The organism is Aeromonas sp. 30P, from assembly GCF_051919805.1.
Lineage (GTDB): Bacteria > Pseudomonadota > Gammaproteobacteria > Enterobacterales > Aeromonadaceae > Aeromonas > Aeromonas veronii.
This window is the reverse complement of the sequence record NZ_JBQBEA010000001.1, coordinates 2190900-2306242: the sequence shown is the minus strand read 5'-3', so window position 1 is coordinate 2306242 and position 115343 is coordinate 2190900. Positions and strand designations below refer to the sequence as shown.

Genomic DNA, 115343 nt, shown 5'->3' with positions numbered 1-115343 from the left:
AGGCGGCGCGGCTGTCCGGCTGGTAGTTATGGGCGGTGACAACGGCCATCACCTTGTCGCGGGTGGCCTGGCTGATGCGGTATTGGTCGGCCTTGCCATTGATCACATAGCTTGCCGTGGTGCGCGAGACACCGGCGAGGGCGGCGATTTCATCCAGTTTCATCATATTGGCTCTGTTTGAGTTGCAAGGCCCACGGTCACTGCCGGGTGAGGGCACCGAAAAGTGTGCGCGGGATCATATCATTGAAAAGCACTCTTTGTGGGTACTTGATCAATTCGCTGAAACGATTCAGTCTGAGTGTAGGTGAAACGATTCAGCCTGTCAGCAGCGAAGAGACCCAGTGGCCTGAAAATCGGGCCCCGATCACAGTGAACCGTGTTCGGGTCTATTGTCAGCTGGCGAGTTATCCGAATGTTCAATTGTGACGTACCGGCGCGGCCGGAACCTGATGGAGAGTCTCTATGTTGAAGTTGGCGCGAGAGCAGATCTTGCTGGGACAGTCGGTGGCAACCAAGTCGGACGCCATTGCCCTGCTGGCAGGCAAACTGACCGAAGCCGGTCTGGTGGAAGCGGGCTATGTGGATGGGATGCTGGCCCGTGAAGCGCAGCATGCCACCTATCTTGGCAGCGGCATCGCCATTCCCCACGGCACCACCGATACCCGTCATCTGGTGAAGAGCACAGGCGTCATGGTGGCCCAATTCCCTCATGGCATCGAGTGGGACGAGGGGCAGATCGCCTACGTCGCCATCGGCATCGCCGCCAAGTCCGACGAACATCTGGGCATTTTGCGCCAGCTCACCCATGTGCTGGGTGACGAGCAGGCGGCAGCCCAGCTCAAAGAGGCCACCGATGCCGACACCATCATCAACATCCTGACTGGCGCCACTGCCGCCAAAGAGGTGCAATACCTGACCCTGGCTGACTTCCCGGCCGATGATCGCGACCAACTGCTGCTGGGAGCAGCCGCCCGCGCCAAATCGGCGGGCTGGGGCGATGCCGCCATGGTGAGCGCCCTGCTGGCAAGCGATCCCGCCTATCTGGGCGAGGGCGTCTGGCTGGCCCGGGCGCAAGCGGCCCAGACTGGCTGGGTGCTGGCAACGCCCAGCAGCGAACTTCGCGCAGGGGAGCTGCCGGTCAGCGCCATGCTGCTGCTGTGCGCCGCAGATAGCGGCCATCTGCCGCAGCTGGAGAATCTGGCCAAACTGGCGGCTGCTGGTCAGCTGGCGACGCTGGCGGGCAGCGACGGGTTGGCCATGTTGCAGGCAGGGCCAGCGAGCGGTCTTAGTGAAACCTTCACCATCATCAACCCTCACGGGTTGCACGCTCGTCCCGGTGCCATGCTGGTCAAGGTGGCCAAAGAGTTTGAATCAGATATCCGGGTTGCCAATCTGGATGGCAGCGGCGAGGCGGTCTCTGCCAAGAGCCTGATGAAAGTGATCGGCCTTGGGGTCAAGTGCGGGCATCGTCTGGCGTTTCGCGCTGAAGGAGCAGATGCCGAAGCCGCCCTCAAGGGGATCGGTGAGGCGATCGCCGCTGGTCTCGGCGAGGGGGCACACTGATGAAGATTGTCACCATTACCCTCAACCCCGCCCTCGATCTCACCACCCGCCTCGAGGCGATGAGCCTTGGCGAGGTCAATCTAGTGAACGAGGCCAACCTGCGCGCGGCGGGCAAGGGGATCAACGTCGCCATGGTGCTCAAGGATCTGGGCCGCGACGTAGGCGTCACCGGCTGGCTGGGCGCTGACAATGAACAGAGTTTTGTCTCCCTGTTTGCCGAGCGAGCGCTGGATGATCACTTTGTGCGCGTAGCGGGCAGCACCCGCATCAACGTCAAGATCTCCGAGCAGTCTGGTCGGGTCACCGATCTTAACCTGCCGGGGCTCACCATCCAGCAAGGGGAGGTGAGCGCGCTGGAGCAGGCCATCGACCAATTGGCTGCGCATGCAGAGTGGTTCGTGCTGGCGGGCAGCTTGCCCAAAGGGGTGGCCCCCGATTACTGCGCCCATCTGATCCGTCTGCTCAAGGCCAAGGGCAAGCAGGTGATCTTCGATTGCAGTGGTGCGGCGTTAAGCGAAGGGATCAAGGCGGCGCCGACCCTGGTCAAACCCAATCTGGAGGAGCTCGGCCAGTGGGCGGGCCGCCCCATCAAGACCCTGAGCGAGCAGGCCGAGTGTGCCCGCACGCTGCAGGCAAGCGGCATCCCCAACGTGGTGATCTCCAACGGCGCCGATGGCCTGATCTGGTTTGCCACAGATGCCGTTTGGCAAGCCATTCCACCGCGGATGCAGGTGGTCAGCACCGTGGGTGCCGGCGATTCCCTGGTGGCCGGTCTTGCCCATGGTCTGAGCCTTGGCTGGGCGCCGGAGCAGATCCTGCGGCTGGCCACCGCCGTCTCGGCCTTGGCGGTCAGTCAGGTGGCGGTCGGCTTTGACGATATCAATGTGCTCAACCCTTTACTTGAACAGGTGCGCGTAGAGCGTCTGGATGCGCTGGCACCGGTTCAATGCCATACCCCCTCAATGGAAAACTCAGGAGATGCCCAATGAAAGCAATCTTGGTTACGGCTTGCCCGGCGGGCATTGCCACCAGCTTTCTCGCTGCAAAACGGATAGAACAGCAGGCCAAACTGGCTGGCTGGGAACTCACCCTCGACGTCGGCTCCAGCATGCAGCCCCGCCAAGTACCGAGCAAGGAGCAGATTGCCGCCGCCGATCTGGTGCTGGTTGTCGCCAGTGCCCCGGTGGATCTCGCCGCCTATGATGGCAAGCGAGTCTATCAAGGGAGCATGGATCTCGCCCTGCAGGATCCGGCTGCCTTGCTGGAAGCTGCCACCAGCGGTGCCAGCATCTATCGTCATCAAGCCGCTCCCGCAGCAGCTAAACCCGCCGCCGCTGGCAAGCGCATCGTGGCAGTGACAGCGTGCCCGACTGGCGTTGCCCACACCTTTATGTCGGCAGAAGCGCTGGAGACCATGGCCAAACAGCTGGGTTATCAGATCCGCGTCGAGACCCAAGGCTCGGTCGGTGCCCAGAATGCCCTGACTGCCGAGGAGATTGCATCTGCCGATCTGGTATTCCTCGCCACCGATATCGAAGTGGACATGGCGCGCTTTGACGGTAAGCCGGTCTATCGTACCAGCACGGGCGCGGCATTGAAGAAAACCCGTGCCGAGCTCGACAAGGCGTGGAACGAGGCGAAAACCTATCGCCACAGCGGCGCCAGCCAGCCCAAGAAAGAAGAGAAGGCAGGCCCCTACAAGCATCTGTTGACCGGGGTCTCCTTCATGCTGCCCATGGTGGTGGCGGGCGGTCTTATCATCGCGCTCTCGTTCGTGTTCGGTATTGAGGCGTTCAAGGTGGAAGGCACTCTGGCCGCCGCCCTGATGAAGATCGGTGGTGGCTCCGCCTTTGCCCTGATGATCCCGGTGCTGGCCGGTTACATTGCCTACTCCATCGCTGACCGCCCGGGTCTCGCCCCCGGCATGATCGGCGGTATGCTGGCAAGCTCGCTGGGCGCCGGTTTCCTCGGCGGCATCGTGGCCGGTTTCCTGGCCGGTTACAGCGCCAAGTACCTGAGCGACAAGGTGCGCCTGCCGGTGACCCTGGAAGCGCTCAAGCCTATCCTGATCATTCCGCTCTTTGCCAGCCTCTTTACCGGTCTGGTGATGATCTACGTGGTGGGTGGCCCTGTGGCCGGCATCATGAATGCCATGACCACCTTCCTCAACAACATGGGCTCTGCCAACGCGGTGCTGCTGGGTGTCATCATCGGCGCCATGATGTGCTTCGACATGGGCGGTCCGGTCAACAAGGCGGCCTACGCCTTCGGGGTTGGCCTGCTGGCCTCCAAAACCTACGCCCCAATGGCTGCGGTGATGGCCGCCGGTATGGTGCCGGCATTGGGCATGGGGATCGCCACCTTCCTGGCCCGCACCAAGTTCATCAAGGCGGAACAGGAAGCGGGCAAAGCCTCCTTCGTGCTGGGACTGTGCTTTATCTCCGAGGGTGCCATTCCGTTTGCCGCCAAGGATCCGATGCGGGTCATCCCGGCCTGCATGGTCGGCGGCGCCCTGACCGGTGCGCTCTCCATGCTGTTCGGCTGCGAGCTGATGGCACCCCACGGCGGCCTGTTTGTGCTCTTTATCCCGCACGCTATCAGCAACGTCATGATGTATATCGTGGCGATTGCAGCAGGCTCGCTGTTGACCGGTGTCTCCTACGCCATGCTCAAGCGCGGTGAAGAGCAGGCCAAGCTGGCCACGGCCTGATAGCTCATCCTCGATAACAGAAGATGATCAATGCCGCCCGGTTGCAAAACCGGGCGGCATTTTTATATGCCTTTTAAACAGAATCGTTGAGCAGCGGTGACTTAGGTTTCGCATATCAGGGCCAAATACTTAACTCTATGGGGAAGGGCCGTAACCAATATCCCGTGTATAGATTGTGCTGCCGCTAGGATAGGGGGAGCTGGCTAGTTCTCGGAAAGCAAATCTATATCAACCGACTGTTACCTATATGTGCATCTGTGTAGATGCAACTTGAGTTGATCATCAGTTAAACAAGACCTGAGGCAGGTTTGCTTTATGTCGAACCTCCTCATTTCTGCGAAAAGAGGATTCAGGTCTCGGTACAACCGAATGCCCTGGTTGGCAAGTATGCATTGAACCAGAGGGTTCCATATCAAATGGATCTTGAACCCTACACCAGACCATTGTAGATCGTCATATATACAACTTTTTGTATGCCAACAAACAAGATTTTACACAGACAAACTCAATTCGCATCATGCTGAACATAGAAGTAGAAAATGGACTTTCTCTGTTACGTCAAAAAGTAAACACGAGTTATCGCAGTGTTCAATGATAGAGAGATAACAGACAAAGCGGCTTTGCAGAGCATGGGTATTAATGTGTCTGTGAGTGCACAGGGGAAAAGAGAAATAAAAAAGCCACACCGGTTGGTGTGGCTTTTGTTTAGGGGGTCAACCCGGGTTGCTTAGGGGCGACCGGCCGGGCAGGTGGCCACGTTGACGGCGGCAGTGCTGCCACCATGACGACCTGATGTGCTCACTTCGTTGCGTACCAGCGGCGGGTAGTTAACCGGCTCACGAGCAGGCAGGGCAGGGGCTTCGGCAGGGGTTGCCATCGGGGCGGATGCTTTGCGGGCACGAGCCAGCAGGCCAGCACCGTGAGCTACCTGTTTGGTAACGACCGGAGTCTCTTCCACCGCAACCGCAGCGACAGGAGCCGGGGCTTCGACAACAGCAACTGGCATTTCGACTGCAGCCGGTGCAGCTTCCACGACAGGATTGCTGACAGCAGGGGCTTCTTCAACAACCGGCGAAGTTTCAACGACTTCAGTGGCAGCCATGTTGACAGCCGGAGCGGCGACAACGACAACTTCCGGCTCTGCTGGCACTACGACCTCAGCGAAAGATTCAACAACCGGGCTAGCGATCACATCGGCTTGAGTTGCTTCAACCTGGGCAGCAGCCTGCTCGGCAGCTTCTTCAGCAACGGCTTCGACAACCACATGCTCGGTCAGTGCCGCAGAGGCTTGCAGGGCTGCAGCGACGGCTTCAGCGCTCGGGATGGTAACAACAGGCACTACCGGCTCTTCAACCTGCGCTTTGGCAATATCTGCCTGGGCTGCGGTGGTCAGAGTGGTAGTATCTTGCTGTTCTTCGTCACGCTGGCTGCGGGCATCTTCGTTGATGCGCTTGCGGCGCTGGCCTTCGATACGCTGGCTGCGCGGAGTGCGGCGTGAACGGCGCTGGCCTTCACTCTGCTCTTCCTGCTCGTTACCCACGGTAGCATCGATCACTTCAGCTTGCGCTGGTACTTCGTCAACCGGCAGGGCAGGGGTGTCAGCAGCGGCGACATCGACGCGGATCTGCTTGCGCAGTTGGCGACGTTCGCGGCGCTCGGCCACTTTCTGCTCTTTCTCCTGACGTGGCTGGGCGACAGTTGCATCAACGGCGTCTACCGCTTCAACAACGACTTCGGCGCGTGGCTCACGGGGAGCACGAGGTTCACGGGCCGGACGTGGCGCACGTTCCTGACGCGGTTCGCGAGGCTCTCGCTCCTGACGGGGTTCACGTTCCATGCGCTGTTCGCTGCGCACTTCGCCACGAGCTTCACGCTCCTGACGAGGCTCGCGCTCTTTACGTGGACGGCGATTGCGGTTTTCACCGGCTTCGCGGTTGCCACCTTCACGCTTCTCGCCAGCTTCCGCATTGTTGCGGTTGCCACGATTGTCGTCACGACGAGGACGCTGACCACGGCCACGGCCTTCTTCGCGCTGGTGACGTTGACCTTCATCCTTGCGTGCTTCACGAGCTGCAGGTTTCTCGGTGGGTGCTTTCACGTCGGCAGGGGCTGCATCGCTGCTGAACAGGCCGGTAATACCTTTGATCAGCTTGCTGAAGAAGCCGGCTTCGGCAGGGGCCGCAGCAACGGGTGCCGCCGCTTGTTGCGGTGCAACAGGGGCCGGTTGTGCCGGTTGGGCAAAGCCTTGCAGCAGCGGTTGCTCACGCTCGATCACCTGAGCTTGCTTCGGTTGGTAGACCGGCTTGGCAATCTCGGTTTTCAGCTCGTAGCTGGCCGCTTCCGGGATCTCGTTCTGACGAATGCGAGTCACTTCGTAGTGCGGGGTTTCCAGATGCTGGTTCGGAATGATGTAAACACGCACATCATTGCGCTGTTCCAGACTGGCGATGGCGGCACGCTTCTCGTTAAGCAGATAGGCGGCAACATCCACCGGCACTTGGCCGTGAACCTGCTCGGTGTTGTCCTTCATGGCCTCTTCTTCGATGAGACGCAGGATGGACAGGGCGAGAGATTCGTTGTCACGGATCACGCCCTGACCCTGGCAACGGGGGCAGATATGGCTGCTGGATTCATTGAGGGAGGGGCGCAGACGCTGGCGAGACATCTCCAGCAGACCGAAACGGGAGATCCGGCCCAGCTGGATGCGGGCACGATCCTGATGAACCGCTTCACGCAGACGGTTTTCCACTTCGCGCTGATGGCGAACCGGCGTCATGTCGATGAAGTCGATTACGATCAGGCCACCCAGGTCGCGCAGACGCAGTTGACGGGCAATTTCGTCGGCGGCTTCTAGGTTGGTTTGCAGCGCCGTCTCTTCGATATCGCCGCCCTTGGTGGCGCGGGAGGAGTTGATATCGATGGAGGTCAGCGCTTCGGTCGGATCGATAACGATACTGCCGCCGGAGGGGAGGCGCACTTCACGCTGGAAGGCTGATTCGATCTGGCTCTCAATCTGGAAGTGGTTGAACAGGGCAACTTCACCCTTGTACAGCTTCACGCGGTTGAGGAAATCGGGACGTACCAGCTCGATATGGGCCTTGGCGCGTTCGAAAATCACCGGATTGTCGATCAGGATCTCGCCCACATCGCGACGCAGATAGTCACGGATGGCACGCACGATGACGTTGCTTTCCTGGTGGATCAGTACCGGCGCGGCGCGCTCCTGAGAGGCTTTGTGGATGGAGTCCCAGTGGTTGAGCAGAACATTCAGATCCCATTCCAGCTCTTCTGGCGACTTGCCCACACCGGCGGTGCGCACGATCAGGCCCATGCCTTCCGGCACGGTCAAACCACTCAGGGCTTCTTTCAGTTCAGTCCGCTCATCACCCTCGATGCGGCGGGAGATACCACCGGCACGGGGGTTGTTGGGCATCAGTACCAGGTAGCTACCTGCCAGGCTGATAAAGGTGGTGAGGGCTGCACCCTTGGTGCCACGCTCTTCCTTGTCGATCTGGACGATAACTTCCTGACCTTCGCGGACCACTTCTTTGATGTTGGGACGACCCTGATAGGAGTAACCGGAGGGGAAGTAATTGCGGGCGATCTCCTTCAACGGCAGGAAACCGTGGCGCTCGGCGCCGTAGTCAACAAAAGCAGCTTCAAGGCTGGGTTCTACGCGGGTGATCTTACCCTTGTAAATGTTCGCTTTCTTCTGCTCGTGTCCCGGACTTTCAATATCCAAATCGTAGAGCTGTTGTCCGTCAACCAGCGCTACGCGCAACTCCTCTTCTTGAGTTGCGTTGATAAGCATTCTTTTCATTGAGTTCTCATTATTGTGTCATTTTGATTTCCTCCATCTGGGTCCTGCCAGCGCCGGCCTCGGGTCTTCAGCATACTGGGGCAACCTCCCGGTTGGGGTATGCATGAGGCGCAAACTAAGGGCGTTCTGGTCATCACTTCTCGAGAAGGAATGAATAAGGATGCCGAAATGGAGACAAATAAACGGTGATGTTTGTGTTCTCCATGCGTTGTACCTCGCACCCGGGAACCGTCATGTTCTTGTATACACGGTGTTTCGGGATTGGGTGGCATACTTTTTGGCCACTTAGTACAAGGCTTGAACACAATGACAAAACCTTGTTTATTATCCCATTTAAACCTCTTTTATAGCAAGGCGCCATTTTTCAACAAACCATGCAGCCAAGGGGCGCTGGCAGTGTTAAAATCCGCGCCATGACACAGATACAACAACAAGTGCAGCTGCTCACCATCGAAGCTGAGCATGACGGGCAGCGCATCGACAATTTTCTCAAGACTCAGCTAAAGGGCGTCCCCAAGAGCCTGATCTATCGCATCCTTCGTAAAGGCGAAGTGCGAGTAAACAAAAAGCGCATCAAACCGGAGTACAAACTCTGCGCAGGTGACGAGGTGCGGGTACCCCCCGTGCGCGTTGCCGAGAAGAATGAGCTGCCTTCAGCCAACCTCGGGGTTATCCAGCGTCTGGAGAGCCAGATCCTGTTCGAAGACGATGCCATGATCGTGCTGAACAAGCCCTCCGGCATGGCAGTACACGGTGGCAGCGGTCTGAGCTTTGGCGTGATTGAAGGGCTGCGCGCCCTGCGTCCGGAAGCCCGCTTCCTTGAACTGGTTCATCGACTGGATCGCGACACCTCTGGGGTATTGCTGGTTGCCAAAAAACGCAGCGCCCTGCGCAGCCTGCATGAGCAGTTGCGCGTCAAGACCATGCGCAAGCAGTATCTGGCGCTGGTGCGTGGCAAGTGGCAGGCTCACGTCAAGGTGGTCAATGCGCCGCTACGCAAGAACGATCTGCAATCCGGTGAACGGGTGGTACGGGTCAGTGCCGATGGCAAGCCCTCCGAAACCCGGTTCCGCATCGTGCGTCAATTTGCCGAAGCGACTCTGGTTGAGTGCAGCCCCATCACAGGCCGAACTCACCAGATCCGCGTGCACACCCTGCATGCCGGTCACCCGATCGCCTGTGACGATAAGTACGGTGAAGCGGCGTTTGACGAGAAAATGCGCAGCCAAGGGCTAAAACGGCTCTTTTTGCATGCCTGGAAGCTCAGCTTCACCCATCCGGCCGATGGTCGCGAGATGCAGGTAGAAGCGCCGCTGGCACCTGAGCTCGACAACTTCCTCAACGACTTGCCACGCTGATGCAGGATATCCGGCTCGCCATTTTCGATTGGGACGGTACCCTGATGGATTCGGTAGGCCGGATTGTTGCCTGTGTGCAAGGGGCCGCCAGAGATTGTGAGCTGGCGGTACCTGCACCAGCCCAGATCCGGCAGATCATCGGATTGAGCCTTGATGTCGCCATGTTCCGTCTGTTCCCTTTAAGTAGTGGCAGTGGCAGTGGCAGTGGCAGTGTCTTTGATGAGCGCCAGATTGCCGCACTCATCGATCGCTATCGTCATCACTATCTGCACGATGCCACCCCCAGCCCGTTGTTTTCCGGGGCAGGGGAGTTGCTGCATGATTGGCGGTCACGAGGGCTGCAACTGGCCGTCGCGACCGGCAAATCACGCCGTGGGTTGGATCGGGTATTGGATGAGACCGGACTGCGCCCGTTGTTTGTAACCAGTCGCGGGGCCGATGAGGCTCGCTCCAAGCCTGATCCGCTGATGCTTGAGCAGATCCTGGACGAGCTGGGGCTGTCACCCCGGCAGGCGGTAATGATCGGCGACTCTGTTCACGATATGGCGATGGCCGAGGCAATTGCCATGCCGCGCATTGGCGTTACCTGGGGTGTGGATAGTAGTGATGCTCTCAGTCGTCACGGACCTGTAGCGGTGGTGGACTCCATGACGGCTCTTCACGCGCTGTTGTAGACGCCTTTCTTTTAAGAGACATCAATCTGATTGATAACAGAAGCCCGGTGTATTGACCGGGCTTTTTATATCCTCGATCTAGCTTATCTATTCGTCCGCGATCAGGGCAGGGCAATACCGTGGCGCTCCAGCAGCTCGATCAGGCCGATCAGCGGCAGACCGATCAAGGCGTTAGGATCGCGCCCCTCCAGCCCCTTGAACAGCACGATCCCCATCCCTTCGCATTTGAAACTGCCCGCACAATCGAGGGGCAGTTCAGCCTCTACATAGCGGCGAATGGCGGATTCGTCGAGATCGCGAAAGTGGACCGTAAATGGTTCAATCAATTGATGAATCTCATTGGTTGCAGCGTTAAGTACGCACAGCCCGGTGTAAAAGGTGACGCTGCGACCTTGAGCCGCCATCAGCTGGGCGATGGCATTGTCGATGGTGCCCGGTTTGCCGAGGATGTGATTATTGCAGACACACACCTGATCAGATCCGATGATCAAGCCGTGATCACGATGTTGGGCGACAGCATCAGCCTTGGCACGAGCCAGTCTGACCACCAGCGTCTCGGCGGATTCGCCAGCCAGTGGTCGCTCATCCACATCGGGGGCGGCACATTCAAAGGGGAGACCGAGCTTCTCCAGCAGGGCTTTGCGATAGCGAGAAGTTGAGGCGAGGATCAGATTCTGTGGCATAATCGAGTTACCGATGAAAGCGAGTACCGGCATTCTAGGGACTTGTGACGTTAAAATCATCGGCGGTAAGGACTTTTTCCTTTGACTATCAGTTGTTGGACCTATATTATTCGCGCCCTATGCAAAAGGTGAAGTTGCCCGTTAAGGTTGATCCAGTCCGTAGTGCCTTGAAGCTGCTCGATTACATCGGGATAGTGGAAAAGTCGCAGATGCCCAGGCTGGAGGAATCAACCGCTGGCTTGCAGAGTGATATCGAGGTATCACTGCACTTTGGCAAAGATGTCCAGAAGTTGACCGTTATGAAAGGCACTGCCCATGCCAAGGTTGACCTGGTTTGCCAACGTTGCGGAGAGACATTCGAACACCTCTGTGAAGCTGAATTTATCTACACTCCGCTGTTCGAAAGAACAAACGAGGAAGAACTGCCGGAAGCTTATGAGCCCATTGAGTTGGACGAAAACGGCGAGATAGATCTTCATCAAATCCTGGAGGATGAACTCATCCTCTCGTTGCCTCAAGTCGCAATGCATTCTCTGGATGCATGCCCGAGAGGAAACATGGAGATGACCTGGGGTGAAATCAACCTGCTGATGAGCGGCCGAATCCCTTTGCAGTTCTTGAAGAGCTTAAACGTAAGTGAATTTAGGAGTTAGCCTACAATGGCCGTACAACAGAACCGTAAAACCCGTGCCAAGCGTGGCATGCGTCGTTCCCACGATGCGCTGACCACCGCTGCCCTGACTGTTGATCAGACCAGTGGCGAAATTCATCGTCGTCACCACGTGACTGCCGATGGTTTCTACCGCGGTAAAAAGGTAATCGCTTAAGGATTGCCTTTGTCTACGCAAACTGTCGCGCTAGACATCATGGGGGGAGATATTGGCCCCTCGGAAACAGTGCCTGCCGCCGTGCAGGCACTGTCTCTTTTACCCCAGTTAAAACTGATCCTGGTCGGCGACCAGCATCAGACCTCCTCTCTGCTGCAACAACATGGCTTGCTGAATCATCCCCGCGTTCGTTTCGTACATGCATCCCAAGTGGTTGGCATGGGCGATAAACCGATCGTGGCGTTGCGAACTCTGAAAGACTCCTCCATGCGGGTGGTACTCAATCTGGTGAAAGCCGGTGAGGCCGATGCCTGCGTCAGTGCCGGTAATACCGGTGCGTTGATGGCGATGGCCAAGTGCGTGCTCAAATCTCTGCCCGGGGTCGATCGGCCGGCACTTATCAAGGCGCTGCCGACATTGAGCGGCAAACGCACCGTGATGCTGGATCTTGGCGCCAACGTCAGTTGCGATGCCGATACCCTATTGCAGTTTGCGGTGATGGGCTCCGTCGTGGCCGAAAAGGTCGAAGGCATTGCATCACCCCGTGTTGCCTTGCTCAACATCGGCGAGGAGGAGATCAAGGGCAACGATCTGGTGCGTCACAGCGCCGAATTGCTGCGTCAGTGCCACGCGCTCAATTATGTCGGGTTCGTCGAAGGGGATCGCATCTTCAGCGGCGACAGCGACGTGATCGTCTGCGACGGTTTTGTCGGCAATGTCGCTCTCAAGACGGCAGAAGGGGTGGTGCGGATGGCTCAGCTGGCCGGATATCCCCGCAAGAAACGCACTTTTCTTGGCCGGATCGCCGGATTTATGTTCAAACGGCGTTTTTCTTACCTGAACCCCGACCAGTATAACGGAGCAAGTCTGTTAGGATTGCGCGGCATTGTGGTAAAAAGTCATGGGCGGGCCGAACGGCGCGCTCTGTGTAATGCGATCCTGCTGGCCGCACAAGAGGCCAAACATCAACTTCCACTGCAAATAGCAGATCGCCTTGAAGCTGTCTTCTCTGACAGGGATCTATAAGAACTCTATGCATAGCAAAATTCTGGGTACTGGCAGCTATCTGCCAAGTTCAGTGCGTACCAACGCCGATCTCGAGCAGATGGTTGAGACCAGTGATGAGTGGATCGTGGAACGCACCGGTATCCGTGAGCGCCGTATTGCCGGTGCTGACGAGACCGTTGCCACCCTCTCTTGCCAGGCCGCCCTGCGTGCCCTGGATGCAGCAGGTCTGACCGCTGCCGATCTCGATATGATAGTGCTGGCCACCACCAGTGCTGAAAATGCCTTCCCGGCTGCCGCCTGCGAGCTGCAGGGTCTGCTCGGCGTACCGGGCATTCCTGCCTTTGACGTGGCAGCGGCCTGCGCAGGCTTCACCTATGCACTCTCCATTGCCGATCAGTTCGTCAAATCCGGCGCTGCCCGCCATGTACTGGTCGTCGGGGCCGATGTGCTCTCCCGCATGTGCGATCCGCAAGATCGCGGCACCATCATCCTGTTTGGTGACGGGGCAGGGGCAGTAATTGTCGGTGCCAGCGAGACGCCGGGCATCCTCTCTACCCATCTCCATGCCGATGGACGTTATGGCGATCTGCTCAAGCTGCCTCATCCCCGTCGTGGCATGCCGGGTGCCGAGCTCGAAGCCTACATGTACATGAAGGGCAACGATGTCTTCAAGGTCGCGGTCACCCGTCTGAGCGAGATCGTCACCGAAACGTTGGCCGCTGCTGGCATCGAGCCGAGCGAGCTGGATTGGCTGGTGCCGCATCAGGCCAACTTCCGCATCATTAGCGCCACCGCCAAGAAGCTCGGTATGAGCCTCGATAAAGTGGTGCTGACCCTCGACAAGCACGGCAATACCTCTGCCGCTTCCGTTCCGGTCGCCTTCGACGAAGGGGTGCGGGATGGCCGGATCAAACCGGGTCAGCTGGTACTGCTGGAGGCCTTCGGCGGCGGTTTTGCCTGGGGCTCGGCGCTGGTTCGCCTCTGATCTTCGGCGGGATGGTGAGCCCATCATCCCGTCACCGATTTCATTTTTGTCTTATCTAAAAGGAATCAATGATGACCCAATTTGCCATTGCCTTCCCGGGACAAGGTTCCCAGTCCGTTGGCATGCTGGCCGAGCTGGCCGAACAACATGCCGTGATCAAGGAGACCTTCGCCGAGGCGAGTCAGGTGCTGGGTTATGACCTGTTTGCCCTGGTGATGGATGGTCCGGTTGAAGATCTGAACAAAACCTGGCGCACCCAGCCTGCGCTGCTGACTGCCTCTGTCGCCCTGTGGCGCCTGTGGCAACAGCAGGGTGGGGCAACTCCTGCCATGATGGCGGGTCACAGCCTGGGTGAGTACTCCGCGCTGGTTTGCAGCGGCGCACTCGATTTTGCCGATGCGGTCAAACTGGTCGAGTTGCGTGGTCTGGCCATGCAGGAAGCGGTACCGGAAGGCACCGGCGCTATGGCGGCCATCATCGGCCTTGATAACGAATCCATCGCCGCCAACTGCGAAAAAGCGGCACAAGGGCAGGTGGTCTCTCCGGTCAACTTCAACTCTCCGGGCCAGGTGGTTATCGCCGGTCACAAAGAGGCCGTTGAGCGCGCCAACGTGCTGATGAAAGAGTCGGGCGCCAAGCGTGCGCTGCCGCTGCCGGTCTCCGTGCCGTCTCACTGCGCGCTGATGAAACCTGCCGCAGAAAAACTGGCAGCTGCGCTGGACGGGATCGAGATCAAGGTTCCAACCATCGCTGTCATCAATAATGTCGACGTATCCTGTGAACAGGATCCGGCAGCCATCAAGCAAGCGCTGGTACGTCAGCTGTTCAGCCCGGTTCGTTGGACCGAGACTGTCGAGCGGATGGCCAATGAGGGCGTTACCCTCGAGATCGAGATGGGACCGGGCAAAGTGTTGACCGGGCTCGCCAAGCGCATCGACAAGCGCGTGGAAGGTATTCACGCCAACGATGCCGCCTCTTTCGAGCAGGCGCTGGCCCAGATCAAGTAAACAGGAGCAAGTGATGAGCTTTACCGATAAGGTTGTGTTGGTGACCGGTGCCAGTCGTGGCATCGGTCGTGCGATTGCCGAAACATTCGTGGCCCGTGGCGCGAAAGTGGTCGGTACGGCGACCAGCGAGAGCGGTGCCGAGGCGATCAGCGCCTATCTGGGCGACAATGGCTGCGGCATGGCACTGAACGTGACCAGCCAGGAATCCATCGAAGCCGTCTTCGCCGCCATCAAGGCGCGCTTTGGCGACATCGACATCCTGATCAACAACGCGGGGATCACCCGTGACAACCTGTTGATGCGGATGAAAGATGACGAGTGGAACGAGATCATCGATACCAATCTGACCTCGCTTTACCGTCTGAGCAAACCGGTGTTGCGTGCCATGATGAAGAAACGTCACGGTCGCATCATCAGCATTGGCTCCGTGGTGGGAACCATGGGCAATGCCGGTCAGGTCAACTATGCTGCCGCCAAGGCCGGTCTGGTTGGTTTTACCAAATCGTTGGCGCGGGAAGTGGCATCCCGTGGTATCACAGTGAACGCGGTTGCTCCCGGTTTCATCGAAACCGACATGACCCGTGCCCTGAATGACGATCAACGTGCCGGCATCATGAGTCAGGTGCCTGCCGCCCGTTTGGGTGATCCAAAAGAAATTGCCGCAGCTGTGGTATTCTTGGCTTCTGATGAAGCAGCCTATATCACCGGCGAAACCCTGCATGTTAATGGCGGGATGTACATGGTGTAATCAATTTGTCGTAAGATCTGTTCAAATTTGCGATAGTACGCCGAAGTTTGGCACATTTCGTGGTTTGACCAGCGGCAAGCTACTTGCAAACTCACGTCAATTGAATAAACTACCCCAACCAGACGCAAATAGCGTATTTTTAAAGGAAAATTCAGGTCATGAGCAACATCGAAGAACGCGTAAAGAAAATCATCATCGAACAACTGGGTGTTAAAGAGGAAGACGTTAAGAACGCTGCCTCCTTCGTCGACGACCTGGGCGCTGACTCTTTGGATACCGTTGAACTGGTAATGGCGCTGGAAGAAGAATTCGATACCGAAATTCCTGATGAAGAAGCCGAGAAGATCACCACTGTTCAAGCGGCTATCGACTACATCACCGCTAATCAGGAATAAGTTCCTGTTCTAAGAGAAGCGGCCCAAGGGCCGCTTCTTTTGTATTTGTTCCTTTTCAAAACACCTCTCGGAGACTACCTCAGTGTCAAAACGCAGAGTCGTGGTGACCGGCTTGGGGATGCTTTCCCCGGTGGGTAACACTGCCGAATCCAGCTGGCAAGCACTGCTCAACGGGCAGAGCGGCATTTCCCTTATCGAACATTTTGATGCCAGCGAGTTTGCAACCCGCTTCGCAGGTCTGGTCAAGGATTTCGATCCCGAGCAGTACGGTATCAACCGTAAAGACGCTCGCAAGATGGATCTCTTCATTCAATACGGCATCGCGGCCGGTATGCAGGCGCTGGATGATTCCGGCCTGACCATCAATGAAGAGAATGCCGAACGTGTCGGCGTGGCGATTGGCTCCGGTATCGGCGGTCTGGGTCTGATTGAACAGAACCACGAAAGCTTGGTCAATGGCGGCCCGCGCAAGATCAGTCCCTTCTTCGTTCCGTCCACCATCATCAATATGGTGTCCGGTCATCTTTCCATCATGAAAGGTCTGCAAGGGCCGAACATCGCCGTGACCACCGCCTGTACCACAGGTACCCATGCCATCGGCATGGCTGGCCGGATGATCGCTTACGGTGATGCCGATGTGATGGTCGCCGGTGGCGCCGAGAAAGCCTCCACCGCGATGGGAATGGGTGGTTTTGCTGCCGCCAAGGCACTCTCCAACCGCAACGACGAGCCGCAAAAAGCGAGCCGTCCGTGGGATAAGGATCGCGACGGTTTCGTGCTGGGTGACGGTGCCGGTGTCCTGGTACTGGAAGAGTACGAACACGCCAAGGCCCGTGGCGCCAAGATCTACGCCGAGCTGGTCGGTTTTGGCATGAGCGGTGACGCGTACCACATGACTGCGCCTCCCGCAGATGGCAATGGTGGCGCTCGCGCCATGAAAAATGCCATCAAGGATGCCGGCATTGCCCCCGAGCAGATTGGTTATATCAACGCGCACGGCACCTCCACCCCGCTGGGTGATGTGGCCGAGCTGCGTGGCATGAAGTCGGTGTTTGGTGAGCACGCCAAATCCCTGATGGTGAGCTCAACCAAGTCCATGACCGGTCACCTGCTGGGTGCCGCGGGTGCCATCGAGGCGATCATCACTGTGTTGGCTCTGCGTGATCAGGTGGCTCCGCCCACCATCAACCTGGACAACCCGGATGAAGAGTGCGATCTGGATCTGGTACCCCATGTGGCCAAGCCAGGTAGCTTCGAGTACGCCCTTTCCAACTCGTTTGGTTTTGGCGGCACCAATGGCTCACTGATCTTCAAACGCGTATAATTTGCCGCAGGGCAAAGACACAGGCCCGATACTGCCGGTATCGGGCCTTTTTTATCGGAGGGATCCCTTTGCTTATCAATGGCATGAAGCTTGATACCATCTCGGCCCATGATCGGGGGCTGGCTTATGGTGACGGTCATTTCACCACCATGGCGGTCAGGGAGGGTCGCGTGTTGCAGTGGCCTGCCCATCTGGCACGGTTGCAGCAGGCGAACAACCGGTTGGGCTTGGTTGAACCGGACTGGGATCTCTTGACCCAGGAGGTTGAAGAGATGGTGGCCGACCAGCCACAATGCGTGGCCAAGGTGATCCTGACCCGCGGCGAAGGGGGGCGGGGCTATGATGGCAGCGGATGTCAGCACACAACCCGGATTGTCACTCTGGCGCCATTTCCCACTCACTATGGCCAGTGGCAACAGGAGGGGATCGAGATAGTGGTGTGCCGCCAGCGGATCGGTGATGCCCCTATGCTGGCCGGGCTTAAAACCTTGAATCGTCTGGAGCAGGTATTGCTGAAAAGCGAACTTGTCAGCCGGAATGCAGTCGAAGGGATAGTGCTTAACAGTCGCGGTTTTCTCATTGAAGGGGTCAGTGCCAATCTGTTTTGGCGTCGGGGCAAGACGGTGTTTACGCCCGATCTCGCCCGCGGTGGTGTCGATGGCATCATGCGCCGCCAGGTGATGGCGATGTTGAAACAGATGAGTATTGAGTTGCGTGTGGTAGAGGCTCCGCTGGAGTCACTATGGCAGGCGGAAGAGGTGTGGCTCACCAATACCCTGATGGGGATCGTGCCGGTCAATGGCATCGAGGATATCCATTATCCCCCAGCGGTATTGAGTCGCCGTTTACAGGAGCGTTTGGTCATTGAAGTTTAATCGGCTTTACACCCTGCTCGCGGGGGCGGCACTGACGGTAGCCGCTGCCGGGGGCTATGTACATTACAAATGGCAACAGGTAGAAACGCTCACCAACAAGGGGCCGACCCGGCTCTTTACGGTGGAGAAGGGCGCCCATGCGGCGCGCCTCATCGCCGAACTGGGGGAGGGGGAAGCCAGCCCCTGGGCGGTGCGGCTCTGGCTGCGCAGCCATCCCGAACTGGTGGCCATCAAATCGGGCACCTATGAAATCAAGGAAGGGGCCCCTCTCAAGGAGACCCTCTCTCTGTTCGCATCGGGCAAGGAGTTTCACTTCAGTCTCACCTTCGTCGAAGGTTCCCGTTTCGAGGATTGGCAGAAGCAACTCTCCAGCGCCCCATATCTTGAGCGATTGACCGTCGAGCAATCCGAAGCTGACCTGGCGCAGGAGCTCGGCATCGAGAATGGCAAGCTGGAGGGGTGGTTCCTGCCGGAAACCTACGCCTATACCACCCATGCCAGCGATCTCTCGATCTTGCGTCGCGCTCATCAGGATATGGAGACTTTCCTGCAGCAGAGCTGGGAGAAACGTCAGGCCAACCTGCCTTACAAAACGCCCTATGAGGCGTTGATCATGGCCTCCATCATCGAGAAGGAGACCGGCCAGCCGGACGAGCGGGCGCAGATCGCCTCGGTGTTTGTCAATCGTCTGCGTCTGGGCATGAAGTTGCAAACCGATCCCACCGTTATTTACGGGGTGAAAGATCGCTACGATGGCAACATTCGCCGCAGCGATCTGACCGACAAGAATCCCTACAACACCTATGTGATCGACGGCCTGCCGCCCACGCCTATTGCCATGCCGGGCAAGGCCTCCATCGAAGCAGCGCTCAACCCCAAGTCGACCGACTATCTCTACTTTGTCGCTAAGGGGGGCGGTGCCCACTATTTCTCCAAGACCCTCGATGAACACAATCGGGCGGTTCGTGAATACATATTGAAGAAACCCTAATGTCTAAATTTATTGTGATCGAAGGATTGGAAGGGGCAGGGAAGAGCTCGGCCGTTCGTTATGTGACCGACTATCTGCAGCGCCACGGCATCAACCGGATCGAGTGCACCCGCGAGCCAGGTGGTACGCCGCTGGCCGAGCGGATGCGGGCCATCGTCAAAGAGGTGCACGACGAGCGCCTCACCATCGAGGCGGAATTGCTGCTGATGTATGCCTCCCGGGTACAACTGGTGGAGACCCGCATCAAACCCGCACTGGCCGACGGTGTCTGGGTGGTGGGGGATCGCCACGATCTCTCCTCCCAGGCCTATCAAGGCGGTGGCCGTGGCATCGATGCTGCTCTTATCGGTGCCATCAAGCAGGCGGTGCTCGGCAACTTCAAACCGGATCTCACCCTCTATCTCGATATCGATCCTGCCCTTGGCTTGCAGCGCGCGCGCCATCGCGGCGAGCTGGATCGCATCGAACTGGAGCAACTGAGCTTCTTCGAGCGTACCCGAACTCGTTATCTCGAACTGGCCGCCAAGGATGACTCCATTGTGGTGATCGATGCGGCGCAAACCCCGGAACAGGTCAAAGCTGCCATCGAGTGTGCATTGGATCACTATCTGTCGAACGAGTCGCTATGTATCCCTGGCTGATCTCAGACTGGCATGCCCTGAGCCAGACGGCCCAGTCCGGTCGTCTCGGCCACGCCTGGTTGTTGCTGGGCGATCCCGGTCTTGGCAAGGAGCAACTGGCCGAGCGGCTGGCACGTTTGCACCTTTGCCAGCAACCGGATCGCGGAGAGCCGTGCGGCCACTGCCACTCTTGCCAGCTGTTTGACAAGGGCAACCACCCGGATCTCGGCACCATAACTCGCGACAGCAAGACCATCGGGGTCGAGGCCATTCGCGAGCTCTGCACCCGGCTGCAGAGCTCTGCCCAGCTCGGCCGTGGCAAGGTGGTGATCATTCCAGATGCGGAGCGGATGACCGAATCGGCGGCCAACGCCCTGCTGAAAACCCTGGAAGAGCCGGCCGGCGACAGCTTGCTGTTGCTGATAGCCTCCCAGGTTTCCCGGTTGCTTCCCACCATTCTCAGTCGCTGTCACAAACATGTCTGTCATTTGCCTGCGGAAGGGGAAACTGTACGCTGGTTGGCCGAGCAGGGTCATCAGGCCACTCTGGCTCAGGTGCGGATCTGTCAGGGGGCACCGCTGCGGGTACTCGACTATATCGAGCAGCAACAGGACAGTACTCGCCGTGAACTGCTGGAACAGTTTGTCGCCCTGAGTCAAAGTCCGGTCAAGGCGGCGGCTTTGTGCAGCCAGCTTGGTCAGGAGACGCAGGTCAGGTTGCACTGGTTGCAGCTCTTCTTGTGCGATGCCCTGAAAACCCAGGCAGGATGCGGTCACCATCAGCTGGCCATGCCTGATCTGGCCATCTTGAGTCAACGGTTGGCGGAGCAGCACTCCAGCGAAAAACTGCTGGAGGCAGAACAAGATCTGGTAGCCCTGAAAGCGGCATGCCAGCCGGGCCAGCTCTCCAATCCTACCATCCATCTGATGAACTGGCTCAGTCGCTGGTTATAAGTACCGACAAGCAGAAAGGTTTTATATGTTACTCGTTGATTCCCACTGTCATCTCGATCGCCTCAGCTATGGCAGCAAGCAGACCAGCATGGCTGATGTACTGGCCAAGGCCGCGAAACTGGACGTGGGATATTTTCTCTGTGTCAGTGTGACTCAGGCACAGTTCCCGACCATGCTCGAGGCGATCGCCCCCTATCCCCAAGTGTTTGCCTCTTGCGGGGTACACCCGCTCAATCAGGAACCCGGTGTCGATGCCGAGTTGCTGCTCAAGCAAGCTGCCGATCCACGTGTGGTGGCCATCGGTGAGACCGGTCTCGATTACTTTTACTCGCCCGAAAACAAGGACGTTCAGCAAGCCTCTTTCCGCGAACATATCCGGGTTGCTCGCGCGCTGAACAAGCCGCTGATCATCCATACCCGCGATGCCCAGCAAGATACCTTGCAGATCATGCGTGAAGAGGGCGCTGATCAGGTTGGCGGTGTGCTGCACTGCTTCACCGAATCCCTCGAAATGGCGCAAGCCGCGATGGCGATGGGGTTCTATATCTCCATCTCCGGGATCGTCACCTTCAAAAATGCGTCTGCCCTGCAAGAGGTGGTCAAGACTCTGCCCCTCGACAGATTGCTGGTCGAGACCGACTCGCCCTATCTTGCCCCCGTGCCGCATCGGGGGAGGGAGAACGAACCCGCCTTTGTGCGAGACGTTGCCCAGTTTATTGCCGACCTGCGCCATATTCCGCTTAACGAATTGGCAGAAGCCACTAGCCGAAATTTCTTTGAACTCTTCAAGCTGGCGAAAAAATAACACATAAGCCCCGTTGCTCGGGGCTTTTATATTTCAAATACCAATCTGATTACCCACCTGAATATCAACACCGAACCGTGTTATCTCTCACATTTACCCAGTCTATGTAACCTGTTCATCCATACAAACTGAGTAGAATCATATTCCGATGTTTCGTTTATCTAATGTGGCCAAGAGGTATAAAAATATCAGGCTATAAGTATCGATAATATTCATTATCGATACTTGATGTATGGAAAGGATCCTGTAAGATCCTCTCAAACTTCATATGAATCATAGTGTTCCGTGGCATATCCATCCTTATCCAATCCGGCTCATCAGTCACTGCAGACTGTTTTCGATGCGCAGCTAAATAGTCGGGCACGCCGCTTTTTGCGAAGTGCAAAAGCGGATTCCACCCTCAATGCCTATCAGGCGGATACCCGTATTTTTGTCTTCTGGTGCCAGTTACACGGGCTTGATCCGCTGCAAACGACCCATCACGACATCATGAATTTTCTCGCTGATCAGGCCGACGGCGTATTAGCCGACTGGGTATGGCTGGATAAAGAGGAGGGAAAAGGGGAGCTGCGCAATGGTGAACCTCGTAAACCGGCAACCCTGGTGAGACGGCTTGCCGGGATCCGTTATGCCTTCAAGCAGAAAGGCATTCATCCCATGCCCACCGAACATCCCGAAATCAAGGAGATGATGCGCGGTATTGTCAGGTTGGGGGATAACCGTAAACGCAAAACCGGCGCCCTGACGCTGCAACCATTGACCCAGGTGCTGGATGGCATCGACACCAGTGATCTGGCTGGCTTGCGTGATCACACCCTGCTGCTCTTGATGTTCAGTGGCGCCTTGCGCCGTTCGGAAGCGGCCCGAATTGAGGTGAGCGATCTCGATTTTGTGGGGCAGGGGATCCGCCTTCGCCTCAAACCGAGCAAACATCAGCTGCATGAAACCGAGATCGCCCTGATCCCGGGCAAGCACTATTGTCCTGTGTCGGCTCTGCAAAACTGGCTACACAAAAGCCGGCTCAGCGAGGGGCCACTGTTTCGACGCATGAATCGTTGGGGGCAACTGATGGCCGAACCACTCGGCCCCCAGGGCATCAATCTGATGATCAAGCGGCGAACTGGCCAAACCATCGATGATCTCTATGTCAGTGGCCATAGCTTGCGGCGTGGATTTATCACCTCGGCGGTGACTGCCGGCAAGCCGATGAACAAGATCATTGAAGTTACTCGCCACAAGGATATGCGAACCCTGCAGGAGTACTTCGATGATGCCCATAAATTCTCCGATCATGCCCTTGATGGTTTGCTTTGACACTACTGCGTCACTTTGTTTTTTATGTTAAATGATATCCTGTTGATCTAATGATATATTTGTCGCTCAGCCAGCAGCCCAAAGGGGAAGGGCATCTTCCAATGGATAATGGCATGTGATGAGAGATAACAAACTCGGAAACGTAATATCGCAAGGACATATGAGCCAAGAAATGACAGTGCGTGAAGAGCAAGAGGCGGTGCCCCAAAACAATGCCGAGCGGCAGCGCCAACATGTAAAACGCAAGCAGGAGACCCATACCCGGCTGCAATGCTGGATCAGCAATCGCCACGCCGAACGATTGGCCGCACTGGGTCTTCATCTCGAAGACAGTCAGGCATCACTCATCGAGCAGGCGATCGATCTGCTCTACCAACATGAGCTGGGTAGAGAACCTCCGTTTGAGAACAGAGTCGCCACACAGGTCGAAGAGACCGTTGAATAGACACAAGAGTGAAGTAACAGCGATACGTGAAGAGATAAAAAAAGCCAGGTACGAATTCCTTGTACCTGGCATAGGGGAATTGGCTCCTTGCAGAGCCGTGCGCTAACTGGTGTTCGGATTGCCTTAAGCTTAGACAAGGCTCAAGGCTTTTCAAGATCCGAAGAAAAGTTCAACCAGAGTGTGGGTATTTCAGACTCGTTCAAGTGCTTATGCACCGAACGGCCCACTACGCATTGAACAGATTGTTGTCACGCACCAGCTCGCGGGGGAGGGCATTCTTGACCCGACTCCCCACCCATTTCCCCATCCCCAGGGTATGCCCCTGATAGCGGACGATCACCTCGCCAGTACCATCAACCTGTTCTGGCCAGACATCCCGCCCCATCATGAATTCCCGCGCATTGGCGCTATCCAGCTCGACCACACCCTTGCTCGCTTTATCGCCATAGGCCAGTGCCCACTCATGAGTGAGGCGATAACCTTTCTTGAAGGTCTCGGCCAACTTGATACCGATGCGATCGAAACGCAACTTGCCCTGCACCTGATCAAACCGCTGAGGGAAGAGCCAGATCTCGTCATTGCGGCCAAACAGCTGACCCTGCGGTGCCACCCCAAAGTTGGCTTCGATCTCGCACAATATGGGTTCCGCCTCTTTGGCAGGAAGCGGCGCAAAAGGGAATTTACCCAGCTTGCCCGGCTTGAACATGGTGTTGGGTACCGAGTGATGCTTGCGCAATCTGGCGACGAAAAAGCCCTCACTGTCGAAGATCTGGGGCCAAACGTGCAGGTATCCTTCGGATGTACAGGCCTGCTCTGCATGGGGGAACAGGTCTGCCAACGAGTCAAAACTCAAGGCATCGCCAAACTTGTCCAGCAGGGATTGGCAGACCGCCTGATTCTCCTGCTCACTCAAGGTACAGGTGGAGTAGACCAGTACGCCACCCGGTTTCAAAGCATGGAAGGCGCTCTCCAGTAATCCTTGTTGCACCGCCGCAATCTCGTAGATGCTCTCGATGCTCCAGTTGCGCAGTGCATCTTCATCCTTGCGCACCGTACCTTCACCTGAGCAGGGGGCATCGAGCAGGATGGCATCGAAGGTCTCCGGCAACCACTGGCCAAATACCTTGGCATCAAAATGGGTCATCCCCACATTGGTCACGCCACAGCGCTGGATATTGGCGCTAAGTACTTTCAACCGGCTGCTGGAAAACTCGTTGGCAACCAGCATTCCCTGGTTGTTCATCAGGGCGGCTATCTGGGTGGTCTTGGAGCCGGGGGCCGCTGCAGCATCCAGCAACATGCCATCCGCTTTGATCTTGTCGCTGGCAAAGAGTGCCGTCACCGGCAGCATGGAGCTCGCTTCCTGAATGTAGAAGAGCCCGCTCAAGTGCTCGGCGGTATTGCCAAGTGGGACGGTTTCATCGCTGCGGGTCAGCCAGAAGCCGGTATCACACCAGGGCACAGGGTCAAGCTGCCAACCCAGTGGCTCCATCAGGGCGACGAAATCCGAGACGGCGATCTTCAAGGTATTGACCCGAATGCTGCGGCGCAGCGGACGTCGACAACTGGCCACAAACTCATCCATCGAGAGATGAGCCGGCATGATGGCCGCAATGTGGCGTAAAAAGTAATCGGGAAGGAAGGTGTTGTCGTGCACTGTGCCGTCTCGTTGACCGAAAAAGAGGGGCGATATCCTACCACAAGGCTAAGAATATTCTGAATCTGAACCCTATCAACAGGCACCGGAATATAAAAAAGCCCGGCACTGTGCCGGGCTTGGATGAGATACAAAGGGAAGAGATCAGGGCTGGATACGAGGGCTCCACTCCAGCCACTCTTTCTCGGCTTTGCCGTAGAGCGGATAGCTGTGGCCAGCCTTGACGGTTGGCCCCATCTCTTTCTCCGGCGTATTGAAGGCGATGCCGCCGGCCAGCAAGCTCTGTACTGTCTCGACCTCTATGGTACCGCCGGTCAGCCCGATATCCGCCTTGACCCCGGAGACATTCCAGAAACGGGAGTTGGCCCGCACCAAATGGGCATACTCCTGATCCACGTTAACGTCGATCACCACCTCGCTACCATCCCGAGCCAGCGCCACCTTGGTGACACTGCCCACCACCATCTTGCGAAACAGCAGCGGACTGCCGACGCTCAGGCCATTGACGGAGGGGCTCTTGAGGGTCAGGGCCAGACCCACCGGGCCGACCTGACTCAAGGGGAAGCGATCTTTGCCAGCGCCTTTACCGGGTTGTGCCTCTACAAACGCCCCCTTGATCAGGGTATCGAGGTGAGCGACACCGCCCAGCCCCAGCTTGGCCTGCACCAGAGTAAAGCGGGCGCCGGACTGCAGGAAACGCTCGGCATAGTGACCATCGAGCTCAGCGTTGAAGATCACCTGACCCAGAGACGGCTCCAGCTCGATCTCTTCAATTTTGCCGATATCGACCCCACGATAGCGGATCGGGCTGCCAATCCCGAGCCCCGGATTGCTATCTGCTACCAGTGACAGCTGGCGCACCTTGGCCTTGGCTTGCTCCCTGGAATCGAACAGTTGATGACTGCTGCGGCCATTGGCCAACCGGTCGAACTCGATAGCGCCGCGCAGCAGGGTACCGAGGTTGCCCACCTTGACCTGCACCCCATCGACCCGCACCTTGGTGTCGATGGCCGGTTTTTTCCAAAACTGGGGTTGCTGGGCGAGGAGGGGAGCATAGACGCCATCAATTTCTAGCTCGATCTCGACCCCCTCTTTGGCGGCGAGCAGCTGCTTGACTTTGCCCGCTTCCAGCCCCAGATAGAGCACAGGTGAGCCAATGCCAATGCCATCGGCCTGATCTGCCTTGAGCAACCAGCGCTGCGGCTTGGCATCACGGGTACCGAGCAGTGCCAGCTCCTGACTCGGGTAGAGACGGTTAATCCGCTCGCCACTGCTGGCTTGTACCAGCTTGATCCCGCCCCCCAACCAGGCACTGGCCGGACTGGTTTCTACTTTGATGCCGCTCAGATCGGCATCGATCTGCAGCGGGGCAGCGCGATAGAAGCGGGCACGGTTGAGCAGATGGCCATAGTTCGGCGCCATCACCAGCTCAACGCTGGCATTGCCGCGCGCATCCAGGGTGAGCTGGCTAATACGGCCCACCTGCAATCCCTTGTACCAGACAGGTGCATCCTGATTGAGCCCCGCCAGATCGTCAGCCTGCAGCGTCACCTTGGTGCCGCTCTGGGGGGCGCGATCGGTCAGAGCCATCTTCCGCGCCGGTTTTCCCGCCACATAGTCGAGGCGAATGGCCGGGCCGGAGAGGAGGCGATCTGCATGCTGCACACCGGTCGCGGAGAGGGAGACGCTCTCCCATACCAGTTGGCTCTTGTCGGTAATGCGATAGGCCTGCTCCGGATTGATCAGCGCTGTGACCACACGGCCTTTGTCGGTAAGGCGAATGGGGTCGATACGACCAATCTCGATCCCCTCATAGAGGATGGGCATCCCCTCCTTGACCGGGAGATCGCCAGCCGCAATGTCGATACGCGAGCCGCGTGCCGCTTCCGCCAGCCCTTTATAGAGGACGAAGGTCTGTCCCTTCTCAGGCTCTGGTGAATCTTTGGGTGAATCAAAGGCAATGCCGCCGCTCAGAATGGAGGTGAGGCTGCCAGCCTCCACGCTCACCCCGGCCAGACTGAAGGAGCCCTTGATGCCACTAATGTTCCAGAAGTGGGTATCAGCTTTGACCAGATGTTCGAAACGCGGCTCGATCACCAGATCCAGAATGACGTTCTGGTTGTCCTGACCCAGGCGGGTATTGATGACGCTGCCCACCTCGATACCGCGGAAATAGAGCTTGGCGCCAATCCCCACCGAGCCCAGCGAATCAGCAGTAAGGTGCAGCATGCGCCCCTGAGCCTGATAGCCGGGAGGAGGGCCCTCCAGTGCATCGAAGGTCTCCTCCAGCGGATTGCTTTCACGCCCCGGTTGCAGGTTGATGTAGTTGCCGGAGACCAGGGTATCGAGGCCGGAGATCTCGGTGAGCGACGCCTTGGGGCTCACCAGCCAGAAGTCGGATCCCTTGCGGATCAGTGGTCTGGCACGGCTGTCAATCTTGGCCATCACCGCAATCTTGCGGCCATCTTCAGCCAGCTCCAGCTCCTGCACCACACCGATGGCCACCCCCTGATAACGAACCTGGGTTTTACCCGGCAAGATGCCGTTGCCCTGGGCGAAGTTGATCTGGATAAGTTGGCCACGGCTCAATACCTGCTGATAGAGAAAGCCCCCCGCCAACAGCAGGGCTATCAGGGGTAACAGCCAGACCGGCGATAACCAGCGGCGCTTTTCGATGACGGGTTCAGCCCCGATCATAGTGACTCCTTATTGGCTGGATTAAACAGCACATCAGACAAAAACAGAGAAATCATCAACGGGCCGCCTTGTCCCACAGTAAACGGGTATCGAGCATGCGGGCCGACATCATGGTCAGCACTACCACACCGGCAAAGGCGGTGGCCCCGGGGCCTGCGCGGACACTCAGCAGCACACCCCGATCGACCAGTGCCACCATCAGCGAAATCACGAACAAGTCCAGCATTGACCAGCGACCAATAAAATCGATCACCCGATACATCACCAGCTGGCGCTTGCGCCGCACCGGTTTGGCCCGCTGCAACTGCCAGCAGATCCAGCCCAACCCCAATATCTTGCCCACGGGTACCAGTATGCTGGCGGTGAGAACTATGGTGGCAATCCCGCTCATTTTACTGCGATAGAGCATCATGATACCGCTGAAGATGGTATCTGACTGCAGTAACCCCTTGTTATAGAAATGGGTTATGGGCAACAGATTGGCAGGCAATAACATGAAGGTGGCGAGCGCCAGCAAGCCCCACGACCAGGCGAGGGAGCGGGGAATGCGCACCTGCAATTTGCTACTGCAACGGGGGCAGACTGCCCCGGCTTGATAACGCACCAGCAGACCGCAGGTATGGCAGCGGCAGAGCCCCATCTCACGGGCGCTGGTCATGTTCCGGCTCCTTTAACGGGATCCGCGCCCAGTAGGGGGCGGGGTCAAACAGGATCAGCAGGGTCATGTTGAGCAGCATCAGAATACCGAGGCTGAGCAACCCGCCACCGAGTCGCACATCGGCGATGTCGATCAGTTTGAACAGGGCAACCAGCAGGCTGACGATATAGACCTCCAGCATGGCCCAGTGGCGAAACACCTCGACCAGCTTCAAGGTGACGGGAAGAATGTGCCAACGTTTGGCCAGACCCGAAGCCAGCACAAAGATCCTGCCAATAACCCCACCGGCGCCAACACGGCGCACCAGAGCACCAGGCTGGCCACCCACCATTCGCCCTCGCCAAACAGCACCAGAATACCGCGCAGCAGGTCGGCGTCGGTGTTGACCCCAGCCAGCCGCAGATAGATGAGCGGCTCAAAAAAGGCGGAGGGCAGCAGCAGAAATCCGGTGATGGTCAGGGCCATCAACTGGGAGGGACGAAAGGCATAACGGCCATAGAGATGTTGGTGACAACGCGGGCAGTGGGCATGGCGACGCAGCGGCAGTGCTTTGCGCTGGATCAGCAAGTCGCACGCCGGACAGACAATTACGGAACCGGGCTCCATCATACAATTCAACCTGTTGAAGGAATTGGTGAAATTTACCCTAAAACCGGTTTCCTGTCTTGCCTGCAGCCGGAATGTTACGAAAGTATAATTGACGTTAACGTAAACGTGATATTAGATAGCCAGACTAGACAGGTGAAAGGAGTCATGATGTCCAGTTTGCCCCCCTCGGCAGGCCTGCGCTTTCGCACCGCCCTTGCCAATGAACATCCCCTGCAGATCGTCGGCACCATCAATGCCTATATGGCGCTGATGGCCGAACGCAGCGGCTTTCAAGCTCTTTATCTCTCCGGTGCTGGGGTAGCCAATGCCTCCTATGGCTTGCCGGATCTCGGCATGACCTCCCTCAACGACGTGCTGATCGATGCCGAGCGGATCACCGCCACAACCCGTGTGCCGCTGTTGATCGATATCGATACCGGCTGGGGGGGGGCGTTTAATATCGCCCGCACCATTCGCGCGTTCGAGCGCGCCGGAGTGGCAGCCGTGCACATGGAAGATCAGGTGGCTCAGAAGCGTTGTGGTCATCGCCCCAACAAGGCGGTGGTCACGCTGGAGGAGATGTGCGATCGCATCAAGGCAGCGGTGGATGCCCGCGAGAATAGCGAGTTCGTCATCATGGCCCGCACCGATGCACTGGCGGTGGAAGGGATGGAGTCTGCTCTTGAACGCACCGCTGCCTATGTGGCCGCCGGTGCCGACATGATCTTCGCCGAGGCGGTGACCGAGCTTGCCCAGTACGACCAGTTCAAGCTGGCGGCCAAAGTGCCGATCCTCGCCAACATGACCGAGTTCGGCAAAACCGCGCTGTTTGACAAAGAGCAACTGGCCGCCCACGGGGTCGACATGGTGCTCTACCCGTTAAGTGCCAACCGAGCCGCCAATCAGGCCGCCCTCAACGTCTATCACCATATTCGCCAGGATGGCCATCAACGGGCCGTCGTGGAGACCATGCAGACCCGGGAGTCGCTCTACGACTTCCTCGGATATCACCACTACGAGCAGACACTGGATCGTCTGTTTACAGCCAAGGAATAGGAGGCAGCTTATGGGACAGCAAAAACCGTTGGGCGGGGCCGGTCTGCGCGGTCAAAGCGCAGGGGAGACCAGTATCTGCACCGTGGGCAAGAGCGGCACCGGTCTTACCTATCGCGGTTACGACATCAAGGAGCTGGCCGACAGCGCCCAGTTCGAGGAGGTAGCCTATCTGCTGCTCAAGGGGGAGTTGCCCGGTGAGCAGCAGCTTGACGCCTACAAGCGCGAGCTGCGTCGCCTGCGCACCTTGCCCCAGCCGCTGTTGGAGGTGCTGGAGCGTATCCCCGCCGATGCTCACCCCATGGATGTGCTGCGCACCGGCTGCTCCATGCTCGGCGATCTGGAGCCGGAAGATGGTTTCGAGCATGAGCATGAAGTGGCGGATCGGCTGCTGGCTGCCTTTCCGGGCATTCTGATCTACTGGTACAAGTTCAGCCACGAAGGGGTACGCATCGCCCTCGATACTGATGAAGAGTGTATCGGTGGCCATTTCCTCGCGCTGCTGCACCAGAAAGCGCCGAGCGAGCTGGAGCGTCGGGTGATGCATGTCTCCCTCATCCTCTACGCCGAGCATGAGTTCAACGCCTCCACCTTTGCGGCGCGGGTTTGCGCCTCGACGCTCTCTGACATGTTCTCCTGTATCACCGCTGCCATCGGTACCCTGCGCGGCCCACTCCACGGCGGAGCCAACGAGGCGGCCATGGCGATGATCGAACATTGGCAAGATGAGACGCAGGCAAGGCGCGAACTGCTGGCCAAGCTGGCGGCCAAGGAGAAGATCATGGGCTTTGGCCACGCCATCTACCGCACTTCTGATCCGCGCAACGTCATCATCAAGGAGTGGTCGGCCAAGCTCGCCGAGGCGGTGGGGGATGATCGCCTCTATCGCGTCTCCTGCGAGGCGGAGAAGGTGATGTGGGAAGAAAAAGAGCTCTTTCCCAACGCCGACTTCTTCCATGCCAGCGCCTATCACTACATGGGGATCCCGACCAAGCTATTCACGCCTATCTTCGTCTGCTCGCGGGTCACCGGCTGGTGCGCCCACGTGATGGAGCAGCGCGTGCACAACCGGATCATCCGCCCGAGCGCCGATTATGTCGGCCCGGCCCCCCGTCACTTTGTCTCTCCTACAACAACGATAAGGAAATCACGATGTCCGCCAACGTCGACGTCAACCACAGACCCGAGCCCGATCAGGTACTGGTCGATATTGCCGATTATGTCTGCAACCACCCCATTACCAGCTCTGCGGCTCTCGACACCGCCCGCTACTGCCTGATGGACACCCTTGGCTGTGGCCTGCTTGCCCTGCGCTTCCCCGAATGTACCAAGCACCTTGGCCCCATAGTCCCAGGTACACTGGTACCCCATGGTGCCCGGGTGCCCGGTACCCAGCTCTGCCTCGACCCCGTCAAGGCAGCCTGGGACATCGGTGCCATCATCCGCTGGCTTGATTACAACGACACCTGGCTGGCCGCCGAGTGGGGTCACCCATCCGACAATCTGGGGGGTATTCTCGCCACTGCCGACTGGCTCTCCCGTACTCGCGTGGCAGAGGGCAAGGCACCGCTCACCATGAGCGATGTGCTGGTGGCCATGGTCAAAGCCCACGAAATTCAGGGTGTGCTGGCGCTGGAGAACTCTTTCAATAGGGTCGGTCTCGATCACGTAGTGCTGGTCAAGGTCGCCAGCACCGCCGTGGTGACTCACATGCTGGGGGGCACCCGCGATCAGGTGATTGATGCGGTCTCCCAGGCCTGGGTCGATGGTCAGAGCCTGCGTACCTACCGCCATGCCCCCAATGCGGGGTCGCGCAAGAGCTGGGCGGCGGGGGATGCCACCTCTCGCGCGGTGCGCCTCGCCCTTATCACCATGAGCGGCGAGATGGGCTATCCCGGCGTGCTGAGCGCCCCCAAGTGGGGCTTCTACGACGTGCTGTTCAAGGGCAATCAGTTCGCCCTGCACCAAAGTTACGGCAGCTATGTGATGGAGAACGTGCTGTTCAAGATCTCCTATCCCGCCGAGTTCCACGCCCAGACTGCGGTAGAGTGCGCCATGAAGCTGCACGGTCAGGTGAAGGGGCGTCTGGAGGAGATCGACCGCATCGAACTCACCACCCATGAGTCGGCCATTCGCATCATCAGCAAGGTCGGCGCCCTCAACAACCCGGCCGATCGGGATCACTGCCTGCAGTACATGGTGGCGGTGCCGCTCATCTTTGGGCGTCTGATCGCCGAGGATTACGAGGATGATATAGCAGCCGATCCCCGCATCGACGCGCTACGCGGCAAGATGGTAGTGCAGGAGGACAAGCGTTACAGCCGCGAATATCTGGAGGCGGACAAGCGCTCCATTGCCAACGCCATCCAGATCTTCTTCAAGGACGGTACTCACACCGCCAAGGTGGAGGTGGAGTATCCGGTCGGCCATCGCCGTCGCCGGGAGGAGGGGATCCCGCTGCTGGTGGAGAAATTCCAGCACAATCTGGCCACCCGCTTCCCGGCCAAACGGGTCAACGACATTCTGGCCCTCTGTCAGGATGGGCCGCGCCTTGCCGCCACCCCGGTACACGCCTTTATGGATCTGCTGGTGATCTGACCGATATCTACCGGCAAACAGCGATAAACGAAAAGCGGGCTAATCGGCCCGCTTTGTTATTCTGGCGGCTTATCCCTCGATAAGCCTCACCCCAGCGCACTGCTGTCGCCGTTAAAGAGCGCCGTCATGATGGCCGTCTCGCGACTGGCGATGGTCTCGAGAAACTCGTTGGCACGCCCCATCTGATGACACACCTGATAACCACGCTCGACAAAGGAGAAGAGCTCGCCAAGCCCCGCCAGATGGGCGGGCCCTGAAACCAGCTTGAGGGTTGCCCCCACCAGCGGCTTTCTCGCCAGCCTGTCCAGCGTCATGCCAAGCTCGCTCACCAACGCAATCTGATGTTCCCGGCGCACCTGCTCGCCAACGGCACGATAGGCGATGGTGTAATGATCCGGTGTGATGGGATCAATGCCATCAATGCGCCGCAGCGCCACCACCATCAGATAGTCCAGCTCCTCGGAGAGAGCGTCGAGCTCGATCGCTTGGGCCAGCACCTTGAGGCCGGACTCCGGCAACAGCCGCTCGGCGGTTGGCATCACCCGCATCACATCAGCATCGCGGCGGGCGCAATCCCCCGGGCCATAGAGATCGGTCAGGAAAAACTCGGCGGCGGGGCCGTAGCGGTCACTCTCCAGCAGATCTCGATGGGTGCGCCCCAACCGGTCGGCCTGCCACTGGCGTAGCCGATCCCGATCCTGCTGATCTTCCGGGTGGGCACGCATCTGCTCGCGCAAGGCTGCAACCCGCTTGAGCTGGCGGTATAGCCGACCCAGGGTGCTATCGTCGTCGTGGGCATGTTCTTGATGCGTCATCTACAGCTCTCTGGCCTTGGGCCCATTGATGGGGATTCGGTGATACGAAGATACAAGTGAATGAAAAACAAGCAGCTTTTACTGACCGTTCCGTGACAAGTGTAGCGCGCACGGGGGAGGGAATAAATGCCATGCCCCGCTGATGGCCGTCATCCCTCTCGACTCTGTTAAGTGAGTCCCATTTATGTGAACCATCCTTTCATTTGTTGTGAACATGTGTTTAATATCAATAACTAACTTATGACCCAGAGTAACGACCATGTTCTTCAACTCGCTCGCTGGCAGCAGCGCACTCTCTACCATCCAGATCAGCCGTCAGCATCCGCTGGGATTGGCCGCCGCCCGGATCGCGGCCGAAGCCATCGCTGCGGACATGAGCGAGAGCTATCAACTCGATTGCGAATGGGCAGATGAAGAGGAGACCGAGCTTCGTTTTCGCGGCTCAGGGGTACATGGCACTCTCACCCTGGACGAAGATACCCTGGAACTGGAAGTGCATCTTGGTTTGATGCTGTTGCCTGTACGCAGCGTACTGGAGCAGGAGATCCTCGATTATGTCGACAATCGCTTACCTTGCCCCAAACGTGTTTGAAACTCTTCGTTGCACTGGTTTTAAATAAACTAGCTGTAAACGATGGCTGTTTGAAATAAGTTGGCAAGCCATGTGGCCTGTCAGATTTATTATCCGGCGAGGTCTCGATTCTATTTGTCAGTAATATTTCATCTTTATTTCATATTTCGAGTCGGCACTCATTAATGTCATTCTGATTGCATCAAGTCTTCATCCGGATATGAGGACAGGAGCAATTTGCCGTCTCGGTAAATTCATTTTGTAGGGAAACAACCATGCCACTGAGTGAATTTATCTCCTGCGTCGATACCGCCTGGTTACGCATGGACAGACCCAACAACCTGATGCAGATCATCGGTGTCCTGATGTTTGAAGGAGAGCTTGATGAAACGCGTCTGCGGGCCGGATTACGCCATACCATTTCGGTGCAACCCCGCTTCCATCAGCGGGCCGTGCTGGAAGGGGGCTCCTACTACTGGCGTCATGATCCCGATTTCGATCTCGATCAGCACCTCAAACGAGTGATCCTGCCGGGTGAAGCGGGCAAGCTGGAGCTGGAGAAGCTGGTGGCCGATCTCGCCTCGACGCCGCTCAACCACCAGCGCCCCCTGTGGGATATGCACCTGACCGACACGTCGCTGGGTGGGCAAGCGCTGGTGGTGCGCATTCACCACGCCATGGGCGACGGCTTCTCGCTGGTGCGGGCCATGCTGACCATGATGGATAACACCCCGGAAGGGGCGCCGCGACAACCGTCACCGGAGCAACTGGGTGACAGCGATGACGAAGATGAGGAGGATTGCCACCAGGGCAGCCGTCTGGTGCGAGCCGGTCTCAAGCTGACCGGTAGCCTCTGGTCCAAATATGTCGAAGTGGTCACCCATCCCACCAAGGCGGTGGATTACCTCAAGACCGGGCGCGATCTGGCGAGCGAGCTGTGCAATATCGCAACCCTCGGTGATGATTCACCCTGCCGCCTGCGGGGCAAAACCACCAGCACCAAGCGGGTGGCCTGGTCGGAGCAAATTGATCTGCCGGATATCAAGGCAGTGGGCAAGGTACTGGGCTGCTCGGTCAACGATCTGCTGATCGCTGCCACCGCAGGGGCGTTTCGCCACTACCTGCAGGAGAAGGGGGATGATGCCAACAAGGTCAAGATCCGCGCTCTGGTGCCGGTCAATATGCGAGCACCGGACGATGAGGGGGCACTTGGCAACCGCTTCGGGCTGGTGGCCTTGGACTTGCCACTGGATGTTGAACACCCGTTGCAGCGGCTCTATACCGTGCGTGACCGGATGCAGGCGCTACGCACTTCGCTGCAACCCGTGGTGGTGCTCAACTTGTTACATGCCCTTGGCATGGCCCCCAATGCGGTGCAACAGCAGGCCGTCGAGCTGCTCACGGCCAAGGCCAGCGCGGTGATCACCAATGTGCCCGGCCCGCAGCAGACCCTCTATCTGGCTGGAGCAAAATTGCGTCAGCCGCTGTTCTGGGTGCCGCAATCGGGGGATATCGGCGTCGGTGTCTCCATCCTCTCTTACGATCACAAGGTGCAGCTGGGCCTTATCACCGACAAGAAGCTGGTACCGGATCCGGATCGGGTGGTCGAGCGGTTTGCGGTGGAGTTCGAGCAACTGCTGTTGCTGGTACTGATGGAGCCGGAGCTGTTGTTTGACCCCAACGGACTGGATGCGCTGCTCGGTTGAGCGTGCATTTGATAGACCTGCGGCGGCGTATTCCAACCGGTCAACACCCATCATAAAAGAGGCCAACCCGCGGGTTGGCCTCTTGTTTTGTTATCTATCAGTGGCAAGAGTGGCGGTTAATCCTCCAGCTCTTCCCGCGCAGCCTCCACATCGAGGCGCTCCATGGCATCCATCGGTTCGCACTCGGCCGTTTCGGCATAGAGGGCTTCGGCTGCTTTCAGGCGGCTCTTGCCGTGCAGCATCACCTGTGCGTTGGCGTACTCCATGCGGGCGATAGCCGATTCGGGGATCAGCGCCAACGCCTCCTTGAAGTGACGCTCGGACTCCTCCTTCTTGGCGCCATAGGTGAGGCCGCCGATCATGGCCCCCAACTTGTCGACGATCTCGGCGTGCCAGGCGCCAAAGGCAATATGGGCCTCGGCGTGATCTGGCGCCAGCTCCAGCGCCTTCTCAAGGCTTGCCTTGATCTTGTCGCCAATACCTTGCGAGAGGGCCTTGGAGATGGAAATGACCTGACTGTAGCGACCGAGGGCCAGCGCGTGGAAATACCAGGCATTTGCATTCTTGGGCTGGCGCTTTTGCAGCTTCTCGGCATGGCTGGCCGCCCGCTCGAAGGCGGCGCGCTTGGCATACTTGTCCTCCAGCAGGTAGCTGGCATGGATCACCAGCGCTTTGTTCGCCACATTGAGGCCCTCCTCACCGGCCGCTTCGCCAAGGGCGACGGCCCGGGCAAAATCCCCGGCATGATAGGCCCGCCAGGCATCCTGTACCTGTTCATCTTCGGGCCAGGGTTCGGCATCCCCCTGATGGAGACGATCCCAGTTGTCCGCCAGCTTCTGGCCAGCATAGTCATAGGCCGCATCCGCGTAGGGGAAGGGGACAAATTCGAGTTGTGAAGTGGTCATGCTTGTTCTCCCTGTAGCATGTGAATCAAACCTTGTCGGTGTAGTGGTGGGCGAGGGCGCCCAGATGAGCGCGGGCATCGGCCCGCAAATAGGGTGAGACCAGCTGCATCACCTGAAAGACACCGAGGGCAATATCGGCGTCCGCCTTGGGGTGCAGTGCCCGTTGGTAAGAGATCCAGAATGTGCCCACCAGCGCCACATTGGCCGCCAGCGTGCGCATCTGTTGCGTCGTGCCCTCCATCAGCCCGACCGTTTGCAGATGGTTGCAAATGGCGATGGCGGTCTGCTCCTTGCGGCGCAGCAGGGCGGAAAAGCGCTGTTCCACCTGATGATAACCACTCATCAGGGTCGCGATATCGTAGTAGAGGAAACGGTACTGCCAGATGGCTTCAAACATCAGGTGGAGAAAGAGCCAGATATCTTCTGGCTCATCGGACGGGGTGCTGACCGCCTCCAGCAGGCGATCCATCTGCTGTTCAAATTCGCAGAACAGGACGTTGACGATCTCCTCCTTGTTGTGGAAGTGGTAGTAGAGATTGCCCTGGCTGATCTCCATCTCGGCCGCAATGGCCGAGGTGGTGACGCTGGGTTCCCCTTGTCGATTGAAGCAGGCGAGGGCAGTGGTCAGGATCCGCTCCCGGGTACGACGTTTGGGTTTGCGATCCATGCTACTCCTTTGGTGATGAACGGCGCACGCCGTGGCGATAGCGTTTGGCAAGCCAGTGCTGCAACTGCTCCAGCGACTTGTCGAGGGCGGCGACCGAGCCAATGCCGGGGGCCAGCAGGGTGCGATCTTCATCGGCCAGCGCGGCCAGATTGAGCTCGAGGCCATGCTTGGCCAGCACCGGCGCCAGCTCGTCACGACGCTGCCAGAGATCGCGGCGGGTATGCTGGTAAGCGTGCTCGCAGAGACGGCGGCGATCCCGGTAACTGAACACATTGGTGAAGAACATCTCGCCATCGGCAGAAGAGGGCTCAAACAGCAGGGCGTCAGCGTCGGGATATTGGTGTTTGTAGCGATCCATCCCCACATGCATACGGGAGTGGATGATGGCGCGAAAGGTCTGGGCCAATACCACCGGCAGACCGCTGTCCACCAGATTGGTCGGCGCGCCGGCGGCCATGTCCGCATCATAGGGCACCAGCGGATTGATGCAGAACACCAGATCCGCCCCCTCTTCCAGCGCTACCGAAGCGTGTAGGGTCTTGATCAGCGCCCCGTCCACATAGTAACGCCCGTTGATCAATGAAGGGGGAAAGAGGCCGGGCAGAGCGGCGGACGCCTGTACCGCCGCCGAGATGGGCACGTCATCGAGCCCCTGGCTGCCGAAGGCGACCGGATGGCCGGTGTCGAGTTCGGTGGCGACCACAAACAGTCTGCTGCGCAGCTGGCGGAAATCGTTGCTGCGGCCGGGACGAGAGAAAAACTGGGTCAGGGTGCGATCCACCCCGCGGTTGTCGAACAGTCCGGTCGGAATGGCCTTGGAGAGCCCCTGCAGCGATTCAAACAGGCTGCGCTTCCAGGGCGCCGCCAGATAGTAGGTCAGGCTCTGCCACGCCAGCGGCGGGATCGAGGTCAGGCGGTCGGCATATTCACGAAAGGCGGGGCGCAGCAAGGTGGCCGGGTCAAACATCTCCCCCGAATCATCGCTGAGCAGGATCCGCACCAGCTTAGCCGGCGAGATACCGTTGGCCAGCGCCGATGCCACCACGGCCCCCGAACTGACGCCAACATAGATGTCGGCATGGTCAAGGCGCAAGCCGTTGATGCTATCAGAGAGGGCTGCGCAGGCACCGATCTCGTAGATGCCGCCGAGCGGCCCGCCGCCAGCAAGGGCAATTGCGATGGTACTCATAGCGTCGCCTCCCTATCCATGACATTCACCATGACAAGACCGGCCCAGCGCAGGGCATGGGCCGGTATCAATCACCTTCCGTCACCGCGAGGGATCATGGCAGGACGCTCTCTGCTTTAGCTTTCACCTCTTTCACCGCATCTTCAGCGGCGGAGAGGAGATCGGCGGCCTGCTCAACCACGGCCTCTTTAGCCTTGGCTACCGGCGCCTTCTTTACCGGAGGCTTGCGGGCAGCGGGCTTTTTGGCGGCAGCCGGTTTGGCTTCTGCGGCCGGGGCTTCTTCTTCCTGTGCATCCAGCAGTTGCTGGACCACATCGGTCAGCTCGGCCATGCGCTTGGAGAGCTTGTCGATATCCTTGCGGGTCGGAATGCCGAGGCTGGCCACAGCGCGGGCCACGCGATCTTCAAACACCTGCTCCAGACGACCCCAGGTATTGGCGGTCTTGTCGGTCACAGCGGCAATCTTCTCATCTGCGCTCTGACGGGTTTTTGCTTGCAGCGCTTCACCTTCCTGCACCAGCGCTTCAAAGATCTTGCCACCCTCTTCCTGTGCTTTGGCATAGGCACCCAGACCCGCCAACCAGATCTGCTGGGTGGACTCCTTGATGGTGGAGGTGAGTTGGTTGTCGGTCACTGACCCTGCCAGCGCTTTCAATTTCTTAGCCATGATCTTCTCCTTGAATAACGACAGTTAAATGTAATGGCGACAACGAAACTGCAATCGGGTTGTGGCATTACTGATTTTTCAACTTCAGTCTAGGGACAAAAAATAGAGGGTTCTACCTAATAACGGAACAGGCACACCACCGAAATTAGGGTTTGCTCACGAACCGACAATCAAATTGCGGATTCCCATATGAATCGTGATATATCTAACAACCTAGTAACACCCTAATCAGTAGCAGGATTCTCTTTATGAACTATTTCATTACTGGCGGTAGTGGTTTTATCGGGCGTCGATTGATCAAAAAGTTATTCCAACAGCATCCCGACTGTATCGTCTATTTTCTGATGCGCGCCTCTCATCAGGATAAATTGCCGGAGTTATTTGCATTCTGGAATGTGGATGAATCGCGTGCAGTCCCGGTTTTTGGTGACATGACGCAACCGCTGCTGGGGGTGTCGGTCGAGATGCAGGAGCAGTTGATCGGCAAGATCGACCACTTTTTCCATCTGGCGGCCATCTATGATCTCAACGCCAAGGCCGGGATCCAGCAGCAGGTCAACACCGAAGGGACCCGTCAAGCCGTTCAACTTGCCGAGCGGCTGGGGGCGGGGCAGTTCCACCACTGCAGCTCCATCGCTGCAGCGGGCCTGTTCGACGGTCTGTTTCGCGAGGACATGTTCGATGAAGCCGAGCACCTCGACATGCCTTACTTCCAGACCAAGCACGAAGCGGAAGGGATTGTGCGAAACGAGTGCACAGTTCCGTGGCGGGTCTACCGCCCGGGGATCGTTGTCGGTGACTCCAATACCGGTGAGATGGACAAGATCGACGGCCCTTACTACTTCTTCAAGACCATCCAGAAGCTGCGCCGTCTGCTGCCGCCCTGGATGCCGGCCATCGGGGTTGAGGGCGGGCGCATCAACATAGTGCCGGTCAACTTTGTGGTCGATGCCATGGTGCATATCGCCCATCAGGAGGGAGAGGAGAACAAAACCTTCCATCTGACCGACCCCAACCCGATGCGGGTTGGCGACATGCTGAGCACCTTCTCCCGCGCAGCCCATGCGCCGGAGCCTGCTATCCGCATCAACGCCTCTCTCTTTAATTTCATTCCCCGCCACCTGACAGCCATGCTGATGACCATGGCGCCGGTGCGCCGCATCCGCGATGCCGCCATCGCCGATCTGGGTCTGCCCAAGGATGTGTTCCGCCTTATCAGCTATCCCACCCGTTTCGACAGTCGTGAAACCCAGCGGGTACTGAAAGGGACAGGCATCGAAGTGCCACCGCTGCACAGCTACGCCTGGCGGCTGTGGGATTACTGGGAGCGCCACCTCGACCCGGAGCTCTTCATCGATCGCTCCCTGCGTGGTCGGGTAGAGGGAAAGGTAGTGCTGGTGACCGGAGCCACCTCCGGCATTGGCCGAGCAACCGCACGCAAGCTGGCGGGGGCAGGGGCCAACGTCGTTACCATCGCCCGCGACGAGCAGAAGATTGCCGAGACTAAAGCCGAGTTTGCCGAGCTGGGGCTGACCATCGAGATCTATCAGGGGGATCTCTCCAATCTGGCCCAGGCCGAGGAGATCACCGCTCGCATCGTGGCCGATCACGGCGGCGTCGATATTCTGGTCAACAATGCCGGCCGCTCCATCCGCCGCTCCATCGAGGACTCCTTCGATCGCTTCCACGATCTGGAGCGCACCATGCAGCTCAACTACTTTGGTGCGCTCAAGGTGATCATGGGGGTGCTGCCCACCATGATTGAGAAGAAAAAAGGGCACATCATCAACATCTCCTCCATCGGGGTGTTGACCAATGCGCCGCGCTTCTCCGCCTATGTTGCCTCCAAATCGGCCCTCGATGCCTGGGTGCGTACCGCCGCCTCCGAGTTTGCCGACAAGGGGGTCAGCTTCTCCATCATCAATATGCCGCTGGTGAAAACGCCGATGGTCGCACCGACCAAGGTCTATGAGCAGGTGCCGATGATGACGCCGGAAGAGGCGGCCGATCTGGTGTGCGATACCATCATCAACAAGCACGTTCGTCTGGCCACTCGCCTCGGGGTGTTCGGTCAGGTGGTGCATGCCCTGGCACCTCGTGTTGCACAGGTGATCATGAATACCAGCTTCCGCACCTTTGCCGATCCCAAGGATGGCGACAAATCCAAGGCGACCGCCGATCAGGTTGCCGTCTCGACCCTGATCAAGGGGATACACTTCTAACCGGGTGATGCGATAAAGAGATCAACAGGGGCCTGAGCAATCAGGCCCCTGTTTTATTTGGAATAGCAGTTGAAGGACGAATAAGGAGGGTCAGACTCGGGACAACAACTCAATCAGCAGATCAGTCGTGCGGCGGGAGTAGAGCAGAGAGAGATGGCCAATGGCAGGCAACTCGATATCTTCCATTCCCGTCAATCGTTGCCGCTCCTGCGGCATCACCACATTGTCGTGACTGGTGCGCACCGAGATGCCGGGCACGCAAAGCGGCACCGAAGCAAAACGCTGCAACCAGCCGGAACCGGGTTCCATCTCGCGGGCATTGGCCCCAAGCCCAAGGGCGGCTAGCTGACTGCCCTGATGAGGCGTAGCCAGGGTGATCAGGTGCGCGACCTTGTCACCACCATGGATAGCCAGATAGTCGCGGCAGACCAGCCCCCCCATGCTGTGACCGACCAGCACCAGCTTGTCAGCCCCGGTCTGCGCCAACACATCGTCAATCCGGGTGGCCAGCAGCGGCACCATGTCATCGATATGACCAAATGGTGGCATCAGGGTAATGGTGGCAACCACATGGCCTGCAGCCTCCAGTCGGGCGCGCTGGGTGTGCCAGATCCCGCGACTGCAACCGTAACCATGCACCAGCAATATGGGGCGCTGGCATGGCCGCAGCCGATCGGGTGCCATCAGCAAAGGCTCGAACGGCAGCAACCAGGTGAAGGTGTAGAGGTAGGCCAGCATCTCCTGCGCCATCATCTTCACCCTGCGCCAGGGGCCGATAGCCGGGGAGGGGTAGAAACGGGTAAACAGCCAGCTGCCGAGCACCACCAGACAGCGCAACCCAAGCAGGGTAAACACCACAAACAGCAGGGTCAGCAGCCAAGGGAGTCCCACGACCAGGTGGGCGATACTCCCGAGGAGCAGCACCTCTACCATCAGCAGGATAAACAGGTGTCGTACGATCGTCATAAGGCCATGATCCGACCAGTCAGGCGTGGAAGTCAAACGGCACTTTGAGACAGCTTGATCCAGCGCGGCTTTTCTCGCTAAACCCCGGCGAACTCTTTTCCGATGAGGTTATTTGCAATACTGTATATCCATACATATACTCTATCCATCATCACCAAGAGGAGGCCATCATGGCTGTCGAGATCAAATATGTGGTTGTTCGTGGGGGAGTGGAAAAAATGACCTTTGCCAACAAAAAAGAGGCAGATGCCTATGACAAGCTGCTGGATACGGCCGACGAGTTGATGACCCTGTTGGCTGGTGCCCCGATCGAGTTGGCGCCAGAGCAGCAAGAGAGTCTGGCATTCTACCTGGCAGAACAGCGCGATGTGCTGCAAACCCTGCTGCGCGGCGGCAAGGTTCAGGCTGGCACGAAAGAGGAAGAGGCCCCAGCAGCCAAGCGCAAGGAGAAGCCACTCAAACAGGTGGCCTGATTGCACAGACCTGCTATTTCTCGGGTTAAACAGCTCGCGGCATTCATTTTATTTGCATTTAAAACCATTTTTACGGCTATTTACCCCGAGAATTTTTTAACAACGGTGCATATACAATGCATAACTGAATAGCGTGCACCACTGAGCGACATCAGCCAGATCTATGAGGGAATAATGAGCAAACAGTGGAGAGAACGTTATCCAGATCGCTCCCGGTGACCTTAATCAGCAACAACAAGAGGCAATACCAATCCCAATAGAAGCCGCATTCATGTATCACGAGCCCTTTTCTAGCAACTCGGCTCACAGGCTCATATCGATTCATCTCAGCATCAACAAGCAACACCATGACTCAACAACCATTATCCTTGCCGCCAGCTATGCCGCTGTTTGACAGCCTTATCTATCTGGAGGCCGGTAACCCGCAGGTCAATCAGTACCTTGCCAACCTCAGCCTCAACGATGTACCCGATGCCGGTCTGGTTTACGAACTGGCGGTCGATTGGCTGCTGGAGCAGCGCAACAGCGAAAACAACTACAAAACATATCGCAGCGAACTGACCACTTTTTTGCACTGGTGCTTTCGCGAGGCGGCCATCAGCCCGAAAGATCTCACTCGCCGCATCATGATCCGCTATCTCGACTATTGTCAGTCCCCCCCTGACGAGTTGATCGCCTACCGCAACGTGGCGCAGTTTGTCCTCGACAAGGAGTGGGGAGAGCGGTTGCCTAATCCGCAATGGCGACCGTTTCTCGGCAAGCGGGAGCTGGGCCGCACCTTGCCCTACCGTCTTAGCGAGCAGGCGATGAAGACCAAGCTCGCCATCCTGTCGGCCTTCTTCCAGTTCCTGATCCAGGAGGAGTACATGGACAGGAATCCCGCTCTACTACTGCAGCGGGTCAAACGGCCGCAGCAGCAGGAGGCCGATGATCAGGTGCAGGCCTTCAGCGAGTTGCAGTGGTCATACGTGATGCAAGCTGCCGATACCCTTGCCAACGACCATCCGGAGCAGCATGAGCGCAGCCGTTTTCTCGCCATTCTGATGTACGCCTGCTATCTGCGGATCTCTGAGGTTGCTGCCCGGCCGGGCTTTACACCTGTGATGGGGCAGTTCAGGCGGGATCGCAAAACCGGCGTCTGGGGCTACTTTATTCCGCAAAGCAAGGGGGGCAAACGGCGTACCGTGGCGGTATCCCAAGCGCTGTTGGCGGCACTCGAACGCTACCGCCGCTTCCTCGGTCTCTCTCCCTTGCCGACACCGGATGAACAGACGCCACTGTTCGTTCGCCATAAAGCGGCAGCCCACGGCCGTGAGCAGGGGGAACTCAACGCCAACCTCGGCATTCGCCAGCTACGGGATTTGATCATGGTGATCATCGGTAAAGGGGCAGAATTGGCAGAGCAGGATGGATTTGTCCAGGATGCGGCCGAAATGCGGCAACTCTCTCCCCATGCGATCCGCCATACCGGGATCACCCATGACATCAATCTGCACGGGCGGCCGCTCTCCCACGTACAGGCCGATGCAGGACATGACAGCATCGACACCACTTCGAAATACCTGCACACCAGCAACAGTGAACGACATGAGAGCGCCCAGCAAAAGCCGCTGGACCGACTGAACCAACAAGTGAGAGATAACGTTCACAAAAGCTAACGAACAACGTGACATGACCCTGATTTGTATTGACTGCTCTTAGAACACAGAATGGCTTGTTTGGGGTGTCATAGAAGTTGGCTCGGCAATGTTGTACTTCTCTGGATGACAATCGGTTCAGGAAATATTTTTGGCTCACATGGATGATTAAGAACAGGCACCTTGCCATCTGCGGCATACATATTTATCCCGTAGCAGAGAAGCAAAAAACGAAATTGCTTGCTGAAACAACGAGAACACCCGATGCCGAAAGCTAAGTGACATGCCGGAAGTAGTCATATTCGGTTGAACAGCGCCTTGTTATCACACTTGCATATCCAGTCATCATTGGTGATATTGACATCAATATTAATGAGATACCAAGGAGCAGGTATGCAAGTGGCAGTGGTGGAAAAGACCTTCAGGATCGTTGGCAAAGGGTCGCTCATAGCCCAGTTCACCTTTATCTCTTCAGGCACGCTGCATATCTGGTTTCCGGATGTGGGCCTGCAGATGGAGGCCCACTGCAAAGAGTTGCGTATCGAAGATTGCACCATTATCTATACCAATGGCCTCCATCACGGCCAGCCCAGAGCGCTCTGGTCCTTAACCCTCCATCCCGATGATATGAACGAGCTCAAACGTATATTGCAGCAGTTCAACAGCAACCTCTACTTGACCTGCCAGCCACCCACGTTGGCCATCGCCAAACGTGCCTTGAATATGAATTGACCCGACTTCCAAAAAAGTCGCAATCATGCCAGCCACAACAATAAGCCGTGAGGATTAAGGGGAGGGGAATCTATCGCGATAGTCGGCATTTTAATAGCTTGTATTACAAGAGGGAGTATCAATATTTCCAGAGAGAGACCTCTCAAGTAGGGGACAGATATTTCCAAGATTATTCACGGTAATGACGATGGTTATAACGGTGAAAATCAAACATCACGCTCAATAAGTGAGGGGGATTCCGCACAACGTATTGATTTAATAGTGAACTCTTGTCTCAAAATGGGACATTTCGGTGATGTGGGGCAGGGCGGTTGACTGTGTTATTCTGTTGTCGCTGCAAGAGCATCTGCAGGGGGAATCAACCAGATATTGTCCTTCTGCTTTGGGCAGTTAGATCGCTGGAGGTCTGTGTGTAGCCTCGATCCTGATCGATTTCCGAACCTTTAAGCTAAGGAAAAGCTGCGGGCTACTGCTTTCAACAAGCCTTGTTATCTCTCACAATGATGCCGATAACCCTATTTATCGGCATTTCCATCATGTTGATCACTTGAATCCGTACTTCTTTATCACCATCTTCACTTTGCCTATTAATTCCTCAGGGAGAAACCTCGAAATGGCATATAACATCGGTGATGTGGTTTATCTGAACAGCGGCAGTCCATATATGACTGTCACGTACCTGAATCCTCGGGAAGACGAAGTGCATTGCAAGTGGTTCTTCAATGGCCAGCAGTGCCATGGAAATTACCCATCCGCAGCACTAACGCTAAAATCAGAAGATACAGAGGCTGAGGCGGGATCGGTTAAGTTGTGGGATTAATTCAATCTCAGATTTCTTTCCCATAATCTGGACCCCAATCTATTTCACCTGGTGACGTGGCATTGGGGTCACACTGAGCCAACAGTTCTTCCAGCGTGTAGCGCGGCTGACCATTCAGTTTTACGCGAGCACGTTCTACATCATCCAACGCAGCTTTCAGCAGCGCCGGATCACCATCTTCAAGAGCTGCTTGCAGATAGGCAACCATGTCGGCCTCGGTGGCCAAGCCGTCAGCCGCATCAAAACGGCTCCATTGTTCAGTTCATTCCGTCCTCCTACATCTGTCATTGCGCATAATGTATATTATGTTAAATCAGATATCTTGTTTCCTGTCACCACTTATTGAACTGTGTATAATGGCAACAATTGATCCTATCTTCGACCGGATGTCTTAAGTGGCTGAATTAACATCAGAACAATTAAAACCCGCTTTTGCGATTGAACAGTTCACCAAGCTCAGCGAGCTTGAACCTATCCCCTTTGCTGCGCTGCAACCCAGAGCCATTTCCGGCATCAAACGTCTTGCCAGTTTTGATGGTGACTGTCCGGTCATGCTGCTCAACGGATTCCCCGGCGCAGATTACGAAGGCGTTTGCCAAACGTTGATTGCCGACTCCAATGGCAAGGATGGTGACCTGTTTGATCTCTGCTACACCGAGAATCTGAACAACCCCTACAAGCCTATCTGGCTGCGCCTGCAACCAGGCACCGGCGTTGAGTTTTGCGAAATGGTTGGCGAGCTGCTCAAGCTGTTGAGCCACCATCTCGATGCCGAACGCATCGTGACCCGCATCATGCGCAAGCAGAACAATGATCCGAAAATCGATGATTTCCTCTCCGATCTGGCGGCTCACGTTGCATTGGGTCTGGAGTTCCAGCACCCCATTCTGATCAACCTGTTGATCCACCACGAAGCGCAGGAAGCGCCGGTGATTTATGGCCGGGATCTCAATTGGGATACCCTGTTTGGCTCCATCAACTACCAGACCGAGCAAGGCTCTGTATATGCTAACCAGCACCTGTTGGAGCCTGGCTTGCTGCGCGAAGCCAACGGCGGTTACCTCATTTTGCAACTGGATGAGCTGCTGGATCAGCCACACCTCTGGTTCAAACTGAAAAATGCCATGCAAAAAGGCGAGCTGGACTGGAACGCCTATCAGGAAGGGAAAACTCTGACCCCCTTCTTCGCGCCTGAAGCGACCCCTATCAAGCTCAAGCTGATCCTGGTAGGTGACCGACTGGACGTGGCCGAGTTCCAGATGCTGGATCGCGATATGTCCGAGCGCATCTTCCTGCGCGCTGATCTGGTATCAGAGGTGAATATTGAAGAGGATCTGCAGGAATTTCTGCAGTACCTGGCCTGGCTGCGCCAGCGCTGGAGCCTACTGGACTTCACGCCCGCCGCCCTCGCCGCCATTTGTCGTCATGCCAGCCGCCTCTGTGACCATCAGGAGTGGCTGTCGCTCTCCGAAGTGCAACTCTCCGCCATCATGCGGATGGCTGACAGTCTGGCCCGGGAGCTGGAATCTGATGTGGTCACCGACGAGCATATCCGCGGCGCACTGGAGGAGCAGGATTACCGCCTCAACTATCTGGTTGAGCAGTCCGATCAGGGGGTTATCGACGGCCAGATCCTGCTGCAAACCGATGGCGAAGAGATTGGCCAGATCAACGGCCTGTCTGTCATTCAGGTCTCCGGTCACCCTTATGACTTCGGCGAGCCGGTGCGCCTCACTGCTACCGTACACCTTGGTGATGGCGATGTGGCGGATATCGAGCGCAAAGCGGAGCTGGCCGGTCATATCCACGCCAAGGCGATGATGATTATCCACGGCTATCTCTCCAACAAATTTGGTGCAGAGAACCCCTCCCCCTGTCGGCCAATCTTGTGTTCGAGCAGTCTTACCACGAAATTGATGGCGACAGTGCATCCCTGACCGGCTTGTGTGCCCTGCTCTCTGCCCTCGCCCGCCAGCCTATCTATCAGCACTTCGCCGTGACCGGTGCGGTCGATCAGTTTGGCAATGTGCAGGCCGTGGGTGGCGTCAACGAGAAGATTGAAGGCTTCTTCCGGGTGTGCAAAATCCACGGCATCACCGGCAAGCAAGGGATCATTTTGCCGGGCACCAACATCCAGCAGCTGAACCTCTCTGACGAGGTGATAGCAGCGGTTGAAGCGGGCCAGTTCCATATCCACCCGGTGGATCATGTGGAAGAGGCCATCGAGTTGCTGACTGGCTGTGTCGCCGGTGAGCCTGATATGCCCGATACCCTGTTTGGCCGTATTCAGGAGCGGTTGGACGAGTTGAACGGCTCCACTGCCAAAGTCGGACTGCTGCAATCCCTGCTGGGGCGCCTGTTTGGCCGCTGATGAAGTGATCGGAGTTGTTTAGCGAACAACTGTAAGCTAAATTGACCCGGCTTTGACCCATTTGAAGGAAATACCGCGTGACCGTAGACAATACCACCATGGAAGCCCGCCTTTCCCTGTGCGAACAGGGCAAGAACTCTTTTACCCGTGAAGAGCTGCTGGCTTGCAGCCGTGGCGAACTGTTTGGTGAGGGTAACAGTCAGCTGCCTGCCCCCAACATGTTGATGATGGACCGCATCGTCAAGATCAATGACAACGGCGGCGAACACGGCAAGGGCGAGATCCTGGCTGAGCTCGACATTACTCCGGATCTCTGGTTCTTCGATTGCCACTTCCCGGGTGATCCTGTGATGCCTGGCTGTCTCGGTCTGGACGCCATGTGGCAGCTGGTTGGCTTCTTCCTTGGCTGGAAAGGTGGCCCCGGCAAGGGTCGTGCTCTGGGCGTAGGTGAAGTGAAATTCACCGGCCAGGTCCTGCCGACTGCCAAGAAAGTGACCTACAAGATCACCTTCAAGCGCGTCATCAACCGCAAGCTGGTGATGGGAATTGCTGATGGTGTGGTCGAAGTTGACGGCCGTCCGATCTACAGCGCCACCGACCTGAAAGTGGGCCTGTTCAAAGATACCACCGCATTCTGATATCTCTGATTGGTGGTAAAACAGCATTAACGCAAAGGGGCCACAACGGCCCCTTTCCTTTTGTAATGAGTGATGAAGTACCTGCTACTTCATGAAGAGGCCTGAGCCCCGCCCTTCCATGGCGTCACGCCAACCACCAAGCCAATGCCCTCGGGCATCCAGGCATTGATACGGACACGCTTCTTTCTGTTTGCCGACCACGCCAGCCTGATAACCACGAGCACGAGCTCTTTCCAGACGGTCCCGCTTCTGTCTCTTCATCATCTACGACCCTCTTCGTGGAACAAAAAAAGCGACCAATTCTGCATCGGTCGCTTTCATCTTTACTCCTGCGAGCGCACTCGGTCAAACAAAAACTTCCACCCTAACCGGGCTATGTGACACAAGGCACTGAACTGGATTAAGTTTTAATTACAGGGAACTTACTCCTGATTTTTGAGTCCTTCCAGCTCTTCCCAGCGAGCAAATGCCTGCTCCAGCGCGGCTTCAGCGGCATTGAGCGCATCCAGTTTCGGCTGGGTTTTATCTGCCGGCAGCGAGAAGAACCCAGGCTGGTTGATCTCGCTTTGCAGCGCATCCAGCTCGGCTTCCAGCTGCTCAAGACGAGCAGGCAACCCTTCCAGTTCAAGCTGCAGCTTGTAGGAGAGCTTGCTCTTCTTCGGCGCTTCTGGCGCGACGGCAACGACCGGCTCCGGTGCCTTGACCGCTGCACTCCTGGCCTGTTGCTGGGCATTCTGCTGTTCGCGGGTCACCATCATGTCGGCGTAACCACCCACGTAATCGCTGATGCGGCCATCCCCTTCAAACAGCCAGCAGCCGGTCACTGTGTTGTCGATGAAGCGACGATCGTGACTCACCAGCAGCAGGGTACCGGGGTAGTCGGAAAGCAGCTCTTCCAGCAGCTCCAGCGTTTCCACATCCAGATCGTTGGTCGGTTCATCGAGGATCAGCAGGTTGCTGGGCTTGAGGAACAGCTTGGCCAGCAGCAGCCGGTTCTTCTCGCCACCGGAGAGCGCCTTGACCGGCGTACGGGCCCGCTTGGGCTCGAACAGGAAGTCCTGCAGGTAACCGAGGATATGACGGGAGCGGCCACGCACCATCACCTCCTGCTTGCCCTCCCCGACGTTGTCCACCACGGTCTGCTCGGGATCAAGCTGCTCGCGGTACTGATCGAAGTAGGCCACCTCCAGATTGGTGCCCCCCTTGACGGTGCCACGGGTTGGCTCAAGCTGACCCAGCAACAGCTTGATCAGGGTCGATTTGCCGCAGCCATTGGGGCCGACCAGCGCAATTTTGTCGCCGCGCAGCACTTGCAGATCGAGCCCCTTGAACAGGGTGCGATCGCCAAAGTCCAGCCCCAGCCCTTCAGTCTCGAACACCAGCTTGCCGGAGCGATTGACCTCGTCCAGTTGCAGCTTGGCCTTGCCCTGCAGCTCGCGGCGCTGGGAGCGTTCCATCCGCATCGCCTCAAGGGCGCGCACCCGACCTTCGTTACGGGTACGGCGAGCCTTGATACCCTGACGAACCCAGACCTCTTCCTGCGCCAGCTTGCGGTCGAACTCGGCATTTTTCAGCTCTTCGACCCGCAGCCACTCCTCTTTCCCCTGCAGATACTCGTCGTAGTTGCCCGGCCAGGAGGTGATGGCGCCGCGATCGAGATCGATGATCCGGGTGGCCAGCTTGTGGATGAATTCCCGATCGTGAGAGATAAAGACGATGGCGCCGCGAAAATCCTTGAGGAAATCTTCCAGCCAGTTGATGGCTTCGATATCCAGGTGGTTGGTCGGCTCATCGAGCAGCAACAAGTCGGGATCGCAAGCCAGCGCACGGGCCAGCGCCACTTTGCGCAGCCAGCCACCAGAGAGGCTATCGAGGGTCACGTCAGGATCCAGCCCCAGCAGGGTCAACACCTGACTGATACGGGTCTCGAACTGCCAGCCGTTCTGATAATCGAGCTGCTCTTGCAACTCGCTCATCTTGCGAATGTTGGCGTCTGACGGATCGCTCGCCAGCTCCATGGAGATGTGGTGGTACTGCTTGAGCAGTTCCCCCACCCCCGCTAGCCCTTCGGCGGCATAGTCAAACACCGTCAGCTCGCTGGAAGCAGGCGGATCCTGCTCAAGGCGGGTCACTTTCAAATCTTGTTGCAACACCAGACGCCCGTCGTCCAGCGGCAATTCGCTGGCAATGACCTTCATCAGGGTGGACTTGCCCGCCCCGTTGCGGCCAACCAGGCAGAGGCGCTCGCCCCGCTCGATGGTCAATTCGGCATTGTCGAGCAGCGGGAAATCACTGAACGACAGACATGCGCCGTGCAATGTTAAAAGAGCCATGTGTGTTCCTTATTTCATATGAAAAAAACGGGCAGCAGACTGGGTCTGCCCCCGTTTTATCGTCAAATCACTCTCACCCCTGACGGGCGGCCCAGCTTTTGAGCTCGGCCAGTGTGAAGGGCCAACCGAGCTCGCGGCCTGCTTCGTCACGCAGTACCGGAATGCGCACCCGATAGGCGGCAAGCCACTGCTCATCATCCATGATGTCGCACTGGCAGGTGGCGACGGCAAGACCTGCCTCCTCCACCAGCGCCCAGGCCTGCTCGCACAGGTGGCAACCGTCGGTATGAAACAGGGTCAGCATCACGCCTCGCCTTGCTCCGGCGCATGGGTGATGATCCAGCAGTTGTGGATGTGCTGGTTACGTTCGAAATCCTTCGGTCGCGTCTTCTGGGTGATGTTCTGGGCCTTGAGACCAGTGGCCTCGAGACCGGCCAGATCCATCTTGAAGTGACGCTTGTTGTTGGAGAAGACCAGAGTACCGTCCGCCGCCAGCAGGCGCTTCAGGTGCTGCATCAGCAACAGGTGATCGCGCTGTACGTCGAAGCTCTCGTCCATCCGCTTGGAGTTGGAGAAGGTGGGCGGATCGATGAAGATGAGGTCGTACTGCTCGTCCGCTTCAGACAACCACTTCAGACAATCGGCTTGGACAAACTTGTGCTGACGACCCACCAGCGAGTTGAGACGCATGTTGTCCTGTGCCCAGTTCAGGTAGGTGTGGGACATGTCCACTGTGGTGGTCTCGCTGGCACCGCCAAGACCTGCGTGCACGGTGGCACTGCCGGTGTAGGCAAACAGGTTCAGGAAGCGCTTGCCCTTCGCCATCTGACCCAGCATGCGGCGAGTCTGACGATGGTCGAGGAACAGGCCGGTATCCAGATAGTCGTAGAGGTTGACCCACAGACGGGCACCGTACTCCTGCACTTCCATCCGGTGTTGCTCTTCGGAGAGCTTCTGATACTGCTGTTTCCCTTCCTGACGCTCGCGCACCTTCAGGATCACCTTCTCGCCATCCATGCCGGTCACCTTGATGGCGGCCTGAACCATGTCGAGCAGACGCTGACGAGTCTTCTGAGCGGGGATATCCTTGGGCGCGGCATACTCTTGAACCACCAGATAGTCCTGATAGCGGTCGATGGCGGCGTTGTATTCCGGCAAGTCGGCATCGTAGATGCGATAGCAATCGATGCCCTCTTTGTTGGCCCACTTCTCGAGGGTTTTCAGATTCTTGCGCAGACGGTTGGCAAAATCCTGCGCCACCTCTTTTTGGGAAGCCACGGAGTCCAGTGCGATCTGGTAGTTACGCAGCTGACACTCGAGGGCGCCGTTGAACAGGCGATATTGCTTGTCGGCGCGCAAGCGCAGACAGCTGAGTAGCTCGGGCGATGCGGAAAGAATGGAGACTTTCCAACCCTGGAAGCTGCGACGCAGAGCATCGCCAAGGGCCTGATGCACTTCCAGCAGCGCCGGGAACTCGCCAAGACGCTCGCCGTAAGGCGGGTTGGAGATAAGCATGCCGACCTGGCGGGCCTCCCCTTCCACTGTCGGCATCGGCAGCGGGTTTTCCAGCTTGGTGACATCGGCCTGCTTGAAGGTAATCAGGTGAGCTACACCGGCCGCTTTGGCGTTGTCACGGGCTTTGAGCAGCACACGCTGGTCGGCATCACAACCAAACAGTTTTACTTCGCAACGCTGCATGCCGCGTTTGGCACGCACTTGTGCTTCCATCATCAGGCTCTGCCACAGCTCACTATCGTGCTGCAGCCAGCGATCGAAACCGAAGCGCTCGCGACGCAGCGCCGGTGCCATGTCGGCGGCGATAAAGGCCGCTTCAATCAGCAAGGTACCGGAACCGCACATCGGGTCCATCATGGGCTCACCGGCCCAGCCGCTACGGGCAATCATGGCGCAGGCCAGGTTCTCTTTGAGCGGAGCTTCACCGGCGCCCTGACGATAGAAACGCTGGTGCAGCGCCGGGCCTGACAAGTCCAGCGTGATATTGGCCTTGCCTTTGCCCAGGTGCGCCATGATGCGAATATCCGGCGACTTCTTGTCCACGTCCGGACGCACGTGACCGCGCTTGGTGAAGCGGTCAACGATGGCATCCTTGATTTTCAGCGCGCCATATTGGGTATTGCGAATGGCAGGGTTGGTACCGGTAAAGTCCACCGCGATGGTAGAGGTACCGGAGAAGTGCTCTTCCCAGGGGATTGTGTGGGCGCCCAGATAGAGATCCAGATCGTCGTTCATCTGGAATTCAGACAGCACCAGCACGATGCGGGAGGCAAAACGGCTCCACAGGCAGGCCTTGTAGCCAATCGCCAGTTCGCCTTTGAAGTGGACGCCAGCCACGGTCTCACGGACCTGCTCTGCGCCAAGATTGGTCAGCTCATCGGCCAACAGGTTTTCCAGCCCCTTGGGGCAGGTTGCAAAAAATTCTTTCATCACGCTCACGGGGAACCCATAAAAATAGTGCCGCATTATACCTCATCAGGCGGGCTGGAGCATGCAAAAGTCGGCGCAAACAGCAGGATGGAAACAGATTGATAGGTGGCGAAAAGGTAAAAGGCCCCATGACTACCCGATGGCGAGATCATGGGGCCAAACATCATTTAGCGGATCACTTCATACGAGCCTTGAAACGGGGATTACTTTTACAAATCACGAACAATTTGCCGCGGCGGCGCACCAACTGACAATCGGGATGACGCGCCCGTGCGGATTTGAGTGAACAGACGACCTGCATTCAGGACTCCTTCTTGCTTGAAAATGCGCCAAAGCGTTTGTTGAAACGGGCCACACTCCCCTCGCTCGATACCTGCTTCTGCTTGCCGGTATAGAACGAGTGCGACTGGCTGGAAACATCGAGCGACACATAGGGATACTCCTTCCCGTCTTGCCATGTGTAGCTGCGATCGCTCTTGATGGTTGAACCGACCAAGAAAAAGGCATCTGCCGCCGTGTCATGGAACAGCACCAAACGATAATCAGGATGAATATGAGGCTTCATGGCAACTCCATTTTGTTATGTTATAACAAAATGTAAGTGAGAATAGCTCTCGTTTCAAGCATAAAATGTCGTATGAAGCAAATCGCTACAGTGAGTGATGTGTTGATAGTGAGGTGGAGGCACTACACAAGCAGAACGAAGCAAGAGGGAGACACCATGCTTGCAGCACGGAAGACCAAGATACTGCGTGGGTCAGAACACAAGGTGCAAGTGGATGTAACAAGCCTCAAGCGAGACTGAATCACAACCATGAAGATCAATGAGAATGGGCAAGATGTTCGCGGATCAATGAAGTATCAGAAACGAGGCGCGATTGAGGTGACAACAGTAAAAACAGGCAGCGGTGTAATCACAGAGATAAAACGATTGATGAAAATATATCAACTGACCTGACGATATTGCTCGGTCACGGTAATACGCGGTTTCATCCGGTTATTCATCACCTTGATCACCCCGAAACGCGGCAAGGTTTTACTGGTGGTCAATACCAGATCGGCTGTGAGGTTCAAACAGACGCTGGCCTGCTCCCCTGCCTCAATGACCATAAATTCGCCGTTACCATGGGGTGTATTCATCAGGACCAGATCACCGTTTTGCGGGATCACTTGCGGATGCTGTTCACTAAAAAACCAGCTTTGCGGCATCAGGGGTTTATAAAAACGACTGACCGCGATGGCATTAAGCACCAACTGAACCTGATGTGGAATACTCCACTCAAGTTCGGCTGCTTTATCCATCAACTGATAATAGAGGGCGGCATCATCGACACAAAAAGGCTGGGTTGCAAATGAGCTGGGCACCAAATGTCGCCCTTTATACTCGGTAGCAAATAACATGTTATCAGACAGGTCCAACATCAGACGGTCACTCTGGGCATCATAGTGCCATTGCCAGCTATCGGTCGGTTGGATAAACATGTTGGAGCCCTTACTTGATAATTACCAGTTGACTTTATTCCATATGCAGGGAATCAGCAACGTCAAATAAAGGGCTCCGCCATCTATTTCTTAAATATTGGTCACAATCTCTTTGACCAGCCCCGGCCCTTTATAAATAAAGCCGCTATAAATTTGTACCAGACTGGCACCGGCGGCCAATTTTTCACGGGCGGCCATGGCATTATCAATACCACCCACCCCGATAATTGGCAGAGCACCATTGAGCGCCTTGGCCAGATGACGGATCACCTCGGTACTCTTGTGCTGCAGCGGACGACCACTCAGGCCACCCGCTTCACCGGCGTGGGGCATGTCATAAATCATCTCGCGCTCGAGGGTGGTATTGGTGGCAATAACCCCATCAATACCATTCCGTACCAACGAAGCGGCCACCTGTTCTATTTCTTCAAGGCTTAAATCCGGGGCAATTTTAACCGCCAGCGGCACATACTTTTTATATTGGGCGGCCAGCTCTTGCTGACGCACCTTGAGGGCTGCCAGCAATTCATCCAGCGCCTCGCCATATTGCAGCGAACGCAACCCCGGGGTGTTGGGGGAAGAGATATTGACGGCAATATAACCGGCATGATCATAAACCTTGTCCATGCAGATCAGGTAATCATCCTTGCCCTGTTCGATGGGAGTGTCTTTGTTTTTGCCGATATTAATGCCGATGACTCCCTGATATTTGGCCTCTTTTACCTTGGCCACCAGATGATCCACCCCCTTGTTGTTGAATCCCATCCGGTTGATGATCCCCTCTGCCGGAATAACCCGGAACAGGCGGGGCTTGTCATTGCCGCTCTGGGGTCTGGGGGTGACGGTTCCGACCTCGATAAAGCCAAACCCCATGGCGCCCAGCGCGTCAATGCACTCACCATCTTTATCCAGACCGGCCGCCAATCCCACCGGATTGGCAAAAGAAAGCCCCATGACAGTGACGGGGCGTTTCGGCAAATTCTGGCGGAAGAAACAATCGAGTGGCGTACCGAGAAGGCGGGGCAAATATTTCATGGAGAGATCGTGAGCCTGTTCCGGATTGAGCTTGAACAGGAAATGCCTGGCGATGGGGTACAACATCTTTGCTCCTTAAAGAAAGCCCCGGCGACTGGCCGGGGCTTTGGGTGTAATGTCGGTGTCATGCCTTAATCTGGCAATTAAAGTGCCCGACAATTCAACTGGAGCAGGTTCAACTCTCGCAAGGCCACCGAGAACTTGGCGAACTCGTGAGTGCTGGTGGTCTTGAAGTCGGCCAACATGTGGGTCCAACGGGACAAGAGTTGTTCATGCTCCGAAATCCAGTCGGCCAGTATGGTAGCGCATTCTCCCTGATCTTTGCACCCTTCCAGTACCACAGAAGTGAGACTGCGTTGCTGCCAGTCCAGATCTTCGCGGAAGGAGGCTCGCGCCATCGCCTGCCAGTGGTTGCCGACCGGCTGATGGTTGATCTGGTCAAGGAACCAATGCAGATCCAGTTTGGCACCGAGGCGATAGTAAACGTTGGCGGCACGCAGGATATCGGTCTTGTGCTCCGCGGCAATCTGCGCCAGATCCAGGCTGGAGAAGAGGCTGCTCATATGGGCGACCTGACGGGCAATGGCCTCCGGCACCTGTTTCTCCATCCACTTGGCAACAGCCTGACGATGCTCGGCCACTTCGCTCTCATCCATCACCTCGTAGAGGTGCTTCCCTAAGGTCTCGAACGCCGGACGGAAGAAGGCGATGTTCTCGCTAATGCTCCAGCTGCGATTGCGGGCACGCAGGAACCAGCGGGTGGCACGGCGCACAATGCGGCGGCTGTAGAACATCAGCTCGAGCTGAGTCTGGGCATCCACCAGGTTGTCGCACCCTTCGATATCGCGCCACAACTGGTTCATGCCAAACACTTCGCGGGCCATGGCGAAGCAGCAGGCCACTTCCGCCACCGAGGCACCGGTCTCGTCCTTCATTCGGCTGGCGAAGTTGAGCCCCATGTCGTTGACCAGCATGTTGGCCACCCGGGTAGCGATGATTTCGCCGCGCAGCGGGTGATCGGCCAGCTGGGCACCAAACTGCTGCTGCACCTTGGCCGGGAAGCTGGTGACCAGCATGTTGGCGAGGAAGGGCTCGTCGGTCACTTCCGGGCAGTTGAGCTGCTCTTTCAGCACCATCTTGCCGTAAGCCACCAGCACCGCCAGTTCGGGGCGGGTCAGTCCCTGCCCTGCCGCCATCCGCTCGGAGAGCTCCTCGTCAGAGGGCAAGAACTCCAACGCACGGTCCAGCTTGCCTTCCCGCTCCAGCCCCTGAATAAAGCGCTGTTGTTCTTTCAGTTGTTCAGAACCGCGGAAGCTGGTAACCGAGATAGACTGGGACTGGCGATAGGCGTTGGTGATCACGATCTGCGCCACGTCGTCGGTCATCTCATACAGCATCTGGTTACGTTGCTTGAGGGTCAGATCCCCTGCCGCCACCAACTGGTTCAGCAGGATCTTGATGTTCACCTCGTTGTCGGAGCAATCCACCCCGCCCACGTTGTCGGTAAAATCGGTGTTGATGCGACCGCCCTGACTGGCGTACTCCACCCGACCAAGCTGGGTAAAGCCCAGGTTCCCCCCCTCGCCCACGATACGGGCCCGCAAATCGCGACCATTGACCCGCAATGCGTCGTTGCTGCGATCGCCCACTTCCCCATCGCTCTCGCGAGCGCTCTTCACATAGGTGCCGATGCCGCCGTTCCACAGCAGGTCGACATTGAGGCAAAGCAGCGCCTTGATCAGCTCGTTCGGCGCCATGCTGGCCTTGTCGGTACCGAGCAGGGTCTGCATCTCGGGGCTCAGCTTGATGGACTTGGCCGAGCGCAGGAAGATGCCCCCCCCCTGTGATATCAGCTCGCGGTTGTAGTCATCCCAGCTGGAACCCGGCAGATCGAACAGGCGCTGGCGTTCGACAAAGCTCTTGGCCGCATCCGGGGTCGGGTCAACGAAGATGTGCATGTGGTTGAACGCGCCCACCAGCCGGGTGTGCTCGGAGAGCAGCATGCCGTTGCCGAACACGTCGCCGGCCATGTCACCAATCCCGACGCAGGTGAAATCGGTGGTCTGGCAGTTGACGCCAATCTCGCGAAAATGGCGCTTGACCGACTCCCAGGCCCCGCGGGCGGTGATGCCCATCTTCTTGTGGTCGTAACCGACCGAGCCGCCGGAAGCGAACGCGTCGCCGAGCCAGTGGCCGTATTCGAGGCTTATTTCGTTGGCAATATCCGAGAAGGTGGCGGTCCCCTTGTCGGCGGCGACCACCAGGTAGTAGTCATCCTCATCGTGGCGCACCACGGATGTCGGCGGGATCACCTCGCCGCCGATGATGTTGTCAGTCACATCGAGCAGACCGCGGATAAACAGGCGATAACAGGCCTTACCCTCCTCCTGGATGACGGCGCGGGTTGCCCCCACTGGCATCTGTTTGCAGTAGAAACCGCCCTTGGCCCCCACCGGCACGATGACGGTGTTCTTCACCTGCTGGGCTTTCACCAAACCCAATACCTCGGTGCGGAAGTCCTCTTTTCGATCGGACCAGCGCAGGCCACCACGGGCCACCTTGCCCCAACGCAGATGCACCCCTTCCACTCGCGGTGAGTAGACGAAGATCTCGAATTTCGGCAGGGGCAGCGGCATGTCGGTGATACTGGAGGGGGCCAGTTTGAAGGAGATGTAGGGCTTGATGTTGCCCGCCTTGTCCAGCTGGTAGTAGTTGGTGCGCAGGGTTGCGTCGATCATCTCCACATAGCGGCGAATGATGCGATCGTCGTCCAGGTTGGCCACCTGATCCAGCTTGGCGGCAAGCTCCTCGTGCAGCTTGGCCTGTATCTTGGCGTCCTGCTTTCCGGCAGGATCCAGGCGCTGTTCGAACAGGGTGAACAGCAGTTGAGCAATATCGGGGTAGCGGGTCAGGGTCTCTTCGATATAGGACTGGCTGAAGGAGACGCCGGTCTGGCGCATGTATTTGGCGTAAGCGCGCAGCACCGAGACCTGACGGCCGGTGAGACCCGCCCCCAGCACCAGCCGGTTGAAGCCGTCATCTTCCAGCTGCTTGTTCCAGATGGCAGCAAAAGCCTGCTGGAAGCGCTGCTGGCTCTGGGCCAGATCAAAGGGCTGCTCGCCATGCAGCAGCATGGAGAAGTCGAGGATCCAGAACAGATCGCCCCCCGGAGTGCGAACCTGATACGGGGTCTCACCGATCACCCGCAGCCCCATGTTCTCCAGCATCGGCAACACATCGGAGAGGTGAATGGGTTCGGTGCGGTGGAACAGCTTGAGCCGTACCCGACGGTCGTTCTCCTCCTCCTGCGCGCGGTAGAACAGCATGCCCAGCGGCTCGGCTTCGCTCAGGTTATCGAGCGCCATGATATCGGCCACGGCCGAGCCCGGCAGCACATCTTCTTTGTAAGCGCGAGGGAAGGCAGTGCTGAAACGGCGGCGCAGCTCGTTGCCACGGGCCTCACCATAGTGGGAAAGCAGCACGGAATCGAGTCTGTCGTCCCAGCTGCGGGCCGCTTCAATCAGGTTGTTCTGTACTTCGTTCACATCCACATCCACGTTGTTGTTGTTGACCCGCACTATGTAGTGGGTCCGCGCCAGCACGCCTTCGGTGAAGTAGACGTTGAACTCCACCTCTTCGTTGCTGCCAAAATACTTCTGCAATATTTGCTGGGTCTTGATCCGCAGCGCCGTGTTGTAGCGCTCCTTGGTGACATAGACCATGCAGGAGAAGAAACGGCCGTACACATCCCGGCGCACGAACAGCCGCAGCATGTCCCGCTCCTGCATCTCCAGCACCCCAAGACCGGTGGCCAACAGCTCCTCTTCACGGGCCTGGATCAGCTCGTCACGGGATAGGTTTCCAGCACGTTGAGCAGCGCCTTGTAGGCGTGGGAGCCCTTCTCGTGACCGGAGGCGGCCATGATGCGTTCGAGACGATGGCTGATGAGCGGGATCTGGGTCGCGCTGGTGTTGTAGATGGAAGAGGCGTAGAGGCCGATGAAGCGATCTTCCCCGATCACCTTGCCATGCTCGTCAAAGCGCTTGATGCCGATGTAATCCACATAAGCCGGACGGTGCACCCGGGACTTGCTGTTGGATTTGGTGAGGATCAGCAGGTCAGAACTCAGGGCGGCGTGACGGGCGCTGGCTGGCATGTTGCCAAGGCGCTGACCCACCTCCTTGATGGAGTTTTTCATCAGCCCAAGGCTGGAGCTCGCCTGCGGCAGGATCTCGTGATCCCCCTCCACCGCCTTGACGTCGTAACGACGATAGCCCATCAGGGTAAAGTTGTGCGCAGCCACCCATTTGAGGAAGGCAACGCAGGAGGCCACCTCCTCCTTGCTGACCGTGCTTGCGCTTGGGCAGTTCGTCGATGATCTCATTGAGCTTGGCCAGCATGGGCTGCCAGTCGCCGACTGCCAGCGCCACTTCGCCGGCCACCGAGTTGAGCTCGGCAGCCAGCGCGGCCATCTGCTCCTCGCTGGTGAGGTGATCGATCTCGATAAGGAATGCTGTTTCAACCGAGGTCTGCCCGTCGGTGTTGTCGAGTTCCAGAATGGCGTCAATCTTGCCATCCGCTCCACGAATCAGGTGCAGCGGTTGGTGCAGCATCATGTGGGCGGTGATATTGAGCCGTTTAAGCGCCATCCGGATGGAGTCCACCAGGAAGGGCGAGTCCTGCAGGATCACCTCGACGATGGTATGTGGCGATTGCCAGCCGTGACGGGTCAGCTCGGGATTGTAGACCCGGATGTAGGGATCGGTACCGCTGCGCTGATTGAGGGCATTCCACAGGCTCAGGGCCGCGCCGTAGAGATCGCTGTCATTGCGATCGTGCAGATCGGAGCTCGCCATGTTGCCGTAGAACTTGGCAACGAAGCGCTCGACCAGAGAGGCACTGTTTTTGGGCAACTTCTGATGGATCAGGCTGAGAACGTTTTCGAGCAGAACTGAGGTAGGGGCGTCTTTCAATGCCATTTCTATATTCCTTATCGGACGACATTAACCACCGACGCAGAGGCAACCACCCTGGTTACCCGCTGGTGCAGAGTTGTTGCGAAGTGTAATGGCTTGGATAAGGGAAGGCGAGGAAAGGTGCTAACGAGATGTTAAAAACAAGGTACAGATCACGGCTTAAACTGTGAGAAATTTTGTAAATAACCAAAAATACAGAAATTCCCACTACCTTTGTGCCAGTTTACCGGATAGATAGTGACACAAAGCAGATAAACAGTCGGTAATCTGTTCTATTTTTGTTAACTTATGCGTTCGAGGCTGATAAAGCGGTAATCGTCCTGGGTTTTCAGCCGAAAGTAGCCATGCACACCATTGATGGCGACAAAGGGGCGTATTTTTTCTATGCCAAGTTCCAGGGTCAATCCCTGTTCGCTGCGCACCACCAACCGTCTGGCATGGCCCTGATACATCAGCATCACCTCATCGCTATTCAATGAGAGCCGAAAAGTAAATTGCTTCACGCTTGCTCCTGATCACACGGCACATCAATGTGGGGCAGGAGCGTTAACGCCCCTGCCCCGTCGGCACTTACTGCTGCAGCGCCTTGCTTACCTTCTCGAACAGATCCCGTGCCAGCCCCTCAAGGTTGGCAAGACGGGTCAGCTCGGCGCGGATCAGGGCCTTGCGCGCCTCATCCAATCGCTTGAACTGGATAAGCGGAGTGATAAGGCGGGAGGCCACCTGCGGATTGACCTCGTTGAGCTCGATCAGCAGATCGGTCAGGAAGCGGTAACCGCTGCCATCCACCGCATGGAACTGCACCTGATTGCTCATGGCGAAGCTGCCGATCAGCGCCCGCAGCCGGTTCGGATTGCGAATGCTGAAAGTGGGGTGATTCATCGCCTGTTTCACTTCGCTAAGCACATCGGCAGCCGGTTTGCTGCCAATCAGCCGCAGCCAGTTGTCCAGCACCAGTCCATCCTTGGCCCACTTGCCTTCAAAATCGGCCAGCAGCGCGGCACGGCATGGCAACAGATAGCCGTTGGCCACCTGCAACGCCGCCAGGGTGTCGGTCATGTTGTCGGCAGTTGCATACTGCTCGCGCACCAGCGCATCAGCATGCTCCGCATCCAGCGCAGCCAGATAGCCGAGCACTACCCCTTTGAGGGCCCGTTTAGCCATGTCGGCATGCACCACCTGATAACCATTCAGACGCAGACTCTGATAGGTTGCCGCCAAGCGCGCACCAAAGGCCTCGGCAAGACGGGTGTGGATCGCGTCGCGCACCTGATGGATGGCATCGATATCGGCCATCTCGAACAGCTCGGCCAGGGTCGCTTCACCGGGCAGCGCCAGGATCTCCGCCTTGAGGGCCAAATCCAGTTCACTGTCGTCCAGAACGGCGACAAAGGCGGCCAGCAGGGTTTGGGAGAGCTCAACCCCCTGCCCGCGCTGGACCCGCGCCACCCCGTCGATGACCGCTTTGTTGATCAGCATCTGGGCCGCATCCCAGCGGGCAAACTCGTTGCGGGCAAAGCGCATCAGGAAGGCGAGCGCTTCATCGCTGTAGTCATAGTGCAGCTTGACCGGCGCTGAGAAGTCCCGCAGCAGGGAGGGAACCGGCTTAACTGGCACCCGATCGAATACGAAGGTCTGCTCCGCTTCCAGCACATCGAGCACGTTGCCGATGGCCTTTCCCTGATACTGCAACGGGATGACGGCCCCCTGCTCGTCATAGAGCTCGATATCGAGGGGAATATGCAGCGGCAGCTTCTGCGGTTGATCCTGAGTCGGCGGGGTGTGCTGGCTCACATGCAGACGGTAAACACCGCTCGCGGCATCGTACTCGTCGGTCACGGTCAGCTCGGGGGTGCCGGACTGACTGTACCAGCGACGGAAACGACCGAGATCCACACCGGAAGCATCCTCCATCGCTTGCACGAAATCATCGCAGGTGGCGGCCGAGCCGTCGTGACGCTCGAAGTAGAGACGCATACCGGCCTGGAAGGCATCTTCCCCCAGCAGGGTGTGCATCATGCGGATCACTTCCGACCCTTTTTCATAAACGGTCAGGGTGTAGAAGTTGTTCATCTCGATCACCACATCCGGGCGGATCGGGTGTGCCATGGGGCCGGCATCTTCCGCAAACTGTGGGCCGCGCACGGTACGCACGTTGTTGATGCGGTTGACGCCACGGGAGCCCAGATCGGAGGAGAACTCCTGATCCCGGAACACCGTCAGCCCCTCTTTCAGGCTGAGCTGGAACCAATCGCGGCAGGTGACACGGTTGCCGGTCCAGTTGTGGAAATATTCGTGACCGATCACCCGTTCGATACCGTGGTAGTCGCTGTCGGTAGCGGTGGCCGGATTGGCCAGCACGAACTTGGAGTTGAAGATGTTGAGCCCCTTGTTCTCCATGGCGCCCATATTGAAGAAGTCCACCGCGACGATCATGTAGATGTCGAGATCATACTCAAGGCCGAAACGCTGTTCGTCCCAACGCATGGAGTTGATGAGGCTCTCCATGGCAAAACCGGCGCGATCCAGGTTGCCCTTGTCGACGAAGATCTCGAGGGCCACTTTGCGGCCGCTCTTGGTTGTGTAGTGGCTGCGCTCCACATCGAAATCACCGGCCACCAGCGCAAACAGGTAGCTCGGTTTGGGGAAAGGATCCTGCCACTGCACGAAGTGACGGCCGCCATCCAGATCACCGCTGTCGACCTTGTTGCCATTGGAGAGCAGGAAGGGGAACTGAGCTTTGTCGGCGGTAATGCGGGTGCTGTAACGCGCCAGAATGTCGGGGCGGTCCAGATAATAGGTGATGCGGCGAAAGCCCTCCGCTTCACACTGGGTGCAGTAGGCATCGCCAGACTTGTAAAGCCCTTCCAGCGCGGTGTTGGCTGCCGGATCCAGCAGGGTGACGATGGTCAGTACACATTCGGCAGGCAGGTTGAACAGGGTCAGACTGCTCTCGCCTTGCTCGTAGTGGTCGCAGGGAATGCCATCGATGGCAACGCTCTTGAGAGTCAGCTGTTCACCATCGAGGACGAGCGGCGCATTGTGCTCACCGTTGCGACGAATGCGGGTGATGGCGGTGACCTGGGTCAGCGGCTCCTGCAGTTGGAAATCGAGGTCGATGGTGTCGATCCAGTAGAGCGGCGCCTGATAATCCTGGCGATATTTGGCCGTCATGGCCTGGGAGTGATCGGTCATTATTGTCTGCTTCCACGCTTGTTAAAGGCGAGAAAGAGGCTGTCACAACCGACTGGCGGGGTCAAACAATTTGCATTACGTCAGATACGCCAGACAAAAAGAAAGGGCGACCGCAGTCGCCCTTGTGCATTGGAGGTCACCTTGTCAGCTGCGTTTGCTGACCTTGGCCAGATCCGCCGTGATATTGGCCGCTTCGATGAGATACTCATCGGGCGCTTCAAAATCAGCGGGCAGTTCATCCAAACTCTTCACCGCCGGCTTGCCAAGACGAGCCAGACGCTCGTTGGTACGTTTGAGCGCTTTCTCATCCTGTTTCGCCTGCTCTGCAACACGCTCCGCCTCGTTGAGGGAGACCGACTTCTTGTCTTTCTCCTCCTTGTAGTCGGCGATGTCCTGCATCACATAGGCAAACTCGGGATCCTTGGCGATCCGGGCATCGTGCGCCGCCTGCAACTTGGGCAGTACGCTGGCGAAGTTGCCGAGTTTCTCGTAGTTGGCGGAGGCAATCTTGTCCCACGGCAACGCATTGAACTCACGGCTTTCGCCCGTCTCTTCCGGAGCAACCGGTGTCGGGAAGCTGATATCCGGCGCAACGCCCTTGTTCTGGGTGCTGCCACCGTCGATCCGGTAGAACTTGGCGATGGTGTACTGCACGTGACCCAGCGGCTGCTCGTAGAAGTCATAGACCTTGGCGAGACTGCGGTGCTGCTGCACCGTCCCCTTGCCGAACGAGTTTTCACCCAGAATCAACGCGCGGCCATAATCCTGCATGGCCGCAGCGAAGATCTCGGAGGCCGAGGCACTGTAACGGTCGATCATCACCGACATGGGCCCGCCGTAGTAGACGTTGCCATCGTCATCGCCATTGACCGTGATACGGCCCATATGATCACGAATTTGCACCACGGGACCGCTGGCAAAGAAGAGACCGCTCAGGGCGGAGGCTTCGGTCAGGGCGCCGCCGCCGTTACCGCGCAGATCAATGATCAAGCCATCGATCTTCTTCTTGTTCAGGCTGGAGAGCTCCTTGATCACGTCGTCATGCAGATTGACGTAGAAACTCGGGATCTCGATGACGCCAATCTTCTTGCCTTCGGCGTTAATCACCTTGGACTTGGCCGCCCGGTCTTCAAGGCGCACCTTGTCGCGGGTCAGCTCGATCTGCTCGGTTTTGGCGGTTGCGCCCTTGCCGCGCTGGATCTCCAGCTTGACCTTGCTCCCCTTGGGCCCCTTGATGAGCTCGACCACGTCATCAAGACGCCAGCCGATCACATCGACAATCTTGCCATCTTCCTGCCCCACCCCGGTGATCTTGTCATCGGGTTTGAGGTGGTTGGATTTGGCAGCAGGACCACCAGGCACCAGAGAACGGATGACGGTAAAGTCATCTTCCGCCTGCAACACGGCCCCAATCCCCTCCAGCGAGAGGTTCATCTCGGTGTTGAAACGATCGGCACTGCGCGGTGAGAGGTAACTGGTGTGCGGTTCGATGGCGCGAGCGAAGGAGTTCATGAAGAGCTGGAAGACATCCTCGCTCTCGGTCTGGGACATCCGCTTGATAGCGTTGTTGTAACGCTTGCCAAGCAGCTCCTTGATCTCGGGCCACTCCTTGCCGCTGAGCTTGAGACTCAGGGCATCGAACTTGACCCGCTGACGCCACAGCTCGTTGAGCTCTGCTTCATCTTTGGGCCAAGCCGCCCCTTCCCGATCAAACACATAGTTGTCGGTCTGGGTAAAATCGAAAGGAGTATCAAGCAGTTTGAGGGCGTATTCGAACCGCTCATAACGCCGCTGCTGACTCAGGTTGAACATCTCGTAGGCGGGAGCCAGACGGCCTCTTTCGAGGTCGGTGTCAAAACCGTTACGGTACTTTTCAAAACGGCTGATATCAGAGGCCAAAAACAGGTTGCGGCTGTAGTCCAGATTCTCCAGATATTTATCGAAAATCACGGAGGAAAAGGCATCGTCCAGCTTGAACTGTTTGTAGTGCGAGCGGGTAAACAGATTGGTAATTCGCTTGCTGGCCGTAGCATGTTGGCTCTCTTGAGCCAACACAGGCAAATCACTCTCCTTGAGCACCGGCTCGATGGCCTGTGCAAGCCCGGCAAGCGCCAGGCTACAGGCAACGAGGGAAAAACGAATTACGCCATGCTTCAACATTTGTCTCCTTAGAGAACCAAGTGCTCTGATTTGACCCGCACCATCATGCCGGTCTGCAGTTGGACCTGTACATCGTCCTTGGTTACTTCCTTGATGGTTGCCGGAACCGGGAATTTACCCATAACGACGCGCACATCCTGGCCCACTTTCAGCGTAGCGGCATCCACTTTAACCAGCGGAGCGTCAGCGACCGGTGCCTTGGCGGCAGCTTTCGGCTTGGCAGCTACATCAGCTTTCTCGGTTTTGCGCACAGCAGGACGACGGGGCTTCTTGGCCTTCTCATCCTTCTCTTTGGTATTGGTACGACGGCTGGCGAATACGCGCTCTTTGCTCTCTTTCAGAGCTTGCTTGGCGTGCTCGATGTGCTCTTCGGTCAGCAGCTCGCCCGGGTTGCCATCCAGATCAACGCGAGCCTGGCCAGCTTTGAGACCGTGCAGGTAGCGCCAACTGGAGGTGTATTGACGCAGTGCGGAACGCAGCATGGTCTTGGAGACTCTGGCATCGTCAGCAAGACGCTCGGCCAAATCCTGGAAGATGCCAATCTTGAGCGGCTTGGCCTCTCCTTCAGCAACGAAGCAGGCCGGGAATTTCTCGACCAGGTAGGCAACGATCTCTTTACTGTTCTTCAGCTTCTCAGTGTTTTCCATGTATAACCTTGGCTTTCATATAAACGCACGGGCACGTCCCGAGCACAACAAAGGCCCCATTATAGAGAGCTTGGGGCCTTTTGCGAACCATCTAGCAATGACTTAGAGCATGCTTTCCAAAATTTGCACCGTTTCTTCGAGGCCAATCCGGTCTTGCTGGTCGAAACGGTTAAAAATCGGACTGTCGATATCGAGCACCCCGATGATCTCGCCACCACGGCGCACCGGGATCACGATTTCCGAGTTGCTCGCGCCATCACAAGCGATGTGACCGTCGAACTGGTGGACATCGTCAATGAGCTGGGTTTTCCCCTCTGCCACTGCCGTACCACACACCCCGCGGCCGACCGGGATCCGTACGCAAGCCGGTTTGCCCTGAAATGGCCCCAATACCAGGGTCTCGCCCTGCAACAGATAAAAACCGACCCAGTTGATCTCCTCCAGCTCCTGATTAAGCAGTGCGGAGAGGTTGGCCAGATTGGCAATCAGATCGGTTTCCCCCTCCAGCAGCGCCTTGGCCTGCTGGTTGAGGGTGCGATAAAACGGTTGTTTTTCAATCATGATTAAATGAACTTCACTCCCTGATGGTTTGGGGAAGGTAACGCCTGGCCGGGAAATTTCAAATATTTTTTCCACTCCCCACCTCTTGCGCCGTTATTCCCGGGCAACGGAAAGCGCCAATTGCTGGCGTTGACCATTACTCCACTCGATATTTAACAACCAGATCATGACGGGTGATGTACAGCTCCCCACCTGTGTCACCCCCTGCCACTGTCCGTCTATTTCTTCAAAGCTCACCGGAATGGTGCCCATAAACATATCTTTGCCTTCGAGTGTCGCTTTCACCGGTTTGATGGCCGGATCGCCGCCGGTAATAGCGATGGCAAAGTCATGTTCAGCGCGCAGCGGTAATTCCTTGATGGCGACCGTCAGTGGCTTGTCACCAATCAGCGCGCTGCAAGGGGTGTGGGAAAGATCACAAATCTGATCTTTTTTCTGGTCAGCAGAGACGCTGTTATCGGCCGAAAACCAGGTGCGATAGGCCATCAGCGCCAATAACAGCGCCAATACCAGTACGAGGTGCAAAACTTTACGTGCGGTAAGTCTCTCTTTCATCAAAAACAGCCCGATTAAGATGCAATTAAAATAGTTTTTTGTGATCTCGAACAAGGTAAAAAACTGCCATATCGAGACCGGACGGAGCCAAATATATCACTGTTTATACTGTTATTTTACCTGTCAGTTCAGTATCATTCCCATGCAGTTTTCATTTAGCCATCTTTTGCTTTTCCTTTCGTTAACAGATGTTAACAACTGGTCGGCGGTGGCTGATGAAGCCAGTCCGGTCCTCCGGATACAAAACCAAACAACAGCAGCATCGGAAGCGGAATATAACGATGAGCCATACAACTAACCATCCTGAGTACAACTACACCGTTGTTCGCCAGTTTACCGTCATGACGATTGTCTGGGGAATTGTCGGCATGTCGGTTGGCGTACTGATCGCAGCCCAGTTGATCTGGCCTGCCCTCAACTTCGAGACCCCGTGGCTGACTTACAGTCGTCTGCGGCCCCTCCATACCAACGCAGTGATCTTCGCCTTCGGCGTCAGTGCACTGATGGCCACCTCGTTCTACGTGGTGCAGCGCACCTGTCAAACCAGACTGTTTGGTGGCCCGCTGGCAACCTTCGTCTTCTGGGGCTGGCAAGCAATCATCCTCTCTGCCGCCATCTCTCTGCCGCTGGGTTACACCTCCGCCAAAGAGTATGCCGAGCTGGAGTGGCCGATTGATATCGCCATCACTGTGGTATGGGTCGCCTATGCCATCGTCTTCTTCGGCACCCTGATGAAGCGCACCACCTCCCACATCTATGTGGCCAACTGGTTCTTCGGCGCCTTCATCATCACCGTTGCGGTGCTGCACATTGTCAACAACATGGAAGTGCCGCTCTCCGGCATGAAGTCCTACTCCATGTACTCCGGCGCCATGGACGCCATGGTGCAGTGGTGGTATGGCCACAACGCGGTAGGCTTCCTGCTGACCGCTGGCTTCCTGGGGATGATGTACTACTTCGTGCCCAAGCAGGCCGGTCGTCCGGTTTACTCCTATCGCCTCTCCATCGTCCACTTCTGGGCGCTGATCTCCCTCTATATCTGGGCCGGTCCGCACCACCTGCACTACACCGCACTGCCTGACTGGGCTCAGTCCCTCGGCATGGTTATGTCCCTGATCCTGTTCGTACCCTCCTGGGGCGGCATGATCAACGGCATCATGACCCTCTCCGGTGCCTGGCACAAACTGCGTTATGACCCCATCCTGCGCTTCCTGATCGTCTCCCTCTCTTTCTACGGCATGTCGACCTTCGAAGGCCCGATGATGGCGATCAAAACCGTCAACGCCCTCTCCCACTACACCGACTGGACCGTCGGTCACGTGCACTCCGGTGCGCTGGGCTGGGTTGCCATGGTCTCCATCGGTGCTGTCTATCACCTGATCCCGAACCTGTTCGGTCAGGGTCGTATGTACAGCGTCAAGCTGATCAACGTTCACTTCTGGCTGGCGACAGTGGGCACCGTGCTCTACATCGTTGCCATGTGGATTTCCGGCGTGATGCAGGGCCTGATGTGGCGTGCAGTCAACGAAGACGGCACCCTGACCTACAGCTTCGTTGAAGCGCTGCAGGCATCCTATCCCTTCTATTTCGTGCGCTTCCTGGGAGGCTGCTTCTTCGTCACCGGCATGTTGCTGATGGCTTACAACGCCTATCGCACCATCACTGCGCCCAAAGGTTCTCTGGAACCTGTCGCCCAGCCAGCATGATTGAAGAGGTCAACCCATGAGCAACAATAACCGTCACGAAATATTTGAAAAAAGCGTTCCCATGCTGGTGGTCGGCATCATCTTTGCCATCAGTCTGGGGGGCCTGGTTGAAATCACCCCGCTGTTCTTCCAAAAGCAAACCACCGAGCCGGTGGAGGGCCTCAAGCCCTACACCGCTCTGCAGATGGAAGGGCGCGACATCTTCATTCGCGAAGGCTGCACCAACTGCCACAGCCAGATGATCCGTCCGTTCCGTGCCGAAACCGAGCGTTACGGTCACTACTCGGTCGCCGGTGAGAGCGTCTGGGAGCACCCCTTCCTGTGGGGCTCCAAGCGTACTGGTCCGGATCTGGCCCGTGTCGGTGGCCGTTACTCCGATGAGTGGCACAAGGTTCACCTGATCAACCCGCGCGATGTGGTACCGGAATCCAACATGCCCGCCTACCCCTGGCTTGATACCAATGTGCTGACCGGTGAGATGACGGCCAAGAAGCTGGCGCTGTTCCGCGATCACTTCGGTGTGCCCTATACCGATGCCGATATTCAGGGTGCGGGCGAAGCCGTCAAGGGCAAAACCGAGCTGGATGCGCTGGTGGCCTATCTGCAATCACTGGGTCATGCCCTGAAATAAGGAGGCGAAGATGGACTACGGCACATTTCGCGGTCTGTATACCCTGCTGTTGATGGCCATCATGATTGGCATCATCGTCTGGGCCTACAGCAAACGCCGCAAGACCTCTTTCGACGAGGCTGCCAATCTGGTTTTTGCCGATGATGAGCAACCCGGTGCTGATAAAAAGAACGCAGGAGCGAAACAATAATGAGCACTCTGTTTAGCATTTTTGTGACTGTCATCAGTCTGGGAACCATCCTCGGCTGCTTCTTGCTGCTGATGTGGTGCCGCAAGGACAAGATGGGTGTTGAAGAAGGCAAATCGATGGGACACTCCTTCGATGGCATCGAGGAGATCAACAACCCGCTGCCGAAGTGGTGGACTTACATGTTCCTCTTCTTCATCGTCACCGGTCTGGTCTATCTGATCGCCTTCCCGGGGCTTGGCAACTTCAAAGGCCTGCTGGGCTGGCAAAGTTCCAACCAGGACGTGCGCTCGCTGGCCGAGTCCAAGGCTGCAACCGAATCGGCCAAGGCCGAAGGTCGCGCGGTGGAGTATGACCGTGAGGTCGCCAAGGCTGACGAGATCTACGGCGCCAAGTTCCGTGAACTCACCTATGAAGCGGATGGCAAAACCTATCGTGCCATTACCGAGATCGCCAAGGATCCGGAAGCCCTGAAAGTGGGTCAGCGTCTGTTCCTGCAGAACTGCTCCCAGTGTCACGGCTCCGATGCCCGTGGTGGTCGCGGCTTCCCGAACCTGACCGACAGCGAATGGCAATGGGGCGGCCAGCCTGATCAAATCAAGACCACCATCATGGGCGGTCGTCAGGGGATCATGGCGGCCTGGGGTGAAATCCTCGGCAAAGATGGCGTTCAGGAAGTGGCCTCCTATGTGCTGAGCCTCTCCGGTCGCAAGGTCGACCTGGTGGAAGCGAAGAAAGGTGAAGCACGCTTTGCCATCTGCGCTGCCTGCCACGGGGCCGATGCCAAGGGCGGTGTTGCCGTCGGTGCGCCAGATCTGACCAACAACACCTGGCTCTACGGTGGCTCCCGCGAAGTGGTAGTGCAAACCATCACCCACGGTCGTCACGGCGTGATGCCAGCCTGGAAAGATATTCTGGGTGAGGACAAGGTTCACCTGCTGGCCTCCTACGTTTACAGCCTGTCTCATCAACAGTCTGCCAAATAAGGTTCGCCCGTAACGTTGTAACATGTGATAAACACGTGATTACACAGCAAAAAGCCTCGACTCCTCGAGGCTTTTTGTTATCTTGTGTTGCGTAAAAACCATCTTCCACGTTAATCATTCGTTTCATGGCAGTAGCAATCATGACCCAACCTCTATCCAAACCGTGGTATCGCCAATTCTGGCCCTGGTTTATCATCGCCCTCCCCACTGCCGCCGTTGTCGGCAGTATCGCCACCGCCATCATCGCCAGCAAGGATGGGGTCAATCTGGTGGCCGAGGACTATTACAAACAAGGGAAAGAGATCAATCAGGACTTGAGCAAGTTTGACCGCTCCGAAGCGCTCAATATCCGCTTTGGGCTGGAAGTTGACGGCAACGAGCTGACCCTCAAACCCATCAGCGGTGACATTCCTGCCGGGCAAGCTCTCTATCTCTCATTGTTCCACCCGACCTTGGCCGGTCAGGACAGCGAACACATGATCACCGCCGATGCGAGCGGCACCTATCGCCTCCATTTCGACAAGCCGCTGGTCGGCAAGTGGCACATTCGGGTCGATGCCTTTGATCATGAGTGGCGATTGCAAGAGACCGTCCAGCTGCCCACCCTGGCCCCTGTCGAACTCGACCCGAAAGGACGCTAAGCCATGACCGGCTGTTCTCACTGTGGCGAGCCGGTTCTCGCCACCGCCCCTGCTGCTTGCATTCTGCATTCAGAGGGGCATAACGCATGACTCCCTGTTTTCACTGTGGCGAGCCGGTACCCGCCAATAGTGGCTATTCCCTCGAGATAAAGGGGATTGTTCGCCCCATGTGCTGCCCCGGTTGTCAGGCTGTGGCAGAAACCATCATGGAGTGCGGCCTCGCCAGTTACTACGATCACCGTACCGCCCCCGGTACCAAGGGTGATCTGGTGCCCGAGGAGCTGGCCGCCCTCACCCACTACGATCTGGCAGAAGTGCAACAGGAGTTTGTCACCGACAGCGGTACCCTTCGCGAAATCCAGCTGACGGTGGAGGGGCTCACCTGCGCCGCCTGTGCCTGGCTTATCGAACGCCACCTGATGACCCTTGGTGGCCTGCGCTACATCAACGTCAACACCACCACCCACCGGGCCCGCATCAAGTGGGATCCGGACCAGCTCTCCCTGAGTGACATTCTCAAGGGATTTGCCCAGATCGGTTATCGTGCCTATCCGTTCCAGACCCATCAACAGGAGGCGCTCTACGCCAAAGAGGTGCGCAGCTATATGTTCCGGCTGGCACTGGCGGGGCTGGGCTCGATGCAGGTGATGATGTGCGCCGTGGCCCTCTACATGGATCTCTTCATCAGCGTTGAAGATGAGTTCATGGTCTACTTCAAGTGGATAAGCCTGCTGCTCTCCACCCCCATCATGATCTACTCGGCCCAGCCCTTTTACGTGGGTGCCTGGCGCAGCCTGAGACAGGGTCACCTGTCGATGGATGTGTCGGTGTCGCTGGCGCTGATCGGGGCTTTTATCGCCTCCATGTGGGCCACCGTGTTCAATACCGGTGAGGTCTATTACGACTCCATCACCATGTTCGTCTTCTTCCTGCTGCTGGGGCGCTTTCTCGAGTTGCGGGCCCGGCGCAAGGCGTCGGAATCGAGCTCCAACCTGGCTCGACTGGTGCCCATCATGGCGACCCGCATCGATGATAAAGGGGAGCATGAGGTAGCGGCCAAGACCTTGCAGGTCGGCGATCGGGTACGGGTGCTGGCCGGCGCCACCTTGCCGGCGGATGGCATCATTGTCGAAGGGCAAGCCAGCCTCAACGAATCCATGCTGACCGGTGAACAGCTGCCCCTGCTCAAACAGCCCGGCGATCAGGTCTATGCCGGCACCATCAACACGGATGCCCCGCTGCAGATCCGGGTCAGCCACCGTATCGAAGAGTCTCGGATCGCCCAGATCATGCGGCTACAGGATCACGCCCTCGATGACAAACCGGCCATCGCACAGATGGCGGATCAACTGTCGCGCCACTTTATTCTGGTGCTGCTGATCATTGCCGCCGCGGTCTGGACCTTCTGGCACTTCCATCAACCGGATCAGGCGTTCTGGGTCACTCTCGCCGTGCTGGTTGCCACCTGCCCCTGTGCCCTGTCGCTGGCCACCCCGACGGCGCTGACCTCGGCCACCGCCAATCTGACCCGCAACGGCATTCTGCTGCGCCGCGGTCATGTGCTGGACGTGCTGACCAAGGCCAACCGGATCGTGATGGACAAGACTGGCACCCTGACCACAGGGGAGATCAGTCTGACCGGCACCACCACCTTGGCAGAGATGGACGAGACGCACTGCCTCGCCATCGCCCGGGCCATGGAGGCGCAATCCGAGCACCCCATTGCCCGCGCCTTCCGGCTGCCCGCCGACAGTATCAGTGTGCTGCCATCCGCCCGCGAGATCACCCCGGTCATCGGTCACGGCATCACAGCGCTGGTGGATGGCGTACGCTACCGCATCGGCAGTGCCCGCTGGCTTGGGCTGGGTCCGGCGCAAGAGCACGGCCGCGGTCTGGCTATCTATCTGGCCGACGAGCAGCAGGTCTTGGCCCGCTTCAATCTGGAAGATACCCTGCGCTCCGATGCCAGGGCGCTGATCGCGGCATTCAAGGCGGCAGGTCTGCAAACTACCGTGCTGACTGGCGACAGCTCTCTGCAAGCAGACGAGATTGCCCGGGAACTGGGGGTGGATGAGCTGGTCAAGGGAGTCTCACCCGATGGCAAGCTGGCCTACCTCAAGGCCCGGGAAGCCCAGGGGGATATCAGCATCATGGTGGGCGATGGTATCAACGACGCGCCGGTACTGGCCGGAGCTCACGCCTCGTTTGCCATGGCTGGTGGCACCGATCTGGCGAAAAACAGCGCCGATGCCATCCTGCTGGCAGATGACCTGAGCCGACTGCTCGAGGCCAGAGTGCTGGCAATGCGTACCCGCAAGATCATCATCGAGAACTTCGCCTGGTCCATCGGTTACAACCTGCTGGTGCTGCCGCTGGCGGCCTGCGGCTGGCTGCCCCCCTATCTGGCGGCGGCGGGCATGTCGCTCAGCTCGCTCATCGTGGTGACCAACTCCATGCGCCTCAACCGATGAGACCGGTGGCGGAAAATAGCTGAAAATGTGGCCTGCCTCCGATGCAGGCCACATTTCTCACTGATAGCGGCTGGCCCCCTGCCCGAACAGGGTTACCATAGGGGACGCTTGCCAAGGATGAACGCCAAGGTACCTCTCATGAATATAATTTTTGTCCTGATCCCCATCGCCATCCTGTTTGTGATCATCGCCGGGGTCGTCTTCTTCTGGGCCATTCGCTCCGAGCAGTTTGAAGATCTCGACCGGCAGGGTTCCAACATCCTGTTTGACGAAGAGCAACCTGCCCACAAACCCGTAAAGCCTGCTGACCATGACCCACAACCTTGATCTGGCCGGCGCCCTGCTGGTCGGACTGGCAGGCTCTGCCCACTGTATTGGCATGTGCGGTGGCGTCTCCGCCGCGCTCTCCATGGCGATCCCAGCCAACAAGCAGCATTTTTGGGGGCGACTCGCCTATCTGCTCAACTACAACCTCGGCCGGATCCTGAGCTATGTCATTGCAGGTGCACTGGTGGGCGGCCTGCTCGCCACCACCAGTGAGCTGGGCGCTGGCAAGCACGCCATCGCCGGATTACGCCTCGTGGCAGCGCTATTGATGATTGCGCTTGGTCTCTATCTGGCGGGCTGGTGGCAAGGGATCTTGCTGCTGGAACGGCTCGGCGCCAGAATTTGGCCCCGAATCAAACCGTTGGCGGGCAAATTTCTCCCCTTCACCTCACCTGTGCAGGCACTGCCCTTTGGTATGGTGTGGGGCTGGCTCCCCTGCGGGCTGGTCTACTCCATGCTGACCTGGAGCGCGGCGGCCGGTTCGGCCAGCGGCGGGGCGCTCATCATGCTCTTTTTTGGTCTCGGCACCCTGCCCACCCTGTTTGCTTTGGGGGGGCTTGCCGATCGCCTGAGATACTGGCTCACCCTGCGCAGTTTGCGCCTTGGCGGTGCCCTGCTGCTCATTTTGTTCGGGGTGCATACCTTCTGGATTGGCATTGCTTCCTTTTGAAACCCTATCCAAAACGGATGAGTTGATGGTAAACTTGTTTGATATAAATCAATTATTCGTATGAGCCTATGATCCCGGAAAAGAAACCTGGCAGACGTATCCAGAGCGGTGGCTGTGCAATTCATTGCCAGGATTGCAGCATCAGTCAGCTCTGTATCCCCTTCACTCTGAACGACAACGAGCTTGATCAGCTGGACAGCATCATCGAGCGCAAGAAGCCGATCCAGAAGGGTGAAGAGCTGTTCAAGGCTGGCGATGAGTTCAAATCGCTCTATGCCATCCGTTCCGGGACCATCAAGTCTTACACCATCACCGAGCAAGGGGATGAGCAGATCACTGCGTTCCACCTCGCTGGCGATCTGGTCGGTTTTGATGCCATCAACAAGCAGGCCCACCCCTCCTTCGCTCAGGCGCTGGAGACGGCCATGGTGTGCGAGATCCCCTTTGAAGTGCTGGATGATCTCTCCGGCAAGATGCCCAAACTGCGCCAGCAGATCATGCGTCTGATGAGCAGCGAAATCATGGGCGATCAGGAGATGATCCTGCTGCTCTCCAAGAAGAATGCTGAAGAGCGCCTCGCCGCCTTCCTGCACAATCTGTCGGTACGCTTCTCCGAGCGCGGTTTCTCCGCCAAGGAGTTCCGTCTCTCCATGACCCGTGGTGACATTGGCAACTATCTGGGTCTGACCGTCGAGACCATCAGTCGTCTGCTCGGCCGTTTCCAGAAGTCCGGTCTCATCAGCGTCAAAGGCAAATACATTACCGTGCTGGATCAGGTCGCGCTGGGCATGATGGCCGGTGCCACTCGCCCGCCCTGCGGCTGATTTTTCCGCTTACCCTCTCGCTTTTCTCCTGCTTTCCCTGCCGGATCCTTTCCTCTGGAATGTGATCCGGTACGTTCCCCATACCCTCCTCCTGCGCTAAGCTGTAATGGCTAAGATTCTGCTGTCATTGGACTTTTCCAAGGAGGAGAAGATGGTCAAATATCAGAATATTCTGGTGGTTATCAATCCAGAAGAGGAGCGTCAAATCGCCCTCGAACGGGCAGTCAAAGTCGCCGAGCTGGACGAAAACGCCCATCTGACCCTGCTGCTCACCATCTATGACTTCTCGTATGAAATGACCGCCATGCTCTCGGTGGACGAGCGGCAAGAGATGCGTGATGGCGTCATTTCACAGCGACGTGAGTGGCTGGACGAGATCCTGACCCCCTATCGGGCACAGGGGATCGAATGCGAAGTGAAAGTAGTCTGGCACAATCGTCCCTTCGAGTGCGTCATTCAGGAAGTGCTGGAGCAGCGCCACGATCTGGTGGTCAAAGCCACTCACCATCACAGCTTCCTGCAAACCTTCATCTTTACCCCCACCGACTGGCACCTGCTGCGCAAATGCCCCTGTCCGGTGCTGCTGGTCAAGGAGGGTCACTGGCAACGGGGCGGCAACATCATCGCCGCCATCAACTGCTCAAGCGACGATCCGGATCAGAAACTGCTCAACGAACGGATCACCCAGGAGGGGAGCGACATCGCCGAGCTGCTGGGCTCCAACCTCTATCTGGTCAACACCTACCCGGGCACTCCGGTCAACGTGGCCATCGAGCTGCCGGAGTTTGACCCCAACGCCTACAACGAGGCGATCCGTAAACACCACGAAAGCCTGCTGCTCAGCCATGCCGACAAGTTCGGGATCGGTCATCTCTGGACCCGGGTTGCAGAGGGGCTACCGGAAGAGGTGTTGCCGGATATGGCCGAAGAGCTCAAAGCAACCTTGATGATCATGGGCTGCGTCGGCCGTACCGGTCTTTCTGCAGCTTTGCTCGGCAATACAGCCGAACATGTGATTGACCGCCTCTCCTGCGACATCCTGATCCTCAAACCGGCGGACTACAGCTGCCCGGTCGACAGTCGTCGCAATCAATCATAAGGTGCCTGGCACCTTGCCCTCCCCCGGGACATGGCTATAATAACGCGCTTATTTGTGTCCCGGGTTTTACGAGCATGCTAGAAGAGCTGAACGCCAAAGAAAAATACAGTTTCAACAAACTGCAGAAGCGCCTGCGGCGCAACGTAGGTCAGGCCATTGCCGACTTCAACATGATTGAAGAGGGCGACAAGGTCATGGTCTGCCTCTCCGGCGGCAAGGACAGCTTCGGTATGCTCGACATACTGATGAGCCTCAAAGCCAGTGCCCCCATCCATTTCGATCTGGTTGCCGTCAACCTGGATCAGAAGCAGCCCGGCTTCCCCGAGCATGTGCTGCCCGAGTATCTGGATTCCCTCGGCATCGAGTACAAGATCGTCGAGGAAGATACCTACTCCATCGTCAAAGAGAAGGTACCGGAAGGCAAAACCACCTGCTCCCTCTGCTCACGGCTGCGCCGCGGTATTCTCTATCGCACCGCCCAGGAGCTGGGTTGCACCAAGATTGCCCTTGGCCACCACCGCGACGACATCCTCGAGACCCTGTTCCTCAACATGTTCTACGGTGGCAAGCTCAAATCCATGCCGCCCAAGCTGGTGAGCGACGATGGCAAGAACGTGGTGATCCGCCCGCTGGCTTACTGCAAAGAGAAGGATCTGGTCCGCTACGCCGACGTCAAAGCCTTCCCCATCATTCCGTGCAACCTGTGCGGCTCGCAGGAGAACCTGCAGCGTCAGGCCATCAAGCAGATGATGCAGGATTGGGATCGCCGCTTCCCCGGTCGTATCGAGACCATGTTCACCGCCATTCAGGACGTGATCCCGAGCCACCTGCTCGACCACAAGCTGTTTGACTTCAAGAGCATCAACCGTGACTCCGGCATCATTGATGGCGGCGACAAGGCGTTTGATCCGCCCGAGATGCCAAAAGCCCCGCTGCTGGATATCGACGAGATGGACATGCTGGATGTGATTGAAGTGCGCTAAGCCGCGCTCACAGGGCAAACGCCACGCAATAAAAAAGGAGCGATGATCGCTCCTTTTTGCTTTCTGGATTGGCCCGTCACTACGGTGACACCGCCACCGGCCTCACCCCTTGCGCAACCAGGGGGTCAGTCGCAGCACGTCACCCTGCAGGCGCAGTTGCCCGGCAGCGAACGCGGCCAGTTGCTCATTGCTAAGCAACAGATGGCCTTCCTGCAAGGGCAGCGCTTCCTGACGGGCGCCATCAATCAGATAAGCAGTGCCGCTCTGCTGCACCAGGGTAATGCGTACCCCTTCCATCTTCGGCAGGAAGTGCTTGCCGACCATGCCCGCCATCTTGTCGAGCAGCGACTGCATTTGCTTCTGACGGGCCGCCAGCTCGGCCAGCGGCAGCTCGGGGCCATTTGGTACGTCGGCCATCACCTGTACCGTCATATCGCATGTGGCGTGCTCTTCTTTCAGGCCGACGGTCACGATCCCCTTGTCGAGGTTGAGATCCTCATCAAAAGGCAGGCGCAGTTCGCTATCGACCGTTACCTCGCCCGCCACTTCCTTGCTGTCGGTTGCAACCCGGGCAAAGGTGAGGCCACAGCGCTGACCATTTTGCGGATCGGTCAGATAAAACCCCAGTCTGGCGTGACCAAACTCCCCTTTGGCAAAAGTTTTCATCTGGCTGTAGAAGGTGCTGTATTGCAGCTCCAGCACCGGCTCAGCCAGCGCCAGCCCTGGCAGCAAGAGCGTGGTCAGCAGACTCTGGCGCACAGCCTTGGTCACTCCATATCGACGGGTCATTCAACGTCCTTTTGCATCATGCATTGAAATGGTTGGGGCCTTCTGTCACCTCGTTGACCTCTACCCCCACCCCGCAGAGATCCCGATAGAGGATCCCCTTGCAGTTGAAATAGAGCGGTGCCACCCAGATAAGCCCCAACCCCATGGGGATCAGAGCCAGGAAGAAGAGCGCGGTCATCACGCCGTGGAACAGCACAATGCTGGGCCAGCCGCGTGCAAAGAGTTTGAGAGAGACCAGAATGGCCTGGGGTGGCGTCAGGCCGCGCTCCAGCACCAGCGGGACGGTAAAGAGCAGCCCCATGCCGATCAGGGCCGAGGGGATGAAAGAGAGTACGGCGGGCAATCCCAGCAGATCGAACAGCGGGCCAAACAGGCTGGTGAGCAGACTGCCAAGCAGGCTCAACATGCCAAGACGCACAAAGTGGCGGAAGAAATCGAACACCCGGTTGGCTCTAGCGCGCACTCCGACCGACTGCTGCAACCCCAGCATATCGAGGGAGCTGGTCATGGGGGCCATCACCACCGTCATCAGCAAGCTCAGCACCATGGCCACATTCATCTGGCTGTCATCCCCCAGATAGGGCAACAGCAGCACATTGCTTAGCAGGATCCAGATCGCCGTCACCCCGACAATCGCCAGCAGCAGGCCAAATCCGGTACGGCGGGTCTGTTGCCATCCCTCCTGGATGACCCCTTTCAGATCAAGGCGGTAGCCCTGGTTCAGAGACTGCTCAAGGGAGCCGCCAATACGCATTTTATTACTCAATTGACTATCCAATATCGAAAACGACCAAATCAGGTGGCACATTATAGCGATTTGGTCTGCTATTCGTAGCCGTTTTTCCTGCGCACTTGCGGCTAATTCGGGCCAAAAAGCCTTTAATTTCATGTGTCGGCTGCATAGAATGCGGCCCTCTTTCAACACGATGGCCACTGGCTGGGGTGAGACTGGCGGATGATGAACAATCCACAGGTAATTGTCGCGCTGAACAAGATCAGCAAAAAATACGATGGCAAGGTGATCCTGAGTGACCTTGACCTTGAAATCTATGACGGTGAATTTCTTACCCTGCTGGGTCCTTCCGGCTGTGGCAAGACCACCCTGCTGCGCCTGCTGGCCGGGCTCGAATCGGTCGATGGTGGCACCATCCATCTGGCCGGTGACGAGATCACCCATATCCCCGCCGAACACAGGCACATCAACACCGTGTTCCAGAGCTATGCGCTCTTCCCCCATATGACGGTGTTTGAAAACGTCGCCTTTGGCCTTCAGATGCAGAAGGTGCCCGCCAGCGAGATCCGCCAGCGGGTCGAGGAGACCCTCGCCATGGTGCAGCTCACCGAGCTGGCCAACCGCCGCCCGGACCAGCTCTCCGGCGGTCAGCAGCAACGGGTCGCCATCGCCCGCGCCGTGGTCAACAAGCCCCGCCTGCTGCTGCTTGACGAATCCCTCTCGGCGCTCGACTACAAGCTGCGCAAGCAGATGCAGAGCGAGCTCAAAGCGTTGCAGCGTCGCCTTGGCATCACCTTTGTCTTCGTTACCCATGATCAGGAAGAGGCACTCACCATGTCTGATCGCATCCTGGTGATGGAGGGAGGCAAGATCATCCAGCGCGGCACCCCGCGCGATATCTATGAATCGCCAGCCAATCTGTTCGTGGCCCGCTTTATCGGCGAGATCAACGTGATGGATGGCAAGCTGATCAGCCAGCGCGAACCCGGTATCTGGCAGGCCGAGGTAGAAGGTCGCGAATGCCTGCTCCATACTACCTTGCCGTTCCAGCCAGACGAGAAGGTACTGGTGCTGCTGCGACCGGAAGATCTGCGCATTCTCGATCAGGATGACGATCAGCGCGGTGCGCTGCGGGGCAATATCCGCGAGCGTAACTACAAGGGGGCGACGCTGGATTCGGTGATCGAGCTCGAAAGTGGCAAACAGCTGCTTATCTCCGAGTTCTTCGACGAGGATGACCCCGACTTTGACTACCGTCTGGGTCAGGAGGTGGCGATCCACTGGGTTGACAGCTGGGAGGTGGTGCTGCCCTATGAGCCTCACTAATCTGCGGGTGCCGCACAGCTTTGCCCACAATGGCTTTCGCAACGGGGCCATCGCGCTGATCCTGGGCTGGCTGACGCTGTTTGTCTTCCTGCCCAACCTGATGATCATCGGCGTCAGCTTCCTGACCCGTGACGAGTCCGAGCTTATCGCGCCGCTCTTTACCCTGAGCAACTATGGCCGCCTGCTGGACCCCCTCTATTTCGAGGTGCTGCTCCACTCCCTCTGGCTGGCGCTGCTCGCCACCGCCATCTGCTTGCTGGTGGGCTACCCCTTTGCCTGGCTGCTGGCTCATCTGCCAGCGCGTATCCGCCCGCTGCTGCTGTTTCTGGTGGTGGTGCCGTTCTGGACCAACTCCCTCATTCGTACCTATGCGCTGAAAGTGCTGCTCGGCACCCGGGGGCTCATCAATGGCTGGCTGCTGGATCTGGGGCTTATCGAGCGACCGCTGCAGATGATGTATACCGAGGTTGCCGTCATCATCGGGTTGGTCTATGTGCTGCTCCCCTTTATGGTGCTGCCGCTCTACTCCAGCATCGAGAAGCTGGATGGCCGTTTGCTGGAGGCGGCGCGAGATCTTGGCGCCAACGGCTGGCAGCGACTGGTGCGGATCATCCTGCCCCTCACCCTGCCCGGCATCATCGCCGGTTGTCTGCTGGTGTTCCTGCCCGCCATGGGGATGTTCTACGTCTCCGACTTGCTGGGGGGCGCCAAGCACCTGCTGATCGGCAACCTGATCAAGACCCAGTTCCTCAACAGCCGTGACTGGCCCTTTGGCGCCGCCATCAGCGTGATGCTGACGGTGCTGATGGCGCTCTTGGTCTACTGCTACTGGCGGGCGGGCAAGCTGCTCAGCAAGAAGGGAGAGCTGGCATGATGCGCGCACTGAAGGCTCTATTCCTGCTGCTGGTGTTTGGCTATCTCTATGTGCCCATCGGGGTGCTGATCGCCAACTCCTTCAACCTGTCGAAATATGGCATCGACTGGCGCGGCTTTACCCTGGGCTGGTATGAGAAGCTGTTTGCCAGCGCCAGCCTGATGCAGGCGGCCCAGCACTCCCTGACCATCGCCGCCCTCACCGCCACCGCGGCCACCCTGATCGGCACCCTCACCGCCGTAGCGCTGTTTCGCTATCGCTTTCGCGGCAAACAGTACGTGAGCGGCATGCTGTTTGTGGTGATGATGTCCCCCGATATCGTCATGGCCATCTCCCTGCTGACCCTGTTTGTGGTGACCGGCATTGCGCTCGGCTTCTGGTCGCTACTGATCGCCCACATCACCTTCTGCCTGCCGTTCGTGGTGATCACCGTCTACTCACGGCTGTGCGGCTTCGATGTACGGATGCTGGAGGCAGCGCGGGATCTGGGGGCTGGCGAGTGGATCATCCTGCGCCGCATCATACTGCCGCTGGCCCTGCCGGCGGTGATGGCGGGCTGGCTGCTCTCCTTTACCCTGTCGCTGGATGACGTGGTGGTGAGCTCCTTTGTTACCGGCCCGGCCTACGAGATCCTGCCGCTCAAGATCTACTCCATGGTCAAGGTGGGGGTCTCCCCCGAGGTCAACGCCCTGGCCACCCTGATGCTGGTCGCCTCCCTCGGGATGGTGCTGCTGGCACAACTGTTACTGCGCAAACGGCAGGGTTGACCCTGCCCGTTTCGTCCCCGCCATCTTTGGCGAACTCTGTCACGGTGGGCCGCAAGGCCCCATAACCCCAAGGAGTTGTTGATGACAATCCAACACAAGGCCGGCGCCCTGCTGGCAGCCGCCCTCACCCTCACCACCCCGCTGCTGAGCCAAAGCGCTCACGCGGCCGACGACAAGGTGGTCTACTTCTACAACTGGTCGGAATATGTGCCGGATGGCCTGCTGGAGCAGTTCCAGCAAGAGACCGGCATCAAGGTGATCTACTCCACCTACGAATCCAACGAGACCCTCTACGCCAAGCTGAAAACCCATGGCGACGGCTATGACGTGGTGGTGCCCAGCACCTACTTCATCTCGAAAATGGCCAAAGAGGGGATGCTGCAGCCGCTGGATCGCGCCCAGCTGCCCAACTTCAAGCACCTCGACCCCACCCTGCTCAACCACGAGTACGACCCGGACAACCGCTACTCCATCCCCTATATCTGGGGCGCAACCGGGATCGGCACCAACACCGACATCATCGAGCAACCGGTTACCAGCTGGAAGCAGCTCTGGGCGCCGGAGTGGAAAGAGAGCCTGCTGCTGATGGACGATGCCCGCGAGGTGTTCCATATCGCGCTGGTGCAACTGGGCTACAGCCCCAACACCCAGGACAAGGCGCAAATTGCCGAAGCGTTCGAATACCTGAAAAAGCTGATGCCCAACGTCAAGGCGTTCAACTCCGACAACCCGGCCGACCCCTTTATCGCCGGTGAGGTCAATATCGGTATGCTGTGGAACGGCTCGGCCTACGGCGCCCAGCGCGAATACCCCTCCATCCAGATGACCTACCCCGAAGAAGGGGCGGTACTCTGGATGGACAACCTCGCCATCCCGGCCAAGGCCAAGCATGTGAAGGAAGCCCACGCCCTGATCAACTTCCTGATGCGCCCCGATGTGGCCGCCAAGGTGGCCGAGGCAATTGGCTACCCCACCCCGGTCAAGGATGCCATTCCCCTGCTCACCCCGGCGTTTCGCAACAACCCCATGGTCTTCCCGAGCGACGAGATCAAACGCAAGGGCGAGTTCCAGTCCGATGTGGGTGATGCCTCCCGCCTCTACGAGCAGTATTTCCTGCAGTTGAAAGCCATGGTGGCCAAGGCCGGTTAAATCGGCGGTTAATCGCCCTTCACGGGCTTAATGGATAAAGGGGGCAATCGCCCCCTTTTTAGTCTTTCAGGTTTATGACGCAGAACCACAGCAGCCCATCAATCTAAATATCGGCGAACCTTGTTCAGAGCACACATTCAGCCAGATATCTGCCCCACACGTTGTGTTGGAGATATATAGCGATTGAGAGGGGGTAACAAAATAACAGTTGTTAGCAATGATATTTTAATGAGACAAATTATTCCTTCCATATTTTGTTCACAACTGTTATGGACATTGCTACAAACACAATAAGAAATGAGGCAGTAAAGAATGCAGCTAGCCCTGTGCACCAATCAACCCAAGTAGGATATATTTTTTGCAGCATTGGTTTAAAGACCAAATCTGCCAGTCCGGCCGCCCCCATTACCCCAAAAACAGCAGTTATCCAGCGATCCATCCTAGCTCTTTGTTTTTCAGCCTTATAACGTCCCTCATCCAAATACCATCTTGCCTGCTCTTTCCCTGATGCAATGAGACCAATCGTTCCTGCAGAATTCATTAAATACTCGAGAGAATCTGTTATCTCACCAGCTTTGCTTGATTTATGAATTACTGAATCGAAACTTGCTAGCGTCTTATAAGCATACACTAATTGTTCGTCGGATGGCGGATCCTCTGCGATGGCACATGCTCGCGCAACACGAATATTGTGATACTCGAAATGTTCAGCCCTAGCTTGGTTTCCTAACAGACAGAATCTAGTGCTGGGATCATCCCAAGCATTATCAGAAGTAGAGGTCGCCCGCAGCCATGTCCAGAGCAAAACAGATCGATTGCCATGTAAGCAATAATCATTAAATAGACGGAGATCTGGAGGTAGTGGTGGCGGAGCCTTCATCCCCGCAGAGCGAGAGAGTATTCTAGACATCGACTGACCATATTCACTAAATAACTTATCCTTAGAATCTGGCTGGTCTACAAACCTCATTAATGAAATCGAGGGTCGCCCTTGCCATAATAGTACACCTGCCGCATTTACATTCTTTCTATCGTCAATTGATATTACTTGAGACACAATTGCATTAACATAAATAGATCTACAGAGGTCTATTGTTCCTTCCCAATCTGTATGCCCCTCTGAACCTGCAATTTGATGGAGGATCCATTGCGCCCCTTGCAAATCAAATTTGCGACCTTCTTTGTTAAGCTCATTATCAAGTTCGGCCTTTGCAGTAAGTCGCATTTTTTCGATTAACTTGCGAGTCTTTCGGCTAACAACACGCTGCCCAGCAATAGATATCGAATCCTCGAATGCATCAAATAAAAGTAGCTCACCATCTATTTTTTGAAGTGATGCATCAACCCAAACTGATTTAAAGTAGCGCTGAAATAAATTAACAACACCATTAATAAACTCATCTTCACTCAGCTCATCCCATGTTGTATCAAGCTGAAAACAGATGCACATAAGTCCATCTGCATGAAGTTTCAACCATGGATAAATCGGAAGGGTAATATCGTCATTTTCTAGCACGATAGGAGGAAGAGCTGCGCGCAAATACGGAGAAACCTGGCTTGCTTCATCGTTTTCTATTCGTCGTTCATGAAAAGAAAAATCCAAACATAAAATTAGGTCTTCAACGACATTCTGCGACATAGATTCGCTAAAATTGACAGTCCAATTATCATCCCACCGACGCCCCTGCGGGCGAAGCCATTCGATCTGAATCCGACCACACGAATCAAGATATAGCGCTTTCAAATCTGAGAAAAAAACTGTTTTAACCGTTCCAGTCTTTAAAAGCTCCTTGGCCGTTTTTAGGAGATTGACTTGATTGACATCAAGGCCAATTGCATAATTGTAGAAGCAGTTTACCTGTTTTACCCGCAGGTTTCTTGATTCGACCATCATAGCTAGTTCTTCAAATGGTGGATTATTGGAGCACCTTTACATCATCAATGTAGTGATGCAGGTAACAATTTATTCAGAGAAAAATACCACACAGTTAATTACTTTGGTGGAAAATTATCGATCATGCTGATTTATATTTGAATACTTATGAAAATTAACGTTCACATACTGCAAGAAATCAAAGCCACTGAGAATGCTATTTCCTCCCCAGTCCTGTCAATATCAACAGCACCTCTGGAGTCAGCGCTCCTATCAAGTTCAACATCCGCCAATCCGTAGTTTTGCCTAAGGGGTTTAAGATGTGGACAAACAACAAGGCAGCCAAAGCCGATTAATTCTGCGCTTTTTCATTACCCCTCAGGGGTGTAGATTGGCTGTGGGGGCAAGCGTTGCCCCCTCTCTTTTTTCATGACTGCCCGTGGAACTCCGCGAAGCAAGGTTTCGCAAGTATCGCGGGTGGCCTGAGCCAATCAGGAGTATTCATGTCCGATCTGACCCTCTATTTCGCTCCCGGCACTTGTGCCATGGCCGTGCAGATTGCCCTGCTGGAAGCAAATGCTCCGTTCCAACCCCGTCTCGTCAACCTCGCCGCAGGGGAACAGCGTGACCCTGCGTATCTTGCCATCAACCCCAAAGGACGGGTGCCAGCCCTTGTCACCGAGCAGGGCCCCCTGACCGAGACCCCGGCCCTGCTGCTCTATGTGGCGCAGCGCTTCCCCGATGCCAAACTGGCGCCGCTGGACAATCCGTTCCTGCTGGCCCGCATGCAGGAGGTCAACAGCTTCCTCGCCTCCACCGTGCATGTCTCCCACGCCCACGGTCGCCGTGGCAGCCGCTGGGCCGATGACGAGCAAGCCATTGCCGCCATGCAGCAAAAAGTCGCCAGCAATATGCGCGATGGCTTTGCCCAGATTGAGCAGCACTATCTGGCAGGCCCCTGGGTGCTGGGCGAGCAGTTCAGCGTGGCGGATATCTATCTGTTCGTGGTCGCGGGCTGGCTGAAAAACGATGGGGTCGAGATCAGTGAATTCCCCAAAGTGGCCGATCATTATCGCCGAATGCTAACCCGTCCAGCGGTCGCCAAGGCACTGGCTAACTAACCATAAAATCAATAGCTCGATAAATAACAAGGGTGTCAGGGCTCTGCTGACACCCTTCCTGCCTCCTCCCCTGCACTTCTTCTCCCGCCTTTGAGATCGTTTTCACATTTCCGTGGTTTTGCCGTGGCCCTTCCTTAGTAAAAAGCCTATCTTTGCGCCATGAAGCAACCGGTTGCGTAACCGGTTGCCTAGCGGTTCACAGATTGACGGGCCAAGGCCTGATGAGGTGCTGTATGAAACGAGGCGTACTGCTCAATGCTCCCCTGAGTGCTCTGGTGGCACAGATGGGCCACACCGACGAGATCACCGTCTGCGATGCAGGCTTGCCCATTCCGGCAGGTCCGGAGCGGATCGATCTGGCGCTGATGGCGGGGACGCCCAGCCTTGCAACCGTACTGACCGCCCTGCTCACCGAGCTGGTGGTGGAGAAGGTGATCATGGCAAGCGAGATCAAGCAGATCAGCCCCGCCGCCCATCAGGCGCTGGTCGATCAGCTTGAGGCCCACGCCGCCGCCCAGGGCAAGCCCATCGCCATCGAATACTGCCTGCATGAGGAGTTCAAAACCCGATCCCGCCAGAGCAAGGCCATCGTGCGCAGCGGCGAGGTGACTCCCTACGCCAACCTGATCCTCTGCGCCGGTGTGGCGTTCTGACATTCTTCAAAGAAGGCCTCTTCAAGGAAGCTGCAAATGAGCACAACCTCCCCCCTCTCACCCATTCTGGAGCTGACCGGGATCGTCAAGACCTTTCCCGGTGTGCGCGCCCTCGACGAAGCGGGTCTGCGGGTCTATCCGGGCCAGGTGATGGCCCTGCTCGGTGAAAATGGCGCCGGCAAATCCACCCTGATGAAGGTGCTGACCGGCATCTATCAGGCCGATGCGGGCAGCGTCAGCTATCGCGGTCAACCGGTTCACTTCAAGGGGCCGCGCGACTCTCAGGATCAGGGGATCAGCATCATCCATCAGGAGCTGAACCTGCTGCCGGAGTTGTCGATTGCCGCCAACATCTTCCTCGGTCGCGAGCCGCGTACCCGTTTTGGCAGCATCGACCACCAACAGCTCCGCGAGCGGGCAAGCGGCCTGTTGGCACGACTTGGCGTCAAACACGGGCCGGATACCCGACTCGGGGATCTCTCCATCGGCGAACAGCAGATGGTGGAGATCGCCAAGGCGCTGTCGTTCGATGCCAGCGTCATCATCATGGACGAACCCACCGATGCGTTGACCGATACCGAGACCGAGCAGCTGTTCAAAGTGATCCGCGAGCTGCGTGAGCAAGGTTGCGGCATCGTCTATATCTCCCACCGCCTCAAGGAGATCTTCGAGATCTGCGATCGGGTCACTGTGCTGCGCGATGGCAAGTGGATCGGCGAGAAGGCGGTGAGCGATCTGGATGAAGACAAGATCATCGAGATGATGGTGGGTCGCCGGCTGGAAGAGCAGTATCCGCGTCTTGAGCGCGAGCTCGGCCCCGTCAGCCTGCAGGTGAAAGATCTGGCCGGTCCCGGCGTGCGCGGGGTGAGTTTCTCCCTGCGTCAGGGTGAAATTCTGGGCTTCAGCGGCCTGATGGGCTCCGGCCGCACCGAGCTGATGAAGCTTATCTATGGCGCCAGCCCCATCAGCGCCGGTGAAGTGCAAGTTGATGGCCATGCTCTGGTGCCCAAAAGCCCGGCCGACGGGTTGGCCGCAGGCATCGCCTATATCTCCGAAGATCGCAAGGGGGATGGGCTGGTGCTGGAGCTGTCGGTGCGCGAAAACATGAGTCTGTGCGCCCTCGACGAGTTCATCAGCAACGGCAAGATCGATGGCAAGGCCGAGCGGCAGGCGGTGAGCGACTATGTGCGTCTGTTCAACATCAAGACCCCGAGTCAGGATCAGCTGATAAAGCTGCTCTCCGGCGGCAACCAGCAGAAGGTGGCCATCGCCAAGGGACTGCTGACCCGGCCCAAGGTACTGATCCTCGACGAGCCGACCCGCGGCGTCGACGTGGGGGCGAAAAAGGAAATTTATCAGCTGATCAACCAGTTCAAGAAGGAGGGGATGAGCATCATTCTGGTCTCCTCCGAGATGCCGGAAGTGCTCAGCATGAGTGATCGCATCATGGTGATGCACGAAGGGCGCATCAGCGCAGAGTTCAACACCCGCGATGCCAATCAGGAGAAGCTGATGGCGGCGGCAGTCGGTAAACAGTGGCAAGCAGAGCAAGAGGCATCCCAATGACAACCCAAACCCTTTCCCGCCGTGGCGTCATGAGCAAGGCGTGGTGGATCGAGAACAAATCCCTGGTCGCGCTGCTGGTCCTGATTGGTGTGGTCTCCTTTCTGAGCCCCAACTTCTTCACCGCCGACAACCTGCTCAACATCCTGCGCCAAACCTCGGTCAACGCCATCATGGCGGTCGGTATGACGCTGGTTATCCTTACCGCCGGTATCGATCTGTCGGTCGGCTCTGTGCTTGCCCTGTGCGGCGCGCTGGCCGCCACCATGGTCGCCATGGAGCTGCCCATCTGGCTGGTGGTGCCCCTCACCCTGGGTGCCGGTGCCCTGCTGGGCGGCGTCAGCGGCCTCATCATTGCCAAGGGCAAGGTGCAGGCATTTATCGCCACCCTGGTCACCATGACCGCCCTGCGCGGCATCACCATGGTCTATACCGAAGGTCGCCCCATCTCCACCGGTTTCAGTGACGGCGCCGATCACTTCGCCTGGCTCGGTACCGGTTACCTGTTCGGTCTGCCGGTGCCCATCTGGCTGATGGCCATCGTCTTCCTGCTCGCCTGGTTCATGCTCAACCATACCCGTCTCGGTCGCTACATCTACGCGCTGGGTGGCAACGAATCGGCTACCCGCCTCTCCGGTATCAATGTGGATCGGGTGAAGCTGGCGGTGTATGGTCTGTGCGGCGCGCTCTCGGCACTGGCAGGGCTTATCGTTACCTCTCGTCTCTCCTCTGCCCAGCCGACGGCGGGCATGGGTTACGAGCTGGATGCCATCGCCGCAGTGGTGCTGGGTGGTACCAGCCTGATGGGCGGCAAGGGCCGCATCATGGGGACCCTGATCGGTGCCTTGATCATCGGCTTCCTGAATAACGCCCTCAACCTGCTCGACGTATCCTCCTATTACCAGATGATCGCCAAGGCCAGCGTGATCTTGCTTGCCGTGATGATCGATAACAAAAGCAATCGTTGATAAGACAAGCCACACACAAGGAATGAAATGATGAAAAAGCTCAATTCCCTGCTCGCTGCCGCCATTATGTCCGTGCTGGGCACCGCCCATGCCGCCGATCAAACCCTGGCCATGGTGGTCTCCACCCTCAACAACCCCTTCTTCGTCACCATGAAAGAGGGTGCCGAAGCCAAGGCCAAGGAGCTTGGCTACGAGCTGGTGGTACTGGACTCCCAGAATGACCCGGCCAAAGAGCTCTCCAACATGGAAGATCTCACCGTACGCAAGGTCGGCGCCATCCTGATCAACCCCACCGATTCCGAAGCGGTCGGCAACGCTATTCGTCTGGCCAATCGCGCCAATATCCCGGTACTGACTCTGGACCGCGGCGCCGCGCAGGGTGAGGTCAAGGCTCACATTGCTTCCGACAACGTGGCGGGCGGCAAGCTGGCCGGTGACTTTATCACCGAGAAACTGGGTACAGGTGCCAAGGTGATCCAGCTGGAAGGGATTGCCGGTACCTCCGCCGCCCGCGACCGTGGCGAAGGTTTTGCCCTGGCCGTGGCGGCCAACAAGCTGCAGGTGCTGGCTTCCCAGCCTGCCGACTTTGACCGCACCAAGGGTCTGAACGTCATGGAAAACCTGCTGGCGGCCCACCCGACCGTTCAGGCTGTGTTCGCCCAGAACGACGAGATGGCGCTGGGTGCCATCCGCGCGGTGCAGGCTGCCGGTAAAGAGGTGATGATCGTCGGCTTCGACGGCACTGACGATGGCAAAGCCGCCGTTGCCAAGGGTAAACTGGCCGCCACGGTGGCCCAGCAGCCTGCCCTGATCGGTGCCATCGGCGTCGAGACTGCCGACAAGGTGCTGAAAGGTCAGCCGGTAGAGAAATCCATCCCGGTACCGCTGCAAGTAGTCAGCAAGTAAGTTCTCGAGGGGAGGTTCGCCTCCCCTTTTCCCTCTCGTTCAGGTGCCTCCCGGCTTGGGCTCACGCCATCACAGTGTTCAAGCCAAGATGCATCAGGAGTAGTCAACATGAATCGTCTCGTCGTTCTGGGCAGTGTCAATGCAGACCATGTGCTGCGCGTTCCCCACTTTCCTCGCCCGGGTGAAACCCTGACCGGCCACAGCTATCAGGTAGTGCCCGGTGGCAAGGGGGCCAATCAGGCAGTCGCTGCCGCCCGCCTCGGTGCCGCCGTCTCCTTTATCGCCCGCATCGGTGATGACGCCATCGGCCACCAGATGAAAGCCGGCTTTGCCAAAGATGGCATCGACGTCAGTGCCGTCGAGCTCGATCCCAAGCTCCCGACCGGTATCGCCATCATCTATGTGAGCGATGAGGGGGAGAACAGTATCGGTATCTCCGCCGAAGCCAACGGGGCCATCACTCCGGCTGTGGTGAAAAACCACGAAGCCATGATCGCCGACGCCCACACCCTGCTGTTGCAACTGGAAGTGCCGCTCGAGAGCGTCCATGAGGCTGCACGGCTGGCTCACGCCCACGGCACCCGGGTGCTGCTCAACCCCGCCCCCGCCCGTCCGCTCTCAAGCGAGCTGCTGGCACTGGTGGACCTTATCACCCCCAACCAGACCGAAGCCGAGCTGTTGACCGGCGTCAAAGTCACCGACGAAGCGAGCGCCCGCAAGGCGGCCGCCCGCTTCCACCAGATGGGAATTGCGGATGTGATGATCACCTTGGGGTCGCAGGGGGTCTATTGCAGCAACGCACAGCAGCAACAGCTGATCCCGGGCTTTCGGGTCAAGGCGGTGGATACCACTGCCGCGGGCGATACCTTCAACGGCGCCCTGCTGGCGGCGGAACTGGCCGGAGCCGATTTCCACGGTGCGGTGCGCTTTGCCCACGGGGCGGCGGCACTCTCCGTCACCCGGTTCGGCGCCCAGAGCTCCATCCCGAGCAAGCAGGAGGTCGACGCCTTCCTGCTTGAGCAGACTGCGCAGGGGCACTGATGGCCAATATCAAGGAGGTGGCGGCGCTGGCGGGGGTCTCCACCACCACCGTCTCCCATGTCATCAACGAGACCCGCTTTGTGGCCGAGGAGACCCGTGAGCGGGTCTTCGCTGCCATGCGCGAGCTCAACTATGCCCCGAGTCTGGTGGCCCGCAGCCTTAAGGTGAAGGAGACCAACAGTATCGGCATGCTGGTCACCACCTCCAGCAACCCCTTCTTTGCCGAAGTGGTGCGCGGGGTGGAGCGTTACTGCTTCGAGCAGGGCTACAACCTGATGCTGGGCAACACCGAAGGTCAGGCGGAAACCGCTCTCTCCTACCTCAAGATGATGCTGCGCAAGCGGGTCGATGGCCTGCTCATCATGTGTAGCGAGGGCCAACAAGAGGTGTTCAATCAGCTCGACTGGCTCAAGAGCCTGCCAGTGGTGGTGATGGATTGGGGTCTGGTCAGCGAAGATGTGGATCTTATCGCCGACAACTCCTTCCACGGTGGTTATCTCGCGACCCGCCATCTGATTGAACTGGGCCATACCGCCATCGGCTGTATCACAGGCCCCCACAGCCGCGCCCCCGCCAACCAGCGCCAAGCTGGCTTCGAGCAGGCGTTGCAGGAGGCAGGTCTCATCGTCAATCAGGAGTGGATCCAGGAGGGGGACTTTGATTGCGCCAGCGGCCATCAGGCGATGACCCGTCTGCTGGCATTGCCCGAGCGCCCCACCGCCCTCTTTGTCTGCAACGACATGATGGCGATGGGGGCCATCAGTGCCGCCCATCAGGCGGGGCTGGTGATCCCGCGGGATATCTCCATCGTTGGCTATGACAATGTGGCGCTGGCCGAATTTATGTCGCCACCGCTCACCACCGTCAACCAACCCAAAGAGGAGCTGGGGCGCCTTGCCGTCACCCGCCTGCTGGCGCGGATCAACGGCGAAGCGGTGGAGAATCACCTGATCACCGTCGACCCTGACCTGGTGATCAGACAATCCTGCACCCCTCGCACCTGACGTTCAGGGGCAATAAACGAAACAAGGCGACCCCGAGGTCGCCTTGTTTCGTTTTATCTCTGCCGTGCAATACCGCTTTTTGCCCTCAGGCCAGCGACCGGGTCTCCCTGGCCGCCAGCACTTGCAGTGGCACCAGCCCCAATCGTCTGGCCAGAGGCTGCAACAACTCGCCATCATCATCACCCTGCGGCAACCAGTAGCGAACAGGCCAGCCGGCGGCCAACTGCGCCGCGGTGGTGCTGCCAATCTCTCTGAGTGCCAGAGTGCAACCCTGCTGCCGCAATCCTGCCAGCAAGGCACTATCCTGCTGCAGCGTCGGTATCAGCAACACCAGCGGCGTACGGGAAGACCCCGGCAGATAGGCCAGTAAATGGGTCAGTTGCGCCTGGTTGTCGAGCGGGACCAGCAGTGCTCGACCATCGGCATACTGCGCCTCGTGCGTTTGCAGCACCCGGGCCAACACGGGCCCCAGCACACCGCACTCCTGCAGCCAGCGCATGTGGCAGGGCGCCCCCTGCTCACGCCACTCAAGCGCCAATTGCCACAGCTCGTTGCCCTGCCCGTCCGTCAGCGCCTGCAATGCCACTCGCAGCGGGGCTGGCTCGCGCCCCGCCAACCACTCTCGCAGCTGATGAAGCTGCTGCTGACTCAACTGCAACTGCTGCAGCATGGCAGGCTCAAACCAGCTGATCGCCCCCTCCTGGCTACGTTTGGCCTGGTTAAGGGCCAGGATGGCCTGATCCAGCAACCGGGCGGCATCCTGTTGCTGCGCCTTGGCGACCCCGAGCCGACAGGCCAGATCGAAGCTGCACTCCCGGGTCACGAACTCGAAATGGAGCAGATCCACCAGCTCATGAATGGCGGTTTCCAGCGCATCATTCGCCTTGGTCAGCACCACGGCAAATTCATCTCCGCCGAGCCGGTAAGCGTGGCTGCCATGGGCCTGCTGCAGCTTGTTGGCCACCATCTGCAACAGCCGATCACCGACCTGATAACCCAGCAGATCATTGACCTGCTTGAAGCGCTTGAGATCGAGCACCACCAAAGCGCTCACATCATCGGCATGCAGAGCGCGAGAGAGCTGCTCCTGCAGGGCACGGCGGTTGCCAAGCTGGGTCAGGGGATCGAGCAGAGCAAGCCGACGGTTCGCCAGATTGGCGCGAATGAGGGCTGCGACCAGAGCGCCACCGGTCAGCAACAGTATCAGTTGCCAGATCTGCAGCCAGAACAGGCTGTTGCGGATCTGGCTGACCGAATGCTCCCGTTCCTGACCGGAGAGGATCTGATCCCCTATCTGTTCGACGAGACGGGTCTGGCTGGCGATCGCCTCCTGCAAGCGGGCAAGCTCAGCCCCCTCGCGCAGCGCACCGGCCTCCATCTGGGGTTCGAGCTGCTTGATCTGCTCGAACAGGGTGGCCAGCACCTTGCCGAGCCCGTGCCGCTGGCGCATCTCGGCGGTTTCACTGCTGATGAGGAAGATGTCGAGCCGGTTCCACAGCAGATCGTAATCGAGGCTCAGGGTCTCCATCGACAATCTGCCAGCCCGATAGAGCTGCAGGTCGTAGAGGAAACGCTGGGATTCGAGCATCACCTGGCTGATGTTCCAGTGGACATTGCGGTAGAAAGTATCGACCAGCTGCTCCTGCCGATACTGCAGATAGAGGCTGCTGCCGGACGAGAGCAGAAACAGCAGCGACACCGCAACCAACAGCAGATTTTGGCGGGATAGCCCCATCAATCGACGATCTCGATGCGGGTCACCTGCCACACCATGCAGTTGTGAATGGCAGGCACGTCCAGCTTGGGATAGGTGGTGAACGGGATGAGCAGCCAGAGCGGCCCCTTGTTACGCCGGGTCAGCGGTTTGCCGTCCTCCTGACGCACCAGGGTCAGCGGCACGCCGTCGAACAGGGCCAGATCCACCACCTGCTGATAACCGTTGAGGGCCGAGACGGCGATCTTGCGGGCATCTTGGATCCCTTGCGCCGCCAGCACGGCTGACAGGGTCGGCCCGCGATAGTGGTGGGCGCCCTGAGTCCAGGGGGTAGTCGTGGTGAATTCGGTCTGTGGCAAGGCGGAGAGGGCCGCCTCATCGAGGGTCACCTGCTGGCCATCTGGCAGTACCAGGGTCATCAGGGGGATGGAGGCCGATGCACTGGCACTGGCCAGCATCAGGAGAAAAAAAGCGATCCATTGCTTTACTGCGGTCATGGTAATTTGCGCCAACTGCGTCCCATTTTTTAAATGGTTGCCAGTGTGGCGATTTCACCGAACCATTGCAACTGTCCCGTCGCACAGTAGCTCAGGGACCGCGCATCTCCATCCAGTTGTGCCCCTCGACTTGCCTCGGTTGATGAATGCCGCACGCCTCCAGCAACTCATCGACATAGGCGGGCACCAGCAGGGAGGCTGGGCCATAGCGTTTCTCGTCAAACTGGCTGCCCACTTCGCTCGGCTCGAGATTGAGCTCGATGGTGTGCGCCCCGTTCAATCCCGCTTCATGGACAAACCCGGCGGCCGGATAGACAGCGCCAGAGGTGCCGATGGAGATGAAGAGATCGCACTGGGCCAGCGCACTATAGATGCGATCCAGCCCGAGCGGCATTTCGCCAAACCAGACCACATGGGGACGCATCGGCTGGGGGAACTGGCAACAGGAGCAGAGCTCGTCCTGATGGAGATCACCGCGCCACTCGATCACCTGACCGGACTCGGGGCAGCGGGCCTTGAGCAGCTCCCCGTGCATATGGATAAGGTTCTTGCTGCCAGCGCTCTCGTGCAGATTGTCGATGTTCTGGGTGACCAGGGTGACTGTGCCGGGCAGCAGTCGCTCGAGGCGGGCCAGCGCATAGTGGGCCGGATTGGGGTGAACCTGGGGCTGTTGCAGCTGCTTGCGGCGGGAGTTGTAAAAGCGCAGCACCAGTTCGGGATCCCGGGCATACCCCTCGGGGGTCGCCACGTCCTCGACCTTGTGTTCTTCCCACAAACCGTCGCAGGCACGAAAAGTCTTGATGCCGGATTCGGCAGAGATCCCCGCTCCGGTCAGGATCACGATATGTTTATATGACTGCGCCATAAGCTGCTCCGTCTATCCCCGCACAATAAATGTGACCTTAGCACAGGGAAAAAGGTGTCACTATTCGCCCTTGGTCTTAAGCGGCGCCGCTGGCAGCACGGGTAACCAGGCATCCAGTACCGACAGATCCAGCCTGACAAAGACCATCTCCCGCCCGGTCACCAGGGTTAGCGGCAAGCCAAGGCGCTTGAGCAGGGTCAGCATCGGCCGGTTCTGGGCCAGCACTTCCGCCGTCCACTCCCGGATACCGTCCGCCCTGGCCAGCAGTGCCAGCGCTAGCAGAATGCGCCTCCCCGCCCCCTTGTGCTGAAAGTGATCCGCCACGATGCAAGAAAACTCCGCCCGATCGGGATGAAGGCGACGGCGGATTGATTGCGCCTGAGCCAGCGGCTCACCAGCCAGATCGGTCAGCAACAGCGAAATCTGTTGTTCGGGATGGTAATTGAGAAATTGGGCCACCTGTTCCGGTGGCGGCGTCCGTTTCGGGCGCATAAAGCGCAGATAGATGCTCTCTTCACTCAATGCATCGTAAGCGGCCAGCATGCGGGCAGGCGCCACACCATGCAGCTCGCGCAGCAGGCAAGGCACCCCGGAGACCTGCATCGCCAGTGGCAGCGCGGTACGGGAAACCGGATGAGGCCAGCCCTCCAGCCCTTTGCCAAGGCGCTCCCGGTGCATGGGCCAGCAGAGGTAGCGCGGCATGGCTTACCAGCGCCCCGTCATACCGCGCTCTCGCCACACCTCGACGTCGAGCAGGTTGTAAGGATCATCCAGATAGACGGCGATCCCCAGCTCCCGAACCCGGGCCATAAAGCGTCCCAGCAGGGAGTCACCGGTCAAGGACTCCATCTCCGGCAAGATCCCCTGCCCCAGCAGCAAGGCTTGCAGCGGCAAACGCTCCAGCAGATCGAATGGCAGATGCTGGCTGTTATCGAGCAGCAGCGCCAGCTTGCTCCCCGCCAGACTGGCTTGCAGCACCAGCGCGAAGCGATCGGCATTGCCGAGCAGGTGGTCACGACGGTGGATCAGCAGAGTCAGTTCGGCTGGGGTACGCGACTGCTCCGTCAGCCAATCCTTGAGCGCCTCCCAGCGGCTGGGTAAACCCGTTACCGCCAGCCAGACCGGATGAGGGGTCGCGGGACTGGAGAGCAGCCCAAGCTGACCCTGCACCTCCCCCTGCCACCGGCGGATGGAGCGTCGCTGGCCGCTCAAGCGCTGCTGACGCAGCGGGCCCAGATAGAGTCGACGCAGCAACCTGAGCAGCTCGTCGCAATCAAGCGGCTTGGCCAGCGCCGCCAGAATATTGAAACCGGCATCGTGCAGCAGGCGGCGGGCACCGTCGATCAGCGTCTGCTCATGGGCCGAGAGCAACACAATGGGCAGCCCGGCCTCCTGCAACTGGGGCTGGTTCATCAGCAGACTGATGGCATCTTGCTCCACCAGACTGAGATCGCACACCAGCAGGCTGATGTCGCCCGCCGACAATGCCGCAAGACAGGCCGATTCATCCTGTACCCACTGACAGGAGAGCCCCAACCCGGCGATGGTCTGTTGCAATTGCATCCCCTGAAACGGGTGATCCTCGAGCAGCAGCACCTTGTTAGCGGCCAGCCAGTTGCACCAGTTACGGTAACTGGCGGCAAGCCCCCCCAGCCAATCCTCGCCGATAGCGTAGATCCCCTCATGTTGCTGCAACTGGGGGAAATAGTCCGCCTGCTGATGAGCGGCGGGGTCGTAAAGGGCAATGGCACCTGCCGCAAACAACCCTTCCCACTGCCAGCAGGCATCCGGTCGGGTACGGTGCAGCGTGACATAGGAGGGCAATGTCATGGTGCTGGCCAACTCATGGGCGGTGCTGTCGAGGGCATAGAGCACAATGGGGCAAAATCCTGCCGCCTCATGCTCTTCCGAATCGAGCAACGCCAGTAATTCTTCATCAGTGATGATCATCTTGAGCCCTCTTTGAAAACTGCTGGCTGAACTCATCCAGTGCCCGGTTCAATCTGGCTTGCAGCATCGGATGGGGCGCCTGTTGCCACTCTTCAATGACCGCCACTAACGCAGTCGCCCCTACCATTCTGGCGGCCCCCTTCAACTTGTGTAAAGCAGCATTCACGCCAACTTCATCTTCTTCTGTGCTGCAGCGCTCAAGTTCGGCCAAATCATCACGGGTAGCCTTCAGATAAAGGGCGGCCAGTTCATCGGTCAGCAGTGAGGCAACCGGTGTCGGGGCGACAACATTGCTCCCCTCTTTGGCAATATGGCGCGGCAAGGTCGCCAGCTCCTTGAGAGCGACCGGCTTGTCCAGATGGCCATCGCAACCGCAGGATTGCAACTCCCTTGCCGCCTGATCACTGAGATCTGCGGTGATCACATAGACCGGCAGACGGGCCCAACGGGCGGATTGGCGCAATTGCCTGCACAGCTCGGCCCCGTTCATCACCGGCATCTGCAGATCGGTCAGCACAAAATCCACCTCCTGCTGCGCCAGCATCTCCAGCGCCAGCTGCCCGTTGGCGGCAGTGATAACGCTGGCACCAAGTTGCCCCAGTTGCAGGCTGATCAGCTCGCGATTGACATCGTGATCTTCAACCAGCAGTACCCGCATGCCGAGCCCGGGCTGGGTGCCGGCCACCGGTTGATCCGGGGTCAACCGTGGCTGCAGCAGAGTGATGATGGTCCCGGGCACCCAGGACTCCCCTTGCCAGGCCCAATAGTAGAGCCCCTTCTCGTCCACCTCCGCTTGCAGCGTATCAACGGCGTTGCTGACGGTGGCGATCCCCAAGCGACTGAGCCAGGGCGACAGCGCTTGCGCCTCATCGTGGGGTAAAGAGAGTGCCAGCTGCCGCACATTGGGCAGCCAGTCCGGCTCCTGCTGCACCCGCTTCAGGGGCAACTCGCAATAGAAGCGGCTACCACCACCGGCACGCCCCTCGACATCGATAAGCCCACCCATCTGCTCGATCAGCTGCTTGCAGATCGCCAGGCCAAGACCGGTGCCCGGCGCCCGCAGCTGCCCTTCAACGGCAAACTGCTCGAACGGCATAAAGAGCGTGGTGCGCATCTTGGCGGTGATCCCCGGTCCCTGATCATCCACACCAAAGCGCAAGGTCGATGCGACCACCTCGGCCCACAGCACCACTTCCCCACGCAGGCTGAACTTGATGGCATTGGAGAGCAGGTTGTGGAGCACTTGCCGTACCCGGTGAGGGTCGAGGGTCTGCAGGGCTGGCAGAGCCGGATCCAACTTAAGGCGCAGTTGCAATCCCTTGGCCCGCGCCTTGGTCCAGTGCACTGCCGCCACGTGCTCACACAGCTCGGCAAAATCGGTGGGTTGCGGCGAGAGGGAGAGTTTGCTGTTTTCGTTGCGGCTAAAGTCGAGCACATCGTTGAGCAGGCCGAGCAGCTCATCCCCCGCCTGACGCACCCGCGCCAGCGCAGAGTCTTGCTCTCTCGACAAAGGAGTGCTGGCCAGCCACTCCAGCAAGCCGAGCATGGCGTTCATCGGCGTGCGGATCTCGTGGCTGATGGCGGCCAGAAAGCGCCCCTTGGCCAGCACTGCCTGTTGCGCCTGCTCATGGGAGTGCTGCAATGCCTGATCCTGCTCGACCCTGGCAGTGGCATCCTGCATCACCGCATAAATTCGCCACCCCTGCGGCTGACTGCGGCCACGGCCATAGAGCTGCAACCAGCGCAGACCCTTGGTCGGATGGTGGTAGCGCATGGTGAATGCGAAGGGTTTGCCAGCCTGCAACATGGCGAACATCTCACGGCGTACCCGGCGGCGATCCTCGCGCTCCAGCATAATGAGCACCCGTTTGGGCTCACGACGGATCTGCTGACTCGCCAGCCCCAGCAGCTCGTAACAGCCCCGGCTGATAAACTCGATCCCCCCCACCCGTCCCCGCTCGAACATAAACTGCAGCACCACGCCGGGCACGGTATTGGTCAGGGCGCGCAGGCGGCGCTCTGCCTGACGCAGAAAACGGGCCTGCTCACGCAGCACACTGATATCCGACAGGGCGATGAGATCGGTGGCAGGTGCCTGCTTGTCCAGCCGCAGCGGATGCTGGGCATAGGCGAAGACCTGATCCCCCAGCACCAACTCCCCTTCACTCTTCTGAGGCTGTACCGGCGGCAACATCAACTGCTGCGAATAGCGCAGGGCCAGACGTCGCCCCTGTTTATTGGATTTGATCACCTTGCCCTGGCTATTGCGCAAATAGACGGGCACCGGCAACGCCTGAAACATGGTTTCCCGCAGCTCGCTCTCGATGGCCAGCGCCTTCTCGGCGGCGTGACGCTGGGCCACCTCCCGTGCCAGTTGCTGGCGGGAGCGCCAGATCCCGCCGATGACGATACCGCTGATCAGCAGTGCCATGGCGATGGAGCCAAACCAGGCGGCGTAGCTCACGCCAGGCTGCTGCACGACGAGCAATCGGCGCCAGCGCTGGTTTAGTTCATCGATCTGGGTGCTGGTCAGTGCCATCAGGTTGCGATCCATCACCCCGGCCAGCTCGGTCTGACTCTTGTTGATGGCAAAGCCAAGACTGAAGCGATCTTCCAGCTCCTCGATATCAAGCCCTTCCAGCAAGTTGGTACGCTGGGGATATTGCAGCTGATATAGCTCGCTCAGCATGGCGTCAGCCTTGCCCTGTTTGATCGCGGCAAGCCCCTGCTCGAGGCCGTCGGTGCGAACCCACTCCTGATCACCGAGCATGGCGAGCAAGGAGGGATCGTAGAGGGACTCCGGCACCAGAATACGCTGCCGCTTGAGTTGGGTGATGCGATCGGCAGCCAGCTTGCGCTTGCTGATCAAGGCAAACCGGTTGGTGGAGATCGTCCGACTGAAAATGAACTGATCCGTCAATGCCGGAGATTCCGGCAAGCCGGCCATCATATCCGCCTCACCACGGCGCAGCTTTTCTACGGCCTCCGCCTTGCTAGCGGCAGGCACCAGCTTGTATTTCAGGCCGGTCTCCTGGGTGACCCAGCGCAGCACATCCGCGCTCCACCCTTTCGCCTCCCCCAGATCATTGACGCCGCTATAGGGCATCAACTCGGGATTGACCACCAGGCGAATGGTGCGCCCGCGGCCGGATAACCAGGCCTGCTCGGTATCGCTGAAGTGGGGCTGGTTGACATAGAGCGACCCCTGATCGAGATAACGAGCCAGATCGGTATAGATAGTACCGGCGGGCATATGACGGATCAGAGTGTCCACCAGATTGGCCAACTCAGGCTGATCACGCATCATCAGGCGATAGCTGATGATCCGATCCTCACCAAACAGGCGGCGCAGGCGCAAACCATCGGCCGGAAACTCGCGCATCAGATAGCGCAGTTGCAGATAGTCCCCCAGATAGGCATCACCCTTGCCACTCTGCAGCGCGTCGTAGACCTTCTCTCCGCTTTTTAGGGAAATAATGCGCGCCTGAGGATAGAGCTCGTGCAGCAGGCGGGCTGAGTCTGCCACCGAGTAGACCAGAAAGCGGGCCTGTTTGAGATTTTCACCCTTGTAGAGGATGGCGGCATCGGTCTCCATCATCGGACGGCTTAACCGCATGCCCTCCACGGCCTTCTTGCGGGTTCCAACATAGGGAATGATGTCGCAGTCACCCTCTGCGAGCCCATTGCGCAATGTCTGCCAATCGGGCAGCTCTTTGAGCACAAGCGGAATCGGGAACAGCTCCTGCAACCGGGCGAGGCGATCCTTGAGCAGTCCCCCCTCGGTCATCAGGTATGGTGGAGGAAGCGTCGCAGGATAACAGAGCGAAAGCTGACTCAGTGAATTTACATAAGCCTGGGTCGCCGGCGCCAACGGCAGCACTGTGGTCTGCAAAGGCTTGGCGTGCAATGGCAGTGCCAGTACGGCACCCAGAAGAAAAACGGGGAATTTGGTCATCTGAAAACAAAAGCCAGGCATCTGCCTGGCTTTTTATCACTCGTTGGGTTCAACATTTTCTACCCTGGCCTTGAGCTTCTGGCCAGGCCGGAAGGTCACCACGCGGCGGGCGCTGATAGGAATATCCTCGCCCGTCTTGGGGTTGCGTCCGGGACGCTGATTCTTCTCACGAAGGTCAAAGTTACCGAAGCCTGAAATCTTGACTTGTTCACCACGCTCAAGCGCCTGTCGGATTTCCTCAAAGAAGGCTTCCACCATATCTTTGGCTTCACGCTTGCTCATCCCGAGCTGGGTGAACAGGTGCTCTGCAATGTCGGCTTTGGTAAGCGCCATAGATCAATCCCTCAAGGATGCATTCAACTCTTCACCAAGGGCCCGCACGACATTGTCTACGGTCTCGGCAATCTCTTTCTCCTCCAGGGTGCGCTGGGTGTCTTGCAATACAAGACTGATGGCCAGGCTCTTCTTGTCCTCTGCCATACCAGCACCCTGGTATACGTCAAACAAGTTTATTCCAACTACCTGATTTCCGCCAACTTTTTTAATTACCGCAAGCACATCACCTGCCAGAACCTGACGATCGACCACCACGGCGATGTCGCGACGGTTCGCCGGGAACTTGGAAACTTCGGCTGCCACAGGCACCTTGGCCGGGGTCAGCTTGTCCAGCTCCAGCTCAAACATCACCGCGCGGCTCTTGAGGCCCAGCTTCTTCTCGAGGCTCGGGTGGATCACGCCGATGTGGCCGATGATCTCGCCATTGCGCAGGATGGCTGCGCTCTGGCCCGGGTGCAGGGCGCTGTGCTCGGTGCGCTCGAAGCTAAAGGTGGCCCCTTCGGCGGTCAGGTCCAGCACCGCTTCCAGATCCCCTTTCAAATCAAAGAAGTCGGCTGCGCGGGTTTTGATGTCCCAGTGCTCGTCGCTCTGGTTGCCAGTGATGATACCGGCCAGCATCGGCTCCTGACGGATGCCGTTCTCGGCGCTTTCATCCTTGATGAAACGCAGACCCTGCTCGAACAGACGCACGCGCGGCTGCTGACGGTTCTGGTTGTAAACCACCGCCTGCACCAGACCCGGGAACAGAGAGACCCGCATGGCGGACATCTCGACCGAGATGGGGTTCGGCAGCACGATGGCATCGCTCTGCGGGAACAGGGTTTGCTGGATCTTGGGATCAACGAAGCTGTAGGTGATCGCTTCCTGGAAACCGCGGTCAACCAGCAGGTCGCGCACGCGCTTCAAGGTCACCTGCCCTTCTGCCTGCTCCACCATCGCCAAGGAGGCAGCGGGTTTCAGGTTCGGGATGTTGTTGTAACCGTAGATACGAGCCACTTCCTCGATGAGATCTTCCTCGATGGCGATATCGAAACGCCAGGAGGGTGCCAGCGCAGTCCAACCGTCAGCATCCACAGTCACCTGCATGCCGAGGCGAGTCAGGATCTCGACCACCTGAGCGTCAGCCACGCTGATACCGATCACCTTGTCGAGCTTGCTGCGACGCAGCTTGATAGGTGCCGCTTTCGGCAGATGGGCATCGGATTTGACCTCGATGACCGGACCCGCTTCGCCGCCGCAGATATCCAGCAGCAGGCGAGTTGCACGGTCCATCACCTTGGCTTGCAGCTCCGGATCAACCCCACGCTCGAAGCGATGGGAAGAGTCGGTGTGCAGACCGTAAGCGCGAGCACGACCGGTGATGGAGAGTGGCGCGAAGAAGGCGCACTCCAGCAGGATATCCGTAGTGGTCTCGGATACACCGGTGCGATTGCCACCGAAGATACCGGCCATGCAGGCAGGACCTTTGGCATCGGCAATCACCAGGGTGGTCTCTTTGAGCTTGACTTCGTTACCGTCGAGCAGGGTCATCGGCTCGTCAGCGTGGGCGCGACGTACCACCAGTTCCCCTTCCAGGGTAGCCAGATCGAAGGCGTGCATCGGCTGACCGTATTCCAGCAGCAGATAGTTGGTGATGTCGACGATGGCGTCGATGGAGCGAATGCCGCCACGGCGCAGCTTCTCTTGCATCCAGAGCGGACTCTGGGCCTGCAAGTTCAGCCCCTTGATGACGCGCCCCAGATAACGGGGGCAATCAGCTGGTGCTTCAACCCGGATCGGGAAAGTTGCATCAATGGTTGCAACAGCTGGTGCCCAGGTCGGCTCGACCACGTCCACGCTGTTGAGCACGCCAATTTCACGAGCCAGACCGGCGATACCGAGGCAATCGGCACGGTTCGGAGTCAGATCCACATCGATGGAGACGTCATTCAGATTGAGGTAGTCGCGAATATCGGTACCGATGGGGGCATTGGCCGGCAGCTCGATAATGCCATCGGCTTCAACGTCGATCCCCAGCTCACTGAAAGAGCAGAGCATGCCGTGGGACGGTTGGCCACGCAGTTTGGCTTTCTTGATGGTGAAATCACCCGGCAGGGTCGCCCCTACTTTGGCCACACACACTTTGAGGCCCTGACGGCAGTTCGGCGCACCGCAGACAATGTCCAGCAGCTCGGGCTCGCCCACGTTGACCTTGGTCACCCGCAGTTTGTCGGCGTCCGGATGCTGGGCGCACTCGACCACTTCACCCACAACCACATTGTTGAACTGGCCAGCCACCGCTTCCACGGCGTCCACTTCCAGACCGGCCATGGTGATCTGCTCGGCCAGCGCGTTGTCACTCAACTCGGTGCGGACCCACTCCATCACCCAGGATTTACTGAATTTCATGTTCTCTCGCCCTTACTTGAACTGCTTGAGGAAGCGCAGGTCGTTTTCGAAGAAGGCACGCAGGTCGTTGACCCCGTAACGCAGCATGGTCAGGCGCTCAACGCCCATGCCGAAGGCAAAGCCGGAGTATTTTTCCGGATCGATACCGACCGAACGCAGCACGTTCGGGTGCACCATGCCGCAGCCCAGCACTTCCAGCCACTTGCCATTCTTGCCCATCACGTCGACTTCGGCGCTCGGCTCGGTGAACGGGAAGTAGGAAGGACGGAAGCGAATGGTCAGGTCTTCCTCGAAGTAGTTGCGCAGGAAGTCGTGCAGAATGCCCTTCAGCTCGGTAAAGCTGGCATGCTCGTCAACCAGCAGACCTTCAACCTGATGGAACATCGGGGTGTGGGTCATATCGTAGTCGTTACGATAAACGCGGCCCGGTGCAATGATGCGGATCGGCGGCTGCTGATGTTCCATGGTGCGGATCTGCACGCCCGAGGTGTGGGTACGCAGCATCAGATCAGGATTGAAGTAGAAGGTATCGTGATCGGTACGCGCCGGGTGATGAGCCGGAATGTTCAGCGCATCGAAGTTGTGGAAGCCATCTTCAATCTCGGGACCACGGGCAACCTTGAAGCCCATCTCGCCAAACAGGCGCTCGATGCGCTCGATGGTGCGGGTTACCGGGTGCAGACCGCCATTCTCGATGCGGCGACCCGGCAGGCTGACGTCGATGGTCTCGGCAGCCAGCTTCTGGTTCAGCACGGCGACTTCGAGCGCTTCACGACGCTCGTTCAGCGCATCCTGAACCTGCTGTTTAGCCTGGTTGATCACGGCGCCCGCGGCGGGACGCTCTTCTGCAGACAAGGCACCCAGGCCCTTCATCTGCTCGGTAAAAAAGCCCTTTTTACCCAGATATTTGACCCGGATTTCGTCGAGGGTCGCGATATCGCTCACGCCCTCAATTTCGGCTCTGGCTTGGCCGACTACTTCTTCAAGCTGTTGCATGTCTTCCTCGTCACCACTCCCGGTACAGGAGCCTTTAGGCTAAATAAGGTCAAGAGTGGAATAATACAAAAAAAGCCCCTTCGCTGACCATAGTTAAGGTGGGCTTTTCTCCCTACAAATCATTTTGTTATATCAAGCGAGTCTCATCGGCTCACCGTCAGTCCTGAAATAGTGGAACAAACATTTAGTTTGTTGGCATATAAAGCAGTTGTAGAACAGGTCATCTCGCACACATCGCCTTGTGTGGAGAAAACTGTAGCGCGTGTAAAACAGTGGACAGAATATGGACGGGAGAAAGGAAAAAGCAATGTAAAACAGAGACTTATAGATACAAAAAAGGAGGCCTGAGCCTCCTTTTAGCGTTTATAACAGAACTGGATTAAACCAGAGCTGCTTTAGCTTTTTCAACCAGGGCGGTGAAAGCCATTTTGTCGTGAACGGCGATATCGGACAGGATCTTGCGATCGATCTCGATAGAAGCCTTCTTCAGACCGTTGATCAGACGGCTGTAGGACAGACCGTTCTGACGGGCTGCAGCGTTGATACGCGCAATCCACAGCTGACGGAACTGACGCTTTTTCTGGCGACGGTCACGGTAGGCATACTGACCAGCTTTGGTTACCGCTTGTACCGCTACGCGGTAAACACGGGAACGAGCGCCGTAGTAACCTTTGGCGGCTTTCATTACTTTCTTGTGACGAGCTCGAGCAGTCACACCACGTTTAACTCTTGGCATTTTTCACATCCCCCCTTATGCGTACGGCAGACAAGCGACAACACGTTTGTGGTCGGCAGCAGAAACCATGAATTTCGGTCCCAGCTGACGCTTACGCTTGCTGCTCTTCTTGGTCAGGATGTGACGCAGGTGGTTGTGCTTGCACTTGAAGCGACCCGAGCCAGTCTTCTTGAAGCGCTTTGCAGCACCCCGGTTGGTTTTCATCTTCGGCATTTCATACTCCGCATTGTGAGTGACAACAAAATCGCAAGGCGAACCAACTCATGGGGCAAGCCCCATGAGTCAATTTCTTGTGGGCCTTAAGATTTCTTCTTAGGTGCGAGGACCATTACAGCTTGACGGCCTTCGACTTTCGGGAACGACTCGACTACGGCCAACTCTTCCAGATCGTTCTTGACGCGCTCCAGAACCTTGATACCAAGATCCTGGTGGGCCATTTCACGACCACGGAAGCGCAGGGTGACCTTAGCCTTGTCCCCGTCTTCCAGAAAGCGAACCAGGTTGCGTAGTTTTACCTGATAGTCGCCTTCGTCAGTGCCAGGACGGAATTTGATTTCCTTGACCTGGACGACTTTCTGCTTTTTCTTCTGTTCTTTGGTTGTTTTGCTCTTTTCGTAGAGGAATTTGCCGTAATCCATGATCCGGCAAACGGGCGGCTCAGCATTTGGACTGATCTCTACCAGATCAACTCCGGCCTCTGCGGCCAAGTTCAGAGCATCCTGAATGGAGGTAATGCCAATGGCTTCACCATCCAGACCAGTCAGACGAACTTCTTTCAGACGGATCTCTTCATTGATCCGGTGAGCGCGGGCTTGCGGTTGCTTGCCCAGTTTTTTTCCGCCTTTTATAGCTTATTCCTCCACTTTCTTTTGTCCGCGGGTCTGAACTTCCTGGGTCAACAGAGCGATGAACTCTTCAACAGGATAAGTGCCCAGGTCAGCCCCTTTACGAGTCCGTACTGCAATCTTACCGGCTTCAACTTCTTTATCGCCGCAGACCAGCATGAAAGGTACTCGCTTCAAAGTATGCTCGCGGATTTTAAAGCCAATCTTCTCATTTCTCAAGTCCGCTTTTGCGCGAAGGCCCGCATCATTCAATGCTTTGGCTACTTTCACCGCATAATCGGCCTGATTGTCCGTGATATTCATGACCACAGCCTGAGTCGGTGCCAACCAGGTCGGGAACAGACCGGCGTACTCTTCAGTCAGAATACCGATGAAGCGCTCGATAGAACCCAGGATGGCCCGGTGGATCATCACAGGTACATGGCGATCGTTGTTTTCGCCCACATAAGTGGCACCCAGACGACCAGGCAGGGCAAAGTCGAGCTGCACGGTACCACATTGCCACGCACGATCAAGGCAATCGTGCAGGGTAAATTCAATTTTGGGACCGTAGAAGGCACCTTCACCCGGTTGCAGATCGTATTTCAGACCGTTGAGCTCCAGCGCTTCCGCCAGTGCCTGCTCGGCGCGATCCCACATTTCGTCGGAGCCGATACGCTGTTCCGGACGAGTGGAGAGCTTGACCACGATGTTCTCGAAGCCAAAGGTGCCGTAGACGTCATAGACCATACGAATACAGCCGGAGACCTCTTCCATGATCTGCTCTTCAGTACAGAAGATGTGCGCGTCATCCTGAGTGAAACCGCGCACCCGCATCAGACCGTGCAGGGAACCGGACGGCTCATTGCGGTGGCAGGAACCAAACTCTGCCATACGCAGCGGCAGATCGCGGTAGGACTTCAGACCCTGATTGAAGATCTGGACGTGACCCGGGCAGTTCATCGGCTTGATGGCGTACTCGCGGTTTTCGGACTGGGTAGTGAACATGGCCTGGGCATACTTCTCCCAGTGACCTGAACGCTCCCACAGGACGCGGTCCATCATGAACGGACCTTTCACTTCCTGATAGTCGTACTCTTTGAGCTTGCCGCGGATAAAGGTTTCCAGCTCACGGAAGATGGTCCAGCCATCGTTGTGCCAGAACACCATACCGGGTGCTTCTTCCTGCATGTGATACAGGTCGAGCTGCTTGCCGATCTTGCGGTGGTCGCGCTTGGCGGCCTCTTCCAGGCGCTGCAGATAGGCCTTGAGCTGCTTCTTGTCAGCCCAGGCGGTACCGTAGATACGCTGCAGCATCTTGTTGTTGGAGTCGCCACGCCAGTAGGCGCCGGACATCTTTAGCAACTTGAAGTGGTGGCAGTGACGCATGTTGGGCACGTGCGGGCCGCGACACATGTCGATGTACTCTTCGTGATGATAGAGACCTGGCTGGTCATCACGGGCAATGTTCTGATCCAGGATTTCGACTTTGTAAGACTCGCCGCGCGCCTCGAATACATCGCGTGCTTCTTGCCAGGAGACTTTCTTCTTGATGACGTCGTAATCCTTGGCTACCAGCGCCAGCATGCGCTCTTCCAGGGCAGCCAGATCTTCATCGGTCAGGGTACGGTCAAGATCAACGTCATAGTAGAAGCCGTTGTCGATGACAGGGCCGATGGCCATCTTGGTCTGGGGCCAGAGTTGCTTGATAGCATGACCCAGCAAGTGGGCGCAGGAGTGGCGCAGGATGTCCAGACCTTCTTCGTCTTTGGCGGTGATGATGGCCAGCGCTGCATCGGCTTCGATCAGCTCGCACGCATCCACCAGTTCACCGTTTACCCGACCGGCAATGCACGCCTTGGCGAGACCGGGACCGATGTCCGCAGCCACATCCATGACGGAAACAGAGTGGGCAAATTGACGTTGGCTGCCGTCAGGCAGAGTAATGATTGGCATTATGTGTTTCCTTATACAGTGGTGACCCCTACCAAAGATCACATGCGGGATGGAAAAGAGATTCAAAAAGGTGATGTTTTGGTTCTCCACAGCACTTTGCGAAGACGGCCTGACACGTAAACCACATGTCTAACGTGACAAACCAAGCCAAAACGGCCCCATGCTACCAGAAGTCGGGCGTGCTGTATCGGATTTGCAGATATTTTCTACAGTCAAATGAGTCGCCTGCCGACTATTCGCCAAGCAGGGATTGCCAGTTGAAGTCAAAGTCACTGCTCCCCTCCTCGGCCAGCGCCAGCTCTTGCAGCACCTGAAGCGCCAGCTTGTTGCCCTTTTGTGCCGCCTGATAGAGCCACTGTTTCGCCTGAGGCAAATCGACCCTGCCGCTGACCCCCATCAGATGAAGGACGCCGACTTTCAGCATGGCCGGGACGTCACCATTACGGGCTGCCTGATCCATCCAGTGAAAGGCTTGGCGCAGATCTCGCTTGACCCCGACACCGCGCAGATAGAGCTCTGCCAGCCGATATTGGCCGAAGGGATCCCCTGCCTGCGCCGACTGGCGATAGAGGCTGATGGCCTGATGGATATCCTGCTCGCTCCCCTGCCCCACCTCATGGCTCCAGCCCATGAGTGCCTGTGCCCTAGGTTGCCCTTGCTCGGCCAGTGGCGACCAGATCCGGGTCGCCTCATCGAAGTGACCGGTACGCCAGGCACGGTTGGCAGCAGCCATCTCCTGCTCGGTGGAGAGCGGAAGCAGACGCCAGATAACCAGGGCAAGCAGACCGATAAACAGCCAGCGGGAAGTGGTGGGTCTCATGATGATTTCCGTGATCCAGTTCTCATTTCGTCTATGTAAACGAAATGTAGCGCCGCGATCAAGCTAGAGATCTCTACGACAACCCTTTTTGCACCCGGTCGATCAGCAGTTGTTGTCATTTATCCGGGGCACCTGCAAAATAACTGTATGTATAAACAGTGTCGGTGCACACCATGGCAGGACGAGGCAGTCCCCACAATATCGATCACCGTTTTAGCGGTCCCCTTGTCGAGGCGGTCGATGACGGCTGGCAATCGTCCGATTGGGATGCCGCCTTCACTTCTTCTGTGCCTGGCACCGAGGTGCGGGAGATCGATGCACGCAGTATCATCAGCTACAACAGCTCGCCGGATGTCCCCTTTGGTCGCTCCATCAACCCCTATCAGGGGTGCGAACACGGCTGCATCTACTGCTATGCCAGACCCAGTCACGCCTATCTGGAGCTCTCCCCCGGCCTCGATTTCGAGAGCAAGCTGTTTGCCAAACGCAATGCAGCCGACCTGATGCGCAGGGAGTTTGCCAAACCTGCCTATCAGCCACAGACCATCTTCATTGGCGCCAATACCGACCCCTATCAACCCATCGAGCAGCGCTATCGTCTCACCAGTCAACTGCTGGAAGTGATGCTGGCCCATCGCCATCCGGTGGGGCTTATCACCAAAAGCGCCATGATATTGCGGGATCTCGACTTGCTGAGCGAACTCGCCAGAGAGGGGCTCTGTCAGGTGATGGTGTCGGTGACGACCTTGAATGAAACCCTGCGCCGACAGCTGGAGCCCCGCGCCAGCACGGGCACCGGCCGCTTGAAAGTGATCGAGAAGCTGGCCAACGCTGGCGTGCAGGTGGGAGTACTGGCCGCCCCCATGATCCCGCGGCTCAATGAACCGGAGCTGGAGCAGATCATCAAATCGGCCGCCGAGGCTGGCGCCAGTTGCGCCGATTACATCCTGCTGCGCCTGCCCCACGAGCTGGCGCCGCTATTTGGTGACTGGCTCGATACCCACTATCCGGGCCAGAAGGAGGCTATTTTGAATCAGTTGCGAGCCAGCCGCGGTGGCGGGCTCAACAGTACCGCCTTCGGCACCCGCATGCGCGGTGAGGGGCACTTTTCAGATCTGCTGGCCCAGCGATTTCGCCTTATCAGCAAGCGCCTCGATCTGGGTAAACGCCATATTCAGCTCAGGCTGGATGGATTTATCCGCCCCGGGGAGCAGCTGTCGCTCTTCTAATCCCCCTGCTCACGCCCTTCACACATCAGGCGTGCCAAGAGGTTGAGAGGAAGGCCTGCCGCAACACATCCTGTGGAAACCCCGCTTTTCAGAATTTTCCAACGAAGTAGCCATGTCGCGACAAGAAAGCGCTACCCGCTAAAGAGAGGGCTAACGCCTTAGCCTGCGCGCTGATCCCGACCCTGCTGCACCATTTCAACCGGCAGCCGCGAGGGTTCATGGGCCACTTCGTGCTCATCCTCTTCATACTGCGGCACCTCTGACTCGCCCCATACCCGGCTCCACCAAATTTCCCACGTGATCCAACTGGTCATATGCAACTCCTGACGGTGAAGGTGATAGCAACAACGCACCACTCGCCCGGCAGGATAGCGGCTGGGAATGACAGGGAAATGACAAAAAAATCACTTGTAAAAAGGCAACTGGCCGTGACAAGGAAAAGCCGAAATAGCTCACATAATCGGCGAAATCATCCTGAAAGCGGTCACAAATCTGCAGGTTGTGGATTGCAGCCCACCCTGTTCCCGCCAAAGCTAGCTTGCCCATTCAGGCATATATAAAAACAGGGACACAATAATGAAACACACAGCGGGAATATGGGCGATCGCAGGCATGCTGATCGCCCCCTTGGCGCACGCCGACGTCATACTGCACGCCTTCAACTGGAAGTACAGTGAAGTGACCGCCAAAGCCGACCTTATCAAGTCGGCCGGTTACAAACAGGTACTCATCTCGCCGCCTCTCAAGTCATCAGGCAACGAATGGTGGGCCCGTTACCAGCCGCAGGATCTGCGCCTTGTCGACTCCCCTCTTGGCAACAAGCAGGATCTCGAGCAGCTGATCGCCGCCATGAAGGCGCGGGGTATCGCCGTCTATGCCGATGTAGTGCTCAACCACATGGCCAACGAAAGCTGGAAACGCAGCGATCTCAACTATCCTGGCAACGAGCTGCTGCAAAGCTACGCCAGCAACCCGGCCTATTTCGAGCGCCAGAAACTGTTTGGCGATCTCGGGCAAAACTTCCTCTCCGGTCAGGATTTTCATCCCGAAGGGTGCATCAGCGACTGGAGCGATCCGGGTCATGTCCAGTATTGGCGTCTCTGTGGCGGTGCCGGTGACAAGGGGTTGCCGGATCTGGATCCCAACAACTGGGTAGTGAGCCAGCAACAGGCCTATCTCAAGGCGCTCAAGGAGATGGGGATCAAGGGTTTTCGGGTCGATGCGGTCAAACACATGAGCGATTACCAGATCAACGCCGTATTCACCCCCGAGATCAAACAGGGGATGCACGTGTTTGGCGAGGTGATCACCACAGGGGGGGCTGGCAGCACCGATTACGAGCGCTTCCTCAAACCCTACCTCGACAGCAGCGGCCAGGGTGCCTATGACTTTCCGCTGTTTGCCTCCCTGCGCGGTGCCTTCAGTTACGGTGGCAGCATGAACCTGCTGGCGGATCCGGGCGCCTATGGTCAGGCGCTGCCGGGCAGTCGTGCCGTCACCTTTGCCGTGACCCACGACATCCCCACCAACGACGGCTTCCGCTATCAGATCCTGAGTCAGACTGACGAGAAGCTGGCCTATGCCTACCTGCTCGGCCGCGATGGTGGCTCGCCGCTGGTCTATTCGGATCACGGCGAGACCCAGGCCAAGGATGGACTGCGCTGGCAGGATTACTACCAGCGAGCCGATCTCAAGGGGATGATCCGCTTCCACAATGCGGTGCAGGGTCAACCCATGCAGCTGATCGGCAGCAGTGACTGCTTCGTGCTGTTCAAACGGGGCAAACAGGGGCTGGTCGGCATCAACAAGTGCGACTACGAGCAAGAGTACTGGCTCGATACCGCCAGGTTCGAGATGAACTGGTATCGCAACTATCGGGACGTGCTCGACCAAGGGACCGTAGTCAACGTGCAGAGCCAGTGGGTACGGGTCGCCATTCCCGCCCGCAGCGCCAGAATGTGGCTGCAGGAGTGATCCAGCCGTAAGAGCAGCGTAGAGTCATAAAAAGCAGACAAATAAAAAGAGCGACCACCAGGGTCGCTCTTTTTGATCAGAGACGTTGCTCGGGTAACTGGTGACGATTACTCGTCGTCCGCTTCCCCTGCATCGACTGCATCAGTGCCGGTCGCGGTATCGGTACCTTCAGATACCTCACCGTCAACGGCCAGTGCGTCGTTCTCATCTTCGTCGCTCTCGGCGATACGCTGCAGGCCAACCACGGTCTCGTCTTCACCGGTACGGATCAGACGGACACCGCCGGTGTTACGGCCAATGACGCTCACCTCGGCAACACGGGTACGCACCAGGGTGCCACCGTTGGTGATCAGCATGATCTGGTCGGTATCTTCGACCTGGATCGCATCGATCACCTTGCCATTACGCTCATCCACCTTGATGGAGATAACGCCCTGGGTACCACGGCTCTTGGTCGGGTATTCGGCCAACGCAGTCCGCTTGCCGTAACCGTTCTCGGTGGCGGTGAGGATGGCACCTTCGCCGCGCGGAACGATGAGGGAAACCACCTTGTCACCGGCGCCCAGCTTGATGCCGCGCACCCCGGCTGCGGTACGACCCATGGGACGCACGCCCTTGAAGGTACCCTTGCTTTCGGTGCCTTCGCCGTTGTCGCTGCCATCATCGTCGTTACCGGCGTCATCGTCGGTTTCAACGTCATCGCTGACATCGGCATCAGCGCGACCGCTGCCTTCCGCGAAGCGAACGACTTTACCCGCATCGGAGAAGAGCATGATCTCGTTGCTGCCATCGGTGATATCCACCCCGATCAGCTCATCACCCTCTTTGAGGTTGATGGCGCGGATACCGGAGGAGAGCGGACGGCTGAAGTCAGAGAGGCTGGTCTTCTTCACGGTACCGTTGGCGGTGGCGAAGAACACATACTTCTCGGCGTCATACTCCTTCACCGGCAGGATAGCGGTGATACGCTCACCCTCTTCCAGCGGCAGCAGGTTGATGATCGGACGACCACGGGCGCCACGGGACGCCTCCGGCAGCTGGTAAACCTTGAGCCAGTAGACCTTGCCACGGGTGGAGAAGCACAGAATGGTGTCGTGGGTGTTGGCCACCAGCAGACGCTCCACAAAGTCCTCTTCCTTGATCCGGGTGGCCGACTTGCCACGACCACCGCGGCGCTGGGCCTCGTAGTCGGAGAGAGGCTGATACTTCACATAGCCCTGGTGAGACAGGGTAACCACCACGTCTTCCGGGGTGATCAGATCTTCGATGTTGATCTCGGCACTGGACATGCTGATCTCGGTGCGACGCTCGTCGCCATACTGCTCACGCACAGCCAGCAGTTCATCGCGGATCACTTCCATCAGACGAGCCGGGCTCGCCAGGATGTGCAGCAGCTCGGCGATGAGATCCAGCAGAGATTGGTACTCTTCCAGGATCTTCTCGTGCTCGAGGCCGGTCAGCTTGTGCAGACGCAGGTCAAGGATGGCCTGGGCTTGCTGTTCGGTCAGGAAGTATTGGCCTTCACGGATACCAAACTCCGGCTCCAGCCACTCGGGCCGTGCCGCGTCGTCGCCCGCTTTTTCCAGCATGGCGGCCACGTTGCCGAGTTCCCAGCCCTTGGCAACCAGGCCCGCTTTCGCGTCGGCCGGGGTCGCGCTGTGGCGGATCAGCTCGATGATGGGATCGA

The 115343-nt window shown here is 57.8% G+C and carries 99 protein-coding genes and 5 pseudogenes (2 of these 104 cut by a window edge); 56 read left to right on the top strand and 48 right to left on the bottom strand.

Features of this window, described 5'->3' with window-relative positions; genetic code table 11:
• Positions 1-166, bottom strand: partial view of a catabolite repressor/activator gene (gene cra / locus ACTG2B_RS10625; RefSeq protein ID WP_439995699.1) — the beginning only. It extends 821 nt beyond the left edge of the window; 166 of the gene's 987 nt are visible here — the first part of the coding sequence; the start codon lies at positions 164-166; its stop codon lies beyond the left edge, outside the window.
• Between the two features lie 296 nt (positions 167-462).
• On the opposite strand from cra, the gene fruB reads away from it, so the two are divergent.
• From fruB to fruA, 3 genes are read left to right on the top strand one after another with little or no spacing between them, the layout of a single operon-like run.
• Positions 463-1563: a fused PTS fructose transporter subunit IIA/HPr protein gene (gene fruB, locus ACTG2B_RS10620; protein ID WP_439995698.1), complete on the top strand. Its 1101-nt coding sequence runs from the start codon at positions 463-465 to the stop codon at positions 1561-1563.
• Positions 1563-2552 (top strand): 1-phosphofructokinase, encoded by a 990-nt coding sequence (gene pfkB, locus ACTG2B_RS10615; RefSeq protein WP_439995696.1) that lies wholly within the window; start codon positions 1563-1565, stop codon positions 2550-2552. Before fruB ends, pfkB begins: the two co-directional genes overlap by 1 nt.
• Positions 2549-4273 carry a PTS fructose transporter subunit IIBC gene (gene fruA, locus ACTG2B_RS10610; protein WP_439995694.1) on the top strand — a complete coding sequence of 575 codons (1725 nt, stop codon included), beginning with the start codon at positions 2549-2551 and terminating at the stop codon, positions 4271-4273. The genes pfkB and fruA overlap by 4 nt, the downstream gene beginning before the upstream one ends.
• Positions 4274-5000: 727 nt before the next feature.
• On the opposite strand, the gene rne is transcribed toward fruA, so the two are convergent.
• Complete coding sequence (gene rne, locus ACTG2B_RS10605; RefSeq protein WP_429200407.1) at positions 5001-8093, bottom strand: ribonuclease E; 3093 nt, start codon at positions 8091-8093, stop codon at positions 5001-5003.
• Between the two features lie 413 nt (positions 8094-8506).
• Here rne and rluC point away from each other — a divergent pair, with 413 nt between their 5' ends.
• Positions 8507-9451: a 23S rRNA pseudouridine(955/2504/2580) synthase RluC gene (gene rluC / locus ACTG2B_RS10600; RefSeq protein WP_201298857.1), complete on the top strand. Its 945-nt coding sequence runs from the start codon at positions 8507-8509 to the stop codon at positions 9449-9451.
• Positions 9451-10125 (top strand): HAD-IA family hydrolase, encoded by a 675-nt coding sequence (locus tag ACTG2B_RS10595; protein WP_429200408.1) that lies wholly within the window; start codon positions 9451-9453, stop codon positions 10123-10125. The genes rluC and ACTG2B_RS10595 overlap by 1 nt, the downstream gene beginning before the upstream one ends.
• A gap of 101 nt (positions 10126-10226) precedes the next feature.
• Here the strand turns inward: ACTG2B_RS10595 and ACTG2B_RS10590 are convergent, their stop codons facing one another.
• Positions 10227-10808 (bottom strand): Maf family protein, encoded by a 582-nt coding sequence (locus ACTG2B_RS10590; protein ID WP_323892273.1) that lies wholly within the window; start codon positions 10806-10808, stop codon positions 10227-10229.
• Positions 10809-10927: 119 nt separating this feature from the next.
• On the opposite strand from ACTG2B_RS10590, the pseudogene yceD reads away from it, so the two are divergent.
• The 15 genes and pseudogenes from yceD (at position 10928) to ACTG2B_RS10515 (ending at position 23105) form a co-directional block, all read left to right on the top strand.
• Positions 10928-11448: pseudogene (gene yceD / locus ACTG2B_RS10585) on the top strand (23S rRNA accumulation protein YceD).
• A gap of 19 nt (positions 11449-11467) precedes the next feature.
• The gene (rpmF, locus tag ACTG2B_RS10580) at positions 11468-11635 is read left to right on the top strand and encodes a 50S ribosomal protein L32 (protein ID WP_005300935.1); all 168 of its coding nucleotides are present in this window, start codon (positions 11468-11470) and stop codon (positions 11633-11635) included.
• A 9-nt stretch (positions 11636-11644) separates the two neighbouring features.
• The gene (plsX, locus tag ACTG2B_RS10575; RefSeq protein WP_439995693.1) at positions 11645-12661 is read left to right on the top strand and encodes a phosphate acyltransferase PlsX; all 1017 of its coding nucleotides are present in this window, start codon (positions 11645-11647) and stop codon (positions 12659-12661) included.
• 7 nt (positions 12662-12668) lie between these two features.
• Positions 12669-13628, top strand: coding sequence for a beta-ketoacyl-ACP synthase III (locus ACTG2B_RS10570; RefSeq protein ID WP_439995692.1), 960 nt, complete (start codon positions 12669-12671; stop codon positions 13626-13628).
• Between the two features lie 71 nt (positions 13629-13699).
• Positions 13700-14635 carry an ACP S-malonyltransferase gene (gene fabD, locus ACTG2B_RS10565; RefSeq protein WP_005333161.1) on the top strand — a complete coding sequence of 312 codons (936 nt, stop codon included), beginning with the start codon at positions 13700-13702 and terminating at the stop codon, positions 14633-14635.
• Positions 14636-14648: 13 nt separating this feature from the next.
• On the top strand, positions 14649-15383 hold the full coding sequence (fabG, locus tag ACTG2B_RS10560) for a 3-oxoacyl-ACP reductase FabG (RefSeq protein WP_005351850.1): 735 nt from the start codon (positions 14649-14651) through the stop codon (positions 15381-15383).
• Between the two features lie 158 nt (positions 15384-15541).
• The gene (gene acpP, locus ACTG2B_RS10555) at positions 15542-15778 is read left to right on the top strand and encodes an acyl carrier protein (protein WP_005300909.1); all 237 of its coding nucleotides are present in this window, start codon (positions 15542-15544) and stop codon (positions 15776-15778) included.
• Between the two features lie 82 nt (positions 15779-15860).
• Positions 15861-17102, top strand: a complete 1242-nt coding sequence (gene fabF, locus ACTG2B_RS10550; RefSeq protein WP_005333158.1) for a beta-ketoacyl-ACP synthase II — start codon at positions 15861-15863, stop codon at positions 17100-17102.
• Between the two features lie 68 nt (positions 17103-17170).
• A complete protein-coding gene (pabC, locus tag ACTG2B_RS10545; protein WP_335828566.1) occupies positions 17171-17977 on the top strand; it encodes an aminodeoxychorismate lyase in 807 nt (268 codons plus the stop codon).
• On the top strand, positions 17967-18968 hold the full coding sequence (mltG, locus tag ACTG2B_RS10540; protein ID WP_042083043.1) for an endolytic transglycosylase MltG: 1002 nt from the start codon (positions 17967-17969) through the stop codon (positions 18966-18968). The genes pabC and mltG overlap by 11 nt, the downstream gene beginning before the upstream one ends.
• A complete protein-coding gene (tmk, locus tag ACTG2B_RS10535; protein WP_106843693.1) occupies positions 18968-19609 on the top strand; it encodes a dTMP kinase in 642 nt (213 codons plus the stop codon). The genes mltG and tmk overlap by 1 nt, the downstream gene beginning before the upstream one ends.
• Positions 19594-20541 (top strand): DNA polymerase III subunit delta', encoded by a 948-nt coding sequence (holB, locus tag ACTG2B_RS10530; RefSeq protein WP_236271468.1) that lies wholly within the window; start codon positions 19594-19596, stop codon positions 20539-20541. The genes tmk and holB overlap by 16 nt, the downstream gene beginning before the upstream one ends.
• A 25-nt stretch (positions 20542-20566) precedes the next feature.
• Positions 20567-21346, top strand: coding sequence for a TatD family hydrolase (locus ACTG2B_RS10525; RefSeq protein ID WP_439995691.1), 780 nt, complete (start codon positions 20567-20569; stop codon positions 21344-21346).
• A 372-nt stretch (positions 21347-21718) separates the two neighbouring features.
• Complete coding sequence (locus ACTG2B_RS10520) at positions 21719-22660, top strand: site-specific integrase (protein ID WP_368216678.1); 942 nt, start codon at positions 21719-21721, stop codon at positions 22658-22660.
• A 172-nt stretch (positions 22661-22832) separates the two neighbouring features.
• On the top strand, positions 22833-23105 hold the full coding sequence (locus ACTG2B_RS10515; protein ID WP_080764896.1) for a RepB family protein: 273 nt from the start codon (positions 22833-22835) through the stop codon (positions 23103-23105).
• 226 nt (positions 23106-23331) lie between these two features.
• Here the strand turns inward: ACTG2B_RS10515 and rsmF are convergent, their stop codons facing one another.
• From rsmF to ACTG2B_RS10495, 4 genes and pseudogenes are all read right to left on the bottom strand, one after another.
• A complete protein-coding gene (gene rsmF / locus ACTG2B_RS10510) occupies positions 23332-24762 on the bottom strand; it encodes a 16S rRNA (cytosine(1407)-C(5))-methyltransferase RsmF (RefSeq protein ID WP_439995690.1) in 1431 nt (476 codons plus the stop codon).
• Between the two features lie 144 nt (positions 24763-24906).
• The gene (locus ACTG2B_RS10505) at positions 24907-27459 is read right to left on the bottom strand and encodes an MlaD family protein (RefSeq protein ID WP_439995689.1); all 2553 of its coding nucleotides are present in this window, start codon (positions 27457-27459) and stop codon (positions 24907-24909) included.
• Between the two features lie 55 nt (positions 27460-27514).
• Positions 27515-28117, bottom strand: coding sequence for a paraquat-inducible protein A (locus ACTG2B_RS10500; RefSeq protein ID WP_005333132.1), 603 nt, complete (start codon positions 28115-28117; stop codon positions 27515-27517).
• Positions 28101-28726 (bottom strand): annotated as a pseudogene (locus tag ACTG2B_RS10495) (paraquat-inducible protein A). Before ACTG2B_RS10495 ends, ACTG2B_RS10500 begins: the two are co-directional and overlap by 17 nt.
• A gap of 147 nt (positions 28727-28873) precedes the next feature.
• Here ACTG2B_RS10495 and prpB point away from each other — a divergent pair.
• The 3 genes and pseudogenes from prpB to ACTG2B_RS10480 all read left to right on the top strand — a co-directional run bounded on the left by prpB (position 28874) and on the right by ACTG2B_RS10480 (position 32356).
• Positions 28874-29761: a methylisocitrate lyase gene (prpB, locus tag ACTG2B_RS10490; protein WP_439995688.1), complete on the top strand. Its 888-nt coding sequence runs from the start codon at positions 28874-28876 to the stop codon at positions 29759-29761.
• Positions 29762-29771: 10 nt separating this feature from the next.
• Positions 29772-30900 (top strand): annotated as a pseudogene (gene prpC / locus ACTG2B_RS10485) (bifunctional 2-methylcitrate synthase/citrate synthase).
• A gap of 10 nt (positions 30901-30910) precedes the next feature.
• The gene (locus ACTG2B_RS10480) at positions 30911-32356 is read left to right on the top strand and encodes a bifunctional 2-methylcitrate dehydratase/aconitate hydratase (protein WP_439995687.1); all 1446 of its coding nucleotides are present in this window, start codon (positions 30911-30913) and stop codon (positions 32354-32356) included.
• Between the two features lie 86 nt (positions 32357-32442).
• Here ACTG2B_RS10480 and ACTG2B_RS10475 read toward each other — a convergent pair whose 3' ends face one another.
• Positions 32443-33171 carry an FFLEELY motif protein gene (locus tag ACTG2B_RS10475; RefSeq protein ID WP_429200411.1) on the bottom strand — a complete coding sequence of 243 codons (729 nt, stop codon included), beginning with the start codon at positions 33169-33171 and terminating at the stop codon, positions 32443-32445.
• A gap of 259 nt (positions 33172-33430) precedes the next feature.
• On the opposite strand from ACTG2B_RS10475, the gene ACTG2B_RS10470 reads away from it, so the two are divergent.
• Complete coding sequence (locus tag ACTG2B_RS10470; RefSeq protein ID WP_100645872.1) at positions 33431-33763, top strand: polyhydroxyalkanoic acid system family protein; 333 nt, start codon at positions 33431-33433, stop codon at positions 33761-33763.
• 254 nt (positions 33764-34017) lie between these two features.
• Positions 34018-35448 (top strand): wax ester/triacylglycerol synthase family O-acyltransferase, encoded by a 1431-nt coding sequence (locus ACTG2B_RS10465; protein ID WP_100645871.1) that lies wholly within the window; start codon positions 34018-34020, stop codon positions 35446-35448.
• A 116-nt stretch (positions 35449-35564) separates the two neighbouring features.
• Here ACTG2B_RS10465 and ACTG2B_RS10460 read toward each other — a convergent pair whose 3' ends face one another.
• The 4 genes from ACTG2B_RS10460 to ACTG2B_RS10445 form a co-directional block, all read right to left on the bottom strand.
• Positions 35565-36353: a hypothetical protein gene (locus tag ACTG2B_RS10460; RefSeq protein ID WP_439995686.1), complete on the bottom strand. Its 789-nt coding sequence runs from the start codon at positions 36351-36353 to the stop codon at positions 35565-35567.
• 25 nt (positions 36354-36378) lie between these two features.
• Positions 36379-37020 carry a TetR/AcrR family transcriptional regulator gene (locus ACTG2B_RS10455; RefSeq protein ID WP_129504067.1) on the bottom strand — a complete coding sequence of 214 codons (642 nt, stop codon included), beginning with the start codon at positions 37018-37020 and terminating at the stop codon, positions 36379-36381.
• 1 nt (position 37021) lies between these two features.
• On the bottom strand, positions 37022-38209 hold the full coding sequence (locus tag ACTG2B_RS10450) for a patatin-like phospholipase family protein (protein WP_129504066.1): 1188 nt from the start codon (positions 38207-38209) through the stop codon (positions 37022-37024).
• A 94-nt stretch (positions 38210-38303) separates the two neighbouring features.
• A complete protein-coding gene (locus ACTG2B_RS10445; protein ID WP_005333118.1) occupies positions 38304-38876 on the bottom strand; it encodes a phasin family protein in 573 nt (190 codons plus the stop codon).
• A gap of 248 nt (positions 38877-39124) precedes the next feature.
• Between ACTG2B_RS10445 and ACTG2B_RS10440 the strand changes: the two genes are divergently transcribed.
• Positions 39125-41098, top strand: coding sequence for an SDR family oxidoreductase (locus ACTG2B_RS10440; protein WP_021230119.1), 1974 nt, complete (start codon positions 39125-39127; stop codon positions 41096-41098).
• 90 nt (positions 41099-41188) lie between these two features.
• Here ACTG2B_RS10440 and ACTG2B_RS10435 read toward each other — a convergent pair whose 3' ends face one another.
• On the bottom strand, positions 41189-42064 hold the full coding sequence (locus ACTG2B_RS10435; protein WP_439995685.1) for an esterase/lipase family protein: 876 nt from the start codon (positions 42062-42064) through the stop codon (positions 41189-41191).
• A gap of 170 nt (positions 42065-42234) precedes the next feature.
• Between ACTG2B_RS10435 and ACTG2B_RS10430 the strand changes: the two genes are divergently transcribed.
• The 4 genes from ACTG2B_RS10430 to ACTG2B_RS10415 all read left to right on the top strand — a co-directional run bounded on the left by ACTG2B_RS10430 (position 42235) and on the right by ACTG2B_RS10415 (position 45726).
• Positions 42235-42537, top strand: coding sequence for a YebG family protein (locus tag ACTG2B_RS10430; RefSeq protein WP_439995684.1), 303 nt, complete (start codon positions 42235-42237; stop codon positions 42535-42537).
• A 380-nt stretch (positions 42538-42917) separates the two neighbouring features.
• Positions 42918-44195: a tyrosine-type recombinase/integrase gene (locus ACTG2B_RS10425; RefSeq protein ID WP_374846016.1), complete on the top strand. Its 1278-nt coding sequence runs from the start codon at positions 42918-42920 to the stop codon at positions 44193-44195.
• 372 nt (positions 44196-44567) lie between these two features.
• A complete protein-coding gene (locus ACTG2B_RS10420; protein WP_021230116.1) occupies positions 44568-44906 on the top strand; it encodes a hypothetical protein in 339 nt (112 codons plus the stop codon).
• Positions 44907-45519: 613 nt separating this feature from the next.
• The gene (locus tag ACTG2B_RS10415; protein WP_110303676.1) at positions 45520-45726 is read left to right on the top strand and encodes a YodC family protein; all 207 of its coding nucleotides are present in this window, start codon (positions 45520-45522) and stop codon (positions 45724-45726) included.
• A gap of 7 nt (positions 45727-45733) precedes the next feature.
• Here ACTG2B_RS10415 and ACTG2B_RS10410 read toward each other — a convergent pair whose 3' ends face one another.
• Positions 45734-45934, bottom strand: a complete 201-nt coding sequence (locus tag ACTG2B_RS10410; RefSeq protein ID WP_439995683.1) for a hypothetical protein — start codon at positions 45932-45934, stop codon at positions 45734-45736.
• 187 nt (positions 45935-46121) lie between these two features.
• Between ACTG2B_RS10410 and ACTG2B_RS10405 the strand changes: the two are divergent.
• Together ACTG2B_RS10405 and fabA are read left to right on the top strand one after the other, a co-directional pair.
• A pseudogene (locus tag ACTG2B_RS10405) lies at positions 46122-48097 on the top strand (Lon protease family protein).
• 77 nt (positions 48098-48174) lie between these two features.
• Positions 48175-48735 carry a 3-hydroxyacyl-[acyl-carrier-protein] dehydratase FabA gene (gene fabA, locus ACTG2B_RS10400; RefSeq protein ID WP_429132296.1) on the top strand — a complete coding sequence of 187 codons (561 nt, stop codon included), beginning with the start codon at positions 48175-48177 and terminating at the stop codon, positions 48733-48735.
• A gap of 84 nt (positions 48736-48819) precedes the next feature.
• On the opposite strand, the gene rmf is transcribed toward fabA, so the two are convergent.
• The 15 genes and pseudogenes from rmf to ACTG2B_RS10325 form a co-directional block, all read right to left on the bottom strand.
• Positions 48820-48999, bottom strand: coding sequence for a ribosome modulation factor (gene rmf / locus ACTG2B_RS10395; RefSeq protein WP_005315693.1), 180 nt, complete (start codon positions 48997-48999; stop codon positions 48820-48822).
• A 158-nt stretch (positions 49000-49157) separates the two neighbouring features.
• The gene (gene uup, locus ACTG2B_RS10390) at positions 49158-51068 is read right to left on the bottom strand and encodes an ATP-binding cassette ATPase Uup (protein ID WP_439995682.1); all 1911 of its coding nucleotides are present in this window, start codon (positions 51066-51068) and stop codon (positions 49158-49160) included.
• 73 nt (positions 51069-51141) lie between these two features.
• Positions 51142-51372, bottom strand: a complete 231-nt coding sequence (locus tag ACTG2B_RS10385) for a glutaredoxin family protein (RefSeq protein ID WP_139443761.1) — start codon at positions 51370-51372, stop codon at positions 51142-51144.
• Positions 51372-53549, bottom strand: coding sequence for a bifunctional 23S rRNA (guanine(2069)-N(7))-methyltransferase RlmK/23S rRNA (guanine(2445)-N(2))-methyltransferase RlmL (gene rlmKL / locus ACTG2B_RS10380; protein ID WP_139408153.1), 2178 nt, complete (start codon positions 53547-53549; stop codon positions 51372-51374). The genes ACTG2B_RS10385 and rlmKL overlap by 1 nt, the downstream gene beginning before the upstream one ends.
• Before the next feature lie 139 nt (positions 53550-53688).
• Complete coding sequence (gene ykgO, locus ACTG2B_RS10375) at positions 53689-53814, bottom strand: type B 50S ribosomal protein L36 (RefSeq protein WP_005336596.1); 126 nt, start codon at positions 53812-53814, stop codon at positions 53689-53691.
• Complete coding sequence (locus ACTG2B_RS10370; protein WP_069554850.1) at positions 53815-54078, bottom strand: type B 50S ribosomal protein L31; 264 nt, start codon at positions 54076-54078, stop codon at positions 53815-53817.
• Positions 54079-54458: 380 nt separating this feature from the next.
• Entirely contained in the window at positions 54459-54995 is a 537-nt protein-coding gene (locus ACTG2B_RS10365; protein WP_139408155.1) for a cell division protein ZapC, read from the bottom strand.
• A gap of 90 nt (positions 54996-55085) precedes the next feature.
• The gene (gene pyrD, locus ACTG2B_RS10360) at positions 55086-56096 is read right to left on the bottom strand and encodes a quinone-dependent dihydroorotate dehydrogenase (protein ID WP_439995681.1); all 1011 of its coding nucleotides are present in this window, start codon (positions 56094-56096) and stop codon (positions 55086-55088) included.
• Positions 56097-56173: 77 nt separating this feature from the next.
• Positions 56174-61009: pseudogene (locus tag ACTG2B_RS10355) on the bottom strand (NAD-glutamate dehydrogenase).
• A gap of 278 nt (positions 61010-61287) precedes the next feature.
• Entirely contained in the window at positions 61288-61509 is a 222-nt protein-coding gene (locus tag ACTG2B_RS10350; protein ID WP_043820083.1) for a DUF2835 family protein, read from the bottom strand.
• Positions 61510-61576: 67 nt separating this feature from the next.
• Positions 61577-64201 (bottom strand): aminopeptidase N, encoded by a 2625-nt coding sequence (gene pepN, locus ACTG2B_RS10345; RefSeq protein WP_439995680.1) that lies wholly within the window; start codon positions 64199-64201, stop codon positions 61577-61579.
• Between the two features lie 144 nt (positions 64202-64345).
• Positions 64346-66361 carry a carboxy terminal-processing peptidase gene (prc, locus tag ACTG2B_RS10340; RefSeq protein WP_005351922.1) on the bottom strand — a complete coding sequence of 672 codons (2016 nt, stop codon included), beginning with the start codon at positions 66359-66361 and terminating at the stop codon, positions 64346-64348.
• 8 nt (positions 66362-66369) lie between these two features.
• Positions 66370-67008, bottom strand: coding sequence for an RNA chaperone ProQ (proQ, locus tag ACTG2B_RS10335; protein WP_005351923.1), 639 nt, complete (start codon positions 67006-67008; stop codon positions 66370-66372).
• A 102-nt stretch (positions 67009-67110) separates the two neighbouring features.
• Entirely contained in the window at positions 67111-67569 is a 459-nt protein-coding gene (locus ACTG2B_RS10330; protein ID WP_088868948.1) for a GAF domain-containing protein, read from the bottom strand.
• Between the two features lie 93 nt (positions 67570-67662).
• Positions 67663-68124 (bottom strand): hypothetical protein, encoded by a 462-nt coding sequence (locus ACTG2B_RS10325; RefSeq protein WP_005351925.1) that lies wholly within the window; start codon positions 68122-68124, stop codon positions 67663-67665.
• Positions 68125-68405: 281 nt separating this feature from the next.
• Between ACTG2B_RS10325 and ccoN the strand changes: the two genes are divergently transcribed.
• The 11 genes from ccoN (at position 68406) to ttcA (ending at position 78649) form a co-directional block, all read left to right on the top strand.
• Positions 68406-69830, top strand: a complete 1425-nt coding sequence (gene ccoN / locus ACTG2B_RS10320; RefSeq protein ID WP_005336616.1) for a cytochrome-c oxidase, cbb3-type subunit I — start codon at positions 68406-68408, stop codon at positions 69828-69830.
• Positions 69831-69846: 16 nt separating this feature from the next.
• Positions 69847-70461, top strand: a complete 615-nt coding sequence (gene ccoO / locus ACTG2B_RS10315; RefSeq protein ID WP_005336618.1) for a cytochrome-c oxidase, cbb3-type subunit II — start codon at positions 69847-69849, stop codon at positions 70459-70461.
• A 10-nt stretch (positions 70462-70471) separates the two neighbouring features.
• Positions 70472-70651, top strand: coding sequence for a CcoQ/FixQ family Cbb3-type cytochrome c oxidase assembly chaperone (locus ACTG2B_RS10310; protein WP_005336620.1), 180 nt, complete (start codon positions 70472-70474; stop codon positions 70649-70651).
• Positions 70651-71634 carry a cytochrome-c oxidase, cbb3-type subunit III gene (ccoP, locus tag ACTG2B_RS10305; protein ID WP_019446377.1) on the top strand — a complete coding sequence of 328 codons (984 nt, stop codon included), beginning with the start codon at positions 70651-70653 and terminating at the stop codon, positions 71632-71634. The genes ACTG2B_RS10310 and ccoP overlap by 1 nt, the downstream gene beginning before the upstream one ends.
• Before the next feature lie 140 nt (positions 71635-71774).
• A complete protein-coding gene (locus ACTG2B_RS10300) occupies positions 71775-72275 on the top strand; it encodes a FixH family protein (protein WP_043820362.1) in 501 nt (166 codons plus the stop codon).
• An 86-nt stretch (positions 72276-72361) separates the two neighbouring features.
• The gene (locus tag ACTG2B_RS10295) at positions 72362-74746 is read left to right on the top strand and encodes a heavy metal translocating P-type ATPase (protein WP_439995679.1); all 2385 of its coding nucleotides are present in this window, start codon (positions 72362-72364) and stop codon (positions 74744-74746) included.
• 138 nt (positions 74747-74884) lie between these two features.
• Positions 74885-75073, top strand: a complete 189-nt coding sequence (gene ccoS / locus ACTG2B_RS10290; protein ID WP_005336630.1) for a cbb3-type cytochrome oxidase assembly protein CcoS — start codon at positions 74885-74887, stop codon at positions 75071-75073.
• Positions 75057-75743 (top strand): sulfite exporter TauE/SafE family protein, encoded by a 687-nt coding sequence (locus ACTG2B_RS10285; RefSeq protein ID WP_206876927.1) that lies wholly within the window; start codon positions 75057-75059, stop codon positions 75741-75743. Before ccoS ends, ACTG2B_RS10285 begins: the two co-directional genes overlap by 17 nt.
• 68 nt (positions 75744-75811) lie before the next feature.
• Complete coding sequence (locus ACTG2B_RS10280; protein WP_005351934.1) at positions 75812-76567, top strand: FNR family transcription factor; 756 nt, start codon at positions 75812-75814, stop codon at positions 76565-76567.
• Between the two features lie 151 nt (positions 76568-76718).
• The gene (uspE, locus tag ACTG2B_RS10275; RefSeq protein WP_005345417.1) at positions 76719-77666 is read left to right on the top strand and encodes a universal stress protein UspE; all 948 of its coding nucleotides are present in this window, start codon (positions 76719-76721) and stop codon (positions 77664-77666) included.
• A 74-nt stretch (positions 77667-77740) separates the two neighbouring features.
• The gene (gene ttcA, locus ACTG2B_RS10270; protein WP_302247057.1) at positions 77741-78649 is read left to right on the top strand and encodes a tRNA 2-thiocytidine(32) synthetase TtcA; all 909 of its coding nucleotides are present in this window, start codon (positions 77741-77743) and stop codon (positions 78647-78649) included.
• A 102-nt stretch (positions 78650-78751) separates the two neighbouring features.
• Here ttcA and ACTG2B_RS10265 read toward each other — a convergent pair whose 3' ends face one another.
• Positions 78752-79438, bottom strand: coding sequence for a DUF2987 domain-containing protein (locus ACTG2B_RS10265; protein WP_439995678.1), 687 nt, complete (start codon positions 79436-79438; stop codon positions 78752-78754).
• Positions 79439-79454: 16 nt separating this feature from the next.
• Entirely contained in the window at positions 79455-80192 is a 738-nt protein-coding gene (locus ACTG2B_RS10260) for a hypothetical protein (RefSeq protein WP_439996924.1), read from the bottom strand.
• Between the two features lie 201 nt (positions 80193-80393).
• On the opposite strand from ACTG2B_RS10260, the gene potA reads away from it, so the two are divergent.
• The 4 genes from potA to ACTG2B_RS10240 all read left to right on the top strand — a co-directional run bounded on the left by potA (position 80394) and on the right by ACTG2B_RS10240 (position 84287).
• Entirely contained in the window at positions 80394-81497 is a 1104-nt protein-coding gene (gene potA / locus ACTG2B_RS10255; protein WP_439995677.1) for a spermidine/putrescine ABC transporter ATP-binding protein PotA, read from the top strand.
• A complete protein-coding gene (potB, locus tag ACTG2B_RS10250) occupies positions 81484-82371 on the top strand; it encodes a spermidine/putrescine ABC transporter permease PotB (RefSeq protein WP_042083135.1) in 888 nt (295 codons plus the stop codon). Before potA ends, potB begins: the two co-directional genes overlap by 14 nt.
• Positions 82368-83138 (top strand): spermidine/putrescine ABC transporter permease PotC, encoded by a 771-nt coding sequence (potC, locus tag ACTG2B_RS10245; RefSeq protein WP_005336644.1) that lies wholly within the window; start codon positions 82368-82370, stop codon positions 83136-83138. Before potB ends, potC begins: the two co-directional genes overlap by 4 nt.
• 81 nt (positions 83139-83219) lie before the next feature.
• On the top strand, positions 83220-84287 hold the full coding sequence (locus ACTG2B_RS10240; protein ID WP_005345409.1) for an extracellular solute-binding protein: 1068 nt from the start codon (positions 83220-83222) through the stop codon (positions 84285-84287).
• A 238-nt stretch (positions 84288-84525) separates the two neighbouring features.
• Here ACTG2B_RS10240 and ACTG2B_RS10235 read toward each other — a convergent pair whose 3' ends face one another.
• Positions 84526-86181 carry a hypothetical protein gene (locus ACTG2B_RS10235; RefSeq protein WP_439995676.1) on the bottom strand — a complete coding sequence of 552 codons (1656 nt, stop codon included), beginning with the start codon at positions 86179-86181 and terminating at the stop codon, positions 84526-84528.
• A 482-nt stretch (positions 86182-86663) separates the two neighbouring features.
• On the opposite strand from ACTG2B_RS10235, the gene ACTG2B_RS10230 reads away from it, so the two are divergent.
• The 7 genes from ACTG2B_RS10230 to ACTG2B_RS10200 all read left to right on the top strand — a co-directional run bounded on the left by ACTG2B_RS10230 (position 86664) and on the right by ACTG2B_RS10200 (position 93416).
• The gene (locus ACTG2B_RS10230; RefSeq protein WP_439995675.1) at positions 86664-87281 is read left to right on the top strand and encodes a glutathione S-transferase family protein; all 618 of its coding nucleotides are present in this window, start codon (positions 86664-86666) and stop codon (positions 87279-87281) included.
• 233 nt (positions 87282-87514) lie between these two features.
• Positions 87515-87934 carry a D-ribose pyranase gene (gene rbsD, locus ACTG2B_RS10225; RefSeq protein WP_439995674.1) on the top strand — a complete coding sequence of 140 codons (420 nt, stop codon included), beginning with the start codon at positions 87515-87517 and terminating at the stop codon, positions 87932-87934.
• A gap of 36 nt (positions 87935-87970) precedes the next feature.
• Entirely contained in the window at positions 87971-89500 is a 1530-nt protein-coding gene (gene rbsA / locus ACTG2B_RS10220; protein ID WP_439995673.1) for a ribose ABC transporter ATP-binding protein RbsA, read from the top strand.
• Positions 89497-90465 carry a ribose ABC transporter permease gene (rbsC, locus tag ACTG2B_RS10215; protein ID WP_005336670.1) on the top strand — a complete coding sequence of 323 codons (969 nt, stop codon included), beginning with the start codon at positions 89497-89499 and terminating at the stop codon, positions 90463-90465. Before rbsA ends, rbsC begins: the two co-directional genes overlap by 4 nt.
• A 30-nt stretch (positions 90466-90495) precedes the next feature.
• Entirely contained in the window at positions 90496-91371 is an 876-nt protein-coding gene (gene rbsB, locus ACTG2B_RS10210; RefSeq protein WP_439995672.1) for a ribose ABC transporter substrate-binding protein RbsB, read from the top strand.
• A 108-nt stretch (positions 91372-91479) separates the two neighbouring features.
• Positions 91480-92412: a ribokinase gene (rbsK, locus tag ACTG2B_RS10205; RefSeq protein WP_439995671.1), complete on the top strand. Its 933-nt coding sequence runs from the start codon at positions 91480-91482 to the stop codon at positions 92410-92412.
• Positions 92412-93416 carry a substrate-binding domain-containing protein gene (locus ACTG2B_RS10200; protein WP_323926448.1) on the top strand — a complete coding sequence of 335 codons (1005 nt, stop codon included), beginning with the start codon at positions 92412-92414 and terminating at the stop codon, positions 93414-93416. Before rbsK ends, ACTG2B_RS10200 begins: the two co-directional genes overlap by 1 nt.
• 85 nt (positions 93417-93501) lie before the next feature.
• Here the strand turns inward: ACTG2B_RS10200 and ACTG2B_RS10195 are convergent, their stop codons facing one another.
• The 14 genes from ACTG2B_RS10195 to ACTG2B_RS10130 all read right to left on the bottom strand — a co-directional run bounded on the left by ACTG2B_RS10195 (position 93502) and on the right by ACTG2B_RS10130 (position 110453).
• Positions 93502-95151: a diguanylate cyclase domain-containing protein gene (locus tag ACTG2B_RS10195; RefSeq protein WP_439995670.1), complete on the bottom strand. Its 1650-nt coding sequence runs from the start codon at positions 95149-95151 to the stop codon at positions 93502-93504.
• Positions 95151-95627 carry a hypothetical protein gene (locus tag ACTG2B_RS10190; RefSeq protein ID WP_167567247.1) on the bottom strand — a complete coding sequence of 159 codons (477 nt, stop codon included), beginning with the start codon at positions 95625-95627 and terminating at the stop codon, positions 95151-95153. Before ACTG2B_RS10190 ends, ACTG2B_RS10195 begins: the two co-directional genes overlap by 1 nt.
• Positions 95628-95718: 91 nt before the next feature.
• Positions 95719-96492, bottom strand: coding sequence for a Sir2 family NAD+-dependent deacetylase (cobB, locus tag ACTG2B_RS10185; RefSeq protein WP_005351956.1), 774 nt, complete (start codon positions 96490-96492; stop codon positions 95719-95721).
• A gap of 60 nt (positions 96493-96552) precedes the next feature.
• The gene (locus ACTG2B_RS10180; RefSeq protein ID WP_439995669.1) at positions 96553-97194 is read right to left on the bottom strand and encodes a GNAT family N-acetyltransferase; all 642 of its coding nucleotides are present in this window, start codon (positions 97192-97194) and stop codon (positions 96553-96555) included.
• Positions 97195-97197: 3 nt separating this feature from the next.
• Positions 97198-98442 carry a response regulator gene (locus tag ACTG2B_RS10175; RefSeq protein WP_069527574.1) on the bottom strand — a complete coding sequence of 415 codons (1245 nt, stop codon included), beginning with the start codon at positions 98440-98442 and terminating at the stop codon, positions 97198-97200.
• Positions 98429-102418: a response regulator gene (locus tag ACTG2B_RS10170; protein ID WP_439995668.1), complete on the bottom strand. Its 3990-nt coding sequence runs from the start codon at positions 102416-102418 to the stop codon at positions 98429-98431. The genes ACTG2B_RS10175 and ACTG2B_RS10170 overlap by 14 nt, the downstream gene beginning before the upstream one ends.
• 15 nt (positions 102419-102433) lie before the next feature.
• A complete protein-coding gene (gene ihfA / locus ACTG2B_RS10165) occupies positions 102434-102730 on the bottom strand; it encodes an integration host factor subunit alpha (RefSeq protein ID WP_005300715.1) in 297 nt (98 codons plus the stop codon).
• 3 nt (positions 102731-102733) lie between these two features.
• Entirely contained in the window at positions 102734-105121 is a 2388-nt protein-coding gene (gene pheT, locus ACTG2B_RS10160) for a phenylalanine--tRNA ligase subunit beta (protein ID WP_439995666.1), read from the bottom strand.
• Positions 105122-105133: 12 nt separating this feature from the next.
• A complete protein-coding gene (pheS, locus tag ACTG2B_RS10155) occupies positions 105134-106117 on the bottom strand; it encodes a phenylalanine--tRNA ligase subunit alpha (protein WP_005336686.1) in 984 nt (327 codons plus the stop codon).
• A 379-nt stretch (positions 106118-106496) separates the two neighbouring features.
• Positions 106497-106853 (bottom strand): 50S ribosomal protein L20, encoded by a 357-nt coding sequence (rplT, locus tag ACTG2B_RS10150; protein WP_005336687.1) that lies wholly within the window; start codon positions 106851-106853, stop codon positions 106497-106499.
• A gap of 15 nt (positions 106854-106868) precedes the next feature.
• Positions 106869-107066, bottom strand: a complete 198-nt coding sequence (rpmI, locus tag ACTG2B_RS10145; protein WP_005336688.1) for a 50S ribosomal protein L35 — start codon at positions 107064-107066, stop codon at positions 106869-106871.
• A gap of 86 nt (positions 107067-107152) precedes the next feature.
• Positions 107153-107683: a translation initiation factor IF-3 gene (infC, locus tag ACTG2B_RS10140; protein WP_196783562.1), complete on the bottom strand. Its 531-nt coding sequence runs from the start codon at positions 107681-107683 to the stop codon at positions 107153-107155.
• A gap of 21 nt (positions 107684-107704) precedes the next feature.
• Positions 107705-109633: a threonine--tRNA ligase gene (thrS, locus tag ACTG2B_RS10135; protein WP_439995664.1), complete on the bottom strand. Its 1929-nt coding sequence runs from the start codon at positions 109631-109633 to the stop codon at positions 107705-107707.
• Between the two features lie 232 nt (positions 109634-109865).
• Positions 109866-110453: a tetratricopeptide repeat protein gene (locus ACTG2B_RS10130; protein WP_338454731.1), complete on the bottom strand. Its 588-nt coding sequence runs from the start codon at positions 110451-110453 to the stop codon at positions 109866-109868.
• Between the two features lie 173 nt (positions 110454-110626).
• Here ACTG2B_RS10130 and ACTG2B_RS10125 point away from each other — a divergent pair, with 173 nt between their 5' ends.
• Complete coding sequence (locus ACTG2B_RS10125) at positions 110627-111682, top strand: PA0069 family radical SAM protein (protein ID WP_439995662.1); 1056 nt, start codon at positions 110627-110629, stop codon at positions 111680-111682.
• Positions 111683-111840: 158 nt separating this feature from the next.
• On the opposite strand, the gene ACTG2B_RS10120 is transcribed toward ACTG2B_RS10125, so the two are convergent.
• Entirely contained in the window at positions 111841-111996 is a 156-nt protein-coding gene (locus ACTG2B_RS10120; RefSeq protein WP_005336695.1) for a hypothetical protein, read from the bottom strand.
• 262 nt (positions 111997-112258) lie between these two features.
• On the opposite strand from ACTG2B_RS10120, the gene ACTG2B_RS10115 reads away from it, so the two are divergent.
• Positions 112259-113656, top strand: a complete 1398-nt coding sequence (locus tag ACTG2B_RS10115; protein ID WP_439995661.1) for an alpha-amylase family protein — start codon at positions 112259-112261, stop codon at positions 113654-113656.
• 107 nt (positions 113657-113763) lie between these two features.
• Here the strand turns inward: ACTG2B_RS10115 and gyrA are convergent, their stop codons facing one another.
• A protein-coding gene (gene gyrA, locus ACTG2B_RS10110; RefSeq protein ID WP_439995660.1) for a DNA topoisomerase (ATP-hydrolyzing) subunit A crosses the window boundary here: on the bottom strand, positions 113764-115343 show its 3' portion. 1168 nt of this gene lie beyond the right edge of the window; 1580 of the gene's 2748 nt are visible here — the last part of the coding sequence; its start codon lies off the right edge, out of view — the gene reads right to left on this strand; its stop codon occupies positions 113764-113766.

Coding starts and splice junctions, on each gene's coding strand:
- ACTG2B_RS10465 (WP_100645871.1), top strand. CDS start 34,018: ATGCCACTGAGTGAATTTATCTCCTGCGTCGATACCGCCTGGTTACGC.
- ACTG2B_RS10450 (WP_129504066.1), bottom strand. CDS start 38,209: ATGAGTACCATCGCAATTGCCCTTGCTGGCGGCGGGCCGCTCGGCGGC.
- ACTG2B_RS10365 (WP_139408155.1), bottom strand. CDS start 54,995: ATGTTTATCCAACCGACCGATAGCTGGCAATGGCACTATGATGCCCAG.
- ACTG2B_RS10200 (WP_323926448.1), top strand. CDS start 92,412: ATGGCCAATATCAAGGAGGTGGCGGCGCTGGCGGGGGTCTCCACCACC.
- ACTG2B_RS10170 (WP_439995668.1), bottom strand. CDS start 102,418: ATGCCTGGCTTTTGTTTTCAGATGACCAAATTCCCCGTTTTTCTTCTG.
- rne (WP_429200407.1), bottom strand. CDS start 8,093: ATGAAAAGAATGCTTATCAACGCAACTCAAGAAGAGGAGTTGCGCGTA.
- ACTG2B_RS10300 (WP_043820362.1), top strand. CDS start 71,775: ATGACCCAACCTCTATCCAAACCGTGGTATCGCCAATTCTGGCCCTGG.
- prpB (WP_439995688.1), top strand. CDS start 28,874: ATGTCCAGTTTGCCCCCCTCGGCAGGCCTGCGCTTTCGCACCGCCCTT.
- ccoN (WP_005336616.1), top strand. CDS start 68,406: ATGAGCCATACAACTAACCATCCTGAGTACAACTACACCGTTGTTCGC.
- uspE (WP_005345417.1), top strand. CDS start 76,719: ATGGTCAAATATCAGAATATTCTGGTGGTTATCAATCCAGAAGAGGAG.
- rbsC (WP_005336670.1), top strand. CDS start 89,497: ATGACAACCCAAACCCTTTCCCGCCGTGGCGTCATGAGCAAGGCGTGG.
- ihfA (WP_005300715.1), bottom strand. CDS start 102,730: ATGGCGCTTACCAAAGCCGACATTGCAGAGCACCTGTTCACCCAGCTC.
- rpmI (WP_005336688.1), bottom strand. CDS start 107,066: ATGCCGAAGATGAAAACCAACCGGGGTGCTGCAAAGCGCTTCAAGAAG.
- potA (WP_439995677.1), top strand. CDS start 80,394: ATGATGAACAATCCACAGGTAATTGTCGCGCTGAACAAGATCAGCAAA.
- pheS (WP_005336686.1), bottom strand. CDS start 106,117: ATGCAACAGCTTGAAGAAGTAGTCGGCCAAGCCAGAGCCGAAATTGAG.
- prc (WP_005351922.1), bottom strand. CDS start 66,361: ATGTTGAAGCATGGCGTAATTCGTTTTTCCCTCGTTGCCTGTAGCCTG.
- acpP (WP_005300909.1), top strand. CDS start 15,542: ATGAGCAACATCGAAGAACGCGTAAAGAAAATCATCATCGAACAACTG.
- ACTG2B_RS10265 (WP_439995678.1), bottom strand. CDS start 79,438: ATGACCCGTCGATATGGAGTGACCAAGGCTGTGCGCCAGAGTCTGCTG.
- ACTG2B_RS10590 (WP_323892273.1), bottom strand. CDS start 10,808: ATGCCACAGAATCTGATCCTCGCCTCAACTTCTCGCTATCGCAAAGCC.
- pyrD (WP_439995681.1), bottom strand. CDS start 56,096: ATGTTGTACCCCATCGCCAGGCATTTCCTGTTCAAGCTCAATCCGGAA.
- ACTG2B_RS10230 (WP_439995675.1), top strand. CDS start 86,664: ATGTCCGATCTGACCCTCTATTTCGCTCCCGGCACTTGTGCCATGGCC.
- ACTG2B_RS10190 (WP_167567247.1), bottom strand. CDS start 95,627: ATGACCGCAGTAAAGCAATGGATCGCTTTTTTTCTCCTGATGCTGGCC.
- ACTG2B_RS10515 (WP_080764896.1), top strand. CDS start 22,833: ATGACAGTGCGTGAAGAGCAAGAGGCGGTGCCCCAAAACAATGCCGAG.
- ACTG2B_RS10455 (WP_129504067.1), bottom strand. CDS start 37,020: ATGGATCGCAAACCCAAACGTCGTACCCGGGAGCGGATCCTGACCACT.
- ACTG2B_RS10120 (WP_005336695.1), bottom strand. CDS start 111,996: ATGACCAGTTGGATCACGTGGGAAATTTGGTGGAGCCGGGTATGGGGC.
- rbsD (WP_439995674.1), top strand. CDS start 87,515: ATGAAACGAGGCGTACTGCTCAATGCTCCCCTGAGTGCTCTGGTGGCA.
- ACTG2B_RS10180 (WP_439995669.1), bottom strand. CDS start 97,194: ATGCCGCGCTACCTCTGCTGGCCCATGCACCGGGAGCGCCTTGGCAAA.
- fruA (WP_439995694.1), top strand. CDS start 2,549: ATGAAAGCAATCTTGGTTACGGCTTGCCCGGCGGGCATTGCCACCAGC.
- ACTG2B_RS10115 (WP_439995661.1), top strand. CDS start 112,259: ATGAAACACACAGCGGGAATATGGGCGATCGCAGGCATGCTGATCGCC.
- rbsK (WP_439995671.1), top strand. CDS start 91,480: ATGAATCGTCTCGTCGTTCTGGGCAGTGTCAATGCAGACCATGTGCTG.
- ACTG2B_RS10470 (WP_100645872.1), top strand. CDS start 33,431: ATGTTCTTCAACTCGCTCGCTGGCAGCAGCGCACTCTCTACCATCCAG.
- tmk (WP_106843693.1), top strand. CDS start 18,968: ATGTCTAAATTTATTGTGATCGAAGGATTGGAAGGGGCAGGGAAGAGC.
- ACTG2B_RS10595 (WP_429200408.1), top strand. CDS start 9,451: ATGCAGGATATCCGGCTCGCCATTTTCGATTGGGACGGTACCCTGATG.
- ACTG2B_RS10460 (WP_439995686.1), bottom strand. CDS start 36,353: ATGACCACTTCACAACTCGAATTTGTCCCCTTCCCCTACGCGGATGCG.
- ACTG2B_RS10175 (WP_069527574.1), bottom strand. CDS start 98,442: ATGATCATCACTGATGAAGAATTACTGGCGTTGCTCGATTCGGAAGAG.
- pepN (WP_439995680.1), bottom strand. CDS start 64,201: ATGACCGATCACTCCCAGGCCATGACGGCCAAATATCGCCAGGATTAT.
- ACTG2B_RS10370 (WP_069554850.1), bottom strand. CDS start 54,078: ATGAAGCCTCATATTCATCCTGATTATCGTTTGGTGCTGTTCCATGAC.
- ACTG2B_RS10430 (WP_439995684.1), top strand. CDS start 42,235: ATGGCTGTCGAGATCAAATATGTGGTTGTTCGTGGGGGAGTGGAAAAA.
- ACTG2B_RS10280 (WP_005351934.1), top strand. CDS start 75,812: ATGATCCCGGAAAAGAAACCTGGCAGACGTATCCAGAGCGGTGGCTGT.
- ykgO (WP_005336596.1), bottom strand. CDS start 53,814: ATGCAGGTCGTCTGTTCACTCAAATCCGCACGGGCGCGTCATCCCGAT.
- ACTG2B_RS10425 (WP_374846016.1), top strand. CDS start 42,918: ATGCCGCTGTTTGACAGCCTTATCTATCTGGAGGCCGGTAACCCGCAG.
- ttcA (WP_302247057.1), top strand. CDS start 77,741: ATGCTAGAAGAGCTGAACGCCAAAGAAAAATACAGTTTCAACAAACTG.
- ACTG2B_RS10195 (WP_439995670.1), bottom strand. CDS start 95,151: ATGGGGCTATCCCGCCAAAATCTGCTGTTGGTTGCGGTGTCGCTGCTG.
- ACTG2B_RS10475 (WP_429200411.1), bottom strand. CDS start 33,171: ATGACGCATCAAGAACATGCCCACGACGACGATAGCACCCTGGGTCGG.
- ACTG2B_RS10235 (WP_439995676.1), bottom strand. CDS start 86,181: ATGATGGTCGAATCAAGAAACCTGCGGGTAAAACAGGTAAACTGCTTC.
- rmf (WP_005315693.1), bottom strand. CDS start 48,999: ATGATGAAGAGACAGAAGCGGGACCGTCTGGAAAGAGCTCGTGCTCGT.
- fabD (WP_005333161.1), top strand. CDS start 13,700: ATGACCCAATTTGCCATTGCCTTCCCGGGACAAGGTTCCCAGTCCGTT.
- rbsB (WP_439995672.1), top strand. CDS start 90,496: ATGAAAAAGCTCAATTCCCTGCTCGCTGCCGCCATTATGTCCGTGCTG.
- ACTG2B_RS10440 (WP_021230119.1), top strand. CDS start 39,125: ATGAACTATTTCATTACTGGCGGTAGTGGTTTTATCGGGCGTCGATTG.
- ACTG2B_RS10310 (WP_005336620.1), top strand. CDS start 70,472: ATGGACTACGGCACATTTCGCGGTCTGTATACCCTGCTGTTGATGGCC.
- ACTG2B_RS10445 (WP_005333118.1), bottom strand. CDS start 38,876: ATGGCTAAGAAATTGAAAGCGCTGGCAGGGTCAGTGACCGACAACCAA.
- potB (WP_042083135.1), top strand. CDS start 81,484: ATGAGCCTCACTAATCTGCGGGTGCCGCACAGCTTTGCCCACAATGGC.
- ACTG2B_RS10435 (WP_439995685.1), bottom strand. CDS start 42,064: ATGACGATCGTACGACACCTGTTTATCCTGCTGATGGTAGAGGTGCTG.
- fruB (WP_439995698.1), top strand. CDS start 463: ATGTTGAAGTTGGCGCGAGAGCAGATCTTGCTGGGACAGTCGGTGGCA.
- ACTG2B_RS10385 (WP_139443761.1), bottom strand. CDS start 51,372: ATGCTGACCCTGTTTCATACCGACGGTTGCCACCTGTGCGAGCAGGCC.
- rlmKL (WP_139408153.1), bottom strand. CDS start 53,549: ATGCGGCACTATTTTTATGGGTTCCCCGTGAGCGTGATGAAAGAATTT.
- ACTG2B_RS10415 (WP_110303676.1), top strand. CDS start 45,520: ATGGCATATAACATCGGTGATGTGGTTTATCTGAACAGCGGCAGTCCA.
- uup (WP_439995682.1), bottom strand. CDS start 51,068: ATGGCTCTTTTAACATTGCACGGCGCATGTCTGTCGTTCAGTGATTTC.
- thrS (WP_439995664.1), bottom strand. CDS start 109,633: ATGCCAATCATTACTCTGCCTGACGGCAGCCAACGTCAATTTGCCCAC.
- potC (WP_005336644.1), top strand. CDS start 82,368: ATGATGCGCGCACTGAAGGCTCTATTCCTGCTGCTGGTGTTTGGCTAT.
- ACTG2B_RS10240 (WP_005345409.1), top strand. CDS start 83,220: ATGACAATCCAACACAAGGCCGGCGCCCTGCTGGCAGCCGCCCTCACC.
- rbsA (WP_439995673.1), top strand. CDS start 87,971: ATGAGCACAACCTCCCCCCTCTCACCCATTCTGGAGCTGACCGGGATC.
- ACTG2B_RS10410 (WP_439995683.1), bottom strand. CDS start 45,934: ATGGTTGCCTATCTGCAAGCAGCTCTTGAAGATGGTGATCCGGCGCTG.
- ACTG2B_RS10480 (WP_439995687.1), top strand. CDS start 30,911: ATGTCCGCCAACGTCGACGTCAACCACAGACCCGAGCCCGATCAGGTA.
- ccoS (WP_005336630.1), top strand. CDS start 74,885: ATGAATATAATTTTTGTCCTGATCCCCATCGCCATCCTGTTTGTGATC.
- ACTG2B_RS10325 (WP_005351925.1), bottom strand. CDS start 68,124: ATGAAAGAGAGACTTACCGCACGTAAAGTTTTGCACCTCGTACTGGTA.
- ACTG2B_RS10420 (WP_021230116.1), top strand. CDS start 44,568: ATGCAAGTGGCAGTGGTGGAAAAGACCTTCAGGATCGTTGGCAAAGGG.
- rplT (WP_005336687.1), bottom strand. CDS start 106,853: ATGCCAAGAGTTAAACGTGGTGTGACTGCTCGAGCTCGTCACAAGAAA.
- ACTG2B_RS10500 (WP_005333132.1), bottom strand. CDS start 28,117: ATGACCAGCGCCCGTGAGATGGGGCTCTGCCGCTGCCATACCTGCGGT.
- ACTG2B_RS10505 (WP_439995689.1), bottom strand. CDS start 27,459: ATGATCGGGGCTGAACCCGTCATCGAAAAGCGCCGCTGGTTATCGCCG.
- rluC (WP_201298857.1), top strand. CDS start 8,507: ATGACACAGATACAACAACAAGTGCAGCTGCTCACCATCGAAGCTGAG.
- pheT (WP_439995666.1), bottom strand. CDS start 105,121: ATGAAATTCAGTAAATCCTGGGTGATGGAGTGGGTCCGCACCGAGTTG.
- ACTG2B_RS10285 (WP_206876927.1), top strand. CDS start 75,057: ATGACCCACAACCTTGATCTGGCCGGCGCCCTGCTGGTCGGACTGGCA.
- rpmF (WP_005300935.1), top strand. CDS start 11,468: ATGGCCGTACAACAGAACCGTAAAACCCGTGCCAAGCGTGGCATGCGT.
- cobB (WP_005351956.1), bottom strand. CDS start 96,492: ATGGCGCAGTCATATAAACATATCGTGATCCTGACCGGAGCGGGGATC.
- ccoP (WP_019446377.1), top strand. CDS start 70,651: ATGAGCACTCTGTTTAGCATTTTTGTGACTGTCATCAGTCTGGGAACC.
- ccoO (WP_005336618.1), top strand. CDS start 69,847: ATGAGCAACAATAACCGTCACGAAATATTTGAAAAAAGCGTTCCCATG.
- fabG (WP_005351850.1), top strand. CDS start 14,649: ATGAGCTTTACCGATAAGGTTGTGTTGGTGACCGGTGCCAGTCGTGGC.
- pfkB (WP_439995696.1), top strand. CDS start 1,563: ATGAAGATTGTCACCATTACCCTCAACCCCGCCCTCGATCTCACCACC.
- ACTG2B_RS10130 (WP_338454731.1), bottom strand. CDS start 110,453: ATGAGACCCACCACTTCCCGCTGGCTGTTTATCGGTCTGCTTGCCCTG.
- ACTG2B_RS10525 (WP_439995691.1), top strand. CDS start 20,567: ATGTTACTCGTTGATTCCCACTGTCATCTCGATCGCCTCAGCTATGGC.
- ACTG2B_RS10125 (WP_439995662.1), top strand. CDS start 110,627: ATGGCAGGACGAGGCAGTCCCCACAATATCGATCACCGTTTTAGCGGT.
- holB (WP_236271468.1), top strand. CDS start 19,594: ATGTATCCCTGGCTGATCTCAGACTGGCATGCCCTGAGCCAGACGGCC.
- ACTG2B_RS10260 (WP_439996924.1), bottom strand. CDS start 80,192: ATGCGTATTGGCGGCTCCCTTGAGCAGTCTCTGAACCAGGGCTACCGC.
- ACTG2B_RS10295 (WP_439995679.1), top strand. CDS start 72,362: ATGACTCCCTGTTTTCACTGTGGCGAGCCGGTACCCGCCAATAGTGGC.
- proQ (WP_005351923.1), bottom strand. CDS start 67,008: ATGGAAAACACTGAGAAGCTGAAGAACAGTAAAGAGATCGTTGCCTAC.
- ACTG2B_RS10570 (WP_439995692.1), top strand. CDS start 12,669: ATGCATAGCAAAATTCTGGGTACTGGCAGCTATCTGCCAAGTTCAGTG.
- ACTG2B_RS10330 (WP_088868948.1), bottom strand. CDS start 67,569: ATGATTGAAAAACAACCGTTTTATCGCACCCTCAACCAGCAGGCCAAG.